98 protein-coding genes, 3 tRNA genes and 2 pseudogenes (1 of these 103 running past the window's edge) are annotated in these 115,343 nt (G+C 63.9%); 44 read left to right on the top strand and 59 right to left on the bottom strand.

The genetic code is table 11. The annotated features are described in order from the left end of the window. Window positions 1–130: 130 nt before the first annotated feature. From AB6804_RS00005 to AB6804_RS00015, 3 genes are all read right to left on the bottom strand, one after another. A complete protein-coding gene (locus AB6804_RS00005) occupies window positions 131–1,357 on the bottom strand; it encodes an RNA polymerase sigma factor (protein WP_370885381.1) in 1,227 nt (408 codons plus the stop codon). A 59-nt stretch (window positions 1,358–1,416) separates the two neighbouring features. Then, entirely contained in the window at window positions 1,417–1,815 is a 399-nt protein-coding gene (locus AB6804_RS00010; RefSeq protein WP_370884744.1) for a VOC family protein, read from the bottom strand. Between the two features lie 66 nt (window positions 1,816–1,881). Beyond that, window positions 1,882–2,244 carry a YciI family protein gene (locus tag AB6804_RS00015; protein WP_370884745.1) on the bottom strand — a complete coding sequence of 121 codons (363 nt, stop codon included), beginning with the start codon at window positions 2,242–2,244 and terminating at the stop codon, window positions 1,882–1,884. A gap of 240 nt (window positions 2,245–2,484) precedes the next feature. Here AB6804_RS00015 and AB6804_RS00020 point away from each other — a divergent pair, with 240 nt between their 5' ends. Together AB6804_RS00020 and AB6804_RS00025 are read left to right on the top strand one after the other, a co-directional pair. Further along, window positions 2,485–4,362: a hypothetical protein gene (locus tag AB6804_RS00020; protein WP_370884746.1), complete on the top strand. Its 1,878-nt coding sequence runs from the start codon at window positions 2,485–2,487 to the stop codon at window positions 4,360–4,362. 260 nt (window positions 4,363–4,622) lie between these two features. Beyond that, a complete protein-coding gene (locus AB6804_RS00025; RefSeq protein WP_370884747.1) occupies window positions 4,623–4,973 on the top strand; it encodes a DUF2917 domain-containing protein in 351 nt (116 codons plus the stop codon). 10 nt (window positions 4,974–4,983) lie between these two features. On the opposite strand, the gene AB6804_RS00030 is transcribed toward AB6804_RS00025, so the two are convergent. After that, entirely contained in the window at window positions 4,984–6,570 is a 1,587-nt protein-coding gene (locus AB6804_RS00030; protein ID WP_370885382.1) for a tannase/feruloyl esterase family alpha/beta hydrolase, read from the bottom strand. A gap of 207 nt (window positions 6,571–6,777) precedes the next feature. Continuing rightward, complete coding sequence (locus AB6804_RS00035) at window positions 6,778–7,638, bottom strand: LysR family transcriptional regulator (protein ID WP_370884748.1); 861 nt, start codon at window positions 7,636–7,638, stop codon at window positions 6,778–6,780. Between the two features lie 84 nt (window positions 7,639–7,722). Here AB6804_RS00035 and mdtD point away from each other — a divergent pair, with 84 nt between their 5' ends. Both mdtD and AB6804_RS00045 read left to right on the top strand, forming a co-directional pair. Continuing rightward, window positions 7,723–9,153, top strand: coding sequence for a multidrug transporter subunit MdtD (gene mdtD / locus AB6804_RS00040; RefSeq protein WP_370884749.1), 1,431 nt, complete (start codon window positions 7,723–7,725; stop codon window positions 9,151–9,153). A 93-nt stretch (window positions 9,154–9,246) separates the two neighbouring features. Beyond that, entirely contained in the window at window positions 9,247–10,242 is a 996-nt protein-coding gene (locus AB6804_RS00045) for an aldo/keto reductase (RefSeq protein WP_370884750.1), read from the top strand. A gap of 6 nt (window positions 10,243–10,248) precedes the next feature. Here AB6804_RS00045 and rarD read toward each other — a convergent pair whose 3' ends face one another. Beyond that, window positions 10,249–11,124 carry an EamA family transporter RarD gene (rarD, locus tag AB6804_RS00050; RefSeq protein ID WP_035966232.1) on the bottom strand — a complete coding sequence of 292 codons (876 nt, stop codon included), beginning with the start codon at window positions 11,122–11,124 and terminating at the stop codon, window positions 10,249–10,251. A 176-nt stretch (window positions 11,125–11,300) separates the two neighbouring features. Here rarD and AB6804_RS00055 point away from each other — a divergent pair, with 176 nt between their 5' ends. Beyond that, window positions 11,301–12,365 carry an AI-2E family transporter gene (locus AB6804_RS00055; protein ID WP_370884751.1) on the top strand — a complete coding sequence of 355 codons (1,065 nt, stop codon included), beginning with the start codon at window positions 11,301–11,303 and terminating at the stop codon, window positions 12,363–12,365. A 48-nt stretch (window positions 12,366–12,413) separates the two neighbouring features. Here the strand turns inward: AB6804_RS00055 and AB6804_RS00060 are convergent, their stop codons facing one another. From AB6804_RS00060 to AB6804_RS00105, 10 genes are all read right to left on the bottom strand, one after another. Further along, entirely contained in the window at window positions 12,414–14,066 is a 1,653-nt protein-coding gene (locus AB6804_RS00060) for a SpoVR family protein (RefSeq protein ID WP_370884752.1), read from the bottom strand. Further along, entirely contained in the window at window positions 14,063–15,328 is a 1,266-nt protein-coding gene (locus tag AB6804_RS00065) for a YeaH/YhbH family protein (protein ID WP_244794720.1), read from the bottom strand. The genes AB6804_RS00060 and AB6804_RS00065 overlap by 4 nt, the downstream gene beginning before the upstream one ends. Before the next feature lie 171 nt (window positions 15,329–15,499). Next, complete coding sequence (locus AB6804_RS00070; RefSeq protein ID WP_035966243.1) at window positions 15,500–17,422, bottom strand: PrkA family serine protein kinase; 1,923 nt, start codon at window positions 17,420–17,422, stop codon at window positions 15,500–15,502. A gap of 318 nt (window positions 17,423–17,740) precedes the next feature. Further along, entirely contained in the window at window positions 17,741–18,502 is a 762-nt protein-coding gene (locus AB6804_RS00075) for a hydratase (protein ID WP_370884753.1), read from the bottom strand. Between the two features lie 171 nt (window positions 18,503–18,673). Then, entirely contained in the window at window positions 18,674–19,618 is a 945-nt protein-coding gene (gene rbsK, locus AB6804_RS00080; RefSeq protein ID WP_370884754.1) for a ribokinase, read from the bottom strand. A gap of 27 nt (window positions 19,619–19,645) precedes the next feature. Beyond that, on the bottom strand, window positions 19,646–20,695 hold the full coding sequence (locus AB6804_RS00085) for a LacI family DNA-binding transcriptional regulator (protein ID WP_244794722.1): 1,050 nt from the start codon (window positions 20,693–20,695) through the stop codon (window positions 19,646–19,648). Window positions 20,696–20,869: 174 nt separating this feature from the next. Then, on the bottom strand, window positions 20,870–21,868 hold the full coding sequence (locus AB6804_RS00090; RefSeq protein WP_244794723.1) for an ABC transporter permease: 999 nt from the start codon (window positions 21,866–21,868) through the stop codon (window positions 20,870–20,872). Continuing rightward, the gene (locus AB6804_RS00095; RefSeq protein WP_370884755.1) at window positions 21,869–23,482 is read right to left on the bottom strand and encodes a sugar ABC transporter ATP-binding protein; all 1,614 of its coding nucleotides are present in this window, start codon (window positions 23,480–23,482) and stop codon (window positions 21,869–21,871) included. A 170-nt stretch (window positions 23,483–23,652) separates the two neighbouring features. After that, a complete protein-coding gene (locus tag AB6804_RS00100) occupies window positions 23,653–24,615 on the bottom strand; it encodes a sugar ABC transporter substrate-binding protein (RefSeq protein ID WP_370884756.1) in 963 nt (320 codons plus the stop codon). Window positions 24,616–24,778: 163 nt separating this feature from the next. Further along, on the bottom strand, window positions 24,779–25,060 hold the full coding sequence (locus tag AB6804_RS00105) for a hypothetical protein (RefSeq protein ID WP_035966250.1): 282 nt from the start codon (window positions 25,058–25,060) through the stop codon (window positions 24,779–24,781). 237 nt (window positions 25,061–25,297) lie between these two features. On the opposite strand from AB6804_RS00105, the pseudogene AB6804_RS00110 reads away from it, so the two are divergent. The 4 genes and pseudogenes from AB6804_RS00110 to AB6804_RS00125 all read left to right on the top strand — a co-directional run. After that, window positions 25,298–25,609, top strand: a pseudogene (locus AB6804_RS00110) (PsiF family protein); the annotation flags it as partial. Window positions 25,610–25,639: 30 nt separating this feature from the next. Next, window positions 25,640–25,732: pseudogene (locus AB6804_RS00115) on the top strand (PsiF family protein); the annotation flags it as partial. A gap of 209 nt (window positions 25,733–25,941) precedes the next feature. Continuing rightward, complete coding sequence (locus AB6804_RS00120) at window positions 25,942–26,424, top strand: hypothetical protein (protein WP_370884757.1); 483 nt, start codon at window positions 25,942–25,944, stop codon at window positions 26,422–26,424. A gap of 319 nt (window positions 26,425–26,743) precedes the next feature. Continuing rightward, the gene (locus AB6804_RS00125) at window positions 26,744–27,334 is read left to right on the top strand and encodes a YSC84-related protein (RefSeq protein WP_370885383.1); all 591 of its coding nucleotides are present in this window, start codon (window positions 26,744–26,746) and stop codon (window positions 27,332–27,334) included. 78 nt (window positions 27,335–27,412) lie between these two features. On the opposite strand, the gene AB6804_RS00130 is transcribed toward AB6804_RS00125, so the two are convergent. The 9 genes from AB6804_RS00130 to mltG form a co-directional block, all read right to left on the bottom strand. Then, window positions 27,413–28,480 carry a glycosyltransferase family 4 protein gene (locus AB6804_RS00130; RefSeq protein WP_370884758.1) on the bottom strand — a complete coding sequence of 356 codons (1,068 nt, stop codon included), beginning with the start codon at window positions 28,478–28,480 and terminating at the stop codon, window positions 27,413–27,415. Between the two features lie 220 nt (window positions 28,481–28,700). Further along, entirely contained in the window at window positions 28,701–30,086 is a 1,386-nt protein-coding gene (otsA, locus tag AB6804_RS00135; RefSeq protein ID WP_035966256.1) for an alpha,alpha-trehalose-phosphate synthase (UDP-forming), read from the bottom strand. Window positions 30,087–30,331: 245 nt separating this feature from the next. Next, window positions 30,332–30,688 carry a Rap1a/Tai family immunity protein gene (locus tag AB6804_RS00140; RefSeq protein ID WP_370884759.1) on the bottom strand — a complete coding sequence of 119 codons (357 nt, stop codon included), beginning with the start codon at window positions 30,686–30,688 and terminating at the stop codon, window positions 30,332–30,334. A gap of 106 nt (window positions 30,689–30,794) precedes the next feature. After that, a complete protein-coding gene (locus AB6804_RS00145) occupies window positions 30,795–31,532 on the bottom strand; it encodes an ankyrin repeat domain-containing protein (protein WP_370884760.1) in 738 nt (245 codons plus the stop codon). Window positions 31,533–31,590: 58 nt separating this feature from the next. Beyond that, window positions 31,591–32,385, bottom strand: coding sequence for a TatD family hydrolase (locus AB6804_RS00150; RefSeq protein WP_370884761.1), 795 nt, complete (start codon window positions 32,383–32,385; stop codon window positions 31,591–31,593). 26 nt (window positions 32,386–32,411) lie between these two features. Next, complete coding sequence (locus tag AB6804_RS00155; RefSeq protein WP_244794728.1) at window positions 32,412–32,942, bottom strand: GNAT family N-acetyltransferase; 531 nt, start codon at window positions 32,940–32,942, stop codon at window positions 32,412–32,414. Between the two features lie 28 nt (window positions 32,943–32,970). Then, window positions 32,971–33,996 carry a DNA polymerase III subunit delta' gene (locus AB6804_RS00160; protein ID WP_370884762.1) on the bottom strand — a complete coding sequence of 342 codons (1,026 nt, stop codon included), beginning with the start codon at window positions 33,994–33,996 and terminating at the stop codon, window positions 32,971–32,973. A 19-nt stretch (window positions 33,997–34,015) separates the two neighbouring features. Beyond that, window positions 34,016–34,636 carry a dTMP kinase gene (gene tmk, locus AB6804_RS00165; protein WP_370885384.1) on the bottom strand — a complete coding sequence of 207 codons (621 nt, stop codon included), beginning with the start codon at window positions 34,634–34,636 and terminating at the stop codon, window positions 34,016–34,018. Continuing rightward, window positions 34,636–35,646, bottom strand: coding sequence for an endolytic transglycosylase MltG (gene mltG / locus AB6804_RS00170; protein ID WP_244792279.1), 1,011 nt, complete (start codon window positions 35,644–35,646; stop codon window positions 34,636–34,638). The genes tmk and mltG overlap by 1 nt, the downstream gene beginning before the upstream one ends. Window positions 35,647–35,769: 123 nt before the next feature. Between mltG and AB6804_RS00175 the strand changes: the two genes are divergently transcribed. After that, window positions 35,770–36,756, top strand: a complete 987-nt coding sequence (locus AB6804_RS00175; RefSeq protein ID WP_370884763.1) for a folate-binding protein YgfZ — start codon at window positions 35,770–35,772, stop codon at window positions 36,754–36,756. A 4-nt stretch (window positions 36,757–36,760) separates the two neighbouring features. Next, the gene (locus tag AB6804_RS00180; protein ID WP_370884764.1) at window positions 36,761–37,594 is read left to right on the top strand and encodes an NRDE family protein; all 834 of its coding nucleotides are present in this window, start codon (window positions 36,761–36,763) and stop codon (window positions 37,592–37,594) included. 11 nt (window positions 37,595–37,605) lie between these two features. Here AB6804_RS00180 and AB6804_RS00185 read toward each other — a convergent pair whose 3' ends face one another. The 8 genes from AB6804_RS00185 to AB6804_RS00220 form a co-directional block, all read right to left on the bottom strand. Further along, window positions 37,606–37,878: a hypothetical protein gene (locus AB6804_RS00185; RefSeq protein WP_370884765.1), complete on the bottom strand. Its 273-nt coding sequence runs from the start codon at window positions 37,876–37,878 to the stop codon at window positions 37,606–37,608. Beyond that, window positions 37,875–38,828: an alpha/beta hydrolase gene (locus AB6804_RS00190; protein ID WP_370884766.1), complete on the bottom strand. Its 954-nt coding sequence runs from the start codon at window positions 38,826–38,828 to the stop codon at window positions 37,875–37,877. Before AB6804_RS00190 ends, AB6804_RS00185 begins: the two co-directional genes overlap by 4 nt. Before the next feature lie 44 nt (window positions 38,829–38,872). After that, window positions 38,873–39,742, bottom strand: a complete 870-nt coding sequence (locus tag AB6804_RS00195) for an SDR family oxidoreductase (protein WP_370884767.1) — start codon at window positions 39,740–39,742, stop codon at window positions 38,873–38,875. 102 nt (window positions 39,743–39,844) lie between these two features. Then, window positions 39,845–40,321 carry a PaaI family thioesterase gene (locus tag AB6804_RS00200; protein ID WP_370884768.1) on the bottom strand — a complete coding sequence of 159 codons (477 nt, stop codon included), beginning with the start codon at window positions 40,319–40,321 and terminating at the stop codon, window positions 39,845–39,847. Window positions 40,322–40,326: 5 nt separating this feature from the next. Continuing rightward, window positions 40,327–40,629, bottom strand: coding sequence for a Dabb family protein (locus AB6804_RS00205; RefSeq protein ID WP_035966270.1), 303 nt, complete (start codon window positions 40,627–40,629; stop codon window positions 40,327–40,329). A gap of 60 nt (window positions 40,630–40,689) precedes the next feature. Continuing rightward, on the bottom strand, window positions 40,690–41,319 hold the full coding sequence (gene pncA / locus AB6804_RS00210; RefSeq protein WP_370884769.1) for a bifunctional nicotinamidase/pyrazinamidase: 630 nt from the start codon (window positions 41,317–41,319) through the stop codon (window positions 40,690–40,692). A gap of 10 nt (window positions 41,320–41,329) precedes the next feature. Further along, window positions 41,330–43,414, bottom strand: a complete 2,085-nt coding sequence (locus AB6804_RS00215; protein WP_370884770.1) for a 3-hydroxyacyl-CoA dehydrogenase NAD-binding domain-containing protein — start codon at window positions 43,412–43,414, stop codon at window positions 41,330–41,332. Between the two features lie 396 nt (window positions 43,415–43,810). Next, entirely contained in the window at window positions 43,811–45,469 is a 1,659-nt protein-coding gene (locus tag AB6804_RS00220; RefSeq protein ID WP_370884771.1) for a 3-(methylthio)propionyl-CoA ligase, read from the bottom strand. Between the two features lie 130 nt (window positions 45,470–45,599). On the opposite strand from AB6804_RS00220, the gene AB6804_RS00225 reads away from it, so the two are divergent. The 5 genes from AB6804_RS00225 (at window position 45,600) to AB6804_RS00245 (ending at window position 49,546) form a co-directional block, all read left to right on the top strand. Next, entirely contained in the window at window positions 45,600–47,201 is a 1,602-nt protein-coding gene (locus tag AB6804_RS00225; protein WP_370884772.1) for a YdiU family protein, read from the top strand. 67 nt (window positions 47,202–47,268) lie between these two features. Further along, entirely contained in the window at window positions 47,269–47,691 is a 423-nt protein-coding gene (gene msrB, locus AB6804_RS00230; protein WP_035967385.1) for a peptide-methionine (R)-S-oxide reductase MsrB, read from the top strand. 127 nt (window positions 47,692–47,818) lie between these two features. Next, window positions 47,819–48,358, top strand: a complete 540-nt coding sequence (locus AB6804_RS00235; RefSeq protein ID WP_035967386.1) for a septation protein A — start codon at window positions 47,819–47,821, stop codon at window positions 48,356–48,358. Continuing rightward, window positions 48,355–48,669: a BolA family protein gene (locus AB6804_RS00240; RefSeq protein WP_370884773.1), complete on the top strand. Its 315-nt coding sequence runs from the start codon at window positions 48,355–48,357 to the stop codon at window positions 48,667–48,669. Before AB6804_RS00235 ends, AB6804_RS00240 begins: the two co-directional genes overlap by 4 nt. 94 nt (window positions 48,670–48,763) lie before the next feature. Further along, on the top strand, window positions 48,764–49,546 hold the full coding sequence (locus AB6804_RS00245) for a peptidylprolyl isomerase (protein ID WP_370884774.1): 783 nt from the start codon (window positions 48,764–48,766) through the stop codon (window positions 49,544–49,546). A gap of 83 nt (window positions 49,547–49,629) precedes the next feature. Here AB6804_RS00245 and AB6804_RS00250 read toward each other — a convergent pair whose 3' ends face one another. Beyond that, on the bottom strand, window positions 49,630–50,394 hold the full coding sequence (locus AB6804_RS00250; protein WP_370884775.1) for a hypothetical protein: 765 nt from the start codon (window positions 50,392–50,394) through the stop codon (window positions 49,630–49,632). 202 nt (window positions 50,395–50,596) lie between these two features. Further along, entirely contained in the window at window positions 50,597–54,634 is a 4,038-nt protein-coding gene (purL, locus tag AB6804_RS00255; RefSeq protein ID WP_370884776.1) for a phosphoribosylformylglycinamidine synthase, read from the bottom strand. 390 nt (window positions 54,635–55,024) lie between these two features. On the opposite strand from purL, the gene AB6804_RS00260 reads away from it, so the two are divergent. The 3 genes from AB6804_RS00260 to pgi all read left to right on the top strand — a co-directional run bounded on the left by AB6804_RS00260 (window position 55,025) and on the right by pgi (window position 59,744). Continuing rightward, window positions 55,025–56,317, top strand: a complete 1,293-nt coding sequence (locus AB6804_RS00260) for an FAD-dependent oxidoreductase (RefSeq protein WP_370884777.1) — start codon at window positions 55,025–55,027, stop codon at window positions 56,315–56,317. 75 nt (window positions 56,318–56,392) lie between these two features. Next, window positions 56,393–57,940, top strand: a complete 1,548-nt coding sequence (locus AB6804_RS00265) for an NAD(P)H-hydrate dehydratase (protein ID WP_370884778.1) — start codon at window positions 56,393–56,395, stop codon at window positions 57,938–57,940. A 181-nt stretch (window positions 57,941–58,121) separates the two neighbouring features. Further along, window positions 58,122–59,744: a glucose-6-phosphate isomerase gene (gene pgi, locus AB6804_RS00270; protein ID WP_370884779.1), complete on the top strand. Its 1,623-nt coding sequence runs from the start codon at window positions 58,122–58,124 to the stop codon at window positions 59,742–59,744. Window positions 59,745–59,774: 30 nt separating this feature from the next. On the opposite strand, the gene AB6804_RS00275 is transcribed toward pgi, so the two are convergent. Next, the gene (locus AB6804_RS00275; RefSeq protein WP_370884780.1) at window positions 59,775–60,476 is read right to left on the bottom strand and encodes an ABC transporter ATP-binding protein; all 702 of its coding nucleotides are present in this window, start codon (window positions 60,474–60,476) and stop codon (window positions 59,775–59,777) included. On the opposite strand from AB6804_RS00275, the gene AB6804_RS00280 reads away from it, so the two are divergent. Together AB6804_RS00280 and AB6804_RS00285 are read left to right on the top strand one after the other, a co-directional pair. Then, window positions 60,475–61,170 carry an arylesterase gene (locus AB6804_RS00280; protein ID WP_370884781.1) on the top strand — a complete coding sequence of 232 codons (696 nt, stop codon included), beginning with the start codon at window positions 60,475–60,477 and terminating at the stop codon, window positions 61,168–61,170. The genes AB6804_RS00275 and AB6804_RS00280 overlap by 2 nt on opposite strands. Before the next feature lie 129 nt (window positions 61,171–61,299). Continuing rightward, window positions 61,300–61,641, top strand: a complete 342-nt coding sequence (locus AB6804_RS00285; RefSeq protein WP_244792309.1) for a hypothetical protein — start codon at window positions 61,300–61,302, stop codon at window positions 61,639–61,641. Window positions 61,642–61,754: 113 nt separating this feature from the next. Here AB6804_RS00285 and AB6804_RS00290 read toward each other — a convergent pair whose 3' ends face one another. The 7 genes from AB6804_RS00290 to tig form a co-directional block, all read right to left on the bottom strand. Continuing rightward, the gene (locus AB6804_RS00290) at window positions 61,755–63,677 is read right to left on the bottom strand and encodes a SurA N-terminal domain-containing protein (protein WP_370884782.1); all 1,923 of its coding nucleotides are present in this window, start codon (window positions 63,675–63,677) and stop codon (window positions 61,755–61,757) included. A 243-nt stretch (window positions 63,678–63,920) separates the two neighbouring features. Then, window positions 63,921–63,997, bottom strand: a tRNA-Asp gene (locus tag AB6804_RS00295). Between the two features lie 35 nt (window positions 63,998–64,032). Further along, window positions 64,033–64,108 (bottom strand) — tRNA-Val (locus AB6804_RS00300). Window positions 64,109–64,327: 219 nt separating this feature from the next. Continuing rightward, window positions 64,328–66,751, bottom strand: coding sequence for an endopeptidase La (gene lon, locus AB6804_RS00305; RefSeq protein ID WP_370884783.1), 2,424 nt, complete (start codon window positions 66,749–66,751; stop codon window positions 64,328–64,330). 187 nt (window positions 66,752–66,938) lie between these two features. Then, entirely contained in the window at window positions 66,939–68,210 is a 1,272-nt protein-coding gene (gene clpX, locus AB6804_RS00310) for an ATP-dependent Clp protease ATP-binding subunit ClpX (RefSeq protein WP_035967405.1), read from the bottom strand. Window positions 68,211–68,380: 170 nt separating this feature from the next. Next, the gene (gene clpP, locus AB6804_RS00315; RefSeq protein ID WP_014191278.1) at window positions 68,381–69,034 is read right to left on the bottom strand and encodes an ATP-dependent Clp endopeptidase proteolytic subunit ClpP; all 654 of its coding nucleotides are present in this window, start codon (window positions 69,032–69,034) and stop codon (window positions 68,381–68,383) included. A gap of 138 nt (window positions 69,035–69,172) precedes the next feature. Continuing rightward, window positions 69,173–70,519, bottom strand: a complete 1,347-nt coding sequence (tig, locus tag AB6804_RS00320) for a trigger factor (protein ID WP_244792314.1) — start codon at window positions 70,517–70,519, stop codon at window positions 69,173–69,175. Window positions 70,520–71,027: 508 nt separating this feature from the next. Between tig and AB6804_RS00325 the strand changes: the two genes are divergently transcribed. Next, window positions 71,028–72,182: a glycerate kinase gene (locus tag AB6804_RS00325; RefSeq protein ID WP_370884784.1), complete on the top strand. Its 1,155-nt coding sequence runs from the start codon at window positions 71,028–71,030 to the stop codon at window positions 72,180–72,182. Window positions 72,183–72,203: 21 nt separating this feature from the next. On the opposite strand, the gene AB6804_RS00330 is transcribed toward AB6804_RS00325, so the two are convergent. The 3 genes from AB6804_RS00330 to AB6804_RS00340 form a co-directional block, all read right to left on the bottom strand. After that, window positions 72,204–73,646, bottom strand: a complete 1,443-nt coding sequence (locus AB6804_RS00330; protein ID WP_370884785.1) for a PepSY-associated TM helix domain-containing protein — start codon at window positions 73,644–73,646, stop codon at window positions 72,204–72,206. 41 nt (window positions 73,647–73,687) lie between these two features. Continuing rightward, window positions 73,688–76,060 carry a TonB-dependent receptor gene (locus AB6804_RS00335; protein ID WP_370884786.1) on the bottom strand — a complete coding sequence of 791 codons (2,373 nt, stop codon included), beginning with the start codon at window positions 76,058–76,060 and terminating at the stop codon, window positions 73,688–73,690. Window positions 76,061–76,150: 90 nt separating this feature from the next. Beyond that, a complete protein-coding gene (locus tag AB6804_RS00340) occupies window positions 76,151–76,618 on the bottom strand; it encodes a DUF2946 family protein (protein ID WP_370884787.1) in 468 nt (155 codons plus the stop codon). A 244-nt stretch (window positions 76,619–76,862) separates the two neighbouring features. Between AB6804_RS00340 and AB6804_RS00345 the strand changes: the two genes are divergently transcribed. Further along, a tRNA-Leu gene (locus AB6804_RS00345) sits at window positions 76,863–76,949 on the top strand. A gap of 56 nt (window positions 76,950–77,005) precedes the next feature. Here AB6804_RS00345 and AB6804_RS00350 read toward each other — a convergent pair. Next, window positions 77,006–77,392, bottom strand: a complete 387-nt coding sequence (locus AB6804_RS00350; RefSeq protein WP_370884788.1) for a hypothetical protein — start codon at window positions 77,390–77,392, stop codon at window positions 77,006–77,008. Window positions 77,393–77,593: 201 nt separating this feature from the next. Between AB6804_RS00350 and AB6804_RS00355 the strand changes: the two genes are divergently transcribed. After that, window positions 77,594–78,430 (top strand): squalene/phytoene synthase family protein, encoded by an 837-nt coding sequence (locus tag AB6804_RS00355; protein ID WP_370884789.1) that lies wholly within the window; start codon window positions 77,594–77,596, stop codon window positions 78,428–78,430. Between the two features lie 3 nt (window positions 78,431–78,433). Here the strand turns inward: AB6804_RS00355 and AB6804_RS00360 are convergent, their stop codons facing one another. After that, window positions 78,434–79,432, bottom strand: a complete 999-nt coding sequence (locus AB6804_RS00360; RefSeq protein WP_370884790.1) for a DUF1501 domain-containing protein — start codon at window positions 79,430–79,432, stop codon at window positions 78,434–78,436. Window positions 79,433–79,453: 21 nt separating this feature from the next. After that, complete coding sequence (locus AB6804_RS00365) at window positions 79,454–79,864, bottom strand: hypothetical protein (protein WP_370884791.1); 411 nt, start codon at window positions 79,862–79,864, stop codon at window positions 79,454–79,456. 216 nt (window positions 79,865–80,080) lie between these two features. On the opposite strand from AB6804_RS00365, the gene ompR reads away from it, so the two are divergent. The 4 genes from ompR (at window position 80,081) to AB6804_RS00385 (ending at window position 83,611) form a co-directional block, all read left to right on the top strand. Further along, entirely contained in the window at window positions 80,081–80,806 is a 726-nt protein-coding gene (gene ompR / locus AB6804_RS00370) for a two-component system response regulator OmpR (RefSeq protein ID WP_008349770.1), read from the top strand. A 69-nt stretch (window positions 80,807–80,875) separates the two neighbouring features. Then, window positions 80,876–82,246 carry an ATP-binding protein gene (locus tag AB6804_RS00375; RefSeq protein ID WP_035967422.1) on the top strand — a complete coding sequence of 457 codons (1,371 nt, stop codon included), beginning with the start codon at window positions 80,876–80,878 and terminating at the stop codon, window positions 82,244–82,246. 182 nt (window positions 82,247–82,428) lie between these two features. Then, on the top strand, window positions 82,429–82,977 hold the full coding sequence (locus AB6804_RS00380) for a peroxiredoxin (RefSeq protein WP_370884792.1): 549 nt from the start codon (window positions 82,429–82,431) through the stop codon (window positions 82,975–82,977). Window positions 82,978–83,086: 109 nt separating this feature from the next. After that, complete coding sequence (locus AB6804_RS00385; protein ID WP_370884793.1) at window positions 83,087–83,611, top strand: carboxymuconolactone decarboxylase family protein; 525 nt, start codon at window positions 83,087–83,089, stop codon at window positions 83,609–83,611. Between the two features lie 40 nt (window positions 83,612–83,651). Here the strand turns inward: AB6804_RS00385 and ispF are convergent, their stop codons facing one another. Together ispF and ispD are read right to left on the bottom strand one after the other, a co-directional pair. After that, window positions 83,652–84,143, bottom strand: coding sequence for a 2-C-methyl-D-erythritol 2,4-cyclodiphosphate synthase (gene ispF, locus AB6804_RS00390; protein WP_370884794.1), 492 nt, complete (start codon window positions 84,141–84,143; stop codon window positions 83,652–83,654). Window positions 84,144–84,189: 46 nt separating this feature from the next. Continuing rightward, a complete protein-coding gene (ispD, locus tag AB6804_RS00395) occupies window positions 84,190–84,849 on the bottom strand; it encodes a 2-C-methyl-D-erythritol 4-phosphate cytidylyltransferase (protein ID WP_229753808.1) in 660 nt (219 codons plus the stop codon). A 201-nt stretch (window positions 84,850–85,050) separates the two neighbouring features. Here ispD and mfd point away from each other — a divergent pair, with 201 nt between their 5' ends. The 3 genes from mfd (at window position 85,051) to AB6804_RS00410 (ending at window position 91,688) form a co-directional block, all read left to right on the top strand. Continuing rightward, window positions 85,051–88,530 carry a transcription-repair coupling factor gene (gene mfd, locus AB6804_RS00400; RefSeq protein ID WP_370884795.1) on the top strand — a complete coding sequence of 1,160 codons (3,480 nt, stop codon included), beginning with the start codon at window positions 85,051–85,053 and terminating at the stop codon, window positions 88,528–88,530. Window positions 88,531–89,438: 908 nt separating this feature from the next. Then, window positions 89,439–90,662 (top strand): acetylornithine deacetylase, encoded by a 1,224-nt coding sequence (gene argE / locus AB6804_RS00405; RefSeq protein WP_370884796.1) that lies wholly within the window; start codon window positions 89,439–89,441, stop codon window positions 90,660–90,662. A 21-nt stretch (window positions 90,663–90,683) separates the two neighbouring features. Continuing rightward, window positions 90,684–91,688: a threonine/serine dehydratase gene (locus AB6804_RS00410; protein ID WP_370884797.1), complete on the top strand. Its 1,005-nt coding sequence runs from the start codon at window positions 90,684–90,686 to the stop codon at window positions 91,686–91,688. A 45-nt stretch (window positions 91,689–91,733) separates the two neighbouring features. On the opposite strand, the gene AB6804_RS00415 is transcribed toward AB6804_RS00410, so the two are convergent. From AB6804_RS00415 to AB6804_RS00430, 4 genes are all read right to left on the bottom strand, one after another. Continuing rightward, window positions 91,734–92,552, bottom strand: coding sequence for an ABC transporter permease subunit (locus AB6804_RS00415; protein ID WP_370885385.1), 819 nt, complete (start codon window positions 92,550–92,552; stop codon window positions 91,734–91,736). After that, a complete protein-coding gene (locus AB6804_RS00420; RefSeq protein ID WP_370884798.1) occupies window positions 92,552–93,454 on the bottom strand; it encodes an ABC transporter permease subunit in 903 nt (300 codons plus the stop codon). The genes AB6804_RS00415 and AB6804_RS00420 overlap by 1 nt, the downstream gene beginning before the upstream one ends. Then, a complete protein-coding gene (locus AB6804_RS00425; protein WP_244792339.1) occupies window positions 93,451–94,608 on the bottom strand; it encodes an ABC transporter ATP-binding protein in 1,158 nt (385 codons plus the stop codon). Before AB6804_RS00425 ends, AB6804_RS00420 begins: the two co-directional genes overlap by 4 nt. 121 nt (window positions 94,609–94,729) lie before the next feature. Then, on the bottom strand, window positions 94,730–95,785 hold the full coding sequence (locus AB6804_RS00430; protein WP_370885386.1) for a polyamine ABC transporter substrate-binding protein: 1,056 nt from the start codon (window positions 95,783–95,785) through the stop codon (window positions 94,730–94,732). A gap of 588 nt (window positions 95,786–96,373) precedes the next feature. On the opposite strand from AB6804_RS00430, the gene AB6804_RS00435 reads away from it, so the two are divergent. The 3 genes from AB6804_RS00435 to AB6804_RS00445 all read left to right on the top strand — a co-directional run bounded on the left by AB6804_RS00435 (window position 96,374) and on the right by AB6804_RS00445 (window position 99,283). Further along, window positions 96,374–97,705 carry an Nramp family divalent metal transporter gene (locus tag AB6804_RS00435; RefSeq protein ID WP_370885387.1) on the top strand — a complete coding sequence of 444 codons (1,332 nt, stop codon included), beginning with the start codon at window positions 96,374–96,376 and terminating at the stop codon, window positions 97,703–97,705. Between the two features lie 169 nt (window positions 97,706–97,874). Continuing rightward, window positions 97,875–99,053 (top strand): phospholipase A, encoded by a 1,179-nt coding sequence (locus AB6804_RS00440; RefSeq protein WP_370885388.1) that lies wholly within the window; start codon window positions 97,875–97,877, stop codon window positions 99,051–99,053. A 26-nt stretch (window positions 99,054–99,079) separates the two neighbouring features. Further along, window positions 99,080–99,283: a DUF1289 domain-containing protein gene (locus tag AB6804_RS00445; protein ID WP_370884799.1), complete on the top strand. Its 204-nt coding sequence runs from the start codon at window positions 99,080–99,082 to the stop codon at window positions 99,281–99,283. Between the two features lie 122 nt (window positions 99,284–99,405). Here the strand turns inward: AB6804_RS00445 and AB6804_RS00450 are convergent, their stop codons facing one another. The 4 genes from AB6804_RS00450 to AB6804_RS00465 form a co-directional block, all read right to left on the bottom strand. Then, window positions 99,406–100,998, bottom strand: a complete 1,593-nt coding sequence (locus AB6804_RS00450) for an ABC-F family ATPase (RefSeq protein ID WP_244792341.1) — start codon at window positions 100,996–100,998, stop codon at window positions 99,406–99,408. Between the two features lie 203 nt (window positions 100,999–101,201). Beyond that, window positions 101,202–102,647, bottom strand: coding sequence for a threonine synthase (thrC, locus tag AB6804_RS00455; protein ID WP_370884800.1), 1,446 nt, complete (start codon window positions 102,645–102,647; stop codon window positions 101,202–101,204). A gap of 13 nt (window positions 102,648–102,660) precedes the next feature. After that, the gene (locus AB6804_RS00460; RefSeq protein ID WP_370884801.1) at window positions 102,661–103,977 is read right to left on the bottom strand and encodes a homoserine dehydrogenase; all 1,317 of its coding nucleotides are present in this window, start codon (window positions 103,975–103,977) and stop codon (window positions 102,661–102,663) included. Window positions 103,978–104,001: 24 nt separating this feature from the next. Beyond that, window positions 104,002–105,240: a pyridoxal phosphate-dependent aminotransferase gene (locus AB6804_RS00465; RefSeq protein WP_174447237.1), complete on the bottom strand. Its 1,239-nt coding sequence runs from the start codon at window positions 105,238–105,240 to the stop codon at window positions 104,002–104,004. 421 nt (window positions 105,241–105,661) lie between these two features. Between AB6804_RS00465 and AB6804_RS00470 the strand changes: the two genes are divergently transcribed. The 10 genes from AB6804_RS00470 to AB6804_RS00515 all read left to right on the top strand — a co-directional run. Next, a complete protein-coding gene (locus AB6804_RS00470; protein WP_244792347.1) occupies window positions 105,662–106,036 on the top strand; it encodes an Mth938-like domain-containing protein in 375 nt (124 codons plus the stop codon). Window positions 106,037–106,407: 371 nt separating this feature from the next. Next, window positions 106,408–108,081, top strand: a complete 1,674-nt coding sequence (locus tag AB6804_RS00475) for a glycosyltransferase family 39 protein (protein ID WP_370885389.1) — start codon at window positions 106,408–106,410, stop codon at window positions 108,079–108,081. A gap of 60 nt (window positions 108,082–108,141) precedes the next feature. Continuing rightward, window positions 108,142–108,513: a multidrug efflux SMR transporter gene (locus AB6804_RS00480; protein WP_250472255.1), complete on the top strand. Its 372-nt coding sequence runs from the start codon at window positions 108,142–108,144 to the stop codon at window positions 108,511–108,513. A 37-nt stretch (window positions 108,514–108,550) separates the two neighbouring features. Beyond that, entirely contained in the window at window positions 108,551–109,708 is a 1,158-nt protein-coding gene (locus AB6804_RS00485; protein ID WP_370884802.1) for a DegT/DnrJ/EryC1/StrS family aminotransferase, read from the top strand. 16 nt (window positions 109,709–109,724) lie between these two features. Further along, window positions 109,725–110,765, top strand: a complete 1,041-nt coding sequence (locus tag AB6804_RS00490; protein WP_370884803.1) for a glycosyltransferase — start codon at window positions 109,725–109,727, stop codon at window positions 110,763–110,765. Beyond that, window positions 110,762–111,748 (top strand): formyltransferase, encoded by a 987-nt coding sequence (locus AB6804_RS00495; protein ID WP_370884804.1) that lies wholly within the window; start codon window positions 110,762–110,764, stop codon window positions 111,746–111,748. Before AB6804_RS00490 ends, AB6804_RS00495 begins: the two co-directional genes overlap by 4 nt. Beyond that, complete coding sequence (locus tag AB6804_RS00500; protein ID WP_052005905.1) at window positions 111,745–112,800, top strand: bifunctional UDP-4-keto-pentose/UDP-xylose synthase; 1,056 nt, start codon at window positions 111,745–111,747, stop codon at window positions 112,798–112,800. The genes AB6804_RS00495 and AB6804_RS00500 overlap by 4 nt, the downstream gene beginning before the upstream one ends. Window positions 112,801–112,810: 10 nt before the next feature. After that, window positions 112,811–113,707, top strand: coding sequence for a polysaccharide deacetylase family protein (locus tag AB6804_RS00505; protein WP_370884805.1), 897 nt, complete (start codon window positions 112,811–112,813; stop codon window positions 113,705–113,707). A 71-nt stretch (window positions 113,708–113,778) separates the two neighbouring features. Continuing rightward, the gene (locus AB6804_RS00510) at window positions 113,779–114,240 is read left to right on the top strand and encodes a peroxiredoxin (protein WP_370884806.1); all 462 of its coding nucleotides are present in this window, start codon (window positions 113,779–113,781) and stop codon (window positions 114,238–114,240) included. A 399-nt stretch (window positions 114,241–114,639) separates the two neighbouring features. Beyond that, window positions 114,640–115,343: the start of a PhoH family protein gene (locus AB6804_RS00515; RefSeq protein WP_370884807.1), read on the top strand. Its footprint extends 1,180 nt past the window's final position; the window shows 704 of its 1,884 coding nt (coding positions 1–704); it begins with the start codon at window positions 114,640–114,642; the stop codon falls past the right edge of the window.

Genomic DNA, 115,343 nt, shown 5'->3' on the forward strand with positions numbered 1-115,343 from the left:
TTGTCTGGATACGAACCTACGGCAAAATGCGACATCTCTATTTGGCAGAAACGCGACATTTGAACTTGGGACCTACAAAAATAAACATTGCTAATTTGTCTTATGTCAAATCAACAAACGACCAGCCACATTACCCCAACTCCCTCCCACGCCCCAACAAAAACTCCCGCTCCCGCGCATTCCTCGCCAACACGGCCGCCGCAAGAAACTCCTCCCGCGCCTCGTCCTTCCGCCCGACGCGCGCCAGCAGATCGGCCCGCACACCGGGCAACAAGTGATATCCGCGTAGCGCCTCCGAATCCCGCAACCGATCGACGATATCCAGCCCAGCCTGCGCGCCGACCGCCATACTGACCGCGACAGCCCGATTCAGCTCCACGACCGGCGTCGGCGCGACGACCATCAACGCATCATAAAGCGCGACGATCATCGCCCAATCGGTCTCTGCAGCTGTCGCCGCTCGCGCGTGGCACGCAGCGAGCGCCGCCTGCAGCGCATACACGCCGCGTGCGCCGCCCAGCGCATCGGCCCGCGCAAGCGCCGCGAACCCGCGCTGAATCAGCAGCGGGTCCCATCGGCTGCGGTCCTGATCCGGCAGCAGCACCGGACGCCCGTCGCGGTCCACGCGCGCCTTGATCCGCGACGCCTGAATTTCCATCAACGCGACGAGCCCGTGCACTTCGCTTTCTTCCGGCATCAACTCCGCAAGGACGCGCGCGAGCCGTAGCGCATCCTCGCATAGCGCGGGACGCATCCAGTCGGCGCCGGCCGTCGCCGAATAGCCTTCGTTGAAAATCAGGTAGATCACTTCGAGCACCGACGCCAGCCGCGCCGCGCGTTCAGCGGCCTTCGGCGCCTCGAATGCGACGCGCGCCGCCGACAACGTCCGCTTCGCACGCACGATCCGCTGCGCGATTGTCGGCTCCGGCACGAGAAAGCCCCGCGCGATTTCGTCCGTCGTCAGCCCGCCGAGCAGCCGCAACGTCAGCGCGACGCGCGCATCCAGCGACAGCACAGGATGGCACGCCGTGAACACGAGACGAAGCAGATCGTCGCCGATATCGTCTTCGCGGGCGGCGTCGAGGGCATCGACGAAATCGGGGGTGACATGCATCTCCTGCGCGTCCAGATCGCGGCCGAGTTCCTCGTGCTTGCGCGCGTGCAGCGCATGCTGCCGCAGACGGTCGAGCGCCCTGTTCTTCGCTGTCGTCATCAGCCACGCTCCCGGCTTGTCCGGCACGCCCGCACGGCCCCAGTGCTCGAGCGCCGCGACGAACGCGTCCTGCGCCAGTTCCTCCGCGAGCGCGACGTCGCGTACCACGCGCGCCACGCTGGCGATCACCTTCGCGGCCTCCATGCGCCACACCGCGTCGATCACCCGGCGCGTCGCCGCATTGCGCTCGTTCAACGCGTCGTTCACGCCGCTTCTGGCGCCATGTGCACCAGTTCCCAGATGTGTCCGTCCAGATCCTCGAAAGCGTGTCCGTACATGAAGCCGTGATCCTGCGGCGGACGCGGCGTGCGCCCGCCCGCGGCGACCGCCTTCGCGATCACGTCATCCACTTCCGCCCTGCTCTCGCACGACAGGCAGATGAGCGTCTCCACGTGCGTATGCGCGTCGATCAGCGTCTTGTCGGTGAAGGTCTGGAAGAACGGTTCGGTCAGCAGCATCGCGTACAGGTTCTCACCGATGACGAGGCACGCGGCATTCTCGTTCGTGAACGCCGGGTTGAAGCTGAGACCGAGCGCCTTGAAGAACGTCATCGATCGCTTGAGATCGCGTACCGGCATATTCACGAAGATTTGCTTGTGCATGTTGCGTGTCCTGGTTTTCCTTTTCTTCGATGACGACGATCGACGCCCACGCCGATCGACAAAAAATTACAGATAACACGGCCCTATCTTGCGCACTTCGACCGTGCACCACGCCGCGGCCGGGCATTCGGCGGCGATCGCGACCGCTTCGGCGTGCGTCTCGCAATCGAGCAGGAAGAAGCCGCCGATCATCTCCTTCGCCTCGGCGAAGGGTCCGTCGATGATTCTGGCGCGGCGATCGCCGCCCGATGCATGCGATACCCGCGACGCATCTTTCAGCGATGTCAGCGATTCGCACGCGCGCAACACGCCGCGCGCCTTGAGTCCATCGGCGAATTCGACCATCTGCCGATACGTCTCCCGGCCTTCTTCCGGCGTTCGCTGCGTGCGCTGTTCAACTGGTTCGACGATGAGCAACAGAAAAGCCACGGCGGTCTCCTGAGAGCGAATGCGTGCCGCCAACTTAAACCGTCGCGCGGCACGCCGCAATCGGGAAAGATTCGTACGACAATAATGGTCAATTGTCGTACGTTACATCGAGTTACGCGCCGTTACGTGCAGTTCGCTTCAATCGCAGGTAGTATCTGCGGCCAATCGTCTGATCGCTGACGCTTCTCAGGCAAAAACGACCGGTGCGCCCGCACGGTTTTGTCCACTCCCTCGCTGCTCATGAACAACAAGAACGCATTTCTGCTGTCTCCTCTCGTCCTTGCGCTCGCTGCTTGCGGCGGCGGAGCCGACGACGCTTCGATGCCCGCGTCCGTCGCCAACGCGGCAACCAAGCCCGCTTTCACGTGCGCGTCGCCGGCGACGTCATCGGCGTCCGGCGGCTCGGGACAGATCACCGTCGATACCCCGAGCACCGATGGCTCGCGCATGTATCCCGCTGCTGCGAAGTTCCCGGTGGCGATCACGACGCGCGCCGGTTCCGCCGATACGCTCAAGTGGACCATCGCCGATGCGCTCGGCAAGACGGTCGCGAGCGGCAGCTTCGCCGTGCCGGCCGCCGCCACGAAAACCACCCTCACCTGCTCATCGACGCTCGCGGGTTATTTCGCCGTGTCGGCAACGCTCGCGAATCGCGGCGGACAGGTGCAGACGGCGGGCACGCGGCCAAACGGCATTGCGACTTTCGGCGTGATGCCGAATCTCGCCAGCGTCATTCCCCCGGTGACGTATGCGAAGCAGGAGCAGCATCGCTTCGGCATGCAGGGGTTCAATGGCAACGCGACGATGCTCGGCGCGCTCGGCATCTCATCGACCATCGACGACCGCCAGATGTCCGTGATGGAGCCGAACGGCCGCAACACCTTCAACCCGGCCGCGAACAATCTCGATTCGTTCTACACGTCCGGCAACGTGATGCGCCTCGTACGGCTTGACGGCATGCCGGGCTGGGCGAGCGCGCACGGCCAGAGTCCGGACTACGGCTACGTTCCGAACGACCTGTCGTACTTCGCGAACTACATGGCGCGAGTCGGCCAGGAAACGGAAGCGATCCGCGCGCGCTACTACCCGACGATGTCCGCGAACTATTACCAGGTCACGTGGGAGCCGTACATCCTGTGGAAGGACACGGACGCCAACTTCGTCGCGCTGTACAAGGCGGCGTATCAGGGCCTGCATTCGAGAGATCCGCATGCGGTCGTGATGGGCCCGGCCGAGCCGTTCCCGTCGCTGACGACGGAGCGCCTCAAGCGCCTCGCGCCGCTCGGACTGGCGCAGTATCTCGACGGCATCGCCACGCACGGTTATTACGATGCGGGCACGTCGCCGTCGCATCCGCCGGAGCGGCATCACACCGATGCCAACGCCGCCGATGCCGCCAATTCGCTGCTCAACGAGATGCGCAATCTGCGCGCGGAAATGGCGAAGGACTACAAGCCGAACATGAAGCTGTTCGTGACCGAAACGGGCATCAGCTATGACATCGGCTCGAGTTACGGTCCCAACTATCCGACGCCGAACGTGCTGTTCGCGCAGGGCGCGGTCGTCGCGCGCACGCACATCATCCTGCTCGGCGAAGGCGCGGATCAGACCTACGTGTTCTTCGGCCCGGACTTCCCCGGCGAACCCGGTTACGGCACGTTCTTCGATCTCGATCATCCGCAAGCCGAATTCGGCACGACGAACATCAGCCCGAAGCCGGCTGCAATGGCCGTCGCCGCGATGACGCGCGTGCTCGACGGCACCGTGACGCTCGGCCCCGTGAACAACCTGCCGTCGGGCGTGTATGCGTATGCGTTCCAGCAGCGCGGTAACGGCAAGGTCATCACCGCGCTCTGGACGCACAACAACGCGGTATGGCCGGCATCGAACGGAACCTTCAGCGCGACGTACAGCGCCGCCTACAAGCTCGACGTCGATGCAGCCGGCACGAGCGGCACCGTGCAATTGATCGACGCGATGGGCAACGTATCGAGCGCGCCGTACACGAACGGCGTCGTCACGCTGACGCTCACGGAATCGCCGCAGTACGTCGTATCGGTGAACGCGGATATCGCGAAGAAGAACGCGACGAAGCCGCAGGGCTATACCGGCGCGTAACTGTCAGGATCGATGCGGACGTCATCTCGATATTGACAGCGCCGCGCGTTCGCCTCGATACTGCACGACATGCACGCAACCCTTCTCCTCGCCATCGCCGCGATTAAAAACCCAGTGAACGCCATGTACGGCGGGTCATCGGGAGAGCGTGTGCGCTAGCGAGAAACAAGCAAAAGCTGGCAAGTCGATTCCGAAGGCCCCGCCGAAAGACGGGGCCTTCTGCTTTATGCGTGCATCGCGCCCCGTCTTTGGCTCACATCATGGAGAGCAAGATGGAAGAGCTGTCGAAACTGCTGGACAGGCGCGGGACGCGCGTCGTGGTGTATGTCGATGTGGCCGCGCGTCAAACCGTGTCGTGGCGTCTTCCGTGCGATGCGGAATTGCGCATCGGGAGCGCATCCGTGTGGCTCACGCGCCATGCGGACCCCTACGACTACTGGATGCAGCCGGGCGACGTGCTGCGTCTCGTGCGCGGCGAACGCATCTGGCTGTCGTCGGACTGCGATCACGCGATCGAGGTCTCGTTGACGTCGTATCGTGCGAACTCGAAGCGCCCGGCGTGGGCGCGCATCGTCGAGCGCTTCATGCCGCGTGCCGTCGACGCCATATGAAGCCCGCCGCCTAAGGCGCGACGCACCGAAAGCTCGTCGCGAGATTGACGCTGCCCTTGCCGATATAGCGGGGATAGCCAGGATAGCGGCAGATGGGCCGCGTGCGCCCGTTGGTGGCGGGCGCGATGTCGCTGCCGACGAGCGTCTCCGGTGCGACGCCGTTCGTCACCCAGTCGTCGAGCGCGCCGAGTTCGTCCCATGCGGGAATGAATACGCCGTTGCCGTGCTGAAAGCCCGGCACCATGTAGAGCCGCATGAACGAATCGACGGTGTCCTGACCGTAACGCTCGATGAGCCCGCGATAGAACGCAAGCGTCTGGTTCGGGCTGATCACTTCGTCGGCCAGGCCGTGCATCGCGACGAGCTTGCCGCCGTGCGCGATGAACGCGGAGAAATCCGGGTTCATCGCACCGACGGTGTACGACAGCGTCACGAGCCGCTGCCGCCAGTTCCCGGGGTTGTCGATATCGAACGACAAGACGCTGAAGCCCGGATCGCGCGTGACGAAGTGGCGGATATACGCATCGCCCTGAGCGAACAGATAGCCGTTCGCCGCGAAGGTCGGCGGCGCGACGAGCGTCGGCGAGTCGCCGAGGCCGAGCGCGCCCGAAAAATCGACGCCCTGGAACACGTTGTAGCCCGGATACTGATCGACGCCGTAGGCAAGCGCGTACGGCATCGTCAGTCCGTCGCGCAGCAATTGCAGCGTGTCGAGTTGCGCATCGGACAGGCAACTGTCGCGCAAGGACGGACGCTGCCCGTTCGCGCAACGCAGTGACGCGATGATCTGCGGCTCCAGCTTCCGGCACGCCTCCACATTACCGACGATGCCATCCGCGAGGCCATCCAGCCGGTCGCATTCGTGCACGACGGTTTCGAATACGCGCCGCTGCTGCGCGATCCCGACGAAACCGCCCGGTTTCGCATACGACGCCTGCCCGAGCTTCACGCCGAGCAGCCGCACGCCCGAGAAGTTGATTGCGGGCGCGTTGGCGATCACGCCGTCGTAGTCGTTCGGGAAACGTTCGATCACGGTGAACCCTTCGCGTCCGCCGGTCGATCCGCCCGCGAAATACGTCTTGTCCGGCGTGCGCCCGTAGCCCATCTGGATCAGCGCGAGCGCCACGTCGCGCGTTTTCTTGAGATGCGCAAAGCCGAAATTGACGATCGCCTCGTCGTTGACCGCGAAGTCCGCGCGCCCCGAGTTGCCGACGTGGCCCGAGTCCGAACCGAAAGTCGCGTAGCCACGTGCGAGCGGCGTCGAGTCCGGGGCGAAGGGCATCGGCTGGGTGCCGGAAACGAGCACTCCGTTGTAGCCGCCGCCGCCCATCTGCAGCGCGCGGCCGTTCCAGCGGCTCGGCAGATTGACTTCGAAGCGGATGTCGGGCGTGGTGTCCTGCAGCGCCCGGATGACGCCGTTGATGCGGCAATACTCGCCGTTGCGGTTGCCCGGCGCGGCGGCCTTGACGACCGATGCCGTGGTGATTAGCGCGCCGCGCGTCGGCAAACCGATGATCGACGCGGGCACCGTCTTGCCGGCGAGGTCGTCGCAATGCTTCGTGACATACGCGGCGGCATGCGCGCTCGCGAGCGGCATCGTCGCGGCGATCGCGAGCAATAGTGCGCGGCACGCCCGTGACAACCGGCGCGAGGCATCGGAGGAAAAGAAACGGCGGTTGGGAAGCACGGGTTGGCGAGGATACTTCGATGGCCGCTCAATATATAAGAAGCGATCGGCGATAGCCATTCGGGGCCGCCGTCCGGCGTTGCAGCGGCACAACCGCCGCGAAGCACGGCGTGTGCCTCACTCGCCGTCCCACTCCCCGCGCAAATCGCTGTCCTGCAGGAGTTGCAGAAGCGTTTCGGCGGGCCGGCTCAGATGCTTCGCCCCGAACGCGATGAATTCCACTTCGGGCAATTCCGGCAAGTCCGCCCGGTTCACCGGCGGCGCCAGCCCCCTGCCCGCCAGAAAATGCGAGCGCACCGTGAGCCCGAGCCCGCCGCGCGCCGCGGCGATGCAGCCGGCGTGGCTGCTGCTCGTGCAAACCATCTGCCAGCGCGCGCCGGCCATCGCGAGCGCATCGAGGACGACGGCGCGCGTGACGCTCGGCTCCGCGACGAGAATCAGCGGCAGCGGCAGGCTGGTATCGACGACCGTGCCCGGCTTCGCGAGCCATTCCAGACGCCCGCTGAAAAGCCGCGTACCGCGCGCATCGCCGAGTCTGCGCTTGCCGACCGCGAGGTCGAGCTCGCCGGAATCGACCAGTTGATAAAGCCGCCCCGTCATGCCGATGGTGATCTCCAGGTCCACGTCCGGATGCGTATCGCGGAACGCCGCGAGCACGCTGGGCAGCGGCCCGAGCGCGAGATCGTCCGATGAGCCCAGCCGTACGCGCCCCCGCAGCCGCTGCGAGCCGAACTGCGATTCCGCGTGCATCATCGCGTCCAGGATCACGCGGGCGTGGACGAGCATCGCTTCGCCGTCGGTGGTGAGCGCGAGCGAATGCGTGTCGCGCACGAACAGCCGCCGGCCGACGCTTTCTTCGAGGCGTCGAATGTGCTCCGACACGCTCGATTGCCGGAGGCCGAGTTGCCGGCCGGCATCGGTGAAGCTGTGCGACGCGGCCACCGTCGCGAAAGTGTTCAGCCAGATCGGATTCAGCATGCGGCATTGTGATCGGCTTTTCCGATTACAGTCAATGCGGTTAGCGGGCTTCCCGATGACATTGCCCGTCATTAGAATTTCACGATGCCTTTGATACCGATATCAGCGGCGCGCTCACCACTTCATCCCATGACCAGACAGTCTTCCCACACGGCGCTACTTTGGATCGTCGCCGTGGGTTTTTTCATGCAGGCGCTCGATACGACCATCGTCAACACGGCGCTGCCTTCGATCGCACGCGATCTCCACGCCGCGCCTCTCGCGATGCAGGCGATCGTCGTCGCCTACACGCTCACGATGGCGCTGCTGACGCCCGCATCGGGCTGGCTCGCGGACCGCTTCGGCACGCGGCGCGTCTATTTCGTGTCGATCAGCCTGTTCGTCATCGGATCGCTGACCTGCGCGATGGCGCGCTCACTCGATCAACTGGTACTCGCCCGCGTGCTGCAAGGCATCGGCGGGTCCATGCTGCTGCCGATCGGCCGCCTCGCCATCCTCCGCGCTGTCAGCGGCGAAGCCTACGTCTCCGCGCTCGCGATGATTTCCGTCGCCGGCCAGGTCGGCCCTATTCTCGGCCCGACGCTCGGCGGCTGGTTCGTGGAATCGTTCACGTGGCACTGGATCTTTCTGATCAACGTGCCGATCGGCGCGGTGGGGCTTTATGCGGTGCATCGCTTCTTGCCCGCCGACACGCTGCACGATGCGCCGCCGTTCGATTTCATCGGCTGCGGATTGCTGTCGCTGTGCATGGTGTCGTTTTCGCTCGCGCTCGATTGCCCGGTCGAGACGCATCGCGGCGCGGTATCGGCTGCGCTGTTCGCTATCGCCGTGGCGTCGACGTTCGCGTATATTCCGTACGCGCGGCATCGGGCCAATCCGCTCTTTCAACTCAGGCTCTTTCGCGAGCCGAACTTCAGCGTGGGGCTCGTCGGCAACCTGCTGTGCCGCATCGGCTCGAGCGCGGTGCCGTTTCTTTTGCCGCTCATGATGCAGCTCGAACTCGGCTATAGCCCGCTGCACTCCGGCTTGATGATGCTGCCCATCGCGATCGCCGGCACGCTTTCGAAGCGCTGGATCGCGCGGCTCGTCAAGCGCTACGGCTACGATCAATTTCTGCTGGTGAACACGGCGCTCGTCGGCGTGTCGATCGTCGCGTTCGCGGCGTTTTCGGCGTCGCTGCCGCTCGCCGTCGAGATCGCGGTGCTCGTCCTGTTCGGCGCATGCAATTCGATGCAGTTCGCCGCGATGAACAGCGTCACGCTCAAAGGCTTGTCGCGCGAGGATGCGGGCAGCGGCAACAGCCTCTTCTCAATGGTGCAGATGCTCGCGATCGGCCTTGGCGTGTCGATCGGCGGATCGCTCGTGCAGGTGTTCGAAGGACATTTCGGCTCGGCGTCGATCGGCTTTCGGCTGAGCTTCGTCTGCATGGGCGTGGTCACGCTGCTGTCAGGTTTGGTGTTCCGGCGGCTCGATCCGGCGCCGCCCGCGCAAGCGCAGGCATCGGCAGCGCGTTAGGTCGTGACGCCAAGCTTCCGCTTCGGGCAGCCGTACGGCATCGGCGCTATCCTGCCTGTTCCCGCAAGCCCTTCCCTCTTTCGGAGCGTAACCGTGCAATACCGCAAATTCGGCAGCACCGGTCTCACCGTCTCGCGTCTCACCCTCGGCACGATGACCTTCGGCCTGCAAACGGACGAAGACGTGTCGCGCAACATCATGGACCGCGCGAGCGATGCGGGCGTCAATTTCATCGATACCGCCGATGTCTATCCGCTCGGCGGAACGGAAGACATCGCCGGGCGCACGGAGGAGATCGTCGGGCGCTGGCTGGCAGGCAAGCGCGACCGCTTCATTCTCGCGACGAAGGCCGTCGGCGTGATGGGGCCGCTCGCGTGGAACAAGGGCGCGTCGCGCAAGCATCTGCTCGACGCGATCGACGCATCGCTCAAGCGGCTCAATACCGATTACGTCGATCTGTATCAGCTACACATGGACGACCGCGACACGCCGCTCGACGAGACGCTCGAAGCACTGGATGTGATCGTGCGGCAGGGCAAGGCGCGGTATATCGGCGTGTCCAACTTTCTGGCCTATCGGCTCGCGCGGGCGCTGGGCCGTGCCGACGTGCTGCGCGCCGCGCGCTTCGTCTCCGTGCAGCCGCGCTATAACCTGCTGTTCCGGCAGATCGAGCGCGAATTGCTGCCGCTGGCAAAAGAGGAAGGGCTTGCAGTGATCCCGTACAACCCGCTCGCGGGCGGATTGCTGACGGGCAAGCATCGTCATGACGCCGCGCCTTCCGATGGCCGCTTCACCGCGACGGTCGGCAAGGCGGGCGAGATGTATCAGGAGCGCTATTGGCACGAGCGCGAGTTCCGGACGATCGAGAAGCTGAAGGGACTCGTCGCGCCGACCGGACGTTCGCTTGCGAGCACGTCGCTCGCGTGGGTGCTCGAAAATCCGGCGGTGACGTCGGCGATCATCGGTGCAAGCCGGCCGGAACAGCTCGACGATACCCTCGCGGCCGTCGATCAGCCGCTCGATGCGGACCTTAAGGCGAAGCTCGACGATTTGACCGTCGAATACCGCTGGGGCGACGCGCAGCGGTAAGCGGCATCAAGCTCGCGACTGCCGCGCGCGATAGATGCCTTCGAGCGAATACAGTGCGAGCGCGGCCCAGATTGCGCCATAGCCGATCAACTGGTCGTGGCCGAACGCCTCGCGATACAGCACCACGCCGATCAGCAGTTGCAGCGACGGCGTGATGTACTGGATGAGCCCGAGCATCGACAGCGGAATGCGGCGCGCGCCGGCGGCAAACAGCAGCAGCGGCACGGCGGTAACCGGGCCGGCCGCGGCGAGCAGCAGCTTCACGCCGGTCGATGCATGCGCGAAACCGCTGCCGCCGTGCGAACTCAGCACGAAGAGATACAGCAGTGCAATCGGGCACAGCAGCATGGTTTCGAGCGTGAGCCCTTCCAGCGCGCCGAGCGTCGCGGTCTTTCGCAGCAGCCCGTAGCCGCCGAACGTGAGCGCGAGCGCGAAGCTGATCCACGGCGGCGCGCCGTTGGCCCACGTGAGCCACGCGACGCCGAGCGCGGCGACGATCACTGCGATCCACTGCCCCGGCCTCAGCCGTTCGTGCAGGAACGCCATGCCGAACAGCACGTTGACGAGCGGATTGATGAAGTAGCCAAGACTCGCCTCGACGATGCGCCCGTCGTTCACCGCCCAGATATAGATGCCCCAGTTGGCCGATAGCAGCACCGCGCTTGCCGCGAAGCGCGCGAGCAGCCGCCGGTCGCGCAACACGGGGCCGAGCCATTGCCACTGACGCCGCACGGTGAGCACGATGAGCAAAAACGCCATGGACCACGCCATGCGGTGCGCGAGCATTTCCACCGCGCCGATCTCGTGCAGCGCCTTGAAGTAGATCGGAAAGAGGCCCCAAATGGCAAAGGCCGTGAAAGCATAGACGACGCCTGGATTCATTGTTCGATGCGTGAGGCAGTAAGGCTGCAGGACCGATCGGAAGCCGTCTGCAAGGAATGGAAGCAGAATTCTAGTCGACGCGGCGGCGTTTCCTGTCATTTGCGCGAGGCCGGGCGAGATTCGTGCTCGAAGGCACGTGCTAGCATGGCCCCGCACAATCACCTGTCGCTTCGCTAATGAACAACGATCAACCGTCCGTCCATACCCGGTTCTTTCACATCCTGCTGTTCGTCGTCTCGGTTGCGCTCGGCTGGGTGCTGCTGCCGTTTTTCGGCGCGATTTTCTGGGGCGCGATTCTCGCCCTGCTCTTTCAGCCGATGCAGCGCTGGCTCACCGTCCGCTTCGGCAAACGCCGCAACCTCGCCGCGCTGACGACGCTCGCCGCCGCGATCCTCATCGTGATCATTCCGGTGGCGGTCGTCGCGGTGACGCTCGTGCAGGAAGTCGCGCTCGTCTATACGCGCATCAAGAGCGGCGACCTCAACTTCGGCCTGTACTACCAGCACGTGCTTCATGCGTTGCCCATGTCCGCGCAGCAAATGCTCGGGCGATACGGCCTCGACGACATCCCCGGCATCCAGCGCAAGCTGATGGAAGGCGCGTCGCAGATCAGCCAGTTCGCGGCGGCGCAGGCGCTGCTGATCGGCCAGAACACGTTCCAGTTCGTCGTGAGCTTCGGCGTGATGCTGTACCTCGTGTTCTTCCTGCTGCGCGATGGCGGCGAGATCGGCCGGCGCATTCGCCGCGCGATTCCGCTCGATCCCGCGCCGAAGCAGCATCTGATCGCGAAGTTCACCACCGTCGTGCGCGCGACGGTCAAGGGCAACATCGCGGTCGCGGCCGTGCAGGGCTTTCTCGGCGGAATGATTTTCTGGATTCTCGGCATCAACGGCTCGCTCCTGTGGGGCGTGCTGATGGCGTTTCTGTCGCTCTTGCCCGCCGTGGGCGCGGCGCTCGTGTGGGTGCCCGCCGCCCTCTATTTCTTCATGACGGGCGAGATATGGCGCGGCATCGTGCTGGTGGTGTTCTGCGTCGTGGTGATCGGGCTCGTCGATAACGTGTTGCGGCCGATTCTCGTCGGCAAGGACACGAAGATGCCGGACTGGGTCGTGCTCATCTCGACGCTCGGCGGCATGGCGCTCTTCGGCATCAACGGCTTCGTGATCGGGCCGCTGGTTGCTGCGCTCTTCATGGCGAGCTGGGATATCTTCTCGCAGGACGAGGAAGGCAAGAGCGTATGAAAAAACGGCTCCGCGAAGGAGCCGTTTTCATTTTGGGAAACCGCCGCGTCAGCGTGAATGCGGCGCGTTGTAACGGCACTCGAAGCGCTTTCTCACCGTCCCGTTTTCATCGACGCTTTCCAGATACACATCGAACTGCCACAAGCGCGCCATGTGCTTGAGCACTTCGTCGCTGTCGTTCGACAGATGGCGGTTATCGGTCATGAAGTGACGCAGCGTGAGGCTGCGATCGCCGCGCGTGTTGACCGAGTACACCTGGATGTTCGGCTCGCGATGATGAATGTCGTACTGCCGCGACAACGCCTGCCGCACGTAGCGATAGCCGCTCCCGTCGTGAATCGCCGATACTTCGAGCGCATCGCGCATGTCGTCGTCGAGAATCGAGAAGAGGCGCATTTCGCGTATCAGGTGCGGCGACAAGTACTGCGCAATGAAGCTCTCGTCCTTGAAATTGCGCATCGCGTAGTGCAGCGATTCGAGCCAGTCGCTGCCCGCAAGCTCGGGGAACCACTCGCGGTCTTCGTCCGTCGGGCTCTCGCAGATGCGGCGGATGTCGCTCATCATCGAGAAGCCGAGCGCGTACGGATTGATGCCGCTGTAATACGGCTTCGTGACCGGCGGCTGATACACCACGTTGCTGTGCGAATGCAGGAACTCCATCATGAAGCCGTCTTCCAGACGGCCTTCGTTATAGAGCGTGTTCAACAGCGTGTAGTGCCAGAAGGTCGCCCAGCCTTCGTTCATCACCTGCGTCTGACGCTGCGGGTAGAAGTACTGTCCGACCTTGCGCACAATGCGGATCACTTCGCGCTCCCACGGCTCCAGGAGCGGCGCGTTCTTTTCCGCGAAGTACAGCAGATTCTCCTGCGGCTCCGGCGGATAGCGGCTTTCCGTTTCCTCGGCGGACGGCGCCTTCTTGTTCGGCAGCGTGCGCCACAATTCATTGACCTGCGATTGCAGATACGCCTCGCGCTCGCGGCGCATCGCCGCTTCTTTCGCGAGCGACAACTTCTGCGGACGCTTGTAACGGTCGACGCCATAGTTCATCAGCGCGTGACACGAGTCCAGCAGTTCCTCGACGCGATCCAGCCCGTAACGCTCCTCGCACTCCGCGATGTAATTCTTCGCATAGACGAGGTAATCGATGATCGCGTGGGCATCCGTCCACAGCCGGAACAGATAGTTGCCCTTGAAAAACGAGTTATGCCCGTAGGCGGCATGCGCGATGACGAGCGCCTGCATCGTCATCGTGTTCTCTTCCATCAGATACGCGATGCAGGGATTCGAATTGATGACGATCTCATACGCGAGCCCCATCTGCCCGCGCCGATAGCTCTTCTCGGTGGAGAGAAAGTGCTTGCCGAACGACCAGTGCCGATAGTTCACCGGCATGCCGACGGAGGCATACGCGTCCATCATCTGCTCGGCGCTGATGATCTCGAGCTGAATGGGATACACATCCAGCCCGTAGCGGTTCGCGACGCGCGAAATCTCGGCGTCGTATTCTTCGATCAGCTCGACGCTCCAGTCCGACGGACATGGCAGCGGCCGCTTGTCTGCAACGTTCATCCTGCCTTCCTTGTGCGTCTTTTCGGACGCATTGCGTTGCCCCGCTTCCGGTCCGAGCTTCGAAGGAGCACGATCGTCCGTGCCGTCCAGATGATAACCACGCGCTTCGTTGTTCGAATGCCTGCTCGTCATGCGGCCGCCTGTTGTTTTTCGAAAAGCTCGCGAAAGACCGGATAGATATCCGAGGCCGAGTCGACTTTCTTCATCGCCAGCTCAGGGGCGCCCGCTGCCAGTTGAGCATACTCCAACCAGAGATTCTGCTCCTCTGGCGCTACCTGGATATAGGCAAAATACCGGACCTTCGGGAGGATGTCGTCCGCCAGCAGCTTGCGGCATTTGGGGGAATCGTCGGTCCAGTTGTCGCCGTCGGAAGCCTGCGCGCCGTAAATGTTCCATTCAGTCGGCGAATAGCGCTCGTCCATGATCTTCTTCATCAACTCCAGCGCGCTCGATACCACCGTACCGCCGCTTTCCGTCGAATGAAAGAAGGTGTCCTCGTCCACTTCCTCCGCACGCGTATGGTGACGAATGAAGACGACTTCGATCTTCTCGTAGTTCCGTTGCAGGAACAGATACAGCAGGATGAAGAAGCGCTTCGAGAGGTCCTTGCGCTGCTCGTCCATCGAACCGGATACGTCCATCAGGCAGAACATCACGGCCTTGCTCGATGGCGTCGGCTGCTTCACGCGGTTGATATAGCGCAGATCGAAGGGATCGATGAACGGAATGCGCGTGATCCGCCCCTGCATGACGACGATTTCCGCTTCGAGACGCGCGATCTCTTCGGCGTCGCCGTCTTCGGCTTTGAGCTGTTCGAGCTGGCGTTCCATCTCGCGCAGTTGCGTCGCGAGCGGCCAGCCGAGCGCGATACGCCGCCCGAGCGCGGAGCGCAGCGAGCGCACCACGTCGATATTGTTCGGCGTGCCTTCCGCCGCCCAGCCCGCGCGCACGTTCTTCCAGGTGGGCACGGCGAGCAGTTGCGTCTTGACGAGGCGCGGCAGTTCGAGGTCGTCGAAGAAGTACTGCATGAACTCTTCGCGCGACAACTCGAAGACGAAGTCGTCCTGCCCCTCGCCCTCGTTGCTGGCACTCTTGCCGCCGCCGCCCGAGCCGCCCGGCGGACGCGGAATCTTGTCGCCGCGTATGTAGTCGGCGTTGCCCGGATGGACATACTCGCGCTTGCCGCCCGGCCCATGCCGGAACGACGGCTCCGCGATGTCCTTCTTTGGAATCGTGATGCTCTGCGTGCTTTGAATGTCCTTGATGCTGCGATCGCGCACCGCGTCGGACACCGCACGGCGAATGTAGTTCTTGACGCGTCGCAGGAAGCGTTCGCGGTTCGCGATGCTCTTGTTCTTGCCGGCTAACCTGCGGTCGATGATTTGGTGCAGCACATCCAGTCTCCCGCGTAATTGGCGAGGTGCGAGGCGCTGCTCGAGTTCTTGGCGTACCGCGCGGCTCGCCAGCGTCTCTCACTCGCAACGTGCCCGCCTTGCCACCCGCTTCGATTAATGAAGCCGGGCGGCGCGAGCCTGAGTCACGACAACCTGTCTTTCTCTACCACCTCAAGACGACTTGCGCACCCGCAGATACCAGTCGCACAGCAGGCGGACCTGCTTCGGGGTGTAACCCTTCGCGACCATGCGATTGACGAAGTCCTCGTGCTTCCTCTGCTCTTCCGCCGATCCCTTCGCATTGAACGAGATGACCGGCAGGAGTTCTTCCGTGTTGGAGAACATCTTCTTCTCGATCACGACGCGCAGCTTCTCGTAGCTGATCCACGCGGGATTCTTGCCCCCGTTGGCCGCACGCGCACGCAACACGAAGTTCACGATCTCATTGCGGAAGTCCTTCGGGTTGCTGATGCCTGCGGGCTTCTCGATCTTCTCCAGTTCCGCATTGAGCGCGGCACGGTCGAAGCTCTCGCCGGTGTCGTGATCGCGGAACTCCTGATCCTGAATCCAGAAGTCGGCATACGTCACATAGCGGTCGAAGATGTTTTGTCCATACTCGGAATACGACTCCAGATACGCGGTCTGAATCTCCTTGCCGATGAATTCCGCATACCGCGAAGCCAGCACGTCCTTGATGAAGGACAGATACTTCTGCTCCGTTTCCGGCGGGAACTGCTCCCGTTCGATCTGCTGTTCCAGCACGTACATCAGATGCACGGGATTGGCCGCGACTTCGGTCGAATCGAAGTTGAAGACGCGCGAGAGGATCTTGAACGCGAAGCGTGTGGAGACACCCGTCATGCCTTCATCGACACCGGCGAAATCACGATACTCCTGATACGACTTCGCCTTCGGGTCTGTGTCTTTCAGGTTCTCGCCGTCATAGACCTGCATCTTCGAGAAGAGACTCGAATTCTCCGGTTCGTGCAGGCGCGTGAGGACCGCCATCTGCGCCATCATCTTGAGCGTGCCGGGCGCGCATACCGCATCCGCCAGCGACGAGTTGCGCAAGAGCTTCTCGTAGATCTTGACCTCTTCGCCGTAGCGCAGGCAATACGGCACCTTGACCACGAAGATCCGGTCGAGCAGTGCCTCGTTGTTCTTGTTGTTGCGGAACGCCTTCCATTCCGACTCGTTCGAGTGCGCGAGAATCACGCCGTCGAACGGGATTGCGCCGAAACCTTCCGTGCCCTTGAAGTTGCCTTCCTGCGTCGCGGTCAGCAACGGATGCAGCACCTTGATCGGCGCCTTGAACATTTCGACGAATTCGAGCAAGCCCTGATTGGCCAGACACAGGCCGCCGGAGTAGCTGTACGCATCGGCGTCGTCCTGCGAATACGTTTCGAGCTTGCGGATATCCACCTTGCCGACGAGCGAGGAGATGTCCTGATTGTTCTCGTCGCCCGGCTCCGTCTTCGCGATACCGATTTGCCGCAGGATCGACGGATAGCGGCGCACGACGCGGAACTTGCGGATATCGCCGTTGTATTCATGCAGGCGCTTGACCGCCCACGGCGAAAGAATGCTTTTGAGGTAGCGGCGCGGAATGCCGTATTGCTCTTCGAGCACGGGGCCGTCTTCGTCGTAATCGAACAGGCCGAGCGGCGATTCGTTGACGGGCGAGCCCTTCAGCGAATAGAACGGCACGCGCTCCATGAGTTGCTTCAGACGTTCGGCGATCGACGACTTGCCGCCGCCCACCGGACCCAGCAGATACAGGATCTGCTTCTTCTCTTCGAGACCCTGCGCCGCGTGCCGGAAATACGACACCACGTTCTCGATCACCTCTTCCATTCCGTAGAACTCGCGGAACGCCGGGTACACCTTGATGACCTTGTTTGCAAACACGCGCGACAGCCGCGGATCGAGACGCGTGTCGACCATTTCGGGTTCACCGATGGCCGTCAGCATGCGTTCGCCGGCTGTTGCGTATGTGGCAGGATCTTCCTTGCAGAGCGCGAGATACTCTTCCAGCGAGAACTCTTCCTCGCGCGTTTTTTCGAAGCGGGTCGCGAAACTGCTGTAGATATCCATGCTACCTCCTCGCCGAAGTCAGAAAGCCTTGGTCGTCCCGACGCGCGTTATCGAAACGACATCGCTTGAATTCATCCTAAACCCTTTCGAATTTTTTTTCACGCACTAGCTAATATGATTTGCTTCGAAGCTCCTTCGAACAATCACTAGCTTGGTGAGTTATTTTCGTTCACCTACAATCCTCAGTCCCGATGTCAGCATTGTCGTGTTCGCTGCATCGCGCATTCGTTGTGTTCCAACAGCCTCGTTCCGCCAAAGTGGTGGCGTGGGGCGAACGCATCGCTCGATGCGCTTTCTGTTGCGCACAGATGACATCGGTCACGTGAGCACGAGTTCGAGTTCGCCGATGCGATCAATCGCGCCATGCACCATCGACGGCCCCTCCACGCGATACGCGCCCGTATAGGATCCGGTGGTGATGGTCCAGAAGGGCTCGACGGTCAAACCCATGCGGGAACAATGGTTGACGAGCCAGGGCAGCAATTCGCGAGGATCGCCCGCAGGATTGCCTAGCGTAGCCGGAGCAATCCCCACGCCATCGAGAGTGAGTTCGAGCCGCGGCGCGAGAAAATCGAAGCCCGGTGCGACCACGTCGTAAGGCTCCATGCCGCTCGTGATGAGCGCGCCGTTGTTCTGCGCATCCGCAAGCTGTGCAAGCGGGTCGAGATTGGGCCATTGCGCGAAACGGCTATCGACCACTTCGAGCGCGACCGCCATGCCGCCGATTGCCGCGAACACTTCGGCGCGCGTATAGGGATCGGATTTCGGGGGCAAGGCATAGGCGAAGCGAAACGCTATTTCGAGTTCCACCAGCACGCGAAAGAAGCTGCTGCAGGGCAGGCGCGCGGGCGACACATACACGCATTCCGCATCGATGGGTGCGCCCGTGGCAAGCGAATCGGGTGCGCGCGCGCCGATCTTCCAGGCGCCGATGCGCGCTTTCGTATCGCGCAGGACTTCGTGCTGGATGGCGTAGGCGGTGTGCGCGTCGGGGGGAAGATCGCGCTCTTCCAGCGAGTCGATCAGTTGATGCTGACGCCGCGCTGCAACGAGCTTGGCGGCGAGTGTCGATCCGGTCATGTTGCTATCCTCGTGTGAACGATGACACACAGTGCAACAGTGTACGGGCTGCCGGATCGATTTGCGTTTGCCCTTGCTGGCGTCATGTAGCCACGCGCCGCACGACGCTTGAACGAATCGTGAACGGACGGTGTGAGCGCGTCCCCGCCTTCGCCGCGAAGCAGGCGCCGCTTATTTCGACACTTCGTTCCGATGCGGAATCGACGGCTGCGCGCCTTCGCGCGTCACGGCGAGCGCGGCGGCGCGCTGGCCGAACGCGATCGCATCGGCGACGGCGCTGCCGCGTGCAAGCTCCGCCGCGAATCCGCCGATGAACGTATCGCCGGCGGCGGTGGTGTCCACGGCCTCGACTTTCGGCGAGGGCAAGTGCCGGCCATCGTCATCGCCATGAAGCAGCGCATACACGCCCTGCCCGCCCAGCGTCACGATGACGTTGCGCGCGCCCTTGTCCTTCAGCGCGTGCGCGGCGCGGCGCGCATCGTCGGGCGTGGAGATCGGAGCGCCGGTCAGCGTGCCGGCTTCGAGTTCATTCGGGATCAGATAGTCGACGAGGGGAAACCAGTCGGCGGGCAAAGCGCTCGCGGCGGGCGCGGGGTTGAGAATCGTCGTGCGTCCGAGCCTTCGCCCTGCGGCGAGCGCCGCGCGCACGGTTTCGGTCGGTGTTTCGAGCTGGCAGACGATGACATCCGCCTGCGCCAGCATGTCCTCCTGCGCGCCGATGCGCTCAGGCGTCACTTCGGCGTTGCTGCCCGCGACGATGACGATCGCGTTCTGGCTCGCGTCATCGACGATGATGAGCGCCACGCCCGTCGGTGCGTGCTCGCTCGTGGCCAGCGCCGTGCAGTCGATGCCTTCCGCTTCGAGACTGCTCTTGAGCGTTGCGCCGTTCGTGTCGTTGCCGACGCAGCCGATCATCGCGACCTGCGCACCGAGGCGCGCCGCCGCGACCGCCTGATTGCCGCCCTTGCCGCCCGGCACCTGCGCGAACGCGTGCCCCGCGAGCGTTTCGCCCGGCAGCGGCAGGCGCGGTGCGCGGGCGACCAAATCCATGTTGAGGCTGCCGACCACGGTCACGCGGCCGCGCGGGCTAGGGTTCGGCTTGGCTTTGTCGGTCATCGTGTTGAGTGTTTGTCGATCGAAGAGTTATTCGGCGTTCACCGCGACGGTCCGGCCACGCGCGGCGCGGAACGTCTGCGGGGCCACCGCCGTCGATTCGCGGCGCACGAGGCGCGGCGGCACCACGCGGCGGCGCGTCGGACCCGGCAGCTTACCCGTAATGCGTTCGATGAGCGTCTGCGCGGCCATCTCGCCGAGCGAGCGCACCGACTGGCCGACCGTCGACAGCGCGGGATACGTGTAGCGCGACAGTTCGACGTCGTCGAAACCGATGATCGAGCAATCCTCCGGCACGCGAATCCCGCGTTCCGCCGCCGCACGCAGCGCGCCGATGCCCATCATGTCGTTGCACGCGAAGATCGCGGTCGGCCTCATCGAATCGAAAAGTTGCGAGGCCGCCGCGTAGCCGCCCGTCGCCGAAAAGTCGCTCTGCACGATCGCGTCCGGACCGATTCCGACGCCGCTTTCGGCCATCGCGCGAATGAAGCCGTGCAGGCGCATTGCGCTCACCGCCGTTCCCGCCGGACCCGTGATGCAGCCGATATCCGAATGGCCGAGTTGCAGCAGATGCCTCGTCGCGCAATACGCGCCCTTCTCGTGGTCGATCTGTACGAGATCGGCCGAGATGCCCTCGATGTTTCTATCGACGATCAAAAGCGGCTCGCGCGCGTTCGCGAGGCATTGCGCAAGCACCGCATCCTCGCCCGCCGATGCAATCACCAGCCCGTCGATGCGCTTTTCCTGCAACACGCGCAGATAGTTGCGCTGCTTGGCGGGATCGTCGTCGGAGTTGCAGAAGAACACGCAGTAGCCGTTCTTCGCGCAGCCGTCCTCGACGCCGCGCGCCAGTTCCGCGAAGTACGGATTCGTCGCGTTCGGCACGAGCAGGCCGATGGTGGCCGTCGAGCGCGCCTTCAGCGAACGCGCAACCGCCGACGGCACGTAGTCCAGCTCGCGAATCGCCCGCTCGACTTTCGCCCGCACATCGGCGGACACCGGCCTCGAATTGTTCACTACGTGGGACACCGTCGTAAACGACACCCCGGCAATGGCTGCCACGTCTTTGATCGTCGCCATACATCGTCCTTCGCTTTTCTGGTCCAACTGCTTTTGTCGACCGGATACGTTCCGTGCGCACGGCCCTCCCGTACGCAATTGCCGCTCCCCGTTGCTCCACGCGTGCAAACGGAAACGCCCGGTTCCTCTTTTTTCGTCGCCACGCTGCACGGCGACGTCCTGCCGATACTGCCCTCAGGCGCGTTTGCGCCTGCTGCGATACGTGTCCAGCACCACCGCCACCACGATCACCGCGCCCGTGATGATTCGCTTCGTCGGCTCGTTCGCGCCGATCTGCGCAAGCCCCGCCGCGAGCACCGAGATGATCAGAACGCCGAAAAACGTGCTGATGACCGAGCCGCGCCCGCCCATCAGACTCGTTCCGCCGATCACCACCGCCGCGATCACCTGAAGCTCCACTCCCGCGCCCGCGTTCGGATCGGCGGCTTCGAGGCGCGAAATCTGAAACAGCGCCGCGAGCCCGGAAAGCGCGCCCATCAGCGTGAAAACGATTACCTTGTACGGCCGCGGGTCCACGCCCGCGAGCCGGACCGCTTCCTCGTTCGTGCCTATCCCTACCAGATATCGGCCGAAAATCGTCCGAGTCAAGACCCAATGCGCAATGATCATCACCGCGACCGCGATCAGGAACGCGGGCGAGATGCCGAACGCGATCGGATTCGAAAGAAAGTCGAACGCGTCGCCGATATACGCGGTGCGCGAATTCGTCATCTGGTACGCGAGGCCGCGCGCCGCTTCCAGCACGCCGAGCGACACGATGAACGACGGGATCCGCCACGCGACCGTCACCAGGCCCGTGACCGTGCCCGTCAGCGCGGCGGCGGCAAGGCCGATCAACGCCGCCGGAAACGCCGGCCAGTGCCACTTGAGCGCCGCGACGCTCACCACCGACGCGCCCAGCGCCAGCACCGACCCCACCGAAAGGTCGATGCCCGCGATGATCAGCACGAAGGTCATGCCGATCGACATCACGACGAGGTCCGGTATCTGGTTCGCGATCGTGCTGAACGTGTCGTACGTCAGAAAGTGCGAACTCAGCACCGAAAACAGCGCGATCATCGCCGCCAGCGCGCCCGCGAGTCCGATGTAATTCGAGAATCCGAGGCGCGTGCCGGCGCCCTTCGCCGTCTTCGGTGCATCGGCTGAGAGCTTCGCGTCGGTCTGGCCCGTCATTCAATGCTCCACGAAAGTGTCTTGTTCCGGCGGCTTCGCGTCGGGCGCGAGCGGTTCGTGCAGCATCGCCTCGCGCTTTGCATAGCCCGCGAACGCCGCAGCGAGCAGCGCGTCCTGCGTCCAGCTGTCGCGATCGAAGAGGCCCGTCATCTTTCCCGCCGACATCACGCCGATGCGGTCGCAAATCAGCATCAGCTCGCGCAGATCGCTCGATACCACCACGAGCGCCCGGCCTTCGCGAGCCAGCGCGCCCATCAATCCGTAGATGTCGAATTTCGCGCCGACATCGATGCCGCGCGTCGGTTCGTCGAACAGCAGCACGCGGCACGCTTCGCGGCCTTCGCGCGCAAGCCAGCGGCCGATCACCACTTTCTGCTGATTGCCGCCCGACAGTTCCGACACGGCCTGCGCCGGTCCGGACGTGCGCACGCGCATCGCGTCGATCTGCCGCTGCGCAAGCGCTGCCTCGCGGCGCGCGTCTATCACGCCATGACGCGCCACCGCGCCGACATTGCCGAGTGAAACGTTCGCGGCGATGGGCAGGGCGAGCAGCAGGCCCTCGCCCTTGCGGTCTTCCGTGATGAGCGCGATGCCGTGCTTGACCGCGTCCGACGGCGACTGCACGTTCACCGGCTGCAACGTTTGCCCGTTGCGGGCGATCGACACCGTGCCCGCGTCCGCGCGATCCGCGCCGTAAATCAGACGCATCAGTTCCGTGCGGCCCGCGCCGATCAGCCCGCTTACGCCGAAAATCTCGCCCGCGCGGACATCGAACGAAACGTCGCGCACCGCCTGGCCGCGCGTCAGGCCGTCCACTTTCAAGACGACGTCGCCCAGGCGCTTCTCGCCCAGATCGATGCGCTCGCCAAGCTCACGCCCGACCATCAGCGTCACGAGCTGCTCGCTCGACAGCGCGTCCATCGGACCGATATGGACGAGGCGTCCGTCGCGCAGGACGGCTGCCCGCTCCGCGATGCGCCGCAATTCCTCCAGCCGATGCGAGATGTACACGAGCGCCACGCCGCGCGCCTTCAGCCGCGCGATCTGCTCGAACAGCAGATCGACTTCGCGGGCGGTCAGCATCGCGGTCGGCTCGTCGAGAATCAGCACGCGGCAATCGCCGATCAGATTGCGGGCGATCTCCACCATCTGCTGATGACCGATACCGAGATCGCCGACGAGCGTGTCCGGATCGATTGCATCCAGCCCGACTTGCGCCATCGCGTGACGGGCGTCGTCGGCAAGACGCTTGCGGTCGATCCAGCCGAACTTCACGCGGCCCTTCTGCGGCAGCCGGTTCAGGAACAGGTTTTCGGCGACCGAAAGCGTCGGCAGCAGATTCAGTTCCTGCATGACCATCCGCACGCCGAGCGCTTCCGCGTCGGTGCGGCTTTGGGGCGCATACGGGTGGCCCGCGAGCGTCATCGCGCCGGTGGTCGGATCGGCGAGACCGCCGATGATCTTCGACAGCGTGCTCTTGCCTGCGCCGTTCTCGCCCGTCAACGCGAGCACCTCGCCGGGCCTGAGCCCGAGCGAAACGTCGGTCAGCACCGGCTCGACATAGGTCTTGCCGATGCCCGCGACCGTCAGCACGCAGGGGTCCGCATCGTTCATATTGGCGTAGGGTCGGTCAAAGCTGGGTCAGCATCCTCGCTTGCTTCAAACTCGCTTTCTTCAAACTTCCGGGCTGCGTCTTTCGTCCGCGCCCGTGCGCGTTTTAACGGCACGATGGCCGCGAACTTGAGGATGGTCGGTTCGCGCCCCCACGCTCGCGGCCTTGCAACTTACTTCGTGACCAGATCGACCGGAGTTTCCACCACGGTCGACAATGTTGATTGCTTCTGATGGCCCGCGATCGCCTTGAGCGCCACGTCGATGCCGAACACCGCCTGTTTCGCGGCGTACTGATCGGCGGTGGCGAGCACGCGGCCGTCCTTCAGCATCGGCTTGATCGCGTTGATGTTGTCGTAGCCGACCACCTGCACCTTGCCGGCCTTGCCCGCCGCGCGCACCGCCGACACTGCGCCGATCGCCATGTTGTCGTTGCCGCACAGGAGCGCCTTGACGTTCGGATTCGCGTTGAGAATCTGCGAGGCGACCGCGTTGCCCTTGTCGATTTCCCAGTCGCCCGATTGCAGCGCGACCACTTTCATGCCGCCCGCGTCCATTGCGTCCTTGAAGCCGGCGGTGCGCTGCTGCGCGTTCGTCGTGGTCGACACGCCTTCGATGATCCCCACTTCATCGCCCTTCTCGAGACGCTTGGCGAGATAGTCGCCGACCTGACGCGCGCCCTTGCGATTGTCCGGTCCGACGAACGGCACGTTCAGATCCTTCGACTTCAGCACGTCCTGATCGAGCCGGTTGTCGATGTTCACGACGATGATCCCCGCATCCGCCGCCTTCTTGATGACCGGCACGAGCGCCTTCGAATCCGCCGGCGCGATGACGAGCGCATCGACCTTGGAGACGATCATCTGCTCGACGATGCGGATCTGCGCGGCGGTATCCGTTTCGTCCTTGATGCCGTTGGTGATGAGATCGAACTTCGCGGCGTTCTTCTGCTGATATTCCTTCGCGCCGGTTTCCATCGTCAGGAAGAACTCGTTGGCGAGCGACTTCATCACGAGCGCGACTTTCGGCTTGGCCGCGCCCTGTGCGAACGCGGACGACGATGCAAACGGCAACGCGGCGCACACGGCCAGCGCGACGGCAGCCGACAGAACGCGGCGGCGAACGATTGATTCCATGCGGATCTCCTCCAGTGCTTTCATTGGTGTTCTCGGACGGGCGAAGTGGCCGCAACTGCGGATTGCAACGTTTGCCCGCCGTCGATTCTCGTAGCTGCCCGGCGAGCGGTCAAATGGGACTAACGTGTAGGAAGTACTCCAGACGGGCCACGCGATGCGTCGCTCAAAGTCCCTCGACGGATTCGCCTTCCACTTCGTTGTCGACGATCTTCCGTCCATATTCGATACCGGCGCGCGTCGCATCGATCGGGCTGTCGAACGGTTCCTGGGCGGGCACGCCGAACATGGCCTCGCGTCCGCTTTCGCCCGCCGCGCTGCGCGAGATGGTCACGAAGATGTCGAAGTGGCGCGGACCGTCGTCGGGCTCGCCACGCTCGTGCGCGCGGCGCATGGCCTGTACGCGGATTTCGAAGCCCTTGTAGTGATCGGCGAGCGGCGTGGACATGAGGCGGCTCCTTCTATCGTGGAAGAATTGGCGCGCAATGCGCCGAACCAATGACTCGACCTTACGGAAACCGCCGGTCGCTCATCTTCGCGAAAGGACGATGCAAGCGTAACGTTGCAGCGGCGTCGAATGTCACCTTATCGCACACTTTGCAGCAACCCGGTTTGCCATAATGCGCGGGCGGGTCATCGATACTCGCTGTCCTAACAAGATGTCACTCACTCAGGGAGCGTCCCCATGAACATGCGAGCTACTGCGCTCATCGCCGTGCTGAGTCTCACACTCGGCGCGAACACGGCTTTTGCGGCCAACAGCCAGCAATCGAAGATGACGGAATGCAACAAGCAGGCGGCAGACAAGAAAGGCGATGACCGCAAGGCCTTCATGAAGAGTTGTTTGTCTGCATCGGCATCGGCATCGGCGCCTGCCGAGGCTTCCGCGCCGATGACGCAGCAGCAGCGCATGACGGCGTGCAATGCGCAGGCGTCCGGCAAGAAAGGCGACGATCGCAAGGCGTTCATGAAGAGTTGCCTGTCGAGCGCTCCGGCTGCGGCCGCTTCGGAACCGATGACTCAGCAGCAGCGCATGACGGCGTGTAACACGCAGGCGACCGGCAAGAGCGGCGACGACCGCAAGGCTTTCATGAAAAGCTGTCTGAGCAACAAGGGTTAAGCACCCTTCTCGATCCGGGCCGCGCTGTTCGCGCGGCCTGTCTTCCTTTCCCTGCTTGCCGGCCGATATTGCACTGCAACCACGCAAGTGATTCGCGCCGCCGTCTTTTTCTCCTAAGATGGCGCGAAGGCGGCCCTTCGACAATACAAGAAATACGCCATCGGCCGCCGCTCGTCTAGCACAGCGTCCCGCTTCGCAAGGAGGCACGGATGGCATGGAAGCACAAGAACCGCTGGTTCCGCCGGTGGCTCCTGACGATCACCTTCTGGGCCGTGCCCGTGATGATCGTCGCGGTCAACGAGGCGCGCGAGGAGATGGCCTACAACAAGGTCGATCTTCAGAAGTCGCTTGCCACGTGGGAGTTGACCGATGCGCAGCGCGCGACAGGCGCCGCGGCCCGCTGTCACGGCGATCCGGACGAGGCGCGCGCCGCCGGCTGCCCCGCCGACATCCTGCTCGCCAATGCGCCGAAGCATCAGGACGCGCTCGACGAATACGCGCATCGCAAGGCGACGCTTGCCGATTATCTTTGGCACGCCTTCGTCGGCTACTGGGTAACGCCTGCCGCGTTCTTGCTCGTTGTCGGCATGACGGTTGGCGCGATCCGCCGTGCGCTCAGGCGGCCCGCGCAGGCACCGCGCCCCGTCGCACCGACTCATCCGACGGAAGTAAAAACGACGAGCCATCCCTGAGTATGCGCCGGGTACGGTCGTTGCTACTGCCAACGGCGGCGTTCCTGTAACACGCGCAAAAGGGTGCGGCGCAATTAGTGCATGGCGGATGCGACGCCTGCGGCAAACTGACCAGTCGATCGATCAGCTTTCAAATGACGTTCGGAAAACTTGACGTTTTGCCGCTGGCAGCATGGAATGGATGGACATCGCCGATGTCCGGTTCGTGTGACTCACGCTCATCGGCCAGGTCTCGCGTTTCGTTGTCGCTGTGCTATAACTTGGCGTGCCTCACCCTCCCGCTCTATGGGGTTTCCTAATTCCACGATGGAGAACAATGATGCAAAGACGAAACTTCATGCTCAAGTCGACGGCCGTGTTGGCGCTGGGAGGCCTCGCGCTTGCCGGTTGCACGACCAATTCGAACACGGGCGCTGAAAAAGCCGCCGGTACCGCCGATGACCGCCGTTCCATCGACGCTGACGTCGACGGCACCATCCAGCGTCTTTACACGACGGTTCCCGGCTCGCGCGAACTGGTCTCGAAGTCGCGCGGAATTCTCGTCTTCCCGTCGGTGATTCAGGCCGGCTTCATCGTCGGCGCCCAGTACGGCAAGGGTTCGCTGCGCGTGGGCGGCAGCACCGTCGGCTATTACAGCACGACGTCGGGCTCGTTCGGCCTGCAGGCGGGCGCGCAGTCGAAGGCGATCATCTTCCTGTTCATGACCCAGGACGCGCTCGACAAATTCCGTAATTCGGACGGCTGGGCTGCAGGCGTCGATGCATCGGTTGCGCTCGTGAAGATGGGCGCGAACGGCGCCGTCGATACGACCACCGCCACCGCGCCGGTCGAAGCATTCGTGCTGACCAACGCGGGTCTGATGGCCGACGTCTCGCTGCAAGGCACGAAGGTCACGCGCCTCAAGATGTAACGGGCGTTTCATCCTTCACGGCAGCAAGCATGACCGCCGTGTGGCGCGACGAGAGGGTCGCGCCACACGGCGGTTTTTTTACGTCGTTGCGCTGTCGATCAGCTTGAACCGCGAGCGTTTCTGCGCACGCACCACGGCCCGATACGCATCGAAATACTGCCGCGCCATCCGGTGCGACGTGAAACGTTCCTCGAAGCGTCTTCGCACACCCTCGCGCGGCAGCGTATGCAGCCGGTTGACGGCCGCGACCGCGCCGATCTCATCTTCGACGATAAAGCCCGACACGCCCTCGTCCACCACTTCCGGCACCGCCCCGCGATTGAACGCGATGACAGGCGTGCCGCAGGCCATTGCTTCGATCATGGCGAGGCCGAAAGGCTCCGGCCAGTCGATCGGAAACAGCAGCGCGAGCGCGCCCGAAAGAAATTCGGCCTTCTGGCTATCGTTAATTTCGCCGATGTATTCGACATACGGCAATTCAAGAAGCGGCGCGATTTCACGCTCGAAATACTCATGATCGGCGGCATCGACCTTGGCGGCGATCTTGATCGGCAGACCGCAGCGCCCGGCGATGCGAATCGCCGTATCGACGCGCTTTTCTGGCGAAATGCGCCCGAGGAACGCCAGATACTTGTGCTCGACGGGCTGCGGCACGTAGAGCTTTTCCGGCAGCCCGTGATAGACCGTCGACACCCACTTCGCCTGCGGCAACGGATGCCGCTGCGCATCCGAAATCGACACGACGGGCGCGGTGTTGAAGGTATCGAACACCGGCTGCTGCTCCGGCAAATCGAGGCGGCCGTGCATCGTCGTGACGAACGGCGTCTCCTGCCGGTTGAAGAGCGAGAACGAGTAATAGTCCATGTGGAAATGCAGGACGTCGAACTCTTCGGCCCGGCGCCGCACCATTTCCATCAGCAGCATATGCGGCGCGATGCGGTCGCGAATCGCGGGATCGAGGCGCAGCGCGCGCGGCCAGACCGATTCCAGCTTCGCGGTGGTCTGGGAATCGCCGGTGGCGAACAGCGTGACCTCGTGCCCCAGTTCGACGAGCGCTTCAGTCAGATACGACACGACACGCTCCGTGCCGCCATAGAGCTTGGGCGGCACCGATTCGGTCAGCGGGGCGATCTGGGCAATTCTCATCGTTCGTCTCCATGCATTTTCGACGTCCACCCGAACTCGACGCGCGGCCTCTCTGCCACGCGCTTCGAGTATGACAGCAGGGTGTAAGCGGGCTAACGAGGTGTTGCCCTAGGCGTCGATTCGCGAGAAGCCATTATCGCGGGCGAACGGCGGCGAAACAGCGCTTCCTTGCACTTTCAAGACCTTGTTACAGGCGGGAAACACTCGTTTCGCGCGGCTGTTACTTGCGCCGGACGTCGCGTAGATCCGCGAGAAAATTGTCGCGCCAGACGCCGAGGTCGTACTTGCGCAGCGCGGCCATGTTCGCCTCGTAGCGTTGCTGCCGCTCGGCAAGCGGCATCGCGAGCGAGCGCGCGAGCGCGTCGCTCATGCCGACGACGTCATGCGGGTTCACCATCACCGCGCCGGACAACTCGCCCGCCGCGCCCGCGAACTGCGAGAGCACGAGCACGCCGGGATCGTCGGGATTCTGCGCGGCGACATACTCCTTCGCGACCAGATTCATGCCGTCGCGCAGCGGCGTCACCAGCCCGATTTGCGATTCGCGAAACAGCGACATCAGCTTCCAGCGGTCGTATCGCTGATTCAGATAGCGGATCGGCGTGTAATCGAGGCCCGAAAAGCGCCCGTTGATGCGCCCTGCTTCGTATTCGAGGTTCTGCCGGATCTGTTGATAAGTCTCGACGTCCGAGCGCGTGGGCGGCGCGATCTGCACGAGCGTGACGTTGCCGCGCCACTCCGGCGATTTCTCCAGAAAATGCTCGAACGCGCGAAAGCGTTCGACGAGTCCCTTCGAATAATCGAGCCGGTCCACGCTCATGATGAGCTTGCGGCCTTCGAGGCTCTGTTTCAGGTCCATCACGTCCTGACGCGCCTCGCCGCGCTCGGCCTGCTCGGCGATCTCGTCCGGGAACACGCCGATGCGATACACGCCCGTCTTCAACTTCCGGCCGAACGCTTCGACCTGCCCGTCGCTCGTTGCCTTGCCGTGGGCGTGGCGCACGATGTAATCGTGAAACGCGATCTGATCGCCTTCGGTCTGGAAGCCGACGACGTCGTAGCAGCAGAGCGACCGCACGAGTTCTTCATGCGGCGGAATGTTCAAGAGAATTTGCGGCGACGGAAACGGAATGTGCAGAAAGAAGCCGATCCGATTCGTGATGCCCTCGCTGCGCAACGCTTCGGCGAACGGAATCAGGTGATAGTCGTGGACCCAGATGACATCGTCGGGCTGCAGCAGCTTGATGAGCTTGTGCGCGAGCCACGAGTTCACGCGGCGGTAGCCGGCGTATTCGTCACGGTCATAGACGGCGAGATCGTTGCGATAGTGGAACACCGGCCACAACATCGCGTTCGAGAAACCGCGGTAGTACTGGTCGTAGTCCTTCTTCGGCAAGCCGACGGTGGCGAACGTGACCGCGCCGTCCTGCTCGAGCGACGGCCCCTGATTCGCGACGGTCTCGCTCACCACGTCTCCGCTCCAGCCGAACCAGACGCCGCCGCTGTCCTTCAGCGCGCCGAAGACGCCCACGGCGAGCCCGCCCGCGGAGCCCTTGGTTTCGGTCGGCGTGGCGACCCGGTTGGATACGACGACGAGACGGCTCATATGCATTCCTCTTGCGTTTTATTGTCTGCTGCGGGACACGAGCGGCCCGCTTCCAGCTTTTCGACTAGCAAACGGCGTGCGGGTTTCAACGCGGTGCGCGGCGAGCGCATTGAACGACGGAAAGAGAAGCGCGGGCGGCGTAGGACAGCCCCCGTCGAGCCATCGGCACGCGGGCTTGCTTCGAAGAACAACGCAACGGCCGGCGGCGAGCCGTGTGAGTTCGCCGCCAGCCGCCTAACACATGCTCAACGCTCCGCCTTGCACGGAAACGCTTTACCGAGGCCCAGCGAGACCATCGTCGTCGCGTTGAAGGCTGCTTTGTCGGGGTTATCGGCGATGTACTTGCGCACCGCATCCGTCAACTGTTGCGGCTTCACGTCGGCGGGCAGGCAGAAGTACTGGCCGACCTGCGGCCCCGTGGTCCCGCCGATTGCCTCGATCGTGTTGTAGATGCCGTCCGCCGCGCCTTCGATATAGGCGGCGCAGGCCGTGCGCGAGTTGGGATCGGTCTTCGTACAGAGCGTGTTGAGATCGTTGCCGGTGAACGCGAACGCGCAAACCGGCGTCGCGAATGCACAGGCGATGACGAATTCCCGCAGCATGATCTTCCTTTTATGTTGAACGGCGGCTTGATGGGCGAAGGCGGTCAGGCCCGGCCGCCCTTGCCCGGATTCATGCCGGCGTGACAATATTGCGCGTCGATCCGCGTTATTTTGACCCATTTGCGCCGCCTTGCGGAGCGCCGCCCTGCATTGCATCGAGGCGCGCCTGCAGGCCTTCGGCGACATCGCGTTCGTTGTACTTGCGCGCGAAATCCACCGCCGTCATGCCGAGCTGGTTCTTCACGCGCAAGTCCGCGCCTTCATCGAGCAGCAGCTTGCACGTCGACAGATGACCGCCGCGTGCGGCCATCATCAGCGGTGTCGTGCCGTTCGGCGATCCCGCGTCGATATAGGCCGAATGGTCCAGCAGAATCTTGACGACGTCATCATGGCCGTTGGTCGCCGCGTAATGCAGCGGTGTCCAGCCCTTCTTGTTCACTTCCGCCTCTTTCGCGATCAGCAGATTCACGAACGTCGCGTCGCCGTTGAGCGCGGCGAGCATCATTGCATTTTCGCCGGCCGGATCGGCTTTTTCGAGGTCGATGTTCGGGTTATCGGCAAGAAGCTGGCCGACTTTATCCGACTTCTCCCGCGCCGCGATGACGAGGATCGGCGCGCCGGTGTTGTCGACCGTATTCGGGTCCGCGCCCTGCGCCAGTTGTTTCTTGACCGCCGAGACGTCGTCGAATTTGACCGCCTTGATGAGCGAATCCACGGACGCGGCCCACACCGGCTGTGCAAACGCGCACGCCGCGACGAGCGCGCCCGCAAAAAGGCCGCGCACCGTCGCGCGCCTGGCGCGGTTCGTCGTGGAAAGAGTGGAAATCATCGGGGAATTGTTCATGGTGGACCTTCGCATTGCTTCAATACAGGGGATTCGCCGCGCTTCGCTATGGAATCGCTCAGGCCGAAGCCACCGGCCGGGCGATCTTGAACAGCCGGAAAAAGTTGTCGGTGGTGGCCTGCGCGACCGCTTCATCCGTCTCTCCGCGCAATTGCGCAATGAAGCGTCCGACATAACTCACGTAAGCAGGTTCATTCGGCTTGCCGCGATACGGCACCGGCGCGAGATACGGCGAGTCCGTTTCGATCAGCAGCCGGTCGAGCGGCACGCGCCGCGCGACGTCCTGCACGTCGGTTGCCTTCTTGAACGTGACGATGCCCGACAGCGAGATGTGGAAGCCCTGCGCGAGCGCCGCTTGCGCGACGTGCCACGGCTCGGTGAAGCAATGCATCACGCCGCCGGGCACGCTCGCCCGTTCCTCTTCCATGATACGCAGCGTGTCTTCCGACGACGACCGCGTGTGGATGATGAGCGGCTTGCCCGTCGCGTGCGCGGCGCGAATGTGCGTGCGAAAGCGTTCGCGCTGCCATTCCATATCGGCGATGCTGCGCCCTTCCAGCCGATAGTAGTCGAGGCCTGTCTCACCGATCGCGCATACCTTCGGATGCGCGGCCAGTTCGACGAGTTCCGCGACGCTCGGCTCTCTCATGTCCTCGTGATCCGGATGCACGCCGACCGACGCGTACACGTTCTCATGCTGCTCGGCGATCGCGAGCACGGAAGGCAGCGTTTCCAGATCGACGGACACGCACAGCGCATGCGTGACCGCGTGCTCGCGCATCTTGTCGAGCACGTCGGGCAGACGGTCGGCGAGGCCTTCGAAATTGATGTGACAGTGAGAATCGACGAACATCCGTGCTCCTTTGCAGCGAATACTTTCTAGGCCGCAGCCGCGACGCCGGGCTTTGCCGCGCCGTCGAGCCGCAAGCCGAGAATGACGAGATCGCGCTCGACGCCATCGAGCATCGCGACGCGCGGCAGCGTGCCCCACGCCGTGAAGCCGAAATTCGCGAAAAGCCGCATGCTCGGCTCGTTGTGCCCGAACACGAAACCGAGCACGGTATCGACGCCGAGCGACGGCGCTTTGTCGAGCGCTTCCTGCAACAGCTTCTTGCCGAGGCCCTTGCCGCGCGCCCGGTCATGCAGATAGATGCTCACTTCGACGGTGCGCGCATAGGCGGGCCGGCCATAGAAATCGGAAAAGCTGAGCCACGCGATGACGTCGCCGCCTTCCTCGACGACCCACAGCGGCCGCGCGTGCGGCCCGTGCGAGTGAAACCAGGCGAGCCGGCTTTCGATGCTGACCGGGTCGAGGTCCGCCGTCACCTGACGCGAGGCGATCGTCGAATTGTAGATGGCGACGATGGCGGGCAAGTCGTCGAGCGTGGCGTCGCGATACGTGAGGCTCATGGGCGTGCTAATCGGAGAATGCAACGAGTCAGTGAGTGAAGATGCCGCGATAGGCGAGGAACAGCTCCTCGAATACGAGCCGCGCGTTCAGCGGATGATTTTCCACCGCGCGCTGGCGCGTGACCGTCTTGATGTAGCGGGCGAGCGCGGCGGGATCGGCGCTCTGCGCGCAGCGGGCGAGCGTTTTCCCCGCGCCGGGGAAATAGCGCGGGCGGCCGGCGGTGCGCTGCGCGAGCAGGTCGTAGAGCCAGCGTTGCAGCCAGCCGAGCACCATCGGCACGGGCAGCTTTTGCAGATTTTCGCCGCACGCGAAGGCGTCGCAGTTGGGGCCGGCCGCCAGTTGCGCGAGCGTGAAGTCACGCAGCGCGCGGTGTTCGTCGCTGGCGAGCGCGAGCGCGGCGAGCGGCGCGCCACCGGCTTCGGCGAGCAGCCCGGCGGCATCGTCGACTCCTTGCGACGCGAGCCACGCGCGGGCGTCGCTGGCATTCGGGACGCTCATCGGCCATTGACGGCATCGGCTGATGATGGTCGGCAATAATTTGTCGATGCGCGCCGACACCAGCAGGAACACGACGCCCGACGGCGGTTCTTCGAGCGTCTTCAGAAGCGCGTTGGCCGCCGCCACGTTGAGCGCCTCGGCCGGATACAGCAGCACCACACGCAAGCCGCCGCGATGCGAGCCGACGCCGCAGAAATCGAGCAGCGCCCTGACCTGCTCGATCTTGATTTCCTTGCTGGGCGCGCGTGTCTTCTTGCTGTCGCCGTCGTCGGCTTTATCGGCGGATGCATCGTCGCTGGCGAGACCCGCGAGGGCTTCGGGCAGCACGGCGCGGTAATCCGGGTGATTGCCCTGCGAAAACCACAGGCACGCCGGGCACGTGCCGCAAGGCTCGCCGTTGGCGGTGGGGTTCTCGCACAACAGGCCCTGCGCGAGATGCTGCGCGAAATGCAGCTTGCCGATGCCCGCTTCTCCGTGCAGCAAGAGCGCGTGCGGCCAGTGCGCGCGTAGTTGCTGAAGGCGTTGCCAGTCGTCAGTTTGCCAGGGATAGATCATCGTAGAGGCTGGTGAGAAATCAGAGTCCGGCGACCACGTCTTCGAGCCGCTTGCGGATGGCATCGATCGGCTGTGTCGAATCGACGATGACGAACCGCTCCGGCGATTCCGCCGCGCGGCGCAGATATTCGGCGCGCGTGCGCTCGAAGAACGCCTCCGATTCGCTTTCGAACCTGTCGGGCGCGCGGGCAGCCGAGCGCCGTTCGCTCGCGGTGTCGGTGGGCACGTCGAAGAGCACCGTCAGGTCCGGATGAAAACCGCCCTGCACCCAGCGTTCGAGCGCCTCGAGCTTGTCGCGCGGCAGGCCGCGCCCGCCGCCCTGATAGGCGAACGTCGCATCCGAAAACCGGTCCGACAGCACCCAGTCGCCGCGTGCGAGCGCCGGCTCGATCACTTGCGCCAGGTGCTCGCGACGCGACGCGAACATCAGGAGCGCCTCGGTTTCGAGGTCCATCGGCTGATTCAGGAGGATGCCGCGCAGCGTTTCGCCGAGCGCGGTGCCACCCGGCTCGCGCGTCATCACGACACGGCGGCCGCTCGCGGCGATCTTGTCGTCGAGTTGCTGGCGGAACCAGTCGAGATGCGTGGTCTTGCCCGCGCCGTCGATGCCTTCGAACGTGATGAACCTGCCACGCGCCATCATTGACCCCGGATGTACTTGTCGACGGCCTTGTTGTGGTCGCCCAGATTGTCGGAAAAGAAGCTGCTGCCGTCCCCGCGCGAGACGAAATACAGCGCGCTGCTCGCGGCGGGATTCAGCGTGGCGTTCAGCGCGGCCACGCCCGGCAGCGCAATTGGCGTCGGCGGAAGACCCATGCGCGTGTAGGTATTGTACGGAGTGTCCGTCTGCAGGTCTTTTTTCTTCAGACGACCGCCGTAGTCCGGGCCGAGGCCGTAGATCACGGTCGGGTCCGTCTGCAGCGGCATGCCGATGCGCAGCCGGTTCGCGAATACCGCCGCCACGAGCGGCCGGTCCGCCGCGCGCCCCGTCTCCTTCTCGACGATCGACGCCATGATGAGCGCGTCATAAGGCGTCTTGTAAGGCAGGTTCGGCGCGCGCGTGTTCCACGCTTCGGTCAGCCGCCGCTGCATCGTGCGATAGGCGCGCTTGTAGACGGCGAGATCGCTCGTGCCTTTGTCGAAGAGATAGGTGTCCGGGAAAAAGAGCCCTTCGGCGGAAATCTTGTCGACTTCCGTCGCGCCGATCGCCTTCAGAATGTCGATGTCGCTCATGCCGGCCGTGTCGTGCGTGAGCGCGGGATTGCCGTCCAGCTCGCTGCGCATTTTCTGCAGCGTCCAGCCTTCGATGACGGTCGCGACGTATTCGTTCACATCGCCACGGGCAATTTTCTGCAGCACTTCGTAAGGCGTGACGCCGCTCTTGAACGCGTAGTTGCCGGATTTGAGCTGCGCGGACAGGCCGAGCGCGCGCGTCATCAGCACGAAAAGCTCGGGCTCGACGGGCACGCCGCCGCGATTCAGCTGCGCGCTCACGCTGCGCAAGCTGCTGTGAGGTTTGATGGTGACGTCGAGTTCGGCGGGCGAAAGCGTCATCGGCCGGTTGGCCCAGTAATACACGCCGCCTGCGACGGCTGCTGCGAGCATGACGACGAACACCGCCGCCACGATGCATTTCTTCAGGAAAGTCATGCGAAACACGCTTGGGATAAGACCAATATAATAACTTGCCCGCCTGCGCGAAGGCCGCTGACCGGTTTGGTTCGCCATTCACGGACTCCTGGCCGCACCGCTGGCATCGACTCTTCCCGACACATGAATCTCCAGACTCCTTCCCTCGCCGCCGCCGATTTCGAAGCCGTCCGGACCGCCGGCGTGTTTATTCCGCTCACGCAGTTCGGCGTGATCGATGTCAAAGGCGAAGACGCCGCCGCCTTCCTGCACACCCAGCTCACGAACGACGTGCAGCATCTCGACGCATCCACCGCGCGGCTCGCGGGCTATTGTTCGGCGAAGGGCCGCCTGCTCGGCTCGTTCCTGATGTGGCGCACGTCCGACGCGGTTCGCCTGCTGATTTCGAGCGACATCCAGGCGCCCGTGCAAAAGCGCCTGTCGATGTTCGTGCTGCGCGCGAAGGCGAAGCTTTCGGGCGCGACGGCCGAAGTCGCCGCCGTCGGCTTTGCGGGCGATGTCCGCGCGGCGCTGTCCGGCATCTTCGACGCGCTGCCCGATGGCATCCACGTGAAAGTGGAAGGCCCGCATGGCGCACTGATCCGCGTGCCGGATGCGGAGAATCGTCCGCGCTTTCTGTGGATCGGCCCGAAAGCGGATGTCGAAGCGCGGCTCGCGAGCCTCGGCGACAAACTGCACCGCGCGCCCGCCGCGCTCTGGGACTGGCTGGATATTCACGCGGGCGAACCGCGCATCACGCAGGCGACGGTCGAGCAATTTGTCCCGCAGATGGTCAATTTCGACGTGCTCGGCGGGGTCAATTTCAAGAAAGGCTGTTATCCGGGTCAGGAAGTGGTCGCGCGCAGCCAGTATCGCGGCACGATCAAGCGGCGCACTGCCCTCGCGCGCGCCGAAACCGCGACGCCCGGCGCGGAGCTTTTTCATTCCGCCGATCCGGGGCAGCCGTGCGGGCTCGTCGTGAACGTGGCGCCGTCGGAAACGGGCGGTGTCGATTGCTTGGTCGAGATCAAGCTGGCGGCGCTCGATGACGGCGCGGTGCATGTCGGTTCCGCCGATGGTCCCGCGCTCGAATTTCTGCCGCTGCCGTACGCGTTTCCGTCGGACGTGTAAGCGCATGTGCCTCATCGTTTTCGACTGGCAGCCGGACGCAACGGCGGACGCGCAGCCGCACGGCGAGCGCGCCTTGCTGACGCTGGCCGCGAATCGCGATGAATTCTTCCGCCGCGAGGCCGAGCCGATGCACTGGTGGAGCGACGCCCCCGGCGTGCTCGCTGGCCGCGATCTGACGGGCGGCGGCGCGTGGCTAGGCGCGAGCCGCGATGGCCGGTTCGCCGCGCTGACGAACTTTCGCGCGCCCGCCGAAATGCGCCCGGATGCGCCCACGCGCGGCACGCTGGTAAGCGCGTTTTTGTCGGGGGAACGCGTCGCGCCGATGGATTATCTGGAGCGCGTCGCGGCACGCGGGCATCGCTATAACGGGTTCAACTTGCTTTGCGGCGATTTCAGGCGGCGCGAGCTCGGCTGGTACGGCAACCGCGCCGACGCGCCGCCCGCGTTGCTCGAGGCGGGCGTGCATGGCTTGTCGAACAGCTTGCTGAATACGCCGTGGCCGAAGCTCGTCGCGCAACGCGACGCGCTGGCCGACCTGATCCACGCCGATGAACATCCGGAACTCGACGTGCTGATCGAAACGCTACGCGATCCGCGCATCGCCGACGATGCGCTGCTGCCGTCGACGGGCTTGTCGATCGAGCGGGAGCGTGTGCTGTCGGCAGCGTTCATCGAGACGCCCGAGTACGGCACGCGCAGCACCACGGCGCTGCGCGTCACGCCAACGGAGCGTGGCATGTCGATTCAGATCAAGGAGCGCAGCGACGACGATGGCTCGCATCGCATCGTGAGGCCGGGCAGCTTCGAGCGGGCGTTCGACTTCGATATCGCTTCGTGACTGTCGCGCGCTTAGGGCTTGCGTCGAAGCATTCGGACGGCGGCGAACAGGAGTGCCACGGTGAGCGCATCGACGAGAGCGAGAAGCGGCAACGGATCGACCCATTTGTCCATGTTGACGGTGCGCGAGTAGTACGGCGCACCACTGCCGTACGCTTCGATCAGGTTGGCTGCGTTGAAGACAACGACGAGTGCGAGAAGTAGAAGCGCAGAAGCATAGAAGTAGATGCGGGCGGCGGGTTTGCGCGGCAGGCAGACATCCAGACGATCAACCGCATCCCTCACCCCAACGCCTCCCTCAACGCCGCCACCGCATCCGCATGTGCGCGCGCCACTTCGGGCACGAATCCGCCCATCTTGAAGAACTCGTGGATCATGCCTTCATAGCGCGCCAGTGTGACTCGCACGCCGGCCGCTTCGAGCTTCGCCGCATACGCGATGTCCTCGTCGTAGAGCGGATCATGGTCCGCCGCCGCGATCCACGCCGGGGCGACGCCTGCAAAGTCCGGCTGACCGCCCGCCGCATCGAGGGGCGCGAAACGCCAGTCGTCACGGTCGTGATCGTCGCGCAGATATTGCGCGAAAAACCATTGGATCGTTTCGCCCGACAGCAAATAGCCTTCGGCGAGCCGCGCATGCGATGCACTGTCCTGCCGCGCGCTCGTACCCGGATAGATCAGCAGTTGCAGCCGCAACGGGATGCCCGCATCGCGTGCAAGCACCGCGCAGACCGTGGCGAGCGTGCCGCCCGCGCTGTCGCCGCCGATCGCGAGCCGCGCTGCATCGATGCCCAGCAGCGGCGCTTCCTGCACGAGCCATTGAAGCGCGTCGAACGCATCGTTCACGGCTACTGGAAAGCGATGCTCGGGCGCGAGCCGGTAATCGACCGATACCACCGCGCAGCCCGCATCGTGCGCGAGCTTGCGGCAGAGCGCGTCGTGCGTCGCGATGCTGCCGACCGTGAAGCCGCCGCCATGCAGATACAACAGCGCCGCCGCCGGCTCCGCCCAACTCGGCGCGAGCGGATGATAGACGCGCACGCCGATCTCAGCGCCGTCGCGCGTGCCGATACGCATGTCTTCGATGCTGTGCATCGGCAGCGGCGCGATGTCGAGGATCGGCGCGCTCATCGCGTAGGCGGCGCGCGCTTCGGCTGGCGTCAGCGTGTGATACGGCGGACGGTTCGCGCGCGCGACCATCTCGAGAATTTGCGCGATCTTGGGATTGAGCGGCATCGGCGAAAGAAGCGTTCAAAGGGCACGATGATGCCACGAACCCGTTAATCCGATCTCTTCGCTTCTTGTCTGAGCGACATCGGATCGGTCGGGCTGCGCAACTGCGCGATATCGTCGAGCCGAAGTTGAATCGACGGCATGATGTTCGGATGCGTGATGACGTAAAAGCGCCCTTCCCGCACGGCGTCGAAGGTGAGCGCGGCGACATCGCGCGCCGATAGCCGCCCGCCTTCCACCGCCCGCGTCAGTTGCCGCGCCGCCATCTTTTGCGATGCGGTCAGCGGCGCATCGTTGGCGAGCGCATCGGGGCGCGTGCGTTCGGCATCGGCGATGCCCGTCGGCACGAACGCCGGGCACAGCAGCGACACGCCGACCGGCGCACGTGCGAGCCGCAGATCGTGATACAGCGTCTCCGTCAGCCCGACGACCGCGTGTTTCGATGCGTTGTAGACGCCCATCGCGGGCGCCGCGAGCAAGCCGGCCACGGACGCCGTATTGACGATATGCGCGGGCTCGCCCTGCTTCAGCATGATCGGCGTAAAAGCGCGCAGGCCGTTCGCGACGCCCATCACGTTCACGCCGAACACCCATTGCCAGTCCTTCGGGCTGTTCTCCCAGACGAAGCCGCCCGCGCCGACGCCCGCGTTGTTGAAAAGCAGATGCACGCCGCCGTAGGCATCGAGCGTGGCGCGGGCGAGCGCATCGACCTGGCTCGCATCCGACACGTCCGTGCGCACGCCCTGCGCTTGCCCGCCTTGCGCGCGGACGGCATCGACGGTTGCGGCTAGCGCGGCGTCGTCGATATCGGCGAGCACGAGCTTCATACCGAGCGACGCGCCCATGAGCGCAAACTCACGGCCGAAGCCGCTTCCCGCGCCGGTGATGACGGCGACCTTGTCTTCGAAGCGATCCAATGGTTCTCCTGATCTGTGGCGTTATCGGTGAGGACGAAGCAACGGGCGACTGCGTGAACTTGAGTCAAGCGCGGCCGGAATAGCGGCCCGCCGCACATTTCGTCACGCGTCGCTCGGTCCGGGCGTCGCCTTTGGATCGGAGCGCAGCTTCTGCCTCACGACGTCACGCCCGACGGCGAGCCGCTTCATGTACTTGAACGTGCCGAGCGCCTTCGCGACGAAGTGCCCTTCGCTATCGCGGACTTCGCCTTCGCAATAGGCCATCGTCGTCGAGCGATGCAGCACGCGGCCGTAACCGCGCAACTCGCCGCGTCCCGGCTGCATGAAGTTGACCTTCATTTCGACGGTCACCACGCCGATGCCGTCACCCGCCACGCTGCGCGCCGCGATCGCGAGCGCGGCATCGAGCAGGGTCATGGTCACGCCGCCATGCGCGATGCCCCATGTATTGAGATGCGCGTCGCCGAGCGGCAGACGCACTTCGCTCTCGCCATCGATGGCTTTCACGAGCTCGACGCCGAGCATGTCGATGAACGGGCTTTCGAGCGCCGGGCCGTGGCTTGTCTGGGTATCGGTCATTGCGGTCACACTTCGTAGTCGACACACTGGCGCGCTTCGCGAATCGCCGCCACGAAGTCCTTCAACGCCAGATGGCGCGGATGATTCTGGTAGGCGTCGAGCGATGCTTTGTCGTCGAAATCCGAGACGAGCACGACGTCGTAGGTGCAATCGAAACCCGGTTGCGCGGTGCCGACTTCGAAATGCCCTTGCCCCTTCACGATGCTGCGGCAAGTTTCGAGCTTCGCCTTCAGCTTCTGCGCGTTTTCAGCGCGGTCCGCACCCTCGGCGAAGTCCTTCAGTTTCCACATGACGATGTGACGCAGCACGGCGGCTCCTGTTGTCTGACGAAGCTGCAAGCGTAGCAAATCCTCGTTGCCCGCGGCGGCTCACGCCGCGTTGACCTGCGCCGCTTGCACGCGTGTGACGCCAGCGGCACGCATGTCGCTCCAGGCCTTGTCGAGCGAGCCGTTCAGGTCGATCGCGCGGCAGGCGTCTTCGATCACGTGCGCCTCGAAACCGGCGGCGCGCGCATCGAGCGCGGACCACGCGACGCAATAGTCGGTGGCGAGTCCCGCGAGCCAGACGCGCTTTGCGCCGACGTCGCGCAAGTAGCCCGCGAGGCCGGTGGATGTCGTGCGGTCGGCTTCGAGGAATGCCGAATAACTGTCCACCTTCTCGTGATGACCCTTGCGAACGATCAGCCGCGCGTGCGGCGCATCGAGCTCGCGATGCAGCGCCGCGCCGTCCGTGCCCTGCACGCAATGCGTTGGCCAGAGCACCTGCTCGCCATAGGGCAACGCGATCGTCTCGAACGGCGCGCGGCCCGCATGGTTCGCCGCGAACGATACATGCGACGCCGGATGCCAGTCCTGCGTCAACACCACGTGCGAGAACGCTCGCGCCAGCCGGTTGACGACCGGCACCACTTCGTCGCCACGCGCGACAGCCAGCGCGCCGCCCGGCATGAAGTCGTATTGCACGTCGACGACGAGAAGCACATCTTCCACGGATTTCATATCGCTTGCATCAGGCGTTGAAGCGGCCGTTCGAGGCCGCGAGTCGGGTGAGGAGCGCGGCGGGTTGCCACGCATCGCCGTTTGGCTGTCCGGCGTATCGGCGCACTGCGCGCTCGACGTTCTGAAGACCGGAGGCGTCGGCATGGAACATCGGGCCGCCGCGCCATAGCGGGAAACCGTAGCCGGTGAGATAAACGATGTCGATATCCGATGCCTTGCTCGCGATGCCCTCGTCGAGAATCTTCGCGCCTTCGTTGACGAGCGCATACACGAGCCGCTCGACGATCTCTTCGTCGCCGATGCTGCGCCGTTCGATGCCCCGCTCTTTCGAATACGCGGCGATCATGTCGTCGACCATGCGCGATGGCTTCGCTTCGCGCGAGCCCTCCGCATAGTCGTACCAGCCCGCGCCCGTTTTCTGGCCGAAGCGGCCCGCCTCGCAGAGCCGGTCGGCGATCTGCGAATAACGCATCTGCGGCTGATCGCGATAGCGGCGCTTGCGGATGGCCCAGCCGATGTCGTTGCCCGCAAGATCGCTCATGCGAAACGGCCCCATCGCGAAGCCGAACTGCTCGATCGCGCGATCGATCTGCGCGGGCAGCGCGCCTTCTTCGAGCATGAACAGCGCCTGACGCAGGTATTGCTCGATCATCCGGTTGCCGATGAAGCCATCGCACACGCCCGCGACGACTGCCGTCTTGCGGATCTTTTTCGCGAGCTGCATCACGCTCGCGAGCACGTCTTTCTCCGTCTTCGCGCCGCGCACCACTTCGAGCAGCTTCATCACGTTGGCGGGGCTGAAGAAGTGCATGCCGACGACATCGCCCGGGCGCTTCGTGAAGGCGGCGATGCGGTCGAGATCGAGCGTCGACGTGTTCGATGCGAGGATCGCACCGGGCTTGGCGATGTCATCGAGCTGACGGAACACGCGCTCTTTCACGTCCATGTCTTCGAACACTGCTTCGACGATGAAATCGGCTTCGGACAGATCGCCGTAAGCGAGCGTCGGCGTGATGAGCCTCATGCGCGCTTCGACCTGTTCCAGCGTGAGCTTGCCTTTCTTCGCTTGCGCTTCGAAGTTGCGGCGAATCGTGGCGATGCCGCGATCGAGCGCGTCCTGCGTCGTGTCCAGCAGCACGACCGGCAGGTCCGCGTTGACGAAATTCATCGCGATGCCGCCGCCCATCGTTCCCGCGCCGATCACGCCGATGCGCTCGATCTTTCGCGCGGGCGTATTCGATGGCACATCGGCAATTTTGCCCGCCGCGCGCTCCGCGAAGAACGCGTGCCGCAAGGCGCGGCTCTCGGGCGTCTGCACGAGCGCGAGAAAGCACTCGCGCTCGAACGCGAGGCCGCGCTCGAAGCCTTCGTGCACGCCGCGTTCGATCGCGTCGATGCACTTGTGCGGCGCGGGGAAATGCTTCGCCGTCTGCGCGATTTTCTCGCGAGCGGACCGGATGACGCGCTCGGCATCCGTATGCGCGATGTCACGGTCGCGCACTTTCGGATGCGGCCCGCTCGTCTGTGCAATGCGCGCGGCGAAGCGCACGGCGGCATCGAGCAGATCGCCTTCGGCCATTTCGTCGAAGAGCGCGGTGTGTGCGAGATTCTCCGATTTGACCGGCGCGCCCGACACGATCATGTCGAGCGCGGTTTCGAGACCGACCGCACGCGGCAGACGTTGCGTGCCGCCCGCGCCGGGCAACAGGCCGAGCTTGACTTCGGGCAGCGCGATCTGTGCGCCGGGCGCGGCCACGCGGTAGTGCGCACCGAGCGCGAGTTCGAGGCCGCCGCCCATCGCGATAGCGTGGATCGCGGCGATCACCGGCTTTTCGCTGTTCTCGACGGTCTTGATGACGGTGGCGAGCGTCGGTTCCTGAGTGGCTTTGGGCGTGTTGAATTCGGTGATGTCGGCGCCGCCCGAGAACGCCTTGCCCGCGCCGATGATGACGACGGCGGCCACGTTCGCATCGTCGCGCGCCCGCTCGACGCCTTCGACGATGCCAAGGCGCGTCGAATGCCCGAGCCCGTTGACGGGCGGGTTGTCGAGCGTGATGACGGCGACGCTGTCGCGGATGGTGTACTGCACGGGCATGGATCGCTCCTGTGTGTTTCGCCGATGAGGCATTGTGGGCGATTGAGCCGCAATTTACAAAACACCGTCTGGCCATGCGATAGAAATGCCGCCCGCGCCGCCTCCATCGCCCAGGCAATCGCCGAGAGTACGTCGGTGATTTCCTGCCGGTCGCGAAGCAGTAGTGGCAGGCCGCGTCGAACATGCCTGCGTCCTGCACACTCACGTGAATCGGCATCGTTGAGGCTCCGCTAGAACAGATTCGCGTCCCTGCGATGTGGCTAAAGCGGTCGCAATGGGGCAAAAGAAAATGCGGCCTCTCGACTGTCGCCAGGAGGCCAGCATGGTCGCTGCAAAGTATTGGCTTTCGCTAGTGAATTAATACGAAACCAACCCTGCCCGGCGGGACAAAGACGGCTAGACCGTCCTCTCTTCCACCCCCGGCAGCACGTGCTCCCGATACAACTCGCGCAGCCGCACCTTCTGCAGCTTGCCGGTCGCCGTGTGCGGCAACTCGTCGGCGAACACGACGTCATCGGGAATCCACCACTTCGCGACCTTGCCTTCGTAGAACGCGAGCAGTTCCTCGCGCGTGAGGGTTGCGCCGGGGCGGCGCACCGCGACGATCATCGGCCGCTCCGTCCACTTCGGATGCGAACACGCGATGCATGCCGCCTCCGCCACCTGCGGATGCGACACCGCGATGTTCTCCAGGTCGATCGAACTGATCCACTCGCCGCCGGACTTGATCACGTCCTTGCTGCGATCGGTGATGTGCATGAAGCCATCGGCATCGATGGTCGCGACGTCGCCGGTCGGGAACCAGCCGTCGACGAGCGGAGAATCGTCGCGGCGGAAATACCGGTCGATGACCCACGGGCCGCGCACGTGCAGATCGCCGAACGATGCGCCGTCCCAGGGAAGCTCGCGGCCATCGTCGCCGACCACTTTCATATCGACGCCAAAGAGCGCATGTCCCTGCTTCTCGCGCGATGCGCGCTGCTCTTCCGGCGAGCGCTGCTTCTGCCTGAAGCTCAGGCGCGCCAGCGTGCCGAGCGGCGACATTTCCGTCATGCCCCACGCGTGGATTACTTCGACGCCGTATTCGTCCTCGAAAGCGCGCAGCATCGCCGGCGGACAGGCCGAACCGCCGATCACCGTGCGCTTCAACGTCGAAAAGCGCTTGCCCGCCTGCTTCATGTACGCGAGCAAGCCGAGCCAGACGGTCGGCACGCCCGCCGAATACGTGACGCCTTCGGCTTCCATCAATTCATAGAGCGACTGGCCATCCAGGTCCTTGCCGGGAAACACGAGCTTCGCGCCGACGAGCGGCCCCGCGTGCGGAATGCCCCACGCGTTGACATGGAACATCGGCACGACGGGCAGGATCGCATCGCTCGACGATGCACCCATCGCGTCCGGCAATGCGGCGCCATACGCATGCAGCACCGTGGACCGATGCGAGTACAGCGCGCCCTTCGGATTGCCGGTCGTGCCCGACGTGTAGCAGAGAAACGATGCCTGGCGCTCGTCGAGCACCGGCCAGTCATAGATGCCGTCGTGCGGCGCGATGAGACTCTCGTAGCTCATCACCGGCACGCTCATGTCGCCGAGATGTTCGGCGATGCATGCAGCGTCGCCGAGCGCGATCCAGCCTTTGACGTTCGGGCATTGCGGCGCGATGTTCTCGACGAGCTGCCGGAACGTCATGTCGAAGAACACGTAGGAATCGTCGGCGTGGTCGATGATGAACGCGACCTGATCCGGAAAGAGACGCGGGTTGATGGTATGGCAGACGGCGCCCATGCCGCTCACGCCGTAGTAACACTCGAGATGCCGATAGCCGTTCCATGCCAGCGTGCCGATGCGATCACCCTGTTCGACGCCCAGCGCACCGAGCGCCTGCGCGAGCTGCTTCGCCCGTTTCTCGCAATCGCGATACGTGTAACGGTGAACATCGCCTTCGATGCGGCGCGACACGATCTCCGTATCGCCGAAATGCCGTGCTGCATGAGCCAACAGGGACGACGCGAGCAGCGGTACATCCATCATCTGACCGTAAAGCGGTGCCGCCATAAGGGAAGTCCTCGACGAGTGGAATGCGGTTGGCTACGCGATGGTGACCGTCACGGTTGCCCCCGCGAGGGCGGTCCTGCAGGCCGGCGGGCGCGGAATTACAATATCGTTTAACTCTGAGGCGCTCAATATGTCGTTTTCCCCAAGCAATGCGGTGCGCGCAACGACCGACGAAGCCGATGAACTCGCGTCCCCCGCCGGCTCCATGCAGCGCATCGGCGATGCCGTCCGGAGCGGCCGTCCCGGTTCCTTCGCCGCGCTCGGTTCCGCGTTCCTGACCCGCCTTCCCGCCACGCCCGTTCCCGATCCTTACGTCGTCGCCGTTTCGCGCGAAGCCGCTGATTCGCTCGGCTTCGATGCAAGCGTCGCTTCCGGCCCGGAACACGCCGCATTCGCCGCGTACTTCGCCGGCAATCCGACGCCGCAGTGGCCGCGCGACGCGATGCCCTACGCCGCCGTATATTCGGGGCATCAGTTCGGCGTATGGGCGGGCCAGTTGGGCGATGGCCGCGCGATCACGCTCGGCGAAGTCGAACACGCCGGCGCGCGCCTCGAAGTGCAACTGAAGGGCGCGGGCCGCACGCCCTATTCCCGCATGGGCGATGGCCGCGCCGTGCTGCGCTCGTCGATCCGCGAGTTTCTGTGCTCCGAGGCGATGCATCATCTCGGCATTCCGACGACGCGCGCGCTCGCCGTCATCGGCTCCGACATGCCGGTGCGCCGCGAAACCATCGAGACCGCTGCGATCGCCACGCGTATCGCGCCGAGCTTCGTGCGCTTCGGGCACTTCGAGCATTTCTATTCGAACGATCGCGTCGACGAGTTGAAGGCGCTGGCCGATCACGTCATCGACCGCTTCTATCCGCAGTGCCGCGAGGCGGACGACCCCTATCTGGCGCTGCTCGGTGAAGCCGTGCGAAGCACCGCCGAACTGATGGCGCACTGGCAGGGCGTCGGTTTCTGCCACGGCGTGATGAACACGGACAACATGTCGATTCTCGGCCTGACCATCGACTATGGTCCGTTCGGTTTCATGGACGGCTTCAACGCGCATCACATCTGCAATCACTCCGATACGCAGGGCCGCTATTCGTATAGCCGTCAGCCGCAAGTCGGTTACTGGAACCTGTTCTGCCTCGCGCAGGCGCTGGTGCCGCTTTTTGGCGCGAATCTGCCGGAGGAAGGCCGCGCGGAACGCGTCGTGGAAGAGGCGCAGAAAGTGCTCGAGCAGTACAAGACCGCGTTCGCGCCGGCGCTCGAAGCGAAGATGCGCGCGAAGCTCGGGCTTGAAACCATCCGCGATGACGACGACAAGCTCGCCAACGCCCTGTTCGAAATCATGCATGCGAATCGCGCGGATTTCACGCTGACGTTCCGCAATCTGTCGAAGGTATCGAAGGCGGATGCATCGAACGACGCGGCCGTGCGCGATCTCTTTCTCGACCGCGCGGCTTTCGATGCGTGGGCCGTGCGCTATCGCGAGCGGCTTGCACATGAATCGCGCGATGATGCATCGCGCGCCGCGGCGATGAATCGCGTGAATCCGAAGTACGTGCTGCGCAACCATCTCGCCGAACAGGCGATCCGCCAGGCGAACGAGAAGGACTTCTCGGAAGTCGAACGTCTTCTGGATGTGCTGCGCCGCCCGTACGACGAGCAACCGGAATACGAGGCCTACGCCGGCCTTCCGCCAGACTGGGCGGGTGATCTCGAAGTGAGTTGCTCTTCGTGAGTTGCGCTTCATCGCGCCGCCCCCATCTTCGTTGTCCACCGGACGCAAGGATCGACCAAGGATACCTATGAACAGAGACGACACCCCCGCCGCCGCCGACTATCCGCTGAAAAAGGACGACGACGCCTATCGCAGCGAACTGAGCGAAACGCAGTATCGCGTGACGCGCCACGCCGCGACGGAACGGCCGTTCACCGGCGAGTACTGGGATCATTTCGAGCGCGGCATTTACGACTGCGTGTGCTGCGGCACGCCGCTTTTCGAGTCGGATACGAAATTCGATGCCGGCTGCGGCTGGCCGAGCTATTTCAAGCCGATCAACGGCGAAGTGATCCAGGAAAAGACCGATCGCACGCACGGCATGTTGCGCATCGAAGTGCTCTGCAAGAACTGCGGCGCGCATCTCGGCCACGTGTTCGAAGACGGCCCCGCGCCGACCGGCCTGCGGTATTGCATCAATTCGGCTGCGCTACAATTCGAACCCAAGTAAGGGCTCGCAGGTATCGATGCGCTTGCATCGCGTGTCATCCACGCCCGCTTTTTCGAGCGGGCGTTCGCTTATCGCTGCTTTGTCTGCTGCACCCGCACCATCCGATGCCCACCACTTCCGGCCGCCAATGAAATTCCTGTTCGATCTGTTTCCGATCATCCTCTTTTTCGTCGCATTCAAGATCTGGGGCATCTACACGGCGACGGCCGTCGCGATCGCCGCGACGCTCGTGCAGATCGCGTGGGTCGCGTTCCGTCACCGCAAGGTCGATCCGATGCTGTGGGTCAGTCTCGGCGTGGTCGTCGTGTTTGGCGGCGCGACGCTCGTGTTGCATAACGACACCTTCATCAAATGGAAGCCGACCGCGCTCTACTGGCTGTTCGCGTTCGCGCTGATCGTCGCGCAGATCGGCTTCAGGAAGAATCTCATCGAAGCGATGATGGGCAAGCAGATTGTCTTGCCGCATCGCGTGTGGGGACAGTTGAACGTCGCGTGGGCGGTGTTTTTCGCGCTGCTGGGCGTCGTGAACCTGTTCGTCGCGTATAACTTCACCACCGATCAGTGGGTCAACTTCAAGCTCTTCGGCGCGACCGGCTGTCTCGTGCTGTTCATCGTCGCGCAGAGCTTCTGGCTCGCGAAATACATGAAGGAGGAGGACAAGCAATGAGCGAATCGTTCGACTTCATCAACGCAAGCGCGCAAGAGAAGATCACGCATCTCGAAGCGCTTCTCGCCGCCGCGCTCGAACCGCAGGCCGTGCATATCGAAGACGACAGCGCCGCGCATGCGGGCCACGCCGGTGCGGCGTCGGGCAGCCATTACACGGTGACGGTCGTCTCCGAACGCTTTGCCGGCAAGGCGCGCGTGGCCCGGCATCGGCTGGTGTATGATGCGCTGGCCGATGAAATGCGGCGCGGCGTGCATGCGCTCGCCATCCGGGCATTCACGCCGCAAGAGTTCGCAGAACAATTCCAATGAATGCACGGCGTGCCGGTTCGCTCGGACCGGCGCTTGGTTTATCTTCGCTAATCTCGCCTGTTAAGGCGTCAGTCTGCTCAGTTAGGAACCTCCGATGACTTTGAAAAAAACCCGCGTCTGGGTGTTGCTGGCGGTATGCGCGGCGGCTCCCGCGTTTGCGCAAAACATCGCCGTCGTCAACGGCACGCCGATCCCCACGGCGCGCGCCGATGCGCTCGTGAAGCAGCTCGTCCAGCAGGGTCAGCAAGATTCGCCGCAACTGCAGCAGGCCGTGCGTGAGGAACTCATCAACCGCGAAATCCTGATGCAGGAAGCCGGACGCGAAGGCATCGCAATGCGCCCGGACGTGAAGGCGCAAATCGCCGTCGCGCAGCAGACCGTGGTGCTGCGCGCGCTGATCGAAAACTTCGTCGCCAAGAACAAGCCGAGCGATGCCGAAGTCAAGGCACGCTACGACCAGCTCGTGAAGCAAACGGGCGGTGGCAAGGAACTGCATCTGCATCACATCCTGGTGGAAGACGAAGCACAGGCGAAAGACCTGATCGCGAAGATCAAGGGCGGTGCGAGCTTCGAGGATCTCGCGAAGCAGTATTCGAAGGACCCGGGATCGGGCAAGAATGGCGGCGATCTGGACTGGTCGTCGCCGTCGGCTTACGTGCCGGAATTCGGCGCAGCGGCGGAGAAGCTCAAGAAGGGTGAAGTGACGGCCGCGCCGGTGAAGACGCAATTCGGCTGGCACGTCATTCGTCTGGACGATAGCCGCGAAGTCGCCCCGCCGCCGTTCGATCAGGTCAAGGCGCAGATCGCACAGCAGATGCAGCAGCAGAAGCTGCAGGATTTCGAAGAGGAACTGCGCAAGAAGGCCGTGATCAAGTAAGCGCGCTTCTCGGCATTCACGCGTTGCAAAGCGAAGCCGCCCTCGGGCGGCTTTGTCGTTTATTGCGCCTGGAGCGCGGTCCGCTACGCGCCCAAGGACAGCAGGAGTCTGCTCAGGTTCTGCGGTTGCACGCGGATGATGCCGCTCTGCGGGCTGTCGATATCGGCGATAAGCGCAACGGACAATGAAACCGTCACCGGCAGGATCGTGATGAGCCATCCTTTCCGAAGCGCGCCTCGCGCACCGTAACCTTGCACGACGCACCCAAAGCCTCCGATGGCGATCAAGAGAAACCACGCGCCCAACGGAATGTGATTGATTCGGGCTGCTTCGGAATAATCCTGCGAGTTGAGCACGTCGTTCATGCCCGTTACGACGATGCCGCCGATCGGCGTCGGCTGATCCTTGGCGACCTGCTTCGCAAGGTCCCACAGCCGAGTCTGCAGCGCCGCTGTTTCCTTTCCGATCTGCGTCATCCGGGCGCGATCGCTCGCCCGGTAGTAAGCGGCTCGTAGCCGCGCATAGTCGACCAGCGCGCTTTTGATACGGCTATCGACGGGCGCACCCGCCAGGTCCGCCCGCGCGTACTCCGTGCCAATCGCGTTCGCCTCCGCTTCTTCGAACGTCTTGCGCGTGTCGTAGCGGCCAACGGCCATCGAGAGACAAAATCCAATCAGCAGCGCAAGCAGGGTCAGCGTTGCGGTCTGAACGACGTTGAAGTCTTCGCGTTCTTCCGCGGAGAGTTCGCGGATGCGCCGGCGAACGAAACCTCCGAAGGCCACCGCCGCGACGAAACCCACGAGAAGCACCACGAAAAGAAACGCTGGATGAGCGACGAATCCTGCCATGCGATGGCCTCCGGATATCGACGCTCACTCGCTGAAACGCGCGGCGTCCTGACCACCGATATCACTTCCTGTCAACCGCCACAAGTCATCGTCGCCGGATGCAAAAAGCCCTCGGGAACGTCGAACAGGAGTGCGACTTTCTCGAGGGCGTCAGGCGGGTTCGGATGAACCGTCCTGTTTCAAGGCGTCACCGACGCGCAGCTTACCCCATGAACCGCCGCGCGTTCTGGAACACGCGCAGCCACGGGCTTGCGTCCGTGGTCCAGTCATCGGGCGTCCAGCTCATCTGCACATTGCGATGCACGCGCTCCATGTGCGGCATCAGCACCGTGAAACGGCCATCGGGCGTCGTCACCGACGTGATGCCCTGCGGCGATCCGTTCGGGTTGAACGGATAGCTTTCCGTGGCGTTGCCGCGATGATCGACATAGCGCATCGACACGAGCGCGCTGGCTGCATCGCCCTGTTGCGAGAAGTCCGCAAAACCTTCGCCGTGCGCGACCGCCACCGGAATGCGCGAGCCTTCCATGCCCGCGAAGAAGATCGACGGCGAGTTCTGCACTTCGACGAGCGAGAAGCGCGCCTCGAACTGTTCCGACTTGTTGCGCGTGAACTTCGGCCAGGCCTCGGCGCCGGGAATGATCGACGCCAGGCTCGACAACATCTGGCAGCCGTTGCAAATGCCGAGCGCGAACGTGTCCTGGCGGCCGAAGAACGCCGCGAACATGTCCGCGAGACGCGGATTGAAGCGGATCGTCTTCGCCCAGCCTTCGCCCGCGCCGAGCACGTCACCATACGAAAAGCCGCCGCATGCCACCGCGCCCGCGAAATCGGCAAGCGTCGCGCGGCCTTCTAGCAGGTCGCTCATGTGGACGTCGTGCGCGTCGAAGCCGGCGCGGTCGAACGCGTAAGCCGTCTCCAGATGCGAGTTCACGCCCTGCTCCCGCAGGATCGCCATGCGCGGGCGCTTGTTCGTCGCGATGAACGGCGCTGCGACGTCTTCCGCCGGATCGAACGTCAGCACCGGCGACAGACCCGGATCGTTCGCATCGAGCAGCGCGTCGTATTCGGCGTCGGCGCACGCGGGGTTGTCGCGCAGACGCGCAATGCGCCAGCTCACTTCGCTCCACGCACGATGCAGCTCGACGCGCGGCGCATCATAGATTTTCTTGGCGTCGCGATAGATTTCGATCGCATCGCGCTCGTTCGGCTTGCCGATGACATGCGAGCATGCCGACAGCCCGTGTTCGCGCAGCGCGGCGAGCACCGCGTCGCGGTCCGATGCGCGGACCTGCACCACCGCGCCCAGTTCTTCGGTAAACAGCGCGCGCAGCGTGCGATCGTCGCGGCGGCCGCTCGTCTGCTTGGTCCAGTCCTTCGCGTCGCCGTAATCGAATTCGTGATTCGCGTCGAGCGTCAGCATGTCGACGTTCAGCGACACCCCCACGTGGCCCGCAAACGCCATTTCGCAGACCGTCGCCCACAGGCCGCCGTCCGAGCGGTCGTGATAGGCGAGCAGCTTGCCGCCGGCGTTGAGCGCCTGGATCGCGGCGAAGAAGCGCTTCAGGTCTTCGGGATCGTCGACGTCCGGCGTCGTATCGCCGACTTGCTGCGTGACCTGCGCGAGGATGCTGCCGCCCAGGCGATTGCGCCCGCGCCCGAGGTCGATCGCGATCAGCACGGTGTCCGTATCGGCGGCGAGTTGCGGCGTCAGGTGGCGGCGCACGTCCTCGACCGGCGCGAACGCCGAAATGATCAGCGACACCGGCGACACCACTTGCTTCTGCGCGCCGCGTGCATCCTGCCACTTCGTGCGCATGGACAGCGAATCCTTGCCGACTGGAATGCTGATGCCGAGCGCCGGACACAGTTCCATGCCGATCGCCTTCACGGTGTCGTACAGCGCGGCGTCTTCGCCCGCGCTGCCGCACGCGGCCATCCAGTTGGCCGACAGCTTCAGCTTGTTCAGCGATTCGATCGGCGCGGACGCGATGTTCGTCACCGCTTCGCCCACCGCCATGCGGCCGGATGCGGGCGCGTTGATCACGGCGAGCGGCGTGCGCTCGGCCATCGTCATGGCTTCGCCGCGGAAGCCCGCGTAGTCCATCGTCGTGATTGCGCAGTCGGCGACGGGCACTTGCCACGGCCCGACGAACTGGTCGCGCGCGGTCGTGCCGCCCACCGACCGGTCGCCGATGGTGATGAGGAACGACTTGCTCGCGACGCTCGGATGCTTCAGCACATCGACCGCGATTTCGGACAGCAGCAGGCCGGTCACGTCGACGGGCTCGAAGCGCGCGGTTTCGCGCTTGACGTCGCGATGCATTTTCGGCGGCTTGCCGAGCAGCACGTCCATCGGCATGTCGACGGGCGGCTGGCCTTCGTTTTCATCGTCGACGAGTTTGAGCTGACGCTCGTCCGTCGCCACGCCGACGACCGCGACCGGGCAGCGTTCGCGCTCGCAGATCGCTTCGAACGCGGGATAATCGGCGGGCGCGATCGCCAGCACATAACGCTCTTGCGCTTCGTTCGACCAGATTTCGCGCGGCGACAGGCCGGTTTCCTCCAGCTGGACCTTGCGCAGTTCGAAGCGCGCGCCCTTGCCCGCGCCATCGACGAGTTCGGGGAATGCATTGGAGATGCCGCCCGCGCCGACGTCGTGAATCGACAGAATCGGATTGCGCTCACCCTGCTGCCAGCACGCGTTGATGACTTCCTGCGCGCGGCGCTGGATTTCCGGATTGCCGCGCTGGACCGAATCGAAATCGAGTTCGGCGGTGTTCGCGCCGGTCGCCATCGACGACGCCGCGCCCCCGCCCATGCCGATGCGCATGCCCGGCCCGCCGATCTGAATCAGCAGCGTGCCCGCAGGCAAGTCGTGCTTGTGCGTGTGCTGATCCGAAATATTGCCGATGCCGCCGGCGATCATGATCGGCTTGTGATAGCCGTACACGCGGCCCGTGGCGTTCTGCTCGTAGGTGCGGAAGTAGCCGCCGAGGTTCGGGCGGCCGAATTCGTTGTTGAACGCGGCCGCGCCGATCGGGCCATCGATCATGATCTGCAACGGCGATGCGATGCGCTCCGGCCGGCCATACGGCTCGTGTTGATCGGCGGGATTGCGCGACGGCAGCGGCGTTGCGCTGTCGCGGGCGTTCTCCCATTTCTGACGCGCATCGGGCAAGTCGAGATTCGAGACCGTGAAGCCCGCGAGACCGGCCTTCGGACGCGCGCCGCGGCCCGTCGCGCCCTCGTCGCGGATTTCGCCGCCCGAGCCCGTCGCCGCGCCGGCGAACGGCGAAATGGCCGTCGGGTGGTTATGCGTCTCCACCTTCATCAGCGTGTGCGTCAGCTCGACGTGGCGCTCGTAGTGCTCGCTGTCGCCGCGCGGGAACCAGCGCTCCGCGATGCCGCCCTGCATGATCGCCGAATTGTCGGAATACGCGACGATCGTCCCTTCGTGATTCAGCTTCTCGGTGTTGCGAATCATCTGAAACAGCGACATGTCCTGCTTCTCGCCGTCGATGGTCCATTCGCCGTTGAAAATCTTGTGGCGGCAATGCTCGCTGTTGGCCTGCGCGAACATCATCAGCTCGACGTCGGTCGGATTGCGCTTCAGCCCTTTGAACGCGTCCACCAGATAGTCGATCTCGTCGTCCGCCAGCGCGAGCCCGAGTTCCACGTTCGCGGCTTCGAGCGCGCGGCGTCCCGTGCCGATGATGTCGACCGTTTGCAGCGGCTTCGCGGGCAGTTCGTCGAAGAGATGCAATGCCTGATCGCGCGACGCCGCCACGTTCTCCGTCATGCGGTCGTGCAGCGCGTCGGCCACTTGTGCGCGCGCTTCGTCCGACAGCGTCTTCTTGCCGCCGAGCAGCCCGCTTTTCATGACGACGGAATATTCGACGCCGCGCTCGATGCGCCGAACCGGCGTCAGTCCGCAATGATGCGCGATGTCGGTGGCCTTGCTCGCCCACGGCGACACCGTGCCGAAACGCGGCACGACCATGAAGGTCTCGACGTGACCGCGTTCCTTAGGCTCCTCGAACGGGGCGCCGTAGTGCATCAGCGCGTGGATGCGGTTCGTGTCCTCATCGGAGAGCGGCTCCGACGAGTTGACGAAATGCAGGAATTGCCCGCGCACGCCGACGATATTCGCATCGATCTTGACGAGCGTTTCGAGAAGACGGGTCTGACGGAAATCGGAGAGAGCCGAAGCGCCGGGAAAACACGAGAAGTGGGCCATTGTGACGATGCGTCGATGACGTCTGTGAGCCGCTCGACGGCACTCGGAGCGCCGAGTGTGCAAAGCGGCGTGAGGCGAAAGGAAGACCGCGATTATAACCCGGATGCGTCTCGAAATCGGACGGCTGCGGCGCGGGCGGCCTGTCGTGTCCACGCCGCGGGCGGGGCGCGTTCATCGGCGTGTGTCCCGAAATAACCGGACGCCGGGACCGCGTCCGCCGCGAGGCCCGATTGGCGGTCCCTGGGCAGCGAATTTGGCGCTATCATGGCGCGCTTTCCAAGGGCACGGCATGCCGCCGCGCTCGCCGTCCTGCCGTTAAAACATGCGGCTTCTCCGGCGCGCGATGCGCCGCCCCGGCCGTGCTATACCCGCCTTCGGGCACGAAAAATCATGGATGTCATCGTCATCGGCGGAGGAATCGCCGGCATCGCCACCGCCTATCAGCTGCACTCGGCCGGGCATCGCGTCTGCGTGATCGAGCGCCACGCGACCGTCGCCCAGGGTGCGACCTACGGCCAGGGCGGCGCGCTGCTGCCCTCGCCGCTCGACGTCTGGTTCGGCCCGACGTTCATGGCGTCGTCCCGCGCGAAACAAAGCGGCATGCTGGTCAAGACCGGCTTCGACGGCGCGGCCCGCGATTTTCTGAAGCAGCTCGGGCGGCTGCGCAAACCGGAGGCCTTCGCCGCGCAATATGCGCTGCTTCAGCCGCTCGTCGCGTTGTCGCGGCGTTGCATCGCCGAGATCGAAACGAAACACGAGCTGGAGTTCGAGCAGCGCGTCGGGCTGCTGCACGTGTTCCGCAATGCTCGCGAGCTGGAGGACGCGCAGCCGGCGATCGACCTGCTGAGACACGTCGGCGTGCCGCACCGGGTCCTGACACCGGAGGAATGCGTCGCCTTCGAGCCGTCCGTGCCCGACGATCCGGCATTCGCCGGGGGCGTGCTGCTGTCCGCCGAGCGCACCGCCAATTGCCCGCATTTCACGAAACAGCTGAAGCAGCTTCTCGAAGACAGCGGCGTGCAGTTCCGCATGAACCGGGATGTCGCCGCGGTGCGCCTGGAGGAGCGCCGCGCGGTGGTCGAATTGTCGGGCGTGAAGGGCAGCGTGAAGCGCCCGAGCGAGGTGGAACTGATTTCCGCCGATGCCATCGTCGTCGCGGCCGGCGCCGATACGCCCGCGTTGCTGAGCGGCTTCCGGTCGACGTCGTCGCTGTATCCGGTGCGGGTGCATACGCTGACCGCGCCGGTCGCCTACGACGAGCGCGCGCCGCATACGACGGTCGTCGATTCCGTGAAGCGCATCACGATGACGCGCGTGCATCAGCGGCTGCGCGTCGGCGGCGCGGGTGTCTTCCAGAGCCTCTCGAAAGCCGACAAGCCGATCGACGCCGCCCTCGCCCGCCGCGCGCACGATGTGCTCGGCCAGGGCACGCACGACTGGATTCCCGGCGCGGCGCGCGTCTCGGCGGCGCGCGCGTGGGACGGCTTGCGCCTCTTGTCCGTCGATGGCCTGCCGGTCGTCGGCACGACGCAGCATCCGCGCCTTTTCGTGAACGCGGCGCACGGCCCGGCCGGCTGGGGCCTTGCCTGCGGCTCTGCTAAAGTGGTCGCGGATCTGGTCTCGGGTCTGACGCCCGACATCCCCGCCGACACGCTCGCGGCGCTCAACATCGAACGCTTCTGAGCCGCGCGGGGTGGCATGAAGGGTGCGAGCCGGATCGCCTTCCGTCGACCGCTCGCTCTTCTGCTCCGCGCCACCATGACCGCTTCCTACTTCACACCCGACGACGACGCCCTCGCGCTGCTCACGCTGAACGAACTGCGCACGGTCGAGGCGCGCGCCGCCGCCGCGCTGCCGCCGCATACGCTGATGGCGCGTGCGGGCGAAGCCGCCGCGAACTATCTGCTCGACGCCCTCGCCCGCGATCCCGGCGCGTCCGCGCTCCCCGTCTGGATCGCAGCCGGCCCCGGCAACAACGGCGGTGATGCGCTCGTCGTTGCCGAACGGCTGCATCGCGCGGGCGTTGCCGTGCGCGTCTGCATGCCGAGCGAAGTCAAGCCCGACGACGCGCGCTGGGCGCTCGACGCCGCACGCGCCGCCGGGGTCACGATCGAAAGCGAGCCGCCCGCCTCGTTCGATGGCCTCGGCTGGCTCGTCGACGGGATGTTCGGCATTGGCCTCACGCGTGCGCTCGATGGCGTCTTCGGCAACATCGCGGCGCGCATGTCGCGTCGCGGGCGCGAGTCGGGCCGCGTGCTGGCGCTCGATGTGCCGAGCGGCCTCGACAGCGATACCGGCACGCCCGTCGGCGGCGGCGAGGCGGTGCGCGCGACTGTCACGATGACGTTCATCGGCGCGAAGCCGGGCCTCGTCACCGCGCAGGGCCGCGATTCGTGCGGCACGCTGCATGTCGCGACGCTGGACGTGGAGCCGCTCGCCGCACCGTCCGTCGTGCTCAACGCGACGTCGCTGTTTCGCGCGCATCTGCCGCCGCGCGACTACGCGACCAACAAGGGCACGTTCGGGACGCTCGCGGTCGTCGGCGGCGATACCGGCATGTGCGGCGCGCCGATTCTGGCCGCCCGCATGGCGCTCTATGGCGGCGCGGGCAAGGTCCACGTCGCGTTTCTCGGCGAAGGCGGCCCGCCCTACGATCCGCCGCATCCCGAACTCATGCTGCATCACGTCGACGGCTTCGCGCTCGACAAGATGGACGCGCTGGCCATCGGCTGCGGCATGGGCAAAAGCGATCGCGCGAAGAAAGTCCTCGCCGACGTGCTGAAGCTCGACATGCCGAAGCTGCTCGATGCCGATGCGCTCAACCTCGTCGCCGAAGACGACGCCCTCGCCCGCGAAGTCGCCGCACGCGGGCAAGCGGGCGATCCGTGCATCCTGACGCCGCACCCGCTCGAAGCCGCGCGCCTGCTGCAAACGGATGCGAAAAGCGTGCAGGCGGACCGCATCGCCGCCGCGCGCCAGCTTTCGGCGCGTTATGCCGCCGTCGCCGTGCTGAAAGGCTCCGGAACGGTGATCGCATCGCCGGATGGCCGCGTCGCGGTGAATCCGACCGGCAACGCCGGACTCGCGACCGGCGGCACCGGCGACGTGCTCGGCGGTCTCATCGGAGCATTGCTCGCGCAAAAGCTTCCGGCGCATGAAGCGGCCCTGGCGGGCGTCTATCTGCACGGGCTGGCGGCACAGACGCTGACCGCCGAAGGCACGGGGCCCGCCGGACTCACCGCCGGCGAACTCGCGCCGCAGGTGCGCAAGCTCATCAATCGCCGCTTCTACGCTGACAGCGTGTGACGCGTTGCAAGCATCCGTTCACGCATCGTCGCTATACTCCCCTTGTTTCCTTTTGCTCCCTTGATTCGGGCATCCGCGGCGGCACGGGCTGGGTTCGACGAACCACGATGGCCGCAGAGCACGCACCTGGCCGAACCGCATCGCACGAAAGTTTTCTGTTAATCACGACTATCGGACCGCTATGACGCTCAATTCGCTTCCCGCCTGGTCGGCGCTCCAATCGCATTACGATGCCATCTCCGGCGAGCGCCTGCGCGACTGGTTCGCGCCGCAAAACGACACCGCGCCGACGCGCGCGGAGCGCCTGACGTTCGACGGCGGCGGACTTACCATCGATTTCTCGAAGAACCGCATCACCGACGCGACGCTCGAACTGCTGATTCAGCTGGCCGAGCAGGCCGGCGTCACGAAGCGCCGCGACGCGATGTTCAACGGCGACATCGTCAACATCACCGAGGAACGGGCCGTGTTGCACACCGCCTTGCGCGCGCAGTCGCCCGACGCGCCCTTCCATCAGCAAGTGCAAGCCGAAAAAGCGAAGATGGCCGCGTTCGCCGACAAGGTTCGCGACGGCTCGTGGACCGGCTACTCCGGCAAGCGCATTCGCCATGTGGTGAACATCGGCATCGGCGGGTCCGATCTCGGGCCGAAGATGGTCGTGCATGCGCTGCATCATCTGGCGTCGAAGGAACTGGATACGCATTTCGTCTCCAACGTCGATGGCGCCGATCTCTACAACGTGCTCGAGCAGATCGACGCGGAAGAGACGCTCGCGATCATCGTCTCGAAGACGTTCACCACGCTCGAAACCATGACCAACGCGCATTCGATGCGCAACTGGTTCATCCAGCAAGGCTGTCCGGAAGACCAACTGTCGAAGCATTTTGTCGGCGTGTCGGCGAATCCGGCGGAGGTCGTGAAGTTCGGCATCGCGAAGGAAAACGTCTTCGAGATGTGGGACTGGGTCGGCGGCCGCTATTCGCTGTGGTCGGCGGTCGGCTTGTCGATCATGCTATCGGTCGGGCCGAAGAACTTCGACGCGCTGCTCGAAGGCGCGGACCAGATGGACCGCCATTTCCGCGAAGCGCCGCTGGCCGAGAATCTGCCGGTGCTGATGGGCATGATCGGCATCTGGTATCGCAATTTCTTCGGCTCGCAGAGCGATTTGATCGCGCCTTACTCGCAGGCGCTGCACTATCTGCCGTCGTATCTTCAGCAACTGGAGATGGAGAGCAACGGCAAGTCCGCGACGCTCGACGGCGGCATGGTCGATTACCCCACGGCTGCGGTGATCTGGGGCGAGCCGGGCACGAACGGCCAGCACGCGTTCTTCCAGATGCTGCATCAGGGGCCGACGCTCATTCCGATCGACTTCATCGCCGTGCTGACGCCCGAGCATCCGCTCGTCGATCATCACGCGAAGCTGCTCGCCAACTGCTTTGCGCAGAGCGAAGCGTTGATGCTCGGCCGCACGCTGGAAGAAGCGAAGAAGGTCGCAGGCCCGGGCAAGGAGGCGCTCGCGACCCATCTGAGCTTCCCGGGCAACCGGCCCACGACGACCATCATGCTCGATGCGCTCACGCCGCAAACGCTTGGTGCGCTCATCGCGCTTTACGAACACAAGGTGCTGGTGCAGGGAACGGTGTGGAACGTCAATTCGTTCGACCAGTGGGGCGTGGAGCTGGGCAAGATTCTCGGCAAGGTCGTCGAAGCGGATATCACCGCTGCGAGCGTCGATGCATCGAAGCATGATTCGTCGACGTCCGCGCTGATCGAACGCGCGCGCAAGGCGCTCAAGCGCTGAACGCCGATGCCGGCGGCGGCTCGACTGCGGCTAGACGCTCAGGCCGTTGACGAGCCGCCCCGCTTCGATCGTCACCGTCGCGTCGCAGCGTTCGGCGAGTTCGGCATCGTGGGTGACGAGCACGAGCGTCGCGCCGTTGCGGCTGTTCATCTCGAACATCAGGTCGATGATCGCGTAGCCCGTGCTGGCGTCGAGGCTGCCCGTGGGTTCATCGGCGAACAAGACTGCGGGATGCGTGACGAAGGCGCGCGCCAGCGCCACGCGTTGCTGTTCGCCACCGGACAGCAGCTTCGGATAATGGCCTGTGCGCTGTGAAAGCCCGACTTGCTCCAGCAGCGACCGGGCGCGCTGCGCGATCTGGTCATGCGGCATCTCGGCGCGCAGTTCGAGCGGCAGCATGACGTTCTCGAGCGCGGTCAGATGCGGCATCAACTGGAACGACTGAAACACGAAGCCGACCGCGCCGCTTCTGAGCGCGGCGCGCTGGTCTTCGTCGAGCGTCGTCAGCTCCTTGCCCAACAGGCGAACCGAGCCCTCGCTCGCGCTGTCCAATCCCGCGAGCAGGCCGAGCAGTGTCGACTTTCCTGAGCCCGATGCCCCGACGATCGCCACGCTGCTGCCCTTCGCGATGGACAGATCGATCTGATCGAGAATCGTGAGCTCGCCCGTTGCGTCCTTCACCCGCTTGCTTAATCCCCGTACTTCGATGACCGGCTCGATATCGTTTTGCATGGACACCTTGAAAAATAACTGGAGCGCGCGTGGTTTCGTCAGGACCGCTGTCGCGAGCGCGATGTTCGCGGCGGCCGCATCGTCGAGCGTGAACGCTGCGGAAGCCCAGGCCGCCCAAGCGCCGCCAACGAAGCCCGCGATCGTCGTGCTGGGCGATAGCCTGTCGGCGGAATACGGCCTGCCGCGCGATACCGGCTGGGTCAATCTGCTGCGCGAGCGGCTGGCAAAAGAGCGCTTCGATTATAGCGTCGCCAATTCGAGCATCAGCGGCGACACCACGAGCGGCGGACGCGCGAGGCTGACCGCGGTGCTCACGCGGATCAAGCCGGCTGTGGTGATCGTCGAGCTCGGCGCGAACGATGCGTTGCGCGGCGTGCCCCTCGCGACCACCGAGGCGAACCTGCGCGGCATCGTCGATGCGTCGTTGGCCGCCCATGCGAAGGTGCTGCTCATCGGCATGTACGTTCCGCCCAATTACGGCCCCGACTATTCGCAGAAGTTCCATGCGGTGTACGAGCGCATCGCGAAAGACAGGAAGGTATCGCTCGTGCCGTTTCTGCTGGCGGGCATCGAGGACAAGCCGTCGATGTTCCAGTCCGACCAGATTCACCCCACCGTTCAGGCCCAGCCTTTGCTGTTGAACAACGTCTGGCCAACGTTGAAACCGTTGCTGGCCGCGGGTGCGTCGCAGTAACCGGATGCCAGCCGCGCCAACCCTTCGACCGAGCGCGAAAAAGACGGCCACGACTCAGTACTCTGAGACTTTCGCGTCACTCACTCTAATATCACCGCTCAGTACGGAGCGAATCAACAAGGAGGTCACGTGAAATATTTCTCCCTGCTCGCATTGACCGTTGCGATCTCGGCTTGCGCCGCACAGCCGCCTGCAGGCGTGCAGCAAGTCGGCACGAGCCAGAAGGCGCCGAAGGTGGTTGCGCAATGCGTCGCCGAGAAATGGGCGCAGAAATCGCAGCAGCAGGTCATCTCGCAAGACACGCTCGCCAATGACCAGGCGCTCGACGTGTTCGTTCCGGGCCAGCAGCCGCCGAACGGCGCAGCAGCCGTGGTGCGTCCGTCGTGGTCGGGTCCGGGCTCGTGGGTCGGCTTCCGCGCAGCGGGAGCGGCCGGCAGCGACACGACCGGCGATATCCAGGCTTGCCTGTAACGCGCCAATGTGACCCGTCACCGGCGTGCGATCCCGGTAACGCCGATAAAAAAGCCCCGCTTCCTTCCGGAAGCGGGGCTTTTTGTTTCAGCCTTCGCTAATGCCGCTGCGCCTTAGTTCGACGACGGCGCCGGCGCGTGGCTCAGCTTGACGTTCGAACGTGCCTTGAGCGAGTCCATATACGCGGTCATCTCGGCTTCGGCGTAGCGCTGCGCGATCTGCTGCTGAGCGCCGGCCAGACGGTCTGCCGCGACCGGTGCGGCCTTCTCGATGCCGTTCACGCGATAGATGGCATAGCCGTCCGCGCCCAGATCGACGCCAACGTACGCGGGCAGCTTCGAGGCATCGGCCTTGAAGACGGCGCCGAGGGCCGCGGGCGGCAGACCTTGTGCATCGTTGCGCGATACCGTGATCGCCGACGTGAAGCCTTCGGTCGACTTCGACTTCTGCAAGTCCGCGAGCTTCGCCTCGCCTTGCTTGCGTGCCTGCGCGCTGGCCATGTCGGCCACGACCTTGCCGCGCACCGCGTCCTTCACCGCGTCGAACGCGGGAACGGTGGACGCCTTGTAGTCGGTCACCCGCGCTGCAACCAGCGTGCTGTTGCCGACATCGATGGCTTGCGTATTGTTGTGTTCCTTCACCGAATCCGGCGCGAACACGGCGGCGAGGAACTTCGCATTGTTGAGCGGGTTGTCCTGCGGCAGTTGCGGGTTCGGCTTCGGCGTGACCGTCGCGGTCTGGATCGTCAGCTTGTACTTGTCCGCCGCCGGCTGAAGCGACTTGGCCTTTTCATAGACGATGTCGTTCACTCCCGTCGCGGCCGCCGAGAACGCGTTCGACCCTTCTTGCGCGGCGTAGTCCTTCGCGATCGCATCCTTCACTTCATCGAAGGGCTTGGTCGCGGCAGGCTTCACGTCCGTCGCCTGGATGATGTGATAACCAAAGTCCGATTCGACGATGTTGCTCACCTCGCCCTTCTTCAGGCTGAACGCAGCGTCGTCGAAAGCCTTGCCGCCCGCGATCTGCCCGCGCGTGAAGTAGCCCAGATCGCCGCCCTTGCTCGCCGAGCCCGGGTCCTCCGAATCTTTCTGCGCGACTTGCGCGAACTGATCCGGATGCGCCTTCACCTGCGCAAGTAGCGACTCGGCCTTCTGCTTCGCTTTCGCCTTGTCGGCTGCGCTCGCGTCCTTCGGCGCATTCACGAGAATATGGCTCGCGCGGACCTCGCCTTCGGTGCGATAGCGCTGGATATTGTCGTCGTAGTACTTCTTGAGATCGGCGTCGCTCGGCTTCGATGCAGCCGCGAGCGTGGACGGCGACAGCACGAGATATTGAATCGTGGCCGTCTCCGACGTCGCGAAATCGTTGCGATGGGCGTCGTAATAAGCATGCAACTGCGCGTCGGTCGGCTGGACCTTCGCGGCGAAGTCGGCGGTGCGCAGCAGCAGGCCCTGCACGGCGCGGCGCTGCTCGGCGAGCTCGGTCAGGTTCTGAGCCAGCGCCTTCGACGTGAACGACGTTTGCTGAATGCTGGCCGGAATCTGCTCATTGGCGATCGTGTAGCGCATGCGCTCGTCGTACTGCGCGGGCGTCATGCCCTGCATTGCCAGCAACTGCTTGTATCGCTCGACGTCGATGGTGCCGTCCGGCTTGCGCAGCGACGCGATGCCGGGATCGGCCAGCAGCGCACGGCGCACGGCGTCGTCCGATGCGGTCAGATGCAGGCGCTGCGTCTCGTCCGACAGCGTGCGCTGTTGCACGAGGCTATCGACCATTGCGCTGCGCGTCTCGGGCGTATCGAACATCTTGGCGTCGAACTGCGCGCCCAGCATGGAGCGGGCGCGTTCGACCTGCTGTCTGAACGCACTATCGTATTCGGCGCGCGTGATCTTGTGACCGTTCACGCTGGCGACGTACGCGTTTTCGTCGAAGAAGCTGTTGAAGCCCTGAATCCCCACGATGCCCAGACCGGGCAAGATGAAGAGCATCAGCAAGGCCATCGCCAGGCGCTGGTGACTGCGGAAGAATTGGAGCATGCTTAGCGCTGCGTGTTAGACAAAACGCCCGATATTACAACAGTGGGACGGGAAAAGGCGAAAGGCGGGGATGATTCGCATCCGAGGACGGTCGCGAGGCGTTGTTATCAGTCACTTGCAGGCGATTCGTGAACATCGGGGATCATCGGCCGATGCGCGCACCGAGCCGTTAGGACGTTTAACTATGCGCGCGCAAAACAAAAATCCCGCAGGCGGCGAAGCTTGCGGGATTTTCGATTAACTTGGCGGAGCGGACGGGACTCGAACCCGCGACCCCCGGCGTGACAGGCCGGTATTCTAACCAACTGAACTACCGCTCCTAATTCGATGTGCCACGAAACGACGAATGGGAAACTGGTGGGTGCTGAGAGGCTCGAACTCCCGACCTACGCCTTGTAAGGGCGCCGCTCTACCAACTGAGCTAAGCACCCGTTCCGCCATTCTTTCGGCTCGCGCCCGCTTGTACGGCCCGGTTAGAAGTTCCGTATCCAGCGAGTCCGCTAGTCTAGCGCATTGTTCTGGCGTTTGCCAGTGGAGAATGGGGAAATTCTGCCGCTTTGTTCGCCATCATGGGCATCAAATGAAGCGCCAATAAAAAACCCGCGGACGAATGCCCGCGGGTTCTTATTACAGCGCTCCGACGCGATGCCTCAGTGCTTCACGACATCGCCCGATGCGGGCTGGTCTTTCTGCGTTTCCGCAGCGACCGGCGTCCCCTTCGCTTCCTCTTCAGGCAGCGCCTCCGGCAGACGTTCCAGCGCCAGTTCGAGCACGCGGTCGATCCAGCGCACCGGCACGATCTCGATGGCGTTCTTCACGTTGTCGGGAATGTCGGCCAGATCCTTCGTGTTTTCCTCGGGGATCAGCACGAGTTTGATGCCGCCGCGATGCGCCGCCAGCAGCTTCTCCTTCAACCCGCCGATCGGCAGGACTTCGCCGCGCAGCGTGATTTCGCCCGTCATCGCGACATCCGCGCGAACCGGAATGCCCGTCAGCACCGACACCAGCGCCGTGGTCATCGCGATACCGGCGGACGGACCGTCCTTCGGCGTCGCGCCTTCCGGCACGTGGATGTGAATGTCCTTCTTCTCGAAAGACTCATCCGTAATGCCGAGACGGCGCGAACGCGAACGCACGACCGAGCGCGCCGCTTCGACGGATTCCTTCATCACGTCGCCGAGCGAACCGGTACGGATCACGCCGCCCTTGCCGGGCATCACCGCCGCTTCGATCGTCAGCAGATCGCCGCCGACTTCCGTCCACGCGAGACCCGTCACCTGGCCGATCTGATTTTCCTTCGCGGCGAGACCGAAGTCGTACTTGCGCACGCCGAGGAAGGTATCGAGATTCGAGCCGTCGACCTTCACCGCGCCTTCCGCCTTCTTCAGCAGCAGCATCTTCACGACCTTGCGGCAGATCTTCGACACTTCACGCTCGAGCGAACGAACGCCCGCTTCACGCGTGTAGTAGCGAATGATGTCGCGGATGGCTTGTTCCGTGACGTCGATCTCGCCTTCCTTCAGGCCGTTGTTGCGCTTTTGCTTCGGCAGCAGATAACGCTGCGCGATGCTGACCTTCTCGTCCTCGGTGTAACCCGAGAGGCGAATGACTTCCATCCGGTCGAGCAGCGGCGGCGGAATGTTCAGCGAGTTCGACGTCGCCACGAACATCACGTCGGACAGGTCGAAGTCCACTTCAATGTAGTGATCCGCGAACGTATGGTTCTGTTCCGGATCCAGCACTTCGAGCAGCGCCGATGCCGGATCGCCGCGGAAATCCATGCCCATCTTGTCGACTTCGTCGAGCAGGAAGAGCGGATTGCGCACGCCGACCTTGGCCAGGCTCTGCAAAATCTTGCCGGGCATGGAACCGATATACGTGCGACGGTGACCGCGAATCTCGGACTCATCGTGCACACCGCCGAGCGCCATGCGCACGAACTTGCGGTTCGTCGCGCGGGCGATCGACTGCCCGAGCGAGGTCTTGCCGACGCCCGGAGGCCCGACGAGGCACAGAATCGGCGCCTTCACTTTCTCGACGCGTTGCTGGACCGCGAGATACTCGAGAATGCGTTCCTTGACCTTCTCGAGACCGAAGTGGTCTTCATCGAGCACGCGCTCGGCGTTCGACAGGTCGTTGTTGACCTTGCTCTTCTTGCGCCACGGCAATCCGATCAGCGTGTCGATGTAGTTGCGCACGACGGTCGCTTCCGCGGACATCGGCGACATCAGCTTCAGCTTCTTGAGTTCGGCGTCGGCCTTCTTCTTGGCTTCCTTGGGCATGCGCGCGGCGGTGATGCGCTTCTCGAGTTCCTCGAGATCCGCGCCCTCTTCGCCTTCGCCGAGTTCCTTCTGGATGGCCTTGACCTGCTCGTTCAGGTAGTACTCGCGCTGGCTCTTCTCCATCTGGCGCTTCACGCGCCCGCGGATGCGCTTTTCGACCTGCAGAATGTCGATCTCGGCTTCCAGCTGCGCGAGCAGATGCTCCAGACGCTCGATGACCGGGAACATCTCGAGGATGTGCTGCTTCTGGTCGAGCTTGAGCGGCAAATGCGCGGCGATGGTGTCGGCCAGACGACCCGCTTCGTCGATACCCGACAGCGACGTCAGAATCTCCGGCGGAATCTTCTTGTTCAGCTTCACGTACTGATCGAACTGCGAGACGATCGCGCGGCGCAGCGCTTCGGTTTCGGCGCTATCCGCGTGGTCCGGTTCGAGCGGCATCACATCGCAGGAAAACTGCGTTTCCTGTTCCTCGATGGAAAGCGTCTTCGCGCGCTGCAAGCCTTCGACGAGCACCTTCACCGTGCCGTCCGGCAGCTTCAGCATTTGCAGGATGTTGGCGACACACCCTACTTCGTACATGTCCTTTTCGGTCGGCTCGTCTTTCGCCGCGGTTTTCTGGGCGACGAGCATGATGTGCTTGCCGCCTTCCATAGCGGCTTCGAGCGCCTTGATCGACTTGGGCCGCCCAACGAAGAGCGGAATTACCATGTGCGGGAATACGACTACGTCGCGCAGCGGGAGCAGCGGCAGCGTAATGCGTTCCTGCGGGAGGAGTTGGGTTCCTGACATTTCATTTCCCCATGAATGGAATCGGTTCGTTCGTAAGTAAGGCCGTTAAGAGCTATTGCAAGCCTTTATCGGAAGTGAAAAGTCGGTAGTCCAAGATCGTCAGCAAACGTCCACAAGATAAACCGAAAAAATAAACAAAGGCCGTTCACGTTGCCATGAACGGCCTTTCGCCGACACACAGCCCGAGTTAATTCGACCCTGCTACTTTGGGCGCGTCTTCATAAATCAGCAGCGGCTTGCCGTCGCCGTCGATGGTGTTGTCATCGACGATGACCTTCGACACGCCCTTCATCGTCGGCAACTCGTACATCACGTCGAGCAACGCCTGTTCCAGAATCGAACGCAGTCCGCGCGCGCCGGTCTTGCGGCGAATCGCCTTTTGCGCGATGGCCTGCAGCGCAGCCGGGCGAATCTCCAGTTCCACGCGCTCCATTGCGAAGAGCTTGTGATACTGCTTCACCAGCGCGTTCTTCGGCTCGATCAGGATCTTGACGAGCGCGGCTTCATCCAGCTTGCCGAGCGTCGCCACGACGGGCAGACGGCCGATCAGTTCCGGAATCAGGCCGAACTTGATCAGGTCTTCCGGCTCGACTTCGCGCAGCACTTCGCCGGCGTCGCGATCCTGCTTGCTCTTCACGCTCGCGCCGAAACCGATCCCGGTTTTCTCGGTGCGATCCGTGATGACCTTCTCCAGGCCGTCGAATGCGCCGCCGCAGATAAACAGGATGTTCGTCGTATCGACCTGGATGAAGTCCTGGTTCGGATGCTTGCGCCCGCCTTGCGGCGGTACCGACGCCATCGTGCCTTCGACCAGCTTCAGAAGCGCCTGCTGCACGCCCTCGCCCGACACGTCGCGCGTGATGGACGGGTTGTCCGACTTGCGGCTGATCTTGTCGATTTCATCGATATAGACGATGCCGCGCTGCGCCTTGTCGACTTCGTAGTTGCAGTTCTGCAGCAGCTTCTGAATGATGTTCTCGACGTCCTCGCCGACATACCCCGCTTCGGTGAGCGTGGTGGCGTCTGCGATGACGAACGGCACGTTCAGCATGCGCGCGAGCGTCTGCGCGAGCAGCGTCTTGCCGGAGCCGGTCGGCCCGATCAGCAGGATGTTGCTCTTCGACAGCTCGATGTCGTCCTTCTTGTCGAGATGCTTGAGCCGCTTGTAATGGTTGTACACGGCCACCGCGAGAATCTTCTTCGCGCGTTCCTGGCCGATCACGTACTGATTGAGGATATCGCTGATTTCCTGCGGGCTCGGCAGGTCGGACCTGGTCAGCCCGGCCTCTTCTGCCGCGCCGGCCGCCTCGTCGCGAATGATCTCGTTGCACAGGTCGATACATTCATCGCAAATGAATACCGACGGGCCAGCGATGAGCTTTTTCACCTCATGCTGACTCTTTCCGCAAAACGAGCAATACAGCAGCTTTTCGCTGCTGGAACCTTTCTTGTCCGCCATAGATGTGTAAGCCTCCGGACACTCTTGTTACATGATACGCCCATCGATCCGGGCACGCAGATTACCCCGCGCGGCCCGGCCAAAGGGCGTTTTGGCGTTGCGCCGCATCCGTCGTCCGAGTTCGACCGGCCTTGGTTGGCAGGCCCGATGCAGCGCCGCTCCGGACGCCTTCAGGGACGCTTGTGCAGCACCTGGTCGACGATGCCGTAGGCTTGCGCGTCGTCGCCGGACATGAAGTTGTCGCGATCCGTGTCGCGCGCAATGCGCTCGACCGGCTGACCCGTGTGATGCGACAGCAGCTGATTGAGACGTTCCTTCAGGTACAGGATTTCCCGCGCCTGAATTTCGATATCGGACGCCTGGCCGCGTGCGCCGCCGAGCGGCTGGTGAATCATCACGCGGGCATTGGGCAGCGCCACGCGCTTGCCCTTCGCACCCGACGCCAGCAGGAACGCGCCCATGCTCGCAGCAAGGCCCATGCACAGCGTCGAAACGTCCGGCTTCACGAACTGCATCGTGTCGTAGATGGCCATGCCGGCCGAGACCGAGCCGCCCGGGCTGTTGATGTACAGGCTGATGTCCTTGTCGGGATTCTCGCTCTCGAGAAACAGCAGCTGCGCGACGACGAGATTCGCCGACTGGTCGTTGACTTCGCCAACCAGGAAAACCACGCGCTCTTTAAGCAGGCGCGAGTAGATGTCATAGGCACGCTCGCCACGGCCGCTCGTCTCCACGACCATCGGAACGAGGCCGAGCGCCTGGGCTTCGAAGTCCCGCGGAGCATGGGACGCCAACGTGTCGAGCAATTCAGCGCGAAAGGTCATGCAATTTCCTTGTTCGGAATAGGGATACTGAACGACGAAGGGACAGCCATTCAAACGGCATGGGCACGCTCGAACTTTAATGCAAAAAAGGCGTGCGGGCCGCCATCGACGACACCGCACGCCCCTTGGCCATTCGCGTCAGGCCTGCGCCGTTGCGCTGGCCAGCTCTTCGAAGCTGACTTCCTTGTCGGTCACCTTGGCCTTGCCGAGCACGAATTCGACGACGTTGCTTTCCACGACGTACGCTTCCATTTCGGCGAGGCGCTGCTGGTTCGAATAATACCAGCGGACGACTTCCTTCGGGTCTTCGTAGCTTTTCGCGAACTCGTCGACTTCAGCGCGGATCTGCTCCGGCTTTGCCTGCAAATCGTTGGCTTTTACCAGTTCGGCGAGAACCAGGCCCAGCTTCACGCGGCGCTCTGCCTGCTCGGCGAACATTTCGGCCGGAATCGGCGCATCCGCTGCGTTCGGCACGCCGCGTTGTTGCAGGTCCTGACGCGCCATTTCGACCAGACGTTGCTGATCCTGCTCGACCAGCGCCTTCGGCACGTCCAGCTCGGAAATCTTGAGCAGCGCGTCCATGACCTGATTCTTCACGATCTGCTGCGTGCGACGCTTGGCTTCACGCTCCAGGTTGTCCTTGATCTCGGCGCGCATCTTGGTGAGATCGCCGTCTTCGATGCCGAGCGACTTCGCGAAGTCCGCGTCGACTTCCGGCAGATGCGGCCATTCGATCTTCTTCACGGTGATCGTGAACTGCGCCGTCTTGCCGGCGACGTCCTTGCCGTGATAGTCGTCCGGGAACTTGAGGTCGAATTCGCGCGATTCGCCGACCTTCAGGCCCGTCGCAGCTTGTTCGAACTCCGGCAGCATGCGGCCTTCGCCGAGCACGAACGCGAAGTCCTGTGCGCTACCGCCTTCGAATTCGACGCCATCCAGCTTGCCGACGAAGTCCAGCGTGATGCGGTCGCCGTCCTTGGCTGCCGTGTCCGTGCCGCCGTCGCCGTGCTCGCCGCCTTCGCCGCGTGCGTGGAAATGAACGCGCTGCTTGCGCAGGATTTCGAGCGTGCGGTCGACTTCCGCTTCGGAGATGGTGGTCACGGTGCGCTCGATTTCAGCGGTCGCCACGTCGCCCAGCTTGACTTCCGGATAGACCTCGAAGGTCGCGTCGAATGCGTAGGCATCCTCAGCCGCTTCGCCCTTGGGCGCAAAGCTCGGCTGGCCCGCGACGCGCAGGTTCTCGGCGCGCGTGACATCGAAGAACTCCTTGCCGACCTTGTCGCTCAGCACTTCGGCCTCGACCTGGCCGGCGTACTGCTGCGTGACCATCTTGAGCGGCACCTTGCCCGGGCGGAAACCCGGCATGCGCACGTTCTTGGCCAGCTGGCGGATGCGCGACTCCACTTCCTTCTGAATCGAGTCTTTCGGCAGGGAAATGGTCAGGCGGCGTTCGAGCTTGCCGAGGTTTTCAACTACGTTAGCCATGGCTTCAATCGTCCTAGAGTAAATCGATGTTCGGTGTTCGGTTCTTCCGCGGTTCTAAAGGCGCGGGTCCGTGGAGGGCCGCCGGCGCTCTTCTCTTCAACGGCCGACGTTCGCGGAGCGCGAGAAACGCGCCATTCAGAAAACGCCCGGACCGTCGCCGAGCGAGTCAGCCAACAGAGCCAGCCATTCTAGCAAACAAATCAAACCGCCTTTGCCTGCGGGAACGGCCATGCTGAGTTTCAGGCGCTTTCGGCCGTTTTAACGCCGACTTTTCGCGTAAATCCGCGTTTTCGCGGCAAGCCGGGCCGACGCACAATGCCCGCTATGAGGCCGCGGCTATTTTGCTGCGCGCAGCGCGCTGATAAGCTTGGCCGCGCAATCCGCTCGCGAAAGCGGCATGCATTGCCGCGGCGAATCACAGGCATGCCCGAACAGCATAAATGGGGCGTGCCCGCAGCATTTCAACCGACTCTTCAGCGACCTTTTACTATCAGAACATCGAGACACCATGCTCAACGTCACGCCAGCCGCGCCCGCTCCCGTCGTCGTCATCGCTCCGGATTCGTTCAAGGGATCGCTCTCAGCCGAAGGCGTCGCGAACGCCATCGCGGAAGGCATCAGGCGGGCGCGGCCGGACGCGGAAATCCGCATTCGTCCGATGGCCGACGGCGGCGAAGGCACGCTCGACGCGATGCTCGCCGCCGGCGGCGAGCGGCGTCTCCTGAACGTGCGCGGCGCGGCGTCCGCGCGGCGCGATGCGGCGACAGGTCTGCTTGCCGATGGCAGCGCGATCATCGAAACGGCGGAAGTGGTCGGCATCACGGACCCCGACGGCATGGCCGTTCCGGTCACGGAGCGCAGCACGCTCGGCATGGGCGAGGCGATCCGCGCCCTGCTCGACTCGGGCGCGCGCCGCTTCTTCGTCGCGCTCGGCGGCAGCAGCACGAACGATGGCGGCGCGGGCCTGCTCGTGGGCCTCGGGCTGAAGCTCTTCGATGCGGACGGTCAGGAATTGCCGCCGACGCCGTCGTCGCTCGCGAAAATCGCGCGTGTCGATGCAACGGGGCTGGATCCGCGCGTGAAAGAAGCGGAGTTCGTCGGCATGTCCGATGTCGATAACCCGCTCACCGGCGAGCATGGCGCGACCGCCGTGTTCGGGCCGCAGAAAGGCGTGACGCCCGAGCAGATTGCGTCGATCGACGCCGCCCTCGCCCATTTCGCGGATCGGCTCGAACCGGCGATGGGCGTCGTCAAGCGCAACGAACCGGGCGCGGGCGCGGCCGGCGGGCTCGGTTTTGCGCTGCACATGCTCGGCGCGCGCTTCGAAACCGGCGCGGAAGTCGTGGCGCGCGAGATCGGCCTGGACGATGCCCTCGACGGCGCGAACTGGCTCATCACCGGCGAAGGCCGCTCGGACGTGCAGACGCTGCACGGGAAGGCGCCGTTCATCGCCTGCAAGCATGCGCGGGCGGCGGGCGTGACGGCATCGCTGCTGTCGGGCGCCGTCGATTCGGCGGCGCTGCCGCGTCTGTCGGAGTTTTTCAGCGGATGCTTCTCGCCCGCGCCGGGTCCGATCACGCTCGATGTCGCGATCCGCGACGCCGCCCGCTTGCTGGCGAACGAAGCAGAGCAGCTCACACGCTTGCGATTCGGCGCGGTCTGAACATCGCGGGTGCGCGGCGCGTCAGGCCCGCGCCTGCGCCCCGGATCGACGTCCGAACGCCAGTCGATCCAGACACCATACGGCAAGCATCGTCGCGCCCATCAGCGGAAACACGACGCCGACGAGCGCCAGCCCGCCGCGCCATGCGCGCATCGGCGGGCGCCTGGCCGGACGCGACGGCGCGCCGAGCGTACGCGACGGACGGCGCTTGAGCCACATCACGAAGCCCGTCACCGAAAGCGCCGCCAGTCCTAGCGAAATCGCGGAACAGATGATCTGATTGGCCATCCCGAAGTAGCGTCCCATGTGCAGCGAGGTGCCGTACGAGATGACTTGCGCGATCGCTCCGTAGCTTTGATAGGAAATATCGGACAGCACGCGGCCGGTGTACTGATCGATGTGCAACGTGCGCTCCGCTTGCGGATCGGCAGGAAAGTACGACACCGTGTACACGCCGGTCGGAGAGGACGGCAACGCGATGCCGTAGTCATCGGCGATACCGTGCTTCGCCGCCAGCGTGACCACGTCGCCGAGCGGCACACGCGGCGCAGCCGCGTGGCCCGCGCTATCGGGCACCGCAGTCGCGCCCACGGCCCAAGGCGTCTGGTGCAGCGGCAGATCGTCCATCTTCATCCCCATGCCGTGCATCGCGTGTTCGCCGCCTTCGGGCGATGCCTTGCCGGGCGCGGTCGAATGCACGTGCGCCTCGCCCCACGCGCCTTTCGGATAGCCGAGCGATGCGGAGGTCGCCAGCGCCTTGAACTGCTTGCCCCACGAATTGGACCACGGCAAGCCGCTCAACACGAAGAACAGCGCCCCGATGGCGAGCCACACGCCGCCCACCGCATGCAGGTCGCGCCACCACGCGCGCCCTTCGAGCGACAAGCGCGCCAGCCATACGCCAGCCAAACGGCGGCTCGCCCTGCCCCACGGCCACCATAGCGCGACGCCCGTGCCGATCATTACGAGCGTCCAGCAGCCGGCCAGTTCCATGAGCAGTTCGCCGGTCTTGCCGAGCATCAGCCCGCGATGCAGGTTGCGAATCTGCTTCATCAACCGGTGCTCGACGCTCAGCGTTCCGAGCACCGCGCCGTCGTACGGATTGACGTAGACGCTCTCGCTTTCGCCCGACGGCAGCCGGAACACGAACTCGGCGCTGCGCGTGGGATCGGTCTCGATCTGCGCGAGCGTCGCCACTGCATCGCGCGGCGCGGCAGCGATCGCCTTCGCGAGCAGCGCGTCCTGCGAAAGACGCGGCGCGTGGGTATCGGCGACGATCATCCGGTCGCGATACAACATCGGCTCGATTTGCGGCTGGAAGCAATACAGCGTGCCAGTGATCGCCAGCACGATCAGCAGCGGCATCACGAAGAGTCCCGCATAGAAGTGCCAGCGCCAGAGCGTGCGGCGCTCGGCGATGACGTCGCCATCCGATTCGGCGAGTGTGGATTGAGGTGCGTGCATGACGTGTCCTGTCGAATGTTTGAGATGAGAACAAACCGGCTTCAGATTCCGATGCGCCCTTCCACGTAGAACGTGCGGCCCGGATAGGGATGAAAGACGTAGTAGCGTCGATCGAACAGGTTGTCGACGCCCACGCCCAGTTGCGTCGTCTTCGTCGGCTTGTAGGTCAGCTTCGCATCGACGACGGCATACGTGCTCGTGCCGCCATAGGTGTTGGGATTGACGTCGGTGTTGGTGAGCGTGTTGTACTGGCGGCCCGAGTAGCGCAGCGCGAGCGTGCCCGCCATCTTCGCGGTCGCGCGATACGTCGCCACCGCGTTCGCGCGCCACAACGGAATGCGATAGAAGTACTTGCCGACCGACGCCGGGTTAGTGCTGTTCTCGATGATCTTCGACTGCGTGTACGCAACGTTCGCGGCGAGATCGAGGCCGCGCAGCAACACGCCCTGCCCTTCGTAGCTCGCTTCCGCTCCGCGCGACCGCACCTTGCCGATGTTCTGGAAGTTCGTGACGTTCGGAATGACGGTTGTGTTCGTCTGGCTCAGGATCGTGTTCTTTACGTCGTCCTGAAAGAGCGTGAAGCGGTAGAGGCCGTTGCCATGCGTCCATTCGGCGGTGAGTTCCTTCGAAAGATCGTTCTCCGGCTGAAGGTTCGGATTGCTGTTGATGATCGACACGCCGTTGATTTGCCCCTGGAACAACTCGCCGACGGTCGGAAACCGATACGCGCGCCCGATGGATGCCCGCAACGTGAGATCGTTGGTCGCGTCGAAAGACAGCGATGCTTTCGGCGACCAGTGGCTCTGGCTGACATCGCCATAAGCGAGCGACGTGGCGCCCAGCGCGCGCGAGCCGTCGTAGGCATTCCAGTTCTCGTAACGCACGCCATAGGTGAACGCCCAGCGGGGCAGGAACCGCCACGCGTCCTGTGCGTACAGGGCTTGCGTGCGCGTGCGGCCGGCGAACCCATTGGCGAACGACGCGCCCCCGCCATCGCGCCACGCCGCCGTGTTCGACGTCACGTTGTCCAGAAAATAGTTGTCGTAGTGATAGCCGAACGATACGGCGTGCGCGGCCAGTCCCGAGCTTGCCGACGGTGTCCAGCTCGTGCGCAGGTCGAGCGACTTCCATCCCGAGCCGGAACCATCCGTGAGCGTGCCGGGGCCGTCGCCGGGCACGCCGGAATTCGCCGTGCGAGCGATGCTCTGCGTGATGTCGAAGTACGAAGCGACGGCTTCCGCGTTCCAGCCCGTATCGTTGTGCGTGCGCAGCGACAAGCCGTAGAGGAAGTTTTCGCTCGACCCCATGCTCGGCGCGAACGTGGCGGCGGGAAGGTTGTATTCGAAGCCGTCGATGTTCACGCGGCCGCTATAGACCGGATTGCCGGCGGCATCGCGCAGGAAGGTCGTCGTGTCGCTGTTGTACTTCTGATGCCAGTAGCCGAGCGTGAAGCCGGCCTGCAGCGTGTTCGTCAGGTCGTAGGCGAGCTTCACGCGCAACTGGTCCTGAAACGTTCGCTCGATGCCTTCGGCCGCCGTGCCGACGACCGCCGTGCGCGCGTTGAACTGGTCGTTGTAAAAGCGCGCGCCGGTGACGGGCGTATCGGCGGCGGTGGCGGGCGTGCGCGATTGCGCGAAAGTCGCGAACTGGAGCGGCTGGCCGGTGTTCTCCAGGTGATCGAAGCCGATCAGGAACGAGAATCTGCCGATGCGGTCGCCCACTTTGCCCGTCGTGTTCGTGCCGTTGAAGCTGCGGTTGATGCCGAACAGATCGAAGTGTTGCGTGAACGCCTGCACTTTTGCGTCGGCTTCGAACTGCGTCGGCATGCGGGTGGTGATGGCGACGGTCGCGCCGATCGAGTTGCCGGGATAAAGCGCCGAGTACGGCCCGTAGATGACGTCGGTGCGGGCGATGTCGTCGGCGAAAACCATCGACCAGCGCGGCGCGAAGGACCACGTATTGCCGAGGAAGTTGCTGAGCAACAAGCCGTCCGCGTAGACGAGGCCGCGCGCCGTTTGTGCGTTGCTCGTGCCGCGCACGGAGATGGTCGCGTTCGGATCGCCGATGAAGCGCTTGCGCACGGCCATGTTCGGCGCGTACTTCAGCACGTCTTCGGGCGTCGTGACGTTCCAGTACTGGAACTGGTCGGCGGTCACCGTGTTGACGCTGGTGGGCAGGTTCGGATCGAGCGGAGAGCGTACTGCCGACGATGATTGTGCCGTCACGACGACGGGCGCAAGCGTGGTTTCGGTTTCGGCTTCGGGCGCATCGGCGGCGGTGGGCGCAGCCGTGGCGGCGGCGGGCGTGGCGGACCAGGCTGCATGCGCCAGGAGCGACAACGGCAAGGCCGCGCGCCATGGCGTGACGGCGCGACGGCGCGAATGCCGGCGCGCTCGCTTGAGGAGCGTGAACATCGTGGATTCCTGAATGAGCTGGCGAGCGACCGCGTCGCCCGCGCGCTCACGCGCCGGACGAACGACTACGCGATCGGACGGGAGACGGCTTCAGGGAAGGACAGGAGGCGCGCGCGGTGAAGCGGCGTTGAAAGACTTCGTCGTGACGACGCGGATCGGCACGACTGGCGTGACGCGCGCGATGCGCTCCATCGATGCGACGGCGTGCGACGCTGCGGGAACGACCGGCAGATGATGCGCGAGCAGCCCGCAATACGAGCAGGCATCGAAGTGGCCCGCGTGTGAGCCGGCGCCCGCGTGAGACGCGTGGGCTGCGGGTTCGTTGGCGTCTGCGTCTGCGTCGTCGTCGGCGTCTGCGTCTGCGTGGTGGTGAGCGTGCTCGTCGGCGGTCGAAAAGACGCTGGGGAGCGTATCGACGGTGCAGAACGCGGCGGCTTCGGTATCGAGCGCGGCATTGCGAGCGGCGATGCTCTGGCTGATGACCGGCGCGACAATGGCAAGCCACATGGCGGCGATGCCGAGCCATGCGACGAAGCGATTGCGCGCGTTGCGGGTCATGAGCGGGAAGGATGCGAAAGGCGAAGAATGACGTGATTCTAGGCAGAGGGCTGCCGGGCCGCAATCGTCAGGCGCACATGGCGGATATCGACTGCCATTCGTCCTTCCCGTACAGACCGTGCGCCGCGCAGCCGATGCCTGCGTGCGATGCATTTTGGCAGACATCGCCTGACGAATGCGTTAGAATGCGCGGCTTGGCACAGTGGACCGGTGAAGGACACGGCGGTTGCACAGGCCCCGTGCTGCGAGGATGGCGAAATTGGTAGACGCACCAGGTTTAGGTCCTGACGCCAGCAATGGTGTGGGGGTTCGAGTCCCCCTCCTCGCACCATACGAACCCCTTTGATCGCCGAAGGGGTTTTTCATTTCCAGGCCCGGCGTCGCGCGCTACAGCACGATATCGCCCACCTCGACCATCATCACTTCGCCTTTCGCCTGCGATCGCCCCGCGAAGTCGACGCCCGTCTGCCCGATCCGCTTCCTGATTTCCTCCGCGACTCGCTCGCTCGCCTGCGCGGCGGCAATCGGCCTGTCGACATGCGAAAGAAACCGACGCACGCTCGACTGCTCCCAGTGTACGAACATGTTCAGCGGATAGGACAGCTTGGCGCCAGCACGGCGCGCAGCCGTGATGTGCAGCCCGAGCGTCGGCGATACGCTCATCTGCCGCGGACACACGCGAAAGTCGAAGCCGAAGTCCTTCGCCACGCTTCTCACCAGGAACGGCACGCACTTGTCGCCGAACTGCTTGTTCTCCGTCTTGCTCAGGGGCATCGCCGTCTCCGATGGTTGGCGCTTCTCGCGTGTTTTGCGCAGTGTTGCGCGGGCGATGATCGCCGTCGGTGGGCCGGCGCACATCGGCTCGGCGCGATCACGCGGCCAATGTGGTCTGGATCGCTCAGGCTGCGCTGCATCGCCCGGGCGGATAAAATGGCCGCCGCTTCGCATCCATCGCACACCCCACAAGTCCCCTTCGTGAACTTCGACGACTACTGCCAGAAAAAAGCCGCCCCCGAAGGCTCCAGTGCGTACTACGCGCTGCGCCGCGCGCCCGTCGCGCGCCAGCCGCTCGTGACCGCGCTGTACGCGCTGTATCGGGAACTGGAAGAGACGGTGAAGGAAACCAGCGACCCGACCATCGGCCGCACCAAGCACGCCTGGTGGCAAACCGAACTCGGCAAGCTCGACGCCGGCGAGCCGACGCATCCGGTCACCAAAGCGCTGCGGGCGCACTGCCCGCCCGGCAGCGCGCTCGATCGGGCGGTGCGCGCATCGCTGCCGATGCTCGTCGATGGCTTCGGCATGGACCTCGATCAGGCGCGCTACCTCGACTGGCCCGGGCTGCGGCGTTATCTGGATCAGACCGGCGGCGCGTTCGGCACGGCCGTCGCGTGCGCCACGGCGCGCGATCCCGAGCAGGCCGCTTCATGGGCCGCGCCGCTCGGCGCTGCACTGTTGCTCGCCGAGCGCGTGCAGGATATCGGGGACGACGCGCGCAACGGGCGCATCTACGTGCCCATCGACGAGTTGCAGCGTTTCAACGTGACGGCGGCGGACATCATCAATCGCAAGTACAGCGACGCGTTTTCCGACTTGATGCGCTTCCAGACCGAACGCGCCCGCCGTTCACTGCACGAGGCGCTCGCCGCGATACCGCCCGCCGAGCGCTCGTCGCAGCGCGTGTTGCGCGCGCAGGCCGCGCTTGCGCTGGCGCGCTTCGATGAGATCGAACGGGAAGGCTTTCAGGTGCTGCATCAGCGCATCTCCCTCACGCCGATCCGCAAACTGTGGATTACCTGGCGTACGCGATAGCCGCTACGCGCGCACAAAAGGCAGCGGTTCGAAAGACTGGCCGATTACCGGCGCCGACGTGATGCTCCAGCACGCGTCGAGCGCGGTCGCGCAGAACCGTCGAAAGTCGACGGACGCCTGCACGCCGCCGTCCGCGTCGAGCTGATCGAGGTTCGGCGCGTCGCCGAACAGTCCGCCGCGAACCGCCCCGCCGAGCACGAAGTGCGGCGCGGCTGCGCCGTGCTCGGTGCCACGGGCTTCGTTCTCGCGCGCCGATCGTCCGAACTCCGAACGAGTCATCACGAGCGTGCGGCGCCAGTCATCGCTCGCGGTCAATGCCTGACGCAGCGAGGCGATGCCATCGGCGAACTGCGCGAGCAGCGACGCATGTCGCGCCGCCTGATGCTCGTGCGTATCGAAGCCGTTCAGCGCGAGGCGAATCACAGTGACGCCGCGCTGCGCACGGCTGCCGCGAACCACACGCACAGCCGCCTCGCAGGATGCGGCGAACGAACGCATATCGAAAGGCAAATTCATCTGCGGCATGTTGACGCCAGCCGGAAACGGCCCGGCCTCCGCGGTGCCGAACGTGTGCATTTGCGATGCAACCGACCGCGAGAGCCAGCCGTCCCGACGATAATCGCCCGCGTCCGACGCCGTGTTCCATATCTGCTGCGAGCGGTAATGCGAGCGGCTCGGCTGCGCATAGCCGACGCCCTGCACGATCGCCCATTCGCCGGCATTCCACGCGGGCATCAACGGACGCAGCGACGGATGAAGCCCGGTGCGCTCGTCGATACCCAACGCCTTGTCGCGCGGAATGTGCAGTGTCGGCCGGAGCGCGCGATAACGCTCGTCCGCGATGGGAATGACCGTGTTGAGGCCGTCGTTGCCGCCGTTGAAATCGACGAAAATCAGCGCCTTGACTGGACCGTCCGGACGCGCGGTCGTCAGCGCGGCTGCCGCCGGCATCGGCCCTGCCGCCAGCGCGCCCGCGATCGACAGGAATTCACGTCGGTTCATCGCGTTCGCCCAGGGTCAGGTTCAGCGTTTATAAAGATCGCGCACGGCCTCTTCGATGTGCTGGCGCAAGAGCCGGCGCTCATCGGCGGTCATGACGGTGTGCCGCGGCGGACGCGCGGGCGGGGTATCGTCGACCTGCTGCACGGGCTGCAGCACGGCCGACTTGCTGTCGCGATCGCGCTTGCTCGAACCTTTGCCGCTACGCTGCTGCGCACGGACGATTTTGCCGTCCGAGCGGCTATCCTGTGTAAGAACGGCGCGGTTGAACGCGCCCGCGGAACCGGTGGAAGTCGAAGGTTGCGCAAAGGCATGCGGCGCGCTCAGCGCGGCATACAGCGCACTTGCGAGTAGCGTCTTACTGGAAATGCGCCTGCTGCGCACAGGTCCGCGCTGCCGCGCTCCCTTCATGTTTTTCCCTTCGTTGCTCGACAACCGGACAGCCTCATTCTTTTCACGCTTTCGCACAAGCGGCACATGTCGCGCGACGCATAGGTGTAATGGAGTATCTACCGAATGGCGGGCCAAGGTAAAGCAGTGTACGCACGGATGATAAGAGGCGTGCCACAGGCTCCGTAAATTTTGTAACTAACTGTTACACTCGCTTTTGTTACAAACTCGGCGTTTGAACAAACGCGCTAAGATGCCTCCATGGAAACCAAGAACCCTTCAAAAATCCTCGTAGTCGATGACGATCCTCGCCTGCGTGATCTTCTGCGGCGCTATCTCGGCGAACAGGGCTTCAACGTGTACGTCGCCGAAAACGCGCCGTCGATGAACAAGCTGTGGGTGCGCGAGCGCTTCGACTTGCTGGTGCTCGACCTGATGCTGCCCGGCGAAGACGGCCTTTCCATCTGCCGTCGTCTGCGCGGCAGCAACGATCGCACGCCGATCATCATGCTCACCGCGAAGGGTGAAGACGTGGATCGCATCGTCGGCCTCGAAATGGGCGCCGATGACTATCTGCCGAAGCCGTTCAATCCGCGCGAACTCGTTGCGCGCATTCATGCGGTGCTGCGTCGCCAGACGCCGTCGGAACTGCCGGGCGCGCCGTCGGAAACCACGGAAGTGTTCGAGTTCGGTGAATTCGCGCTGAATCTCGCCACGCGCACGCTCACGAAGAACGGGCAGGAAATTCCGCTGACCACCGGCGAATTTTCGGTGCTGAAAGTGTTCGCGCGTCATCCGCGCCAGCCGCTTTCGCGTGAAAAGCTGATGGAGCTTGCACGCGGCCGGGAATACGAAGTGTTCGACCGCAGCCTCGATGTGCAGATTTCGCGTCTGCGCAAGCTGATCGAGCCGGATCCGAGCAGCCCGCGCTTCATCCAGACGGTGTGGGGTCTCGGTTACGTCTTCATTCCCGACGGCGCGGCTTGAGCCTGCATACGCTCTTCAAGCGAGTTCGATACGCTTCATCTTCTTCACCGGGCGGAACCCGATAGACCCATGCGCATCGACAGGCGGCTACTGGCGCTTGCGTTCGGCGGCCTGTTCTGGCGAACCTTCGCGCTGATCGCGCTGCTCATCGCGGTCAGCCTCACTGCATGGTTCCAGAGCTTTCGCGTGATCGAGCGGGAGCCGCGCGCGCAGCGCGTGGCGCTTCAGCTCGTCGCCGTCGTCAAACTCACGCGCACGGCCCTTCTCTATTCCGATCCCGACCTGCGCCGCGCGCTGCTTCAGGACCTCGAAAGCAACGAGGGCGTGCGGGTGTATCCGCGCGAGACGACCGACAAATACCGGCTCCAGCCCGACGAATCGCTCAACCGGCTGATTGAGCGCGACGTGCGCGGGCGGCTCGGCAACGACACGATCATCGCGCAGTCGGTGAACGATATTCCTGGCGTGTGGATCAGCTTCAAGATCGACGACGACGACTACTGGGTCGCGCTCGACCGCGATCAGCTCGACACCGTCACGGGCCTTCAATGGGCCGGCTGGGGCGTGTTCGCGCTCGCGCTGTCCCTGTTCGGCGCGGCATTCATCACGAGTCTCGTGAACCGTCCGTTCGCACGTCTCGCGCTTGCGGCGCGCAAAGTCGGTTCGGGACAGTCGCCGGAACCGCTGCCCGATCGCGGCATGGGCGTCGCCGCCGAGACGAATCGCAGTTTCAATCAGATGGTGCAGAACCTCGAGCAGCTCGAGGCCGATCGCGCGCTGATGCTCGCGGGCATCTCGCACGACCTGCGCACGCCGCTCGCGCGTCTGCGGCTCGAAACCGAAATGAGCCCGTCCGACGAAGCGACGAAGCTCGCGATGATCGACGACATCGAGCAGATGGACATGATCATCGGGCGCTTCCTCGACTATGCCCGGCCGATGCAGCGCATGCCCGAGGCCGTCGATCTGTCGATGATCGCGAGCGAACTCGCCGTGCGCTTTCAGGCCGACGATGGCGTCGTGATGCGCACGGACCTCGCGCCCGGCGCGATCATCGAGGGCGATCCGACCGATGCGCGGCGTGTCGTCGGCAATCTGCTGGAAAACGCGCGCAAATATGGCCGCAGCGAGCGCGACGATATCGCGCGAATCACGCTGCAAACGCGCGTCGCACATGGCCGGGTCGAACTATCGGTGATGGACGAAGGACGCGGCATCCCCGACGACCAGATCGGGCTGATCACGCGGCCGTTTTATCGCGTCGACACGGCGCGCACGCAGGCGAACGGCACGGGCCTCGGCATGGCGATCGTCCAGCGGCTCGTCACGCGTCAGCGCGGCACGCTGAGACTGCGCAATCGCACGCCGCTACCCGGCTTCGAAGTGACGATCGACTTCCCGCAAATGAAGGGCGCGCGGTTCGACGGTCCGCGCGACTGAGCGGCGCCCATTTGAAAAACCTATCCGCTTCATTAGGCATAAACTTTTGAAGCCGCGAATTCGCGGGGTTATGATGTTTCGGTTCGACGCACGGTGAACGCCCAGGACGGTGTCATGCGCGCGTTACGGCTTTCCGGTAGTTTGGCTTGAGTTGTCCATTCAACGAACACAGGAGCGTTTGCATGAAGACCGTTGGCGATAAAGTCGAAGCATTCACCGTCACCGCTGCAAAGCCGGGTTTCAACCACCACGAAGAGAACGGACAGTCCGCGTTCGAGGAAATTACCGAGCAGTCCTTTCCGGGCAAGTGGAAGATCATCTACTTCTATCCGAAGGACTTCACTTTCGTCTGCCCGACCGAAATCGTCGAATTCGGCAAGCTCGCGAACGATTTCGAAGACCGTGACGCGGTTCTTCTGGGCGGCAGCGTCGACAACGAATTCGTGAAGCTGGCATGGCGTCGCGAGCACAAGGACCTCAACAAGCTGAACCACTATTCGTTCGGTGACGTGAAGGGCGAACTCATCGATCAGCTCGGCGTGCGCGACAAGGAAGCCGGCGTGGCACTGCGCGCGACGTTCATCGTCGATCCGGACAACGTCATTCAACACGTGTCCGTGAACAATCTGAACGTGGGGCGCAATCCCGAAGAAGTGCTGCGCATTCTCGACGGCCTGCAGACCGACGAACTCTGCCCGTGCAACCGCGCGGTCGGCGGCGCGACGCTCTGAGCGGGCGACACTTCGAGCCTCTTGCATGAAGCCCGCCCTCTTTCGAGCCCACGCTCGGAAGCCGGCGGGTTTTTTGTCGCCATCGCTTGCCACCGAATAGGAGAAGTCAGTGGAATTCCTTTCCTCGATCAAGGAACTGGTCCCCGATTACGCGAAGGACATTCGCCTGAACATCGACGGCACGATCGCGCGTTCGTCGCTGCAAGGCAACGACGCGGTCGGCGTTGCGCTCGCCGCCGCGTATGCCGCCAAAGCGACGAAACTCGTGGAGATCATCCGCAACGCGGGCGTGCTGTCGCCGGAAGAGACGAATGCCGCGCTGACCGCCGCCGCGCTGATGGGCATGAACAACGTCTGGTATCCGTATCTCGAGATGGCCGACAACGCCGAACTCAAGACCCAGCCCGCCGGATTGCGGATGAACGCGTATGCGTCGCATGGCGGCGTCGACAAGCGGCGCTTCGAGATGTACGCGCTCGCGGCGTCGATCATCGGCAAGTGCCACTTCTGCGTGAAGTCGCACTACGAGAATCTCGTCACCGAAGGCATGACGTTGACGCAACTGCGCGACGTAGGCCGCATCGCCGCGGTAATTGGCGCGGTCGCGCTGACGATCGCGGCCGAGGGAAAGTAAGCCGTCCAGCGCCGCGCTTCAGGAGCGCGGCGTGCGCCACTCAATGGTCGATCGACGTACGGCGCAGCAGCACGGCGGCTTGCGCCTCGATGCCTTCCTTGCGGCCCAGATAGCCGAGCTTTTCGTTGGTTTTCGCCTTCACGTTCACGCGATCGATGGACAGGTCGAGATCCGCGGCGATATTCGCGCGCATCGCCTCGATATGCGGCGCCAGCTTCGGCGCCTGCGCGATCACCGTGCTGTCCACGTTGGCGATCGCGAAGCCCGCTTCCGACACGCGCCTGGCCGCTTCGCGCAGCAGCACGCGGCTGTCCGCGCCGGCGAACTCGGTTGCCGTGTCCGGAAAATGCCGGCCGATATCGCCGAGCGCGGCTGCGCCGAAAAGCGCATCGGTGATCGCATGCAAGAGCACGTCGGCGTCGGAGTGGCCGAGCAGGCCGAGTTCGTACGGAACCTTCACGCCGCCGATGATGAGCTCGCGTCCTTCGACGAGCTGATGCACGTCGTATCCCTGTCCGATTCTGAAATCCATCGATGCAACCTTGCTGTAATGAGTGAGTGACCGGTCGTTGCGGCCATTACACCGGCGCGGAAAGGATCGCGCTGGCGAGACCGAAGTCTTCCGGATAAGTGACCTTGAAGTTGCGCAGGCTGCCCTGCACCAGCTTCGGCGAGTGACCGAGCCATTCGATCGCGCTAGCTTCATCGGTGAGATCGTGGCCATCGTGACGCGCACGCTCGATCGCTTCCCGCAGCATGCCGACGCGGAACATCTGCGGCGTCTGCGCCTGCCACAGGCCATCGCGCGATTCGGTGCGGGCGATGCGCGGGCCGCCCGACGGCGCATCGGGCATGTTCGGTGCGACGCGCTTGAGCGTATCCGCGACCGGCAGCGCGAGAATGCCGCCGACAGGATCGTCGCGCAGTTCCGTGACGAGCTTGCGAATCAGTTCCGGCGTAATGCCGGGACGCGCGGCGTCGTGCACGAGCACCCAGTCGTCGTCGCGCGCGCCGAATTCGCGCAGCGCGACGAGTCCGTTGTACACCGACGCCTGCCGCGACGCCCCGCCGCGGCGCTGCACGACGAAACGCAGCCCGGCGAAGCGGCGCGCGTCGAAATGATGATCGTCCGGTGCGAGCACGACGAGTGTCTGCGAGAATTCGGGACACGCGTCGAATGCGGCGAGCGTGTAGCCGAGCATCGGCCGGCCCGCGACCGTCTGGTATTGCTTGGGCATCGGCGCGCCGGATCGGCTGCCGGTTCCGGCGCAGGGAATCAGCGCGAACAGACGCGCAGTGGTAGACGGGGCGGCGGGCGAAGTCACGAGAGAATCATGTGGCCAAGTCAAAGTGAAGCCCGGATTTTATAATAGGTCTTTCGCGACCACGTCCGGCGCGCGGCTTTTGACGCTGCGCGCGGACGGTTCAATGCACACCTTATGTCCTCGAAAGCCGTCAACGCGCAGTCCCAGTCTCCCATCGCGCTCGTCAAGGCAGGCCAGCGTTTCGTGTTCGACGGCGCTTCCGGCTCCTCAGATGCGCTCGCCATCGCTCGTTATCGCGCCGCTCATCTCGAAGCGGTGCCGCTTTTGACGGTGCTCTGCGCGAGCGCGGTCGATGCCCAGCGCCTCGCCGCCGAACTGCCCTACTTCGCGCCGGATGCCCGCGTGCGCCTGTTGCCCGACTGGGAAACGCTGCCCTACGACACGTTCTCGCCGCACCAGGATCTGGTCTCCGAGCGCCTCGCCACGCTGCACGATCTTGGCGAAGGACGCTGCGACATCCTCATCGTTCCCGCAACGACGGCGCTGTACCGCATGCCGCCGGCCTCGTTCCTCGCGGCCTATACGTTCTCGTTCACGCAGGGCGAGCGCCTTGACGAAGCGAAGCTGAAGGCGCAACTGACGCTCGCGGGCTACGAGCACGTGAGCCAGGTCGTGCGTCCCGGCGAATATTGCGTGCGCGGCTCGCTGATCGACCTTTATCCGATGGGCTCGCCGCTGCCGTATCGCATCGACTTGTTCGACGATCAGGTCGATTCCATTCGCGCCTTCGATCCCGACACGCAGCGCAGCCTGTATCCGGTGAAGGACGTGCGCCTGTTGCCGGGCCGCGAATTTCCGTTCGACGAAGCGGCGCGCACCGCGTTTCGCAGCCGCTGGCGCGAAGTCTTCGAGGGCGATCCGAGCCGCTCGCAGATTTACAAGGACATCGGCAATGGCGTGCCGTCGGCGGGCATCGAATATTATCTGCCGCTCTTTTTCGACGAGACCGCGACGCTCTTCCACTATCTCCCGGAAGGCTCGCAGCTGGCATTCATCGGCGATCTCGATGCGGCGATCAAGCGCTTCACGCACGACACAAAGCAGCGCTACAACTTCCTTTCGCACGACCGCGAACGGCCGCTCCTCGAACCGCGTCGTCTTTTCCTGACCGACGACGACTTCTTCACGTTTGCGAAGCCATTCGCGCAACTGAAGTTCCCGGCGACGCCCGAAGGCGGCTGGGCCGTGCCTTTGCCGGGTCTCGCGATCGATCGTCATGCCGACGAGCCGCTGCTCGCGCTGCGCCATTATCTGGATCAGACCGAGAATCGCGTGATGCTGGTCGCGGAATCGGCGGGCCGGCGCGAGACGATCCAGCAACTGCTCGCGGATAACGGCTTGCGCGGCGAGTCGCACGATACGTTTCAGGAGTGGCTCGCGTCCGATGCGAAGTTCACGCTCGGCATTGCGCCGCTCGCCAACGGCTTTGCGCTGCCGGCGGAAAAGCTCGCCATTGTTACGGAGACCGAACTATACGGCCCGCTTGCGCGCCACGCGGGGCGGCGCCGCCAGGAACAGGCGAGCAACGTCGAATCGATGGTGCGGGACCTCGCCGAACTCAAGGTCGGCGATCCGGTCGTGCATGCCCAGCATGGCATCGGCCGGTACATGGGACTCGTGTCGATGGATCTCGGCGAAGGCGAGACCGAGTTTCTGCATCTCGAGTACCAGAACGAATCGAAGCTGTATGTGCCGGTCGCGCAACTGCATGTGATTTCGCGCTACAGCGGCGCCGATCCGGATAGCGCGCCGCTGCATCAGCTAGGTTCGGGTCAGTGGGACAAGGCCAAGCGCAAGGCGGCGCAGCAGATTCGCGACACGGCCGCCGAACTGCTCAACCTGTATGCGCGCCGGGCGTCGCGCCAGGGCTTTGCGTTCAAGCTCGAACCGCGCGACTACACGAAGTTCGCGGAGAGCTTCGGCTTCGAGGAGACGCCCGATCAGGCGGCGGCGATCGCATCCGTGATCGCCGACATGACGAGCGGCAAGCCGATGGATCGCCTCGTCTGCGGCGATGTCGGCTTCGGCAAGACGGAGGTCGCGTTGCGCGCGGCGTTCATCGCGGTGATGGGCGGCAAGCAGGTAGCGATACTCTCGCCCACGACGCTGCTTGCCGAACAGCACACGCAGACGTTCACGGACCGTTTCTCCGACTGGCCGGTGCGCATCGCGGAGCTATCGCGTTTCCGGAGCGGCAAGGAAGTGTCGACGGCGGTGCAGCAGATCAACGAAGGAACCGTCGATATCGTGATCGGCACGCACAAGCTTTTGTCGAGCGATGTGAAGTTCAAGCGGCTGGGGCTCGTGATCATCGACGAGGAGCATCGCTTCGGCGTGCGTCAGAAGGAGGCGCTCAAGGCGTTGCGGGCCGAGGTCGATGTGCTGACGCTCACCGCCACACCGATTCCCCGCACGCTCGGCATGGCGCTCGAGGGCCTGCGCGATTTCTCTGTGATCGCGACTGCGCCGCAAAAGCGCCTTGCGATCAAGACTTTCGTGCGGCGCGAGGACGATGGCGTGATCCGTGAGGCGATGCTTCGAGAACTGAAGCGCGGCGGACAGGTGTACTTCCTGCACAACGAAGTGGAGACGATCGAGAACCGGCGCGCGATGCTGGAAGCGCTGGTGCCCGAGGCGCGCATTGCGGTGGCGCATGGACAGATGCACGAGCGCGAACTCGAGCGCGTGATGCGCGATTTCGTCGGGCAGCGCGCGAACGTGCTGTTGTGCACGACGATCATCGAGACGGGCATCGACGTGCCGAGTGCGAACACGATTCTCATGCATCGCGCGGACAAGTTCGGTCTTGCGCAGTTGCATCAGTTGCGCGGGCGCGTTGGGCGATCGCATCACCAGGCGTATGCGTATTTGCTGGTGCATGATCCGCAATCGCTGACGAAGCAGGCGCAGCGTCGTCTGGAGGCGATTCAGCAGATGGAGGAACTGGGCTCGGGCTTTTATCTGGCGATGCACGACCTCGAGATTCGCGGCACGGGCGAAGTGCTGGGCGACAAGCAATCGGGCGAGATTCACGAGATTGGCTTCCAGCTTTATACGGACATGCTCAACGATGCGGTGCGCGCGCTGAAGGATGGCCGCGAGCCCGATCTCAATGCGCCGCTCGCCGCGACGACGGAGATCAATCTTCACGCGCCGGCGATTCTTCCTGCTGATTACTGTGGCGATGTGCAGGAGCGCTTGTCGTTGTACAAGCGGCTGGCGAATTGCGAATCGAGCGATGCGATCGATGGCATTCTCGAAGAGCTCGTGGACCGCTTTGGCAAGCTGCCGGCGCAGGCGCATGCGCTGGTGGAGACGCATCGGTTGCGGCTTGCGGCGAAGCCGCTTGGCATATCGAAGATCGATGCGGCGGAGCTTTCCATTTCGATGCAGTTCGTGCCGAATCCGCCGATCGATGCGATGCGGATCATCGAGATGGTGCAGAAGCATAAGCACATCAAGCTTGCTGGGCAGGACAAGTTGCGGATCGAGTCTCGCAGTCCGGATCTTGCTGTGAGGATTTCTACGGTTAAGGAGACGCTGCGGGCGTTGGGGGCGCCGGTTCGGCAGGCTGCGGTTGTCGCTACGCGGTGAGGTTTCTTGGACCTTCGGTTTTTCGTGTCGGTCTATTAGAGGGCCCCTCTCCGGGGCGGAGGTCACTTTCTTTCCTGTCGGCCAGAGTTGGCGCTTTAGCGCCTTACTCTGGTCCCATGCAGAGAAAGTAATCAGAGAAGCAGCTCTTTTCTGAACCGCCCAATGCACTAACTTGTGTGCCCACTCCGTAGAACGTCGGTGGCACTCAGATTAATTAGCAGCCTTGAATTACCTTCCACGCCCGCTGAGCGCCACGTCCTCCGAGCCCCTTGGCTCGTCAAAACCAGCAGGATGCTGGCATCACGCGGAACGCATACGCTACGCGGGCATTCATCTTCAATCTAGACTCGTCCGCCATCAGGCACGCGCTGACGCAAAGCTAACCTTGCTTCTTGTTCGCGGGTCCCTGCCGCTTTCTTGTGACCGTTGGCATTGCTGTAGCTTCTGGCTTCTGGCTTCTGGCTTCTGGCTTCTGGCTTCTGGCTTGTGATTTTAGGTTTGTACTTTTTGGGTTTCGAATTGCGTTAGAGGCGTCTTTTAATGTGTGGCGCGTTGCGTACGTTGGTGTTAACGAGCCAAGGGGCTCGGAGGACGTTGGTGCTCAGCGGGCGCGGAAGGTAATTCAAGGCTCTTTACAAGCTGAGTGCCACCGATGTTCTACGAAGCGGCCACGCAGGTCAGTGCATCGTGCGGTTCGAAAAAAAGCTGCTTTCTTTGGTTACTTTCTTTGCAGCGGCAAAGAAAGTGACCCCCGCCCCGGGGAGGGGCAGCCAAATAGACCGACACGAATACAAGTTCACGGATAACAAGAACCGCGCAGCCAAGAAGCGCCAACGCCCAAAGCCCCCCTGTGCGGGCCAGCACCAAAACTTTGCGCTATGATCAACCCCTACCCGCAGGAGTAAAAAATGTCACAAATCGCTGCCTCGGCGCGTCTCGAAGCCTCCGATTCGCAAGACCTGAAATCCCTGCCGTGGACAAAACGGCTGATCTCCTTCGACACGGTGAGCCGCAACCCCAACCTCGGCCTGATCGAAACCGTGCGCGACGAACTGCGCGCCGCGGGCATCGAATCGACGATCACGACCGATCCGCGCGGCAAGTGGGCTAACCTCTTCGCGACCGTGCCGGCGCATGACGGCGAGACGAACGGCGGCATCGTGCTCTCAGGTCATACGGATGTCGTACCCGTCGACGGACAGGACTGGGCGAGCGATCCCTTCAAGCCCGAAGTGCGCGACGGCCTGCTCTACGGGCGCGGCTCGTGCGACATGAAAGGCTTCATCGGCGCGTCCCTCGCCATGCTCCCGACGATGCAGGCAACCAGACTCGCGAAGCCCATCCACTTCGCACTCTCCTTCGACGAAGAAATCGGCTGCGCCGGCGCCCCGCTGATGATCGCGGACCTGCAAAAGCGCGGCGTGCGGCCCGACGGCTGCATCGTCGGAGAACCGACGTCGATGCGACCCATCATCGCGCATAAAGGCATCAACGCATTCCGATGCTGCGTGCGCGGCGCGGCAGCGCATTCGTCGCTGACGCCGAAAGGTCTGAACGCAATCGAATACGCCGCGCGGCTCATCTGCTTCATTCGCGATGTGGCCGACGAATTCCGCGCCCAAGGCCCGTTCGACGAACTCTACGACGTGCCGTTCACCACCGCGCAAACGAGCACGATCAAGGGCGGCAACGCGATCAACACCGTGCCCGCCGAATGCAGTTTCGACTTCGAATTCCGCAACTTGCCGACGATGGACCCCGAGCGCATCTTCGCGCGCATCGAATCGTATGCACGCGAAACACTCGTGCCGACGATGCTCAAGGAGAACGGCAACGCGGCCATCGAATTCTCAAAGATCGCATCCGCGCCCGGACTCGACGCGACCGAGCAGGCCGCCATCACCCAACTCGTGCGCGCGCTCACCGAGAATCAGGAGAAGCGCAAGGTCGCCTATGGCACCGAAGCCGGACTCTTCGCGCTCGCCGGCGTGCCGAGCATCGTGTGCGGGCCGGGCAACATCGAACAGGCTCACAAGGCGAACGAGTACGTCTCGCTCGAGCAGCTTGCCGCGTGCGAAGCGTTCCTCGGCAAGTTCATTCACAGCATGTCGGTGGAAGCGCAGGCGCGCTGAATCTTCGGATCAACAAGAGCCATGTCCACAGCCACGCAGCATTCCGACAATACGATCGACGGCACGCCCATCCCCACGCTCGACGACATCGCCGAGCAGCACATGGCGCTCATGCCCTGGGTCGCGCGCACGCCTGTCTTGGAACGTCACGACTTTCCGGCGCTAGAAGGCACGCCGGTCACCTTCAAATTCGAACTGCTGCAGGCGAGCGGCACCTTCAAGGCGCGCGGCGCGTTTTCGAACCTTCTCGCACTCGATAGCGACGAGCGCACCGCCGGCGTGACCTGCGTATCGGCGGGCAATCATGCGGTCGCGGTCGCGTATGCGGCGCAACGCATGGAAGTGAGCGCGAAGGTCGTCATCACGAAGAACGCGAGTCCGGCGCGCGTCGCGCTATGCCGCCGCTTCGGCGCGGACGTCGTGTTTGCGGATAACGTCGCGGAAGCGTTCGAGATCGTGCGGCGCATCGAAGCGGAAGAAGGACGCTTCTTCGTGCATCCGTTCAATGGTTATCGCACGGTGCTGGGCACGGCGACACTCGGCTATGAATGGACGTCACAGGCGCCGGATCTCGAAGCGGTGATTCTGCCGATCGGCGGCGGCGGGCTGGCTGCGGGGGTATCGACGGCAATGCGTCTCGCCAATCCGTCGCTGCATGTGTACGGTGTCGAGCCGGAAGGATCGGACGCGATGAGCCGCAGCTTCGCCGCCAACCGTACGGTGAAGATGGGCGCGATGCACAGCATCGCCGATTCGCTGATGGCGCCGCATACCGAGCAGTACAGCTACGAGTTGTGCCGGCGGCATATCGATGAAGTCGTCACCGTGTCGGACGACGAATTGCGGCACGGGATGCAGCTGTTGTTCAACGAACTGAAGCTCGCGGTGGAACCGGCGTGCGCGGCGGCCACGGCCGCCCTGCTCGGCCCGTTGCGTGAACGCCTGCAAGGCAAGCGCGTCGGCGTGCTGCTCTGCGGGACCAACACCGATGCCGCGACGTTCGGACGGCACCTGGCCCACGCCTGATCGCCACATGACGAAGCGGCCCGTCATGAACGGGCCGCTTCGCGATTACATCACCGCTGCGAGCCGCCTTCTCTCACTTCGCTGCATGAAGTAATTCGCCGCGATCACTCCCGCCGTGACCAGCGCGATAAACAACGTCGCGAGCGCATTCATCTCCGGATTCAGCCCGAGACGCACACGCGAGAACACGACGAGCGGCAGCGTCGTCGAGCCGGGTCCGGACAGGAACGCCGACAGCACGAGATCGTCGATCGACAGCGTGAACGACAAGAGCCAGCCCGCGACGAGCGCCTGCGAAATCAGCGGCAGCGTGATCGAAAAGAACACGCGCAGCGGCGTTGCGCCGAGGTCCAGCGCCGCTTCTTCCAGCGACGGATTCAACTCCCGCACACGCGATTCCACGATGATCGCCACATAGGAGATGCACAGCATCACGTGCCCGACCCAGATCGTGAACAGTCCGCGCCCCGCCGGCCAGCCGATCAGCTTCGCCATTTCGACGAACAGCAGCAAGAGCGAAATGCCCTGAATGACTTCGGGAATCACGAGCGGCGCGTTGATCATGCCCGTGTACAGCGTGAAGCCGCGAAAGCGGCCCATGCGCGCGAGCACGAAGCCCGCCCACGTGCCGATCACGACCGACGCGCACGCCGTCAGGAACGCGATTCGCAGCGACAGCCACGCCGCGTTGATGAGCTCGTCGTCGGTCCACAACGCGCGATACCACTTCAACGAAAACTCCGTCCACACCGTGACGAGCGGCGAGTCGTTGAACGAATAGACGATCAGGCTGATGATCGGGATATACAGGAACGCAAACCCGATCCCGAGCGAGGTGATCTGCAGCGAACGGCTCGGCTTGATCATCGCTTCTCCTCCAGTTGCTTCGCCTGGAAGTGCTGAAAGAGCGCCATCGGCACGAGCAGCAAGAGCACCATCGCGCAGGTGACGGCGGAGGCCATCGGCCAGTCCGCGTTATCGAAGAACTCGTTCCACATGACCCGGCCGATCATCAGCGTATCCGCGCCGCCGAGCAGTTCGGGAATCACGTACTCGCCCACCGCCGGAATGAACACGAGCAGACAGCCCGCGATGATGCCGTTCTTCGACAGCGGCAGCGTGATCTGCAGGAACGCCTTCCACGGCTTCGCGCCGAGATCGTAGGCGGCCTCGAGCAAGGTCAGGTCCATTTTGACGAGATGCGCGTAAAGCGGCATCACGAGAAACGGCAGATACGAATACACCATGCCGATATACACCGCGATATTCGTGTGATACAGCTCGATCGGCGAATGAATCAAACCGGTCGACATCAGGAAATTGTTTAGCAATCCGTTGTTCTTCAGAATGCCGATCCACGCATACACGCGAATGAGAAACGACGTCCAGAACGGCAGCATCACGGCCATCATCAACAGATTGCGCGTCTCCGGATTCGACCGCGCGATGTAATACGCCATCGGGTAGCCGATCAGCAGGCACAGCACCGTCGATACCGCCGCGACCAGCAGCGAATTCATGTACGTCGCGAAGTACAGGCTGTCGGTCAGCAGAAACGCGTAGTGCGAGAAATCGAGCGCGATCTTCATCACGCCCTCTTTCATCGTCAGCAGTTCCGTGTACGGCGGAATGCCGAGCTGGCTGTCCGCGAAGCTGATCTTCACGACCAGCAGGAACGGCACGAAAAACAGCAGCAACAGCCACAGATACGGCCCGGCGATGACCGCGGTGCGGCCCGACAGACCCAGACGCTCGGCGATCTTCATGATGTCAGCACCACGCCCGCCTGCGCGCTCCATCGCACGTAGACTTCGTCGTCGAAGGTAGGCGAATCGATCTCGCCGAGCGCGAGGCTCGTCACGTTCGCGACCACCGTCTTGCCGCTTTCGAGCATCACGTGATAGAGCGAATAGCCGCCCATGTACGCGATGTTCGTCACCTTGCCGCGGCCCCAGTTGAACGCGCCCTCGGGCGGCTTGCGCGTGAGCGCGATGCGCTCCGGCCGCACCGAGATGGTCACCGGCATGCCGAGCGGCCCGGTGATGCCGTGGCTCACATAGAGGCGCACGGGCAGTTCCGGCGATTCGATGAAGATATGATCCGGCTCGTCCTCGACGACGTTGCCATCGAAGAGATTCGTCGAGCCGATGAACTGCGCCGAAAAGCGGCTGTTCGGATACTCATACACTTCGTGCGGCGTGCCGAGCTGCACGATCCGGCCTTCGCTCATCACGGCGATGCGATTGGCCATCGTCATGGCTTCTTCCTGGTCGTGCGTCACCATGATGCATGTGACGCCCACCTGATCGAGGATGTTGACGAGCTCGATCTGCGTGCGCTGGCGAATTTGCTTGTCGAGCGCGGACATCGGTTCGTCGAGCAGCAACAGCTTCGGACGCTTGACGAGGCTGCGCGCGAGCGCGACGCGCTGCTGCTGCCCGCCGGAAAGCTGATGCGGCTTGCGCTTCGCATACTGCGCCATCTGCACGAGCTGCAGCGCGTTGTGCACGCGGTCTTTCAGCTCGCCGCCCTTCACGCCCTCCTGCTTCAGTCCGAACGCGACATTCGATTCCACGCTCATATGCGGAAAGAGCGCATATGACTGGAACATCATGTTCACCGGCCGGCGATACGGCGGCATGCTCGCGAGGTCCTCGCCGTCGATCAGAATCTGCCCTTCGGTCACGGACTCGAGGCCCGCGAGCATGCGCAGAAGCGTCGACTTGCCACAGCCCGAACTGCCGAGCAGCGCGAATAGCTCGCCCTTTCTCACCGACAGATTGACGCCCTTCACGGCCACTGTTTCGTCGAACCTCTTCACGACATCGACGATACGCACGAAGTCGTCGCCCGTGCTCTGACCGGATGACGCACTTCCCGACTGTGGCGCTGCCTTCAACGCGCTCGACTGCTCACTCATGATTGCCTGTTCGACTCCTGCATCTGTCGTCCGCGACTCCGCCGGCGTTCGACGGATCACGAACAAAGCCCCCGGAGGTCCGAGGGCTTCGTCATTTCAATGAATAACCGGCTGCTTCAACTCAGCGGCCGGACTTGAATTCGGTCCACAGCCGCGTTTGCAGACGCTGGACTTCCGGCGGCAACGGCTTGAGCAGGAACAAGGTCTTGATGACGTCCTGCGGCGGATACACCGCCGGATCGTTCGCCACGTCCTTGTCCACGTACTTGCGCGCTTCGAGGTTCGCGCTCGGGTAATACACCGCGTTGGTGATCGCGGCATGAACCTGCGGCGTCTCGATGTAGTTGATCCACTCGTGCGCCGCTTCCTTGTTCTTCGCATCCTTCGGGATTGCCATCACGTCGAACCACACGGGCGCGCCGCCCTTCGGAATGTAGTACTCGATCTTGAACGGCTTCTTCGCTTCGATCGCGCGATGCTTCGCGATCACTACGTCGCCCGACCAGCCGTACGCGAAGCAGATATCGCCGCCGACCATGTCGTTGATATAGCCGGACGAGTTGAACTGCGTGATGTACGGGCGAATCTTCTTGAGCATCGCGAGCGCTTCGCGATAATCGGCCGGATTCGTGCTCATCGGATCCTTGCCGAGGTAGTGCAGCGCCGCCGCGAACATCTGGTCGGGCGCATCCAGCACCGAGACGCCGCACGCCTTCAGCTTGGAGATGTTCTCGGGCTTGAAGAGGATGTCCCAGTTGTTGAGCGCGGTGTTCGCGCCGAGAATCTGCTTGGCCTTGTCGACGTTATAGCCGAGGCCGGTCGTGCCGTAAGCCCAGGGCACCGAGTACTGATTGCCCGGGTCCGCGCCCGCGACGAGCTTCATCAGTTCGGGATCGAGATACTTCAGGTTCGGCAGCTTCGACTTGTCGAGCGGCGAGAAGATGTTCGCGGCGATCTGCTTGCCGGCGTAATTGCTCGTCGGCACGACGATGTCGTAGCCGGAATTGCCGGTCAGCAGCTTGGCCTGCAGGGTGTCGTCACTGTCGTAGTTGTCGTACTTCACCTTGACGCCGGTCTGCTTGGTGAAGTTGGGGATCGTGTCCTTGGCGATGTAGTCCGACCAGTTGTACACGTTGAGCTGCGTGTCTTTCGCCGATGCCGCGAGCGGAAGCAGCATCGCCGCGCAGGCGAGCGCACCCGCGAGTTGTCCCAGCCTGACTCGCTTCGGAGCGCCAGCCGCCAGTTTTCCGTTCATCTCTTTTCTCCCTTGTCCGACTTGGTCGACGACGTCGCCGCGCGGTTCTTTCGTGCGCGTGCGGCTCGCAGCGCCCCTAAAAACCCGAAAACTACCATTAAACCGAAGGCCGACAAAAAATAATGCGCCGCCTGTCGCGCAAAGCACACGAAGCAGGCGCCCCTCGCGCTGCCTCAGGCCGTTGCCGCCACGGAAAGTGCGCGCATTTTAGCCCCTAATCCCGCCGTGCGGCACCCGACAAATCCACTTTGCTCAAGTGGAACGACGTTGTGCGGACGCTCTGCGATGTCATTATTCGTGACGGCCGTTCCTGTGCCGCGCCGCTCGCCGGCATTGCGAATAAAGAGAACGCGCGAGCCTTACGAATAGCCAGCGGAACAGTCGTTGCTAGCCAGTTCGACGTGCGTCGCGAAAAGCGTCGCCATCACCCGCAACGCACCCTACCGTGGCACGGCGTTCCCGCCGCCGCCCGAGCGTGCCGTTGCACCGCTATTCGAGGCCAACGTCCGCATGAACACCAATCCGTCCGCGCTTGCCCAGCTATCCAACGCCAAGTCCGGCGCGCCGTCGCCGGCCCCTGGCGCGCGCGACGACCGGCCTCGCCGTGCGCGCGGCCGCTGGTACTCGTTTGCCGGCGCAGGCTCGCTCGTCGCCGTAGGCTACATGGACCCCGGCAACTGGGCGACGGCGCTGTCGAGCGGCGCGCGCTACGGGTATCAACTGCTCTTCGTCGTCCTGCTCGCGAGCCTGATGGGCATGCTGCTGCAATGGGTCGCATCGCGCGTGGGCGTCGTCACCGGGCGCGACCTCGCCCAGCTTTGCCGCGAGCGTTATAGCCGGCGCACGACCGTCATCTTGTGGCTCGCGTGCGAAGTCGCGATCATTGCGTGCGATGTAGCCGAAGTCGTCGGCAGCGCGGTCGCGTTGCAGATGCTCTTCGGACTCTCGCTGACGGCAGGCGTGCTGTGCTCGGCCGTCGGCACCTTCGCGATGCTCGCGCTGCAACGCGGCGGCAAGCGGCCTCTGCAACGCGCCGTGACCGCGCTGATTCTGTTCGTGAGCTTCTGCTTCGTGGTCCAGCTCGTTCTCGCGCAACCCGCCTGGCACGACGCGCTCATGGGCTTTGCGCCGCCGCCGGCGCTGCTGCGCGATGCCGGCATGCTCTGGCTCGCAGCCGGCGTGCTCGGCGCGACGGTGATGCCGCATAACCTGTATCTGCACTCGTCGCTGGTGAAGCACCATGCGCCGCAGCGGGACGACGAGACCATCGGCGACGCGCTCAACGGCGTAAACATCGACACGTTCGCCTCGCTCGCGATTGCGTTCATCGTCAATGCGTCGCTGCTGATCGTCGCGGCGGCGGTGTTCCATACGTCCGGCTATTCGCAGGTCGACGATCTGGCGGACGCGCATCGGCTCATTGCGCCGCTCGTCGGCAGTCATTGGGCAGGAATCGCGTTCGCGACGGCCCTGCTCGCGTGCGGGCTCAACGCGACTGTCACCGGCACGCTCGCCGGCCAGGCGGTAATGGAAGGCTTCCTCGAACTGAAGATGGCTCGCTGGGCGCGGGCGCTGCTCACGCGTGGACTGGCGATCGGCCCGGCGCTCGCGGCGGTGGCGAGCTTCGGCCAGCACGGCTCGAACGCGCTGCTGGTCGCCACGCAGGTAGTGCTGAGTCTGCAATTGCCGCTCGCGGTGATTCCGCTCGTGCGCTTCGCCTCCGATGCGGGTCTGATGGGCCGCTGGCGCGTCGCGCGGGTGCCGCTCGCGCTCGCGTGGACGTGCGCAGGGCTCATCGTGGTGCTCAATGCATCGATGTTGTGGCAGGCTGCGGTCGGGTAATGACGTTTGCGTTGTAACAGGCAGGTTTCGCGACGCGCAGTTACGATGACGCCTCGCCGCGCACCGTCGCTCTTCGACAAAGGATGCCCGCCTGATGGCTTTGGATTCACCGATGCTCCCGTTCCCGCCTGTTCGACGCCACGCGCGTCTCGCATTCGCGCTTTTCGTAATGGCGACCAACGCGCAAGCGACAGTCGCAGTGCTGCAACCGCCGCGCGAAGCGGCCGCGGCGCAACCGCTCGAACTCACGCTGCTCTACACGGACGACGACAAAAAGCCGCTCACCGTCGACCTGCCGAAACAACTCACCATGCAACTGACGAACGGCGATTTACCGCCCGCGCCGCTCGTGCTGACCCGCGATGCGGCGACGCCCGATCGTCTGCGCCTGGCGCCGGGGCAATATCGCCGGGTCCGTTATTCGGCGCCGTGGCCCGAGTCGGCGCGCGGCACGGTCAAGATCGATCCGGTCGGCTTCGATGTATCGCCGATGCTCGTTACGCTGAACCGGGGCGAGAACCAGACGCAGGTCGTTGCGGCCGAGAAACGCGAAGCGCAAGCGGCGACGCCCGCGCAACTGGCGAGCGCTGCTGCGCAGGTCGACACATCGCCGGCCACGGTCGATACGATGCTCGCGGGCCGCTTCTCGACCTTCGATCCGATCTACTTCGCCGATGGCAAGAACGGCGACAACCTCGCCAAGTTCCAGTTCAGCTTCAAGTACCGGCTGCATCTGCCCGACGATCCGCGCTCGCGGGGCTTTCTCGACAACCTCTATTTCGCCTACACACAGACGTCCATCTGGAACCTGTCCGCGCCGTCTGCGCCGTTTCGCGACACCAGCTATCAACCTCAAGTCTTCTATTCCGTCGACGACACCGGCTGGAAAAGCCCGCTCTTCACGCGTATGGGCGTGGCGGCGGGCATCGGACATGAATCGAATGGCAAGAGCGGTGACGAGTCGCGTGCGATCAACATCGCGTTCGTGCGCCCGACGTGGGACTTCGGCGATATCGCAAGCAACCACCTGACGCTGTCGCCGAAGTTCTATTACTACTTGTCGAAGAGCGGCAACGAGGATATCGCCGACTATCGCGGCTACGTCGATTTTCTCGTGAAATACGGCAGCCCCGATGGCTGGCAACTCGCGACCACGCTGCGCAAGGGTACGAAGCACTGGTACGGCAGCATCGATTCGAACGTGACATATCCGCTCGCCAAGCTGATCGGCAGCGCCTGGGGCGGATACGTGTTCGTCAGCTACTTCAACGGCTATGGCGAGGACATTCTGGACTACAACCAGCGCCATCACTGGATCGCGCGGATAGGCTACAGTATTGCCCGCTAATTCTTTTTTTCCCGACCTCTACGCTCATGGCTTCGATTCTCCACGACCTCCCCGACAGCCCGTGCATCGGCGTTTGCTCCACGCTTTTCGACGACGTCTGCAAAGGCTGCGGCCGCACGGCCGGCGAAGTATCGAACTGGGTCTTTCTGAACGATGAAGAGAAGCGCGCGATCTGGGAGCGGATTACGCACGAGGGAACGGCGATGCGCTTCAAAAACGACAAGCTCTGAGACGCCTTTAGGCGGAGCGAACTCGGAGCTGCGGGCTTGCCGGCAACGACAAAACCCTCGCTCCAAACGAAAAAAGCCGCGAAAGCGGCTTTTTTCCATTCTGCGTTTGAACCTGCGGCTTCTTACTGAATGCCCTGGCTCGTCAGGAAATCTTCGTAATTGCCGCCGAAGTCGCGCAGCGTGCCATCGGTGCGCACTTCGATGATGCGGTTCGCCAGCCCGCTCACGAACTCGCGGTCATGCGACACGAAGACCAGCGTGCCCTCGTACTTGTCCAGCGCGATCTGCAGCGATTCGATGGACTCCATGTCCATGTGATTGGTCGGCTCGTCCATCAGCAGCACGTTGTGGCGGCCGAGCATCAGCTTGCCCCAGATCATGCGGCCCTTCTCGCCGCCCGACAGCACCTTCACGTTCTTCCGGATGTCGTCTGCGTTGAACAGCAGCCGGCCGAGCGTGCCGCGCACCATCTGGTCGTCGTCGCCTTCCTGGCGATACTGATCGATCCACTCGGTCAGCGTCTCGTCCTTCGGGAACTCTTCGTACGTGTCCTGCGGCATGTAGCCGACGTTCGCGTTCTCCGCCCACTTGACCGAGCCGCCGTCCAGTTCCACGGCGCCCTTCAGCGACTTCAGGAGCGTCGTCTTGCCCGCGCCGTTTTCACCGATGATCGCAATGCGCTCGCCCGGCTGCACGCTCAGGCTGAAGTTCTCGAAGATGGTCCGGTCGTATTTCTTGGTGATGCCATCGGCCACGACCGCGATGTTATGCAGCTTCTTCTCGAAGTCGAAACGGATGAACGGATTCTGCCGCGACGACGGCTTGAATTCTTCGATCTTGATCTTGTCGATCATCTTCAGGCGGCTGGTCGCCTGACGCGCCTTCGACTTGTTCGCCGAGAAGCGGCGCACGAAGTCCTGAAGGTCGGCCACGCGTTCCTTCGCCTTCGCGTTCGCCGCCTGCTGGCGCTCGCGCGCCTGCGTGCTGGCGAGCATGTAGTCGTCGTAGTTGCCCGGATAGACCTTCAGCGTGCCGTAGTCCATGTCCGCCATGTGCGTGCAGACCTGGTTCAGGAAGTGTCGATCGTGCGAGATGATGATCATCGTCGAGTTGTACTGGTTCAGCACGTCTTCCAGCCAACGGATCGAGTTGATGTCGAGGTTGTTGGTCGGCTCGTCGAGCAGCAGCACGTCCGGCTTCGAGAACAGCGCCTGCGCGAGCAGCACGCGCAGCTTCCAGCCCGGCGCGACGTTGCTCATCGGCCCGGTGTGATCGGCGATATTGATGCCGATGCCCAGCAGCAGTTCGCCCGCACGCGCTTCGGCCGTATAGCCGTCGTATTCGGCGAACTTCGCTTCCAGCTCGGCGGCGCGCATGTAGTCGTCGTCGGTGGCGTCGGGGTTTGCGTAGATCGCGTCGCGCTCGGTCATCGCGGCCCACATTTCCGTGTGGCCCATCATCACCACGTCGAGCACGCGCATGTCTTCGTACGCGAACTGGTCCTGGCGCAACTTGCCGAGGCGCACGTTCGGCTCGAGCATGACGTTGCCGGAGCTCGGCTCCAGGTCGCCGCCGAGGATCTTCATGAAGGTCGACTTGCCGCAGCCGTTCGCCCCGATCAGGCCGTAGCGGTTCCCTTCGCCGAACTTGACCGAAATGTTCTCGAAGAGAGGCTTCGGCCCGAATTGCATGGTGATATTGGCGGTAGACAGCACGGCGCGTCCTTTTGAATGGTGTACGACGAAAAACCCAAGAGTTTAGCAGCTTTTAGCCGGGCTTTCCGGCGTTGCGGCGCAAGCGGGGCGGCGGCCCGGACCGCGCACGCGGCAGACAGAGCGGCAGCGCCGCGATAAAAATAGCGCGGGGCGCGGCCCCTTCCGGACCGCGCCCCGCGCGTCACAGCGGCGAATCTGGAAACTCAGGTGCGCTCGGCGATGAACGCCTTCACGACGGCTGCGTCTGCCGGAACGATATCGAACCTTTGTGGCAGTTTTTCAAGTCCCACGAATGCCGCCGGACGCTCCGGCTCCCGATTGAGCGCCTCGCGGATCGTTTCGCCGAATTTGATCGGCTGCGCAGTTTCGAGCACGATCATCGGCACGCCGGGTTTGAGGTTTTCGCGCGCCACCTTCACGCCGTCGGCGGTGTGCGTGTCGATCATGGTGTCGTAGCGCTCGAAGACGTCGCGGATGGTTTGCACGCGATCGTCGTGACCGCTCTTGCCCGACACGAAGCCGAATTCCTTCACGCGCGCAAAGTCGCCGCTTGCCGCCAGATCGAAGCCGCCCTTCTCTTCGACGTCGCGGAAAAGCTGCAACACGCGCGCCGGATCGCGGCCGAGCAGGTCGTACACGAAACGCTCGAAGTTCGACGCCTTCGAGATGTCCATGCTCGGCGACGTGGTGTGATAAGTCTCCGCCGCGCCGCGCACGCGATACACGCCCGTGCGGAAGAACTCGTCGAGCACGTCGTTTTCGTTGGTCGCAACGACCAGCTGCTCGATCGGCAGCCCCATCATGCGCGCGATATGCCCCGCGCACACGTTGCCGAAGTTGCCCGACGGCACCGTGAACGACACGCGCTCGTCGTTGGTCTTCGTCGCGGCGAAATAGCCCTTGAAGTAATACACGACCTGCGCGACGACGCGCGCCCAGTTGATCGAATTGACCGTGCCGATCTTGTGCTTCGCCTTGAATGCGTGGTCGTTCGAGACGGCTTTCACGATGTCCTGGCAATGGTCGAAGTTGCCTTCCACGGCCAGATTGAAGATGTTCGGGTCTTGCAGCGAGAACATCTGCGCCGTCTGGAACGCGCTCATCTTCTTGTGTGGCGACAGCATGAAGACGCGCACGCCGGTCTTGCCGCGCATCGCGTATTCGGCGGCGCTGCCGGTATCGCCCGAGGTCGCGCCGAGAATGTTCAACGTCTCGCCGTGCCTGGCCAGCGCGTACTCGAAGAGATTGCCGAGCAGCTGCATCGCCATGTCCTTGAAGGCGAGCGTCGGCCCGTTGGACAATTCCAGCAGCGACAGCGGCGCACCGTTCTCGACGCCCAGCGTCTTCAGCGGCGTGATCTGCACGGCGGCTTCTTCGTGGCGCACATTGCTGTAGACCTGTGCGGTGTACGTCTTGCGCGTGAGCGAGCGCAGGTCGTCGGCTGGAATGTCGTCGCTGAACTTCGACAGCACTTCGAACGCGAGGTCCGCGTACGACAGCGTGCGCCAGCGCGCGAGTTCCTCGGCGGATACGCGGGGATACTCGGCCGGCAGATAGAGGCCGCCGTCTTTAGCAAGGCCGCCCAGCAGAATGTCCGAGAACGTGTGGCGCTCGTCCGTGCCGGCGCCGCGCGTCGAAATGTAGTTCATGTCGCGTACCTGTTTAGTGCAGCACTGCCATGCGCAGTTTCGTAACCTTCGAGACGACCGTGGACAACGCTTCGATCTCCGCGATCGCCGCGTTCGCGTTCTTTTCCACCGTCTCGTGCGTGATGAGGATGATGTCCGTCTCGCCCTTGTTGCCGCCGTCGACCTGCTCGGATTCCTTCTGCAGGAGCGCGTCGATGGAGATGCCCTTGTGCGCGAGAATGCGCGTGATGTCGGCGAGCACGCCGGTCACATCGGCCACGCGCAGGCGCAGGTAGTAGCCGCTCGTGATGTCCTCGATCGGCAGGATCGGCGTATTCGACAGGCTATCTGGCTGGAAGGCGAGATGCGGCACGCGATGCTCCGGATCGGCGGTATGCAGGCGCGTCACGTCGACGAGATCCGCGACCACGGCCGACGCCGTCGGCTCCGCGCCCGCGCCCTTGCCGTAGTAGAGCGTCGTGCCGACCGCATCGCCCTGGACGACGACTGCGTTCATCGCCCCTTCGACGTTGGCGAGCAGCAGCTTCTCCGGCACGAGCGTCGGATGCGTGCGCAACTCGATGCCCTTCTCCGTGCGCCGCGCGATGCCGAGCAGCTTGATGCGATAGCCGAGTTCGCCCGCATAGCGGATGTCGATGGCCGCCAGCTTGCTGATGCCTTCGACGTGCGCGCGATCGAACTGCACCGGCACGCCGAACGCGATCGCGCTCATGATCGTGACCTTGTGCGCGGCGTCGACGCCTTCGATGTCGAAGGTCGGATCGGCTTCGGCGTAGCCGAGTTCCTGTGCGCCCTTGAGCGCGGTCGCGAAGTCGATGCCCCGGTCGCGCATCTCCGACAGGATGTAGTTCGTCGTGCCGTTGATGATGCCCGCGATGGCTTCGATGCGATTGGCCGTCAGCCCTTCGCGCAGCGCCTTGATGATCGGAATGCCGCCCGCCACCGCCGCTTCGAACGCGACCATCACGCCCTTCGCGCGCGCCGCCTCGAAAATCTCCGTGCCGTGGACCGCGAGCAGCGCCTTGTTCGCCGTGACGACATGCTTGCCGTTGGCGATCGCGCGCAACACCAGTTCGCGCGCAAAGCCGGTTCCGCCGATCATTTCGCACACGATGTCGATGGAAGGATCGTCGACGACGGCGCGGAAGTCATCGGTAATCGCGACGCCCTCTGCGGCCTGCGCCTTCGCCGGCGTGCGCACGGCAACGCGCGTGATTTCGATGCCGCGTCCCGCGCGCCGTTTGATTTCTTCCTGGTTGCGCTTGAGCACCGTGAAAGTGCCGCTGCCTACCGTGCCGAAGCCCAAGAGTCCTACTTTGATCGGTTCCATACTGCGCGAGTCTTTATAGAGAGATTAAGCGGAGTGCCGTTTGCGATAGCCGTCGAGGAAGCGCGCGATGCGATTGATCGAATCGGCCAGGTCGTCGACGTTCGGCAGGAAGACCACGCGGAAGTGGTCCGGCGTCGGCCAGTTGAAGCCCGTGCCCTGCACGAGCAGGACGCGCTCTTCGAGCAGCAGGTCGGTGATGAACTGCTGGTCGTCGGCGATGGGGTACATCTTCGGGTCGAGCTTCGGAAACATGTAGAGCGCGGCCTGCGGCTTCACGCACGTCACGCCCGGAATGGCCGTCAGCATGTCGTACGCGAGGTCGCGCTGCTTGAAAAGACGCCCGCCCGGCACGATCAGGTCGTTGATGCTCTGATAGCCGCCGAGCGCCGTCTGAATGGCATATTGACCGGGAACGTTCGGGCACAGGCGCATCGACGCGAGAATGCCGAGACCTTCCAGATAGTCCTTCGCGCGGCGGCGATTTTCTTCGATCAGCCCGGAAATCGCCATCCAGCCCGCGCGATACCCGCACGAGCGATAGCTCTTCGACAGGCTGTTGAACGTCACGGTGATGACGTCTTCCGAGAGCGCGGCCATCGACGTGTGCGTCTTGCCGTCGTATACGATCTTGTCGTAGACCTCGTCGGCGAAGACGATGAGTCCGTGCTCCCGCGCGATGCCGATGAGTTCTTGCAGCAGTTCGTCCGAATACAGCGCGCCGGTCGGATTGTTCGGGTTGATGACGACGAGCGCCTTCGTATTCGGCGTGATCTTCGCGCGAATGTCGTCGAGATCGGGCATCCAGCCGTTGCTCTCGTCGCACATGTAATGGCGCGGCGTGCCCGACGAAAGGCTCACGGCCGCCGTCCACAGCGGATAGTCCGGCGCGGGCAGCAGCACTTCGTCGCCGTCGTTCAGGAGCGCCTGCATGGCCATCACGATCAGTTCGGACGCGCCATTGCCAATGTAGATATCGTCCAGCTCGACGCCCGTCACGCCCTTTTGCTGCGTGTAGTGCATGATCGCCTTGCGCGCGGCGAAGACGCCCTTCGAATCCGAATAGCCCGACGAGCCCGGCAGATTGCGGATCATGTCCTGAATGATCTCGTCCGGCGCTTCGAAGCCGAACGGCGCGAGATTGCCGATGTTGAGCTTGATGATGCGATGCCCTTCTTCCTCGAGGCGCTTCGCGTGTTCGAGCACGGGTCCGCGAATGTCGTAACAGACGTTTTGCAGCTTATTGGATTTGAGGATCGGTTTCACGGCGGGCGGCTCTGATGATGGACAAATACGGTGCGGTGCTTGCGGCGTGCTTGCGGTTTTTTGCGGCGCGGCTCGCCGCGGCGATACGCGCGGACGCCGGCGCACCGCTTGGAAGTATCGACGAAAGCGGGTGATACGGGGTTGTGCGGAACCGACACGGCCAGGATTTCGCGCCTTCCGGCGCTGCGGATGACGCCCCGCCAGATAGGGCGCGGGCGCTGCCGGCCGGGTTGCGTGTCGATGGCGGCTTGTGGCGGCACGCGAGCGCAACGGTTGCCGCGCAAGCAGACCGGGCGGCCGGAAAGTTATAATTTACCGATTATGGCCCGGTTCCGCAATGCACCAAAGCGCGCCGCGAAGTTAGCCGCGCAGCCTTGCCTCGGAGCCGCGTCCGCCCTTCTTCTCTTGCCGGATCTTCGTTTTGAAACTTCATCAGGAATCGAGCGGCGCACTCAATACGATCACGAGTTACGGAGACGGTTTCGTCGCGATCAATCTGCAACGGCACGAAGGCAGCGTCCTCGTGATGCCCGACGCGCCCGTGACGAACTGGCCGGTCTCGTCGTTCGACGCGCTCACCCCCGAACACTTCGAGGCCCTCGTTGAGGCCGCGCCCGAGGTCGTGATTTTCGGCAGCGGCACGAAGCTGCGGTTTCCGCATCCGCGCCTCGTCGCGCAACTGGCGAAGCACCGCATCGGCGTGGAAACGATGGACTTCGGCGCGGCCTGCCGCACCTACAACATTCTGATGTCCGAAGGCCGGCGCGTCGCGGCCGCGTTGCTGATCGAGGCGTGAGCGTCGACTAGCCGCCGATAAGCGTCCGTTAAGCCAGCATCGGCGACACTCGCGCGGCGCGGCCGGACGCCGCCCAGTGGCAGCCGTGCGCCAAAATGACGAATCGGGGCGGCCGTGCGATACACTCCCGCCCGGCGTCCGTCGCGCTCGCGCCGAGGCCTCATGCGCGGCGGCGCCATGCCCCTTTCATCGGGCTTTCCGTTGGGTTTCCCACTTGGAGCAGCGTGCGCGAGAACTTGCGCCGTATTTTCATGCCTCAGGATGCGGAACGCGCGCTGTCGCGCCCCGGCACGCGGGCGCGACAGCACGACAGCGTCAAAGCCCTTCTTGATTCACTAGCGCCGCATCGCGGCATCGGACAGGTCGACTTCATGAACGATACGCCTTCGCGGCTACCGCTCACACGCCTTTCGCTCACGCTTCTCATCCTCGCGCTCGCGATCATCTGGTTCGCGCCGCTCGGTCTGCGCCATCTCGTTCCGAGCGACGAAGGCCGTTACGCCGAAATGGCGCGAGAAATGTTCGTCACCGGCGACTGGATCACGCCGCGCTACAACGGCTACAAGTATTTCGAGAAGCCGCCGCTGCAGACGTGGGCCAACGCGCTCACCTTCGCGTGGTTCGGCATCGGCGAATGGCAGGCGCGCCTCTATACGGCGCTGACGGGCTTCGCCGGCGTGCTGCTGATCGGCTTCACCGGCAAGCGCGTGTTCAACGCGATGACGGGCTTCGCCGCCGCCGTCATCCTCGCGACCTGCCCGTACTGGAATCTGATGGGCCACTTCAACGCGCTGGACATGGGCCTGTCGTTCTGGATGGAGCTCACGCTCTGCGCCCTTCTGCTCGCCCAGCGCCCCGGCCTGCCCGCGCGCCGGGTGCGGCTCTGGATGTGGCTCTGCTGGGCCGCGATGGCTGCCGCCGTGCTCTCGAAAGGGCTCGTCGGCCTTATCCTGCCGGGCGCGGTGCTGGTCCTCTATTCGATCGTGTCGCGCGACTGGGCGCTGTGGAAGCGCCTTTATATCGGCAGCGGGCTGATCGTGTTTCTGATCGTCGCCGCGCCGTGGTTCGTGCTCGTGCAGATGAAGAACCCCGAGTTCTTCGATTTCTTCTTCATCGTGCAGCAGTTCAAGCGCTATCTGACGCCCGAGCAGAACCGTCCGGGGCCGTTCTATTACTTCGTGCCCGTGCTGATCGTGGGCTTCCTGCCGTGGCTGTCGATCGTGGTGCAGAGCGTGCGCCACGGCGTGAAGACGCCGCGCCAGCCCAACGGCTTCGCGCCCGTCACGATGCTGCTCGTCTGGTCGGCGTTCATCTTCCTGTTCTTCAGCGCGTCGCATTCGAAGCTGCTGTCGTACGTGCTGCCGATCGCGCCCGCCATCGCGCTCGTGCTCGGCCTCTATCTGCCGTCGCTCACGAAGAGCCAGTACCGCAGGCATCTGATCGGCTACGCGGTGTTGCTGATCGCGGCGGCGTTCGGTGCGATCTTCCTCGGCCGGGCGGGAAGCGCGGGCACGCCGAACGCGTTGTATCGCGCGTTCCAGGTCTGGGTGTATGCGGGCCTCGCGGTGGCGTTCGTCGTGACGATCTTCGCGCTGTGGCTCAACCGCCGCAGCGTGCTGGCGGGCGCGGCCGGACTCGGCGCGGCGTGGCTGCTGCTCGGCACGATCGCCGGCACGGGGCACGACGTCTTCGGCACCGAAAGTTCCGGCGTGAAACTCGTGCCGGCCGTCAAGGCCGAGATGGCCAAGCTGCCGCCCGACACTCCCTTCTATTCGATCGCGAAGCTCGACCACACGATGCCCTTCTACCTCGGCCGCACGATGACCATGGTGCAGGAATCCGACGAACTGAGGTTCGGCGTCACGACGGAACCGCAGAAGTGGCTGCCGACCATCGACGACTGGGTGCGGCGCTGGAACGCCGATCGTTACGCGCTGGCGCTGCTGCCGCCGGGGCGCTACGACGAAATGCTCGCGCGCGGCGTGCCGATGCAGGTCATCGCCCGCGATGCGCGGCGCGTGATCGTCGAGAAGCCGCAGCCGTGACGGCGTGCGTCGATGACGCCGGCATCCGCCAATGAACCGAGTATCCTTATTGTCCAATCGATGAATCCGATTTCCTTCACTTGCATCGTCATCGGCGTATTGTTGAACGCGTGCGCCCAGTTGCTGCTCAAGGCAGGCGTCAACGCCGTCGGCCATTTCGACATGACCCCGGCGAACATTCTGCCCGTCGGTTTCCGGATTGCGACGCAATGGCCCATCATCGGCGGCCTCGCGTGCTACGTGGTGAGCGTCGTCGTGTGGATCGTCGGGTTGTCGCGGGTCGATGTGTCGGTCGCGTATCCGATGCTCTCGCTCGGCTACGTCGTCAACGCATTCGCGGCGTGGTATCTGTTCGGCGAAGTGCTGTCGGTGCAGCGGCTCGTCGGTATCGGCATCATTCTCGTCGGCGTGGCCGTGCTCGCGCGCGGCTGATTCCCGTTTCACTCCCTTTTTGTTAAGCAGACATTCCATGACTCAGACCTCGCGGCCGTTCCTGCCCTTCGTCAAGCCTGAGATCGACGAGGAAACCATTCAGGGCGTCGTCGACGTGCTGCGTTCCGGCTGGATCACGACCGGCCCGCAGAACCAGCAATTCGAAGCCGAGTTGTCGGCGTATTTCGGCGGGCGCCCGGTGCGCGCGTTCAATTCCGGCACCTGCACGATGGAAATCGCGCTGCGCATCGCGGGCGTCGGCGCGGGCGATGAAGTCATTACCACGCCGATGACCTGGGTTTCGACCGCGAACGTGATCCTCGAAGTCGGCGCAACGCCGGTGTTCGTCGATATCGATCCGGTCACCCGCAACATGGACCTGAACTTGCTTGAAAAGGCCATCACGCCGCGCACGAAAGCGATCATGCCCGTTTATCTCGCGGGCCTGCCGGTGGACATGGACCGGCTCTACGAGATTGCGCGCGAGCACAGGCTGCGCGTGATCGAAGACGCGGCGCAGGCGTTCGGCTCGACGTGGAAGGGCCAGCGCATCGGCTCGTTCGGCGATCTGGTGTCGATCAGCTTTCATGCGAACAAGAACGTGACGTCGATCGAAGGCGGCGCGCTCATCATGAACAACGAGGACGAAGCGGAACTGGCGCGCAAGTACCGGCTGCAAGGCATCACGCGCACGGGCTTCGACGGCATGGACTGCGACGTGCTGGGCGGCAAGTACAACCTGACCGATGTCGCGGCGCGCGTCGGTCTCGGGCAGTTGCGGCAAGTGGAACGTTTCACCCAGAAGCGCCGCGAACTGGCGCGCGCCTACTTCGACGCGTTCGAAGGCGGCGCAGCGTTGCGGCTCGGCGCCGGGCTGCCGCCGCGCAATTTCACCGACAGCAACTGGCACATGTTCCAGATCGCGCTGCCGCTCGACAAGCTGCAACTGACGCGCGCGCAATTCATGGAACAGCTGAAGGAGCGCGGCGTCGGCGCAGGCGTGCACTATCCGGCGCTGCATCTGTTTTCGCTATATCGCGCACGCGGCTTCGCCGAAGGCATGTTTCCGCACGCCGAGCGATACGGCGCATCGACGGTCACGCTGCCGCTCTTCACGCTGATGAGCGAGGACGATGTCGCGCATGTCGTGAAGTCGGTCAATGAAATCTGCGAATTGTTTGGCCTCAACCGTTAACGAAATGCACAGCCACATGAGTCATTCGGATTTTCCGGCGAATTCGCCCGAAGTCTCGGTCATCATTCCGGTGTACAACGAGGCGGACGGCCTCGCCGCGCTGTTCGAGCGCCTTTACCCGGCGCTCGATGCGCTCGGCACGTCGTATGAAGTTATCTTCATCAACGACGGCAGCCGCGACAAGTCGGCCGCGCTGCTCGCGCAGCAGTTCCACTTGCGTCCCGATACCACGCGCGTGATCCTGCTCAACGGCAACTATGGGCAGCACATGGCGATTCTCGCGGGCTTCGAGCAATCGCGCGGGGACATCGTCGTGACGCTCGATGCCGACCTGCAGAATCCGCCCGAAGAGATCGGCAAGCTCGTCGCAAAGATACGCGAAGGCTACGACTACGTCGGCACAATCCGTCAGCAGCGTCAGGACAGCCTGTGGCGCAAGAAGGCGTCGCGCGCGATGAACCGCCTGCGCGAGCGCATCACGAAGATCAAGATGACCGATCAGGGCTGCATGTTGCGCGCCTATAGCCGGCACATCATCGACACGATCAACCGGTGCGGCGAGATCAATACGTTCATTCCCGCGCTTGCCTACACCTTCGCGCAGAATCCGATTGAAGTGGACGTGGCGCACGAGGAGCGCTTCGCGGGCGAATCGAAGTATTCGCTGTATAGCCTGATCCGGCTCAACTTCGATCTCGTCACCGGCTTTTCGGTGGTGCCGCTGCAATGGCTGTCGTTCATCGGCGTGATCCTGTCGGTCGGCTCGGCGGGCCTCTTCGTGCTGCTGCTGATTCGCCGCTTCATGTTCGGCGCGGAAGTCCAGGGCGTGTTCACGCTGTTCGCCATCACGTTCTTCATGCTCGGCGTGATCATCTTCGCGCTCGGGCTGCTCGGCGAATACATCGGCCGCATTTATCAGCAAGTGCGTGCACGGCCGCGCTATCTCGTGCAGACGATCCTCGAACAGCGCGACGGCTTGCCGGTCGCGGAAAGGCCGATGCAGAACGTGATGCAGCCGATCGCCGCCGTCGTCAGCCGCGAGGACAACGGCCGATGAAGCCGCGCGCCGTCGTCTTCGCCTATCACAACGTCGGCGTGCGCTGCCTGCAAGTGCTGCTCGCGCGTGGCGTCGATGTCGCGCTCGTCGTCACGCACGAGGACAGCGCGAGCGAGAACATCTGGTTCGGCAGCGTCGCGCAGGTCGCGGCGGAGCATGGCATCAGCGTCATCGCGCCCGCCGATCCCAAGTCGACCGACGTGCACGACGCTGTCGCGAAAGCCGCGCCCGATTTCATCTTCTCGTTCTATTACCGGCACATGCTGCCGGTCGCGCTGCTCGCGCTCGCGAGACGCGGCGCTTACAACATGCATGGCTCGCTGCTGCCGAAGTATCGCGGCCGCGTGCCGACCAACTGGGCGGTGATCAACGGCGAGACCGAGACCGGCGCGACGCTGCACGAAATGGCGGCCAAGCCCGACGCCGGCGCGATCGTCGCGCAGACGCCCGTGCCGATCCTCCCCGACGATACCGCCGCCCAGGTCTTCGATAAAACCGTCGTCGCCGCCGAACAGACGCTGTGGCGCGTGCTGCCCGCACTGCTCGCCGGCGAAGCGCCGCATCTGCCGAACGATCTCGCCGCCGGCAGCTACTACGGCGGGCGCAAGCCGGAAGACGGGCGCATCGACTGGACGCAGCCGGCGCAGCGCGTCTACAACCTGATTCGCGCCGTCGCCCCGCCCTATCCCGGCGCTTTCACGGATATCGGCGAGCATCGTTTCATCGTCGCGCGCGCGCGTCTCGTGCCCGAAACCGGCGCGCCAGGCACACCGCCGCAGAAGCTCGCCGAACTGCGGAGTTTGCCGCCAGGCCTAAGGGTGACGGATAATGCGCTGTTTGGCGTCTGCGGCGACGGCCGCGTGATCGCCGTGCACGAACTGCGCCATCGGCTGCTCGACGCCGCATCGCATCCCTTAGGCGAAGAACGCGCCGTCGATCCCGCCGAATTCGGCCGACTCATTCAATCCAATCGTCATTCATGAAAAAAGTCCTCATCCTGGGTGTCAACGGCTTCATCGGCCATCACCTGTCCAAGCGCATCCTCGAAACCACCGACTGGGAAGTCTTCGGGATGGACATGCAAACCGATCGCCTGGGCGAGCTCGCGAATCACGAGCGGATGCACTTCTTCGAAGGCGACATCACGATCAACAAGGAGTGGGTCGAGTATCACGTGAAGAAGTGCGACGTGATCCTGCCGCTCGTCGCCATCGCCACGCCCGCGACCTACGTGAAGCAGCCGCTGCGCGTGTTCGAGTTGGACTTCGAGGCGAACCTGCCGATCGTCCGTTCGGCCGTGAAGTACGGCAAGCATCTGGTGTTTCCGTCGACCTCCGAGGTCTACGGCATGTGCACCGACGAGCAGTTCGACCCGGAAAACTCCACGCTCTCCTACGGCCCCATCAACAAGCCGCGCTGGATTTATGCGTGCTCGAAGCAGCTGATGGACCGCGTGATCTGGGGCTACGGCATGGAAGGCCTCAACTTCACGCTGTTCCGTCCGTTCAACTGGATCGGCCCGGGCCTCGACTCCATCTACACGCCGAAGGAAGGTTCGTCGCGCGTGGTCACGCAGTTTCTCGGCCACATCGTGCGCGGCGAGAACATCAGTCTCGTCGATGGCGGCGCGCAAAAGCGCGCCTTCACGGACATCGACGACGGCATCGGCGCGCTGATGAAGATCATCGAGAACAAGGGCGGCGTCGCGACGGGCAAGATCTATAACATCGGCAATCCGAAGAACAACTTCTCGGTGCGCGAGCTTGCCAACAAGATGCTGACGCTCGCGAACGAGTTCCCCGAGTACGCCGAGACCGCGAAGCAGGTGCAACTCGTCGAGACATCGTCGGGCGCGTACTACGGCGCGGGTTATCAGGACGTGCAGAATCGCGTGCCGAAGATCGACAACACGATGCAGGAACTCGGCTGGGCCCCGCACGCCACCATGGACGACGCGCTGCGCAAGATTTTCGAAGCGTACCGCGGGATCGTGGGCGAGGCCCGCAAGCTGGTCGAACAGGCCGACCAGAACTGAGGGACGACGGGTGGCTCGCATCGTCCTGAAGATCGACGTCGATACGCTGCGCGGAACCCGCGAAGGCGTGCCCAATCTCGGGCGTCTGCTCGACAAATACAGCGCCCGCGCGACGTTCCTGTTCAGCCTCGGTCCGGATCACACCGGCTGGGCGCTGCGCCGCGTGTTCCGGCCGGGCTTTCTCAAGAAGGTGTCGCGCACGTCGGTGGTCGAGCACTACGGCATCAAGACGCTCATGTATGGCGTGCTGCTGCCGGGGCCGGACATCGGCAGGCAGGCGGTATCGGAGATGCGCGCAATCCACGAAGCCGGCTTCGAATGCGGCATCCACACGTGGGATCACGTCTACTGGCAGGACAACGTGCGCGCGCGCGACCGCGCGTGGACCGTCGCGCAGATGCAGCAGAGCCATGCGCGCTTCATCGAGGTTTTCGGCGCACCGCCCGTCACCCACGGCGCGGCCGGCTGGCAGATGAACGGCTATGCGTTCGAGCAGATCGACGCATGGGGCATGCGGTATGCATCCGATGGACGCGGGCACACGCCGTATATTCCCGTGCTGGATGGCCGCACGCTCGATCACATCCAGATGCCGACCACGCTCCCGACGCTCGACGAAGTGCTGGGCGTGGATGGCGTCGACGTGAGCAACGTTGCGGCGCATGTCTTGCGGCATACGATGAACAACCCGCATGATCAGGTGTTCACGCTGCATGCGGAACTCGAAGGCCAGAAACTCGCGCCGGTGTTCGAGCAATTGCTCGCCGGGTGGCGCGCGCAGGGACACAGCTTCGCCACGATGGGCGACTATCATGCGACGCTGGATCGCGCCACGCTGCCGTCGTATCCGGTGACGTGGGGCGAGATTCCCGGCCGTGCGGGCGAACTGATCGTCCAGCCCGGCTGAACGAAACACAGCGAAATCGCGCCGCGCGCCCGCCCGCTCAACAAAAATCAACGACAACAGGAGAAACCTACGTGCCAGTCGCAGTCGACCAGCCCGTTCCCGACTTCACCGCGCCCGCGACGGGCGGCGAGTTCACGCTTTCGAGCCTGCGCGGCCAGAAGGTCGTGCTGTTCTTCTATCCGAAGGACAATACGCCCGGCTGCACGACGGAAAGTCTCGGCTTTCGCGACCACTACGAGCAGTTCAAGGCCGCAGGGGCGGAAATCGTCGGCATCTCGCGCGACAGCGTGAAGTCGCACGACAACTTCAAGGCGAAGCTCGAGTTGCCGTACACGCTCGTCTCCGATTCCGACGAGGCAATCTGCTCGCTCTTCGACGTCGTCAAGATGAAGAAGATGTATGGCAAGGAAGTGCGCGGCATCGAGCGTTCGACGTTTCTCGTGGACGCGGAAGGTGTGCTGCGCCGCGAGTTTCGCGGCATCAAGGTGCCGGGGCACGTAGAGGCTATCGTCGAGGCTGTACAAGCGATTTGAGGCACGTTATATTGGTTTGCAATGAGCGCCTGTCCACCCCATTCCCTCCGCCTTCGCGCCTGCCGCCGCGCGCCTTCCAGCGCCGTCGGCATGGACCCGGGCTACGTGGGACGGGCACGGCGCAGGCGCTCCCAAAGAGAAGTCAGCCGCTGGTTCCGGTAACACGGACGGCGGCTTTTTTATTGGCGTCGCGCGGCGGCCGGGTGGATCGGCGGCCGGTGCGTCGCGAGTCACGCACCGAGGAGCAGATCGAAACCTAGGCGACCGGCGTTTTCGACAACGAAGCGCGCCACCAGGCGCAAACTGCGGGACACTTAGCGCTAAACGCTAGATGGGCGAACGAGCAGGATGCGACAGGCGGCGCACGATACATGACCCGATTCCTTCTGAGGGAACACCATGCCTTTGCCTACCGCCCCGGCCAAGCTCGGCCATCTCCTTCCGGCCGACGAGTACAAGGCCAAAGCCCGGCCATCGAAGCAAGTAAGAAAAGGCGCGACGAACGATGACGACGCCAACGGCTCCGTCGAGACCGTCGCCAGCGAGCGTCCCCAGGCAGCCAATGCGGCGCATACGCTGCGCGCCATCGCGAGCGACGTGCTGACGCAGACGGCGCCGGAACCGTCGACGCAAACGCCCGCGCCCGCTGCGCGCGGACGCCGCACGAAACAGACTGCCGCGCTCCTGCAGCGTGTGCCGGACGCGCGCGCGAAAAACGACGAGGCCGACAAAGCCGGACAGGCGGACGACGCCGGGAACGAAGCGCCTCGCGCCAGACGCGAAGCGCGCACGGAAGAGCCCGCGACGACGCCTGCCGCCCCGAGCGCCGCACCCGCGAAAGACGCCCGCACGCAGACCCGGCGCCGCCAGCGCGGCGCGGTCGAGGACGAACTGCGCAAGCTCTTCGTGCTCGATACCAACGTGCTGATGCACGACCCGAGTTCCCTGTTCCGCTTCGAGGAACACGACATCTATCTGCCGATGATGACGCTGGAGGAACTCGACAATCACAAGAAGGGCATGTCGGAAGTGGCGCGCAACGCGCGTCAGGTGAGCCGCACGCTCGACGGTCTCGTGGCCAACGGCGGGCAGATGTCCGAAGG

The sequence above is a fragment of the Caballeronia sp. RCC_10 genome, assembly GCF_041360715.1.
Classification (GTDB): domain Bacteria; phylum Pseudomonadota; class Gammaproteobacteria; order Burkholderiales; family Burkholderiaceae; genus Caballeronia; species Caballeronia grimmiae.

What these genes read in the sequence shown, in the direction of transcription:
- AB6804_RS00360 (WP_370884790.1), bottom strand. Translation starts at nt 79,432, where the DNA reads ATGAACCGACGTGAATTCCTGTCGATCGCGGGCGCGCTGGCGGCAGGG.
- AB6804_RS00330 (WP_370884785.1), bottom strand. Translation starts at nt 73,646, where the DNA reads ATGCACGCACCTCAATCCACACTCGCCGAATCGGATGGCGACGTCATC.
- AB6804_RS00375 (WP_035967422.1), top strand. Translation starts at nt 80,876, where the DNA reads ATGCGCATCGACAGGCGGCTACTGGCGCTTGCGTTCGGCGGCCTGTTC.
- rarD (WP_035966232.1), bottom strand. Translation starts at nt 11,124, where the DNA reads ATGAATCCAGGCGTCGTCTATGCTTTCACGGCCTTTGCCATTTGGGGC.
- AB6804_RS00485 (WP_370884802.1), top strand. Translation starts at nt 108,551, where the DNA reads ATGACTCAGACCTCGCGGCCGTTCCTGCCCTTCGTCAAGCCTGAGATC.
- mltG (WP_244792279.1), bottom strand. Translation starts at nt 35,646, where the DNA reads ATGACTTTCCTGAAGAAATGCATCGTGGCGGCGGTGTTCGTCGTCATG.
- purL (WP_370884776.1), bottom strand. Translation starts at nt 54,634, where the DNA reads ATGGCCCACTTCTCGTGTTTTCCCGGCGCTTCGGCTCTCTCCGATTTC.
- AB6804_RS00120 (WP_370884757.1), top strand. Translation starts at nt 25,942, where the DNA reads ATGGCATGGAAGCACAAGAACCGCTGGTTCCGCCGGTGGCTCCTGACG.
- AB6804_RS00130 (WP_370884758.1), bottom strand. Translation starts at nt 28,480, where the DNA reads ATGAGAATTGCCCAGATCGCCCCGCTGACCGAATCGGTGCCGCCCAAG.
- AB6804_RS00490 (WP_370884803.1), top strand. Translation starts at nt 109,725, where the DNA reads ATGAGTCATTCGGATTTTCCGGCGAATTCGCCCGAAGTCTCGGTCATC.
- ispF (WP_370884794.1), bottom strand. Translation starts at nt 84,143, where the DNA reads ATGGATTTCAGAATCGGACAGGGATACGACGTGCATCAGCTCGTCGAA.
- AB6804_RS00495 (WP_370884804.1), top strand. Translation starts at nt 110,762, where the DNA reads ATGAAGCCGCGCGCCGTCGTCTTCGCCTATCACAACGTCGGCGTGCGC.
- AB6804_RS00340 (WP_370884787.1), bottom strand. Translation starts at nt 76,618, where the DNA reads ATGACCCGCAACGCGCGCAATCGCTTCGTCGCATGGCTCGGCATCGCC.
- AB6804_RS00435 (WP_370885387.1), top strand. Translation starts at nt 96,374, where the DNA reads ATGAACACCAATCCGTCCGCGCTTGCCCAGCTATCCAACGCCAAGTCC.
- AB6804_RS00260 (WP_370884777.1), top strand. Translation starts at nt 55,025, where the DNA reads ATGGATGTCATCGTCATCGGCGGAGGAATCGCCGGCATCGCCACCGCC.
- msrB (WP_035967385.1), top strand. Translation starts at nt 47,269, where the DNA reads ATGAACAGAGACGACACCCCCGCCGCCGCCGACTATCCGCTGAAAAAG.
- AB6804_RS00220 (WP_370884771.1), bottom strand. Translation starts at nt 45,469, where the DNA reads ATGGCGGCACCGCTTTACGGTCAGATGATGGATGTACCGCTGCTCGCG.
- AB6804_RS00480 (WP_250472255.1), top strand. Translation starts at nt 108,142, where the DNA reads ATGAATCCGATTTCCTTCACTTGCATCGTCATCGGCGTATTGTTGAAC.
- AB6804_RS00500 (WP_052005905.1), top strand. Translation starts at nt 111,745, where the DNA reads ATGAAAAAAGTCCTCATCCTGGGTGTCAACGGCTTCATCGGCCATCAC.
- rbsK (WP_370884754.1), bottom strand. Translation starts at nt 19,618, where the DNA reads ATGACCGACAAAGCCAAGCCGAACCCTAGCCCGCGCGGCCGCGTGACC.
- AB6804_RS00090 (WP_244794723.1), bottom strand. Translation starts at nt 21,868, where the DNA reads ATGACGGGCCAGACCGACGCGAAGCTCTCAGCCGATGCACCGAAGACG.
- AB6804_RS00085 (WP_244794722.1), bottom strand. Translation starts at nt 20,695, where the DNA reads ATGGCGACGATCAAAGACGTGGCAGCCATTGCCGGGGTGTCGTTTACG.
- AB6804_RS00200 (WP_370884768.1), bottom strand. Translation starts at nt 40,321, where the DNA reads ATGACCGATACCCAGACAAGCCACGGCCCGGCGCTCGAAAGCCCGTTC.
- argE (WP_370884796.1), top strand. Translation starts at nt 89,439, where the DNA reads ATGTCACAAATCGCTGCCTCGGCGCGTCTCGAAGCCTCCGATTCGCAA.
- AB6804_RS00235 (WP_035967386.1), top strand. Translation starts at nt 47,819, where the DNA reads ATGAAATTCCTGTTCGATCTGTTTCCGATCATCCTCTTTTTCGTCGCA.
- AB6804_RS00420 (WP_370884798.1), bottom strand. Translation starts at nt 93,454, where the DNA reads ATGAAGATCGCCGAGCGTCTGGGTCTGTCGGGCCGCACCGCGGTCATC.
- mfd (WP_370884795.1), top strand. Translation starts at nt 85,051, where the DNA reads ATGTCCTCGAAAGCCGTCAACGCGCAGTCCCAGTCTCCCATCGCGCTC.
- AB6804_RS00175 (WP_370884763.1), top strand. Translation starts at nt 35,770, where the DNA reads ATGAATCTCCAGACTCCTTCCCTCGCCGCCGCCGATTTCGAAGCCGTC.
- AB6804_RS00180 (WP_370884764.1), top strand. Translation starts at nt 36,761, where the DNA reads ATGTGCCTCATCGTTTTCGACTGGCAGCCGGACGCAACGGCGGACGCG.
- AB6804_RS00430 (WP_370885386.1), bottom strand. Translation starts at nt 95,785, where the DNA reads ATGCTGCTTCCGCTCGCGGCATCGGCGAAAGACACGCAGCTCAACGTG.
- tig (WP_244792314.1), bottom strand. Translation starts at nt 70,519, where the DNA reads ATGGCTAACGTAGTTGAAAACCTCGGCAAGCTCGAACGCCGCCTGACC.
- AB6804_RS00005 (WP_370885381.1), bottom strand. Translation starts at nt 1,357, where the DNA reads ATGGAGGCCGCGAAGGTGATCGCCAGCGTGGCGCGCGTGGTACGCGAC.
- AB6804_RS00145 (WP_370884760.1), bottom strand. Translation starts at nt 31,532, where the DNA reads ATGAACAATTCCCCGATGATTTCCACTCTTTCCACGACGAACCGCGCC.
- AB6804_RS00410 (WP_370884797.1), top strand. Translation starts at nt 90,684, where the DNA reads ATGTCCACAGCCACGCAGCATTCCGACAATACGATCGACGGCACGCCC.
- AB6804_RS00035 (WP_370884748.1), bottom strand. Translation starts at nt 7,638, where the DNA reads ATGCTGAATCCGATCTGGCTGAACACTTTCGCGACGGTGGCCGCGTCG.
- AB6804_RS00140 (WP_370884759.1), bottom strand. Translation starts at nt 30,688, where the DNA reads ATGCTGCGGGAATTCGTCATCGCCTGTGCATTCGCGACGCCGGTTTGC.
- ompR (WP_008349770.1), top strand. Translation starts at nt 80,081, where the DNA reads ATGGAAACCAAGAACCCTTCAAAAATCCTCGTAGTCGATGACGATCCT.
- AB6804_RS00240 (WP_370884773.1), top strand. Translation starts at nt 48,355, where the DNA reads ATGAGCGAATCGTTCGACTTCATCAACGCAAGCGCGCAAGAGAAGATC.
- AB6804_RS00160 (WP_370884762.1), bottom strand. Translation starts at nt 33,996, where the DNA reads ATGATCTATCCCTGGCAAACTGACGACTGGCAACGCCTTCAGCAACTA.
- mdtD (WP_370884749.1), top strand. Translation starts at nt 7,723, where the DNA reads ATGCCTTTGATACCGATATCAGCGGCGCGCTCACCACTTCATCCCATG.
- AB6804_RS00155 (WP_244794728.1), bottom strand. Translation starts at nt 32,942, where the DNA reads ATGAGCCTCACGTATCGCGACGCCACGCTCGACGACTTGCCCGCCATC.
- lon (WP_370884783.1), bottom strand. Translation starts at nt 66,751, where the DNA reads ATGTCAGGAACCCAACTCCTCCCGCAGGAACGCATTACGCTGCCGCTG.
- AB6804_RS00245 (WP_370884774.1), top strand. Translation starts at nt 48,764, where the DNA reads ATGACTTTGAAAAAAACCCGCGTCTGGGTGTTGCTGGCGGTATGCGCG.
- AB6804_RS00445 (WP_370884799.1), top strand. Translation starts at nt 99,080, where the DNA reads ATGGCTTCGATTCTCCACGACCTCCCCGACAGCCCGTGCATCGGCGTT.
- ispD (WP_229753808.1), bottom strand. Translation starts at nt 84,849, where the DNA reads ATGCCCAAGCAATACCAGACGGTCGCGGGCCGGCCGATGCTCGGCTAC.
- AB6804_RS00215 (WP_370884770.1), bottom strand. Translation starts at nt 43,414, where the DNA reads ATGCCCGTGCAGTACACCATCCGCGACAGCGTCGCCGTCATCACGCTC.
- AB6804_RS00025 (WP_370884747.1), top strand. Translation starts at nt 4,623, where the DNA reads ATGGAGAGCAAGATGGAAGAGCTGTCGAAACTGCTGGACAGGCGCGGG.
- AB6804_RS00275 (WP_370884780.1), bottom strand. Translation starts at nt 60,476, where the DNA reads ATGCAAAACGATATCGAGCCGGTCATCGAAGTACGGGGATTAAGCAAG.
- tmk (WP_370885384.1), bottom strand. Translation starts at nt 34,636, where the DNA reads ATGGCGCGTGGCAGGTTCATCACGTTCGAAGGCATCGACGGCGCGGGC.
- AB6804_RS00095 (WP_370884755.1), bottom strand. Translation starts at nt 23,482, where the DNA reads ATGAACGATGCGGACCCCTGCGTGCTGACGGTCGCGGGCATCGGCAAG.
- clpP (WP_014191278.1), bottom strand. Translation starts at nt 69,034, where the DNA reads ATGACCTTTCGCGCTGAATTGCTCGACACGTTGGCGTCCCATGCTCCG.
- AB6804_RS00280 (WP_370884781.1), top strand. Translation starts at nt 60,475, where the DNA reads ATGGACACCTTGAAAAATAACTGGAGCGCGCGTGGTTTCGTCAGGACC.
- AB6804_RS00150 (WP_370884761.1), bottom strand. Translation starts at nt 32,385, where the DNA reads ATGTTCGTCGATTCTCACTGTCACATCAATTTCGAAGGCCTCGCCGAC.
- AB6804_RS00125 (WP_370885383.1), top strand. Translation starts at nt 26,744, where the DNA reads ATGCAAAGACGAAACTTCATGCTCAAGTCGACGGCCGTGTTGGCGCTG.
- AB6804_RS00460 (WP_370884801.1), bottom strand. Translation starts at nt 103,977, where the DNA reads ATGGAACCGATCAAAGTAGGACTCTTGGGCTTCGGCACGGTAGGCAGC.
- AB6804_RS00335 (WP_370884786.1), bottom strand. Translation starts at nt 76,060, where the DNA reads ATGTTCACGCTCCTCAAGCGAGCGCGCCGGCATTCGCGCCGTCGCGCC.
- AB6804_RS00380 (WP_370884792.1), top strand. Translation starts at nt 82,429, where the DNA reads ATGAAGACCGTTGGCGATAAAGTCGAAGCATTCACCGTCACCGCTGCA.
- AB6804_RS00290 (WP_370884782.1), bottom strand. Translation starts at nt 63,677, where the DNA reads ATGCTCCAATTCTTCCGCAGTCACCAGCGCCTGGCGATGGCCTTGCTG.
- AB6804_RS00055 (WP_370884751.1), top strand. Translation starts at nt 11,301, where the DNA reads ATGAACAACGATCAACCGTCCGTCCATACCCGGTTCTTTCACATCCTG.
- AB6804_RS00350 (WP_370884788.1), bottom strand. Translation starts at nt 77,392, where the DNA reads ATGCCCCTGAGCAAGACGGAGAACAAGCAGTTCGGCGACAAGTGCGTG.
- AB6804_RS00265 (WP_370884778.1), top strand. Translation starts at nt 56,393, where the DNA reads ATGACCGCTTCCTACTTCACACCCGACGACGACGCCCTCGCGCTGCTC.
- clpX (WP_035967405.1), bottom strand. Translation starts at nt 68,210, where the DNA reads ATGGCGGACAAGAAAGGTTCCAGCAGCGAAAAGCTGCTGTATTGCTCG.
- AB6804_RS00425 (WP_244792339.1), bottom strand. Translation starts at nt 94,608, where the DNA reads ATGAGTGAGCAGTCGAGCGCGTTGAAGGCAGCGCCACAGTCGGGAAGT.
- thrC (WP_370884800.1), bottom strand. Translation starts at nt 102,647, where the DNA reads ATGAACTACATTTCGACGCGCGGCGCCGGCACGGACGAGCGCCACACG.
- pgi (WP_370884779.1), top strand. Translation starts at nt 58,122, where the DNA reads ATGACGCTCAATTCGCTTCCCGCCTGGTCGGCGCTCCAATCGCATTAC.
- AB6804_RS00070 (WP_035966243.1), bottom strand. Translation starts at nt 17,422, where the DNA reads ATGGATATCTACAGCAGTTTCGCGACCCGCTTCGAAAAAACGCGCGAG.
- AB6804_RS00440 (WP_370885388.1), top strand. Translation starts at nt 97,875, where the DNA reads ATGGCGACCAACGCGCAAGCGACAGTCGCAGTGCTGCAACCGCCGCGC.
- AB6804_RS00105 (WP_035966250.1), bottom strand. Translation starts at nt 25,060, where the DNA reads ATGTCCACGCCGCTCGCCGATCACTACAAGGGCTTCGAAATCCGCGTA.
- AB6804_RS00325 (WP_370884784.1), top strand. Translation starts at nt 71,028, where the DNA reads ATGCTCAACGTCACGCCAGCCGCGCCCGCTCCCGTCGTCGTCATCGCT.
- AB6804_RS00060 (WP_370884752.1), bottom strand. Translation starts at nt 14,066, where the DNA reads ATGACGAGCAGGCATTCGAACAACGAAGCGCGTGGTTATCATCTGGAC.
- AB6804_RS00030 (WP_370885382.1), bottom strand. Translation starts at nt 6,570, where the DNA reads ATGCCGCTCGCGAGCGCGCATGCCGCCGCGTATGTCACGAAGCATTGC.
- AB6804_RS00475 (WP_370885389.1), top strand. Translation starts at nt 106,408, where the DNA reads ATGAACGATACGCCTTCGCGGCTACCGCTCACACGCCTTTCGCTCACG.
- AB6804_RS00010 (WP_370884744.1), bottom strand. Translation starts at nt 1,815, where the DNA reads ATGCACAAGCAAATCTTCGTGAATATGCCGGTACGCGATCTCAAGCGA.
- AB6804_RS00100 (WP_370884756.1), bottom strand. Translation starts at nt 24,615, where the DNA reads ATGGAATCAATCGTTCGCCGCCGCGTTCTGTCGGCTGCCGTCGCGCTG.
- AB6804_RS00075 (WP_370884753.1), bottom strand. Translation starts at nt 18,502, where the DNA reads ATGACCGGATCGACACTCGCCGCCAAGCTCGTTGCAGCGCGGCGTCAG.
- AB6804_RS00225 (WP_370884772.1), top strand. Translation starts at nt 45,600, where the DNA reads ATGTCGTTTTCCCCAAGCAATGCGGTGCGCGCAACGACCGACGAAGCC.
- AB6804_RS00190 (WP_370884766.1), bottom strand. Translation starts at nt 38,828, where the DNA reads ATGCCGCTCAATCCCAAGATCGCGCAAATTCTCGAGATGGTCGCGCGC.
- pncA (WP_370884769.1), bottom strand. Translation starts at nt 41,319, where the DNA reads ATGAAATCCGTGGAAGATGTGCTTCTCGTCGTCGACGTGCAATACGAC.
- AB6804_RS00250 (WP_370884775.1), bottom strand. Translation starts at nt 50,394, where the DNA reads ATGGCAGGATTCGTCGCTCATCCAGCGTTTCTTTTCGTGGTGCTTCTC.
- AB6804_RS00020 (WP_370884746.1), top strand. Translation starts at nt 2,485, where the DNA reads ATGAACAACAAGAACGCATTTCTGCTGTCTCCTCTCGTCCTTGCGCTC.
- otsA (WP_035966256.1), bottom strand. Translation starts at nt 30,086, where the DNA reads ATGAGCCGTCTCGTCGTCGTATCCAACCGGGTCGCCACGCCGACCGAA.